The sequence below is a fragment of the Dyella mobilis genome, from assembly GCF_016904945.1.
Lineage (GTDB): Bacteria > Pseudomonadota > Gammaproteobacteria > Xanthomonadales > Rhodanobacteraceae > Dyella_B > Dyella_B mobilis.
The window spans coordinates 56,367-145,848 of sequence record NZ_JADIKF010000030.1; the positions used below are offsets into that span (position 1 = coordinate 56,367).

Here is an 89,482-nt window from a genome sequence, read left to right on the forward strand (position 1 = left end):
CGGCCGATGGCGCGCGGCGACATCGCCGGCCCGGCCGACGTGCATACCGAAGAACGCGACATCGCCCGCCTGGGCTACGGCTACATAGAAAGCCTGGACCAGCTCACCGGCCACTCGCTGTCCCGGCCGCTGATGGCCGGCGCCGTGCTGGAACCGGGCGACCTGAACGGGCGCGAGGTGGTGAAGGCCGGGGAGGAAGTGTCCCTGGTGGCCGACCTGGGCGGCATCGAGGTACGCACCTCGGCCGTTGCCCTGGACGGCGGCGATACCGGCTCCCATCTGCGCGTGCGCAATGGGGAATCGGGACGGATCATCGACGGCATCGTGACCGGCGCCGGCCAGGTAGAGGCACTGCCTTGATACCCGGCAAACCAGAGATACTTATTGTGATCGGCAGCACTAAAGTTTCCCCGGGGGACGCCGATACCTCTCACAGGGCTCATCGAACAAGAGAATCCCAAGGGCTATGAACACGACCATTTCGTCAAACGGACTGCCGCAGCTCCCGCTTGCGACCAACAGTTCCGAAAACAGCGCCAGCCAGGCATCGACGGGCACGTCGGCCAGCAGCACGGCCGCGCCGCAGGCGAACGACAGCGTGAAGCTGACCGATTCGGCCCGCGCCCTGCACCAGGCCAGCAGCGCCGACAGTCCGGTAGACACCGCCAAGGTGGAGCAGATCAAGAAGGCATTGGCCGCCGGTACCTACCAGGTGGACCCCAACGCCATCGCCAATCGCCTCACCTCCATGGAAAGCCAATTCAGCGGCAAGAAGTAATGCCATGAGTCCGAATCTGCAGGCCGAACTGGGTGCCGCGCTGCGCACCGTCCTGGACGAAATGAGCGCGACCACCGCGCAATTGATCACCGTCCTGGACGAAGAACGCGATGCGCTTGCCGGCGCCGACGCCAAAGCGCTCAACCGCGCGGGCGAGGCCAAGCAGATGCTGATGCGCCGGCTCGAACAGCTCGACGTGGAGCGCCTGCACCTGTGCAGCACCTCCGCCGAAGCGGCGAGCCAGGCCGAGCCGAGCTGGCGCGAATTGCTGAAATCGCTGGCCACCTGCCGCGACAAGAACCTGCGCAACGGCACGCTCGTCGGCCAGCGCCTGACCCAAGTGCGTCGTGCCCTCTCCGTGCTCACCGGCACGGATGCGCAAACCGGAACCTACAGCCAAAGCGGTGCCTTTCAGGGAACACACCGTTCGGTCCCCCTAGCCCAAGCCTGATGATGTCATCCCCTCGTGCGTTGGGCACGATGCCCGCCTCACGGTAGTCGCTTCACCCACGCCCGGTATCGATATCATGACGACGAGTACAGTTTCCGCTCCCGCCCCGGTAACGCACGAAGTACCCAATTCTCTCAGTGACATGCTGCTGCCGGTTGTGCGCAGCCCGATGCTGGATCGCGAAGAAGAACTGTTTGCCTACGAACTGGTGTTCTACCGCCAGGGCGCAGGCACCGATGCCGACACCACCCTGCAAGGCGGCGTGCTTTCCGGCATTACCGATGGCGCCATCACCCGCCTGGTGCGCGGCAACCGCGCTTTCATGCGCATGCCGCGCTCGCTGCTGCTGGAACAGACGGACGTGCTTGCGCACACGCCGCGCCTGGGCGTGATCATCGATCCGTTCCAGGTGCGCGACACCGCGCTGCTGCAGCGGCTGCAACAACTGGTGCTGCGCAATTGCCCGCTGATGCTGGATCTTGGCGGCCTCGACCCCAGCGCCAGCCAGCCCCACGGCGCACTGGAACCGTTGCTGCGCCTGGTGCGCCACGTGCGCCTGGATGCCAAAGCGCTCGATGCCGAAATACTGGCCGCGCGCTGCAAGCAGTTGTTTGATCGCGGCCTGAGCGTGATCGCCGGCAACGTCGACGACCACGAGACTTACGCACGCTGCAAAGACCTGCCATTCCAGGCCATCCAGGGCCGCTACCTGCTGGTGCCGCAACAGATTGAAGTACCGGTGCTTACGCCCAGTCGCCTGAGTCTGCTGCGCCTGATGAGCGCATTGCAGGAGGGCAACGCCGGGCCGGTGGAACTGGGCGAGATCATCCGCGACGATGCCGTGCTCAGCTACAAGCTGCTCGGCTGCGTGAACTCCGCTTATTTCGCCCTGCCGCGCCAGCTGAAATCGATCCAGCAGGCGGCGATCTTCTTCGGTATGGCGCGCATGCGCAACTGGATCAACACCATGGCTCTGAGCAGCATGGACGACCGTCCGCCGGAGCTGCTGCGCACCGCGCTGATCCGCGCGCACATGTGCGAGAAACTCGCACACGGCATGCCGACCGAACAACAGGACATGGCCTTCATGGCCGGCCTGCTGTCCTTGCTCGACACGCTGCTGTGCGCACCGATGGAATTCGTGCTCAGCCATCTGCCGCTGGCGCCGGACATCCGCGACGCACTGGTGGAAGACCGCGGCCCGTTCGCACCGCTGCTCGGCCAGATCTACGCGTGGGAAGCGGGCAACCTGCACTCCGCGCAGATGCAGCCGCAGAACATCCGCAAGATGGCCGGCGCGTATTACGCCGCTACCCAGTGGGCCGACCAGGTGTATTCGTTCGCGGAGCAGCGGCCGCACTGAGCGGCCACCCCTCGCACAGAGGCAACCCGCGATGGGTAGGTTGGGTTAGGAAGCGTAACCCAACAAATTCCGGGACATGCACGCCGTTTGTCGGCGCGCTCGTAAAAGCGTTGGGTTACCCCCGGATCAAGTCCGGGGTAACCCAACCTGCATCCGGCATCGGGCTTTCAGTGCCATTGCGACGGCGTCTGCAATCGATGCCCGTCGCAGTTCAACGCCGTCACGACCTCATCCACGCGCAGGCCGAAATCCTCCAATAGCTGCCCGAGGTTGGAACGCCGAACCTCCAGCAACACGTCTTCCTCTTCCTCGGTCGACGCATAAATCACTTTCGCCATCAGAAATAACTGATCGCGCAACTGCTCCAGCTTCCGATACTGCTCTTCGTGCAAGACATATCCGCGCAGCGTCATGGCCGCAGGCTTGAACGCTTTCATACCTTCACTCCACACCGTTAGACACGCCGCGCATTGCGCGCGGCGTGAGGGATAACAGAGAAAAATCTGCAAGCCGTGTAAGCGTATGCCTACGCTTAGTCGGCCGATATCCGCTAAGACCCGGCTTCGTGCGTGATGCGCGAACGTGAAGTGAGCGAAAGCTGGCACAGCGGGGGCACGCATGCGTGCGGGTGCCGTATGATCCGGGGACCCATGATCAACTCCTTGCTTAAGTTGGTTGTGGTAGCGAGCCGTGTGGGGCCTTAACCCATGCGGCTCGCGCTCTTTCACTTCATACGCCGGGTGTGTGAAACCCCTCGCTGCGAGAGCACACCCGGCTTATCTAGAATGCTACGCAGGCCGTTGGCTGTATGTCGGCGCATACGCCTGACAGTGGAAGGAAAAGTCCTGCGTAGAGTGCGGCACAAAAAAACCGCGCGGTTATGCAACCGCGCGGCAAAGCCCTCGAAGAGGGAACGTCAATCGATCAGGCGTGGACGGCGGTGTCCACGTGCAGCTGTTGCAGCAAGGTATTCACCGAGCCATGCACATCGGCTACTGCGCCTTCCGAAGCCGGAGCGTGTGCAGCTTGCGGCGCGGTGTGGATATCCGCGGTGTCGTGTGCCGCAGCGCCGAGCAGATCGGCACCGTGATCGGCGAGCAGATCGTTCACGCTCAATGCGCTGGCGCTTTGCGACGCCTCCACCTTCACCACGAACGGCTGGCCTGGCGGTGCGGTCCCGATGCTCGCGGACAAACTGTGTTCGCCGGCCGCCAGATGCGTCTCATACGTCCACACGCCGCTCGGGCCGGACTGCACGGTGTCGACGGGCTTGCCGTTGTCGTAGACCGTTACCAGCATGTTCGGATGCGTCGTGCCGGTGATCACCAGCGCAGTGTCGTGCACCGTACCGCCGTTGCCGACCGGATCGCCGAGCTGGCCGTCGTCCGATTTCTCGGTGACGAAGTAGATATCCACCGGACCGTAGCCCTGGCCGTCGCCGGGCGGCGTGACCGGATCGACGGGATCCACTGGCTGTACGGGATCGACCGGCTGCACAGGATCAACCGGCGCAGCGCCCGTCACATTCACCACGAATGGATCGCTCTGCGCTCCGCCATCCACGGACACCGTGAGCTGGTGCTCGCCCGCGCTCAGTTCCGGCAGCGTCGACTCCCAGTGACCAAAGCTCACATCCACCTTGGCCAACCATTGGCCATTGTCGTAGATGTCCACCGAATGCGCGCCATCGGCAGAGCCATACAGACGCAGCGTGGCATCCGGAGTGCTGTCGCCCTGATTGAGCGTGTGGAAGGCATCCACGTCCCACACGGTATCGATGCTTGCGGTGGCCCCTTCCACGTTCACCACGAACGCATCGCCGGCTTCGCCGCCAGCCGGCACCACGGTGAACTTGTGCTCACCCGCCGCCAGTGCCGGCGTTGCCAACTGCCACTGGCCCCAGCTCACATCTGCGCGGCCGACCCATTGACCGTTGTCGTACACGTCCACCGATTTGGCGTCGCCGTGCACCGAGCCATACAGGGTCAACGTGCTGTCGAAAGTGGAGTCGCCCTGACCTAGATAGCGGAACCCTGCATCATCATAAATATTGTTGATGATGCCCGTGGCGGCCTCCACATTCACCACGAACGCAGCACTGGCCTCTCCACCCACCGGCGCGACAGTGAACTGATGTTCGCCGGCCGAAAGGTCCGAAACGTGGAGATTCCATGCACCACCAACCACTGGTGCCGTACCCAGCGACTTGCCGTTGTCGAAGATTTCCACCAGGTAAACGCCGCCCTGCGCCTTGCCCGCGAAATCCAATGCGGTGCTGACCGTGGCGTCTCCGCTGTCGATGCCGTGGTACGCCAAGGCCTCAAAGGCACTGACCTGGTCAAAGCTCGCGCCGCCGGGTGCGGGCTGCACCGGTTCGACGGGAACAACCGGACCAGCACCTTCCACATTCACTACATACGGCTGTTGCCCGCTAAGGTCGACTTCGGACGCGTTGCCATAGGCGAGCCGGTGCTCACCGGTGACGAGTTGCGCTTCCAGGCTCCATTGGCCGAGCTCGTTGGCAATCGCCGTACCGATAGCGTACGGAGCGCCTTCGTGGAAGTCATAGATCGTAATGAGCTTGCCCGGTTCTGCAGTACCGCTGATGACTTGCGTGGTCTCGCCATCGATCGTCTTCTCGGTGACCGACTCAATCTGAGTGGCAACCGGATCATTAGCCAATGACGGTTCGCCCGGCTGCACGAGATCGTCGGCGTGTACCGGCGCAACCGGCGCGTTGGCTTCCACGTTGACCACGAACGGGCCTTCGTTCACGAGTTCAATGAGACCGTAGTTGCCAAAAGCCAGCTTGTGTTCGCCCGAACCAAGCTGCGCTTCAAGACTCCAGCTGCCGAATGCGTCGGCGGTCACGATGCCGACCTTCTGCGGAACGCCCTGATAGATGTCGAAAATAGTGATGGAGCTGTTCGCCTGGGTGATGCCGCTGATGAGCACTGCGGCGTCGTGCACGCTTGCCCCGCTTTGATCGATCGGGCTGCCATACTCGCCGTCAGCCGCCTTTTCGCTGATCGACAGGATCTGGGTGGTGCCCTCAGCGGCCGGCGTACCCGGATCGATGGGGAATGCCGGGTCGATCGGCAAAATCCGTGTGCCCTGTACACTATCGGTAGTGGTCATTTGCAAACTCCATGTTGATGATTGGATTCATTCGATCCATGCGCAAGCACACGCTGCCGCACCGATCCACATTGCTTTCGGCGCAAAACATGGTGCTGTTACGCGGCAACATTGTCTTTATGAGAATTTCGAAAAAGTTCGCAAATAAGCGCCATGCTCTGGCACCACACCGTCAAGCACGTGCGGTTCAGACGACTTCGTGGGAGTGAATCGAAAGTCGCAAGCTCATCGACGCGATGAAATTTCGCTATCGCAATGCGTACGCAGGCATTGCATTGAAAACCGGCGAAGCGAAGTGGCTTCAGTCGCCGTGAAATCGAGTCTAAATATTGTCCGCACGGCTCATGAAAGGGCCTCGGAAGAAAATGGCGCGAGCCTCAGCGTCGAGCAATACGTGGACAGCGCCCCGGCGCCACTGTCGAATAAGCGGCAGTTACTCAAGATCGAACCGTGCCGGCTTGCCCGGCACTATCGCGGCGTGCTGTGCGGCTCACGTTTCGATGCCATCGCTCAGCCGGCGTAGCCTTCGTTCTGCCGAAATACCCGCCGCAACTCCTGTTGCGCGCGATCAACCAACACATCCGGCAACCGGTCGGCACGCTGTGGCGCCGGTGGCGTGCCACGGTCAATCACGTGGTTTTCCGCGAGCATCTGAATCATCGCCAGGTGATCGGCGGCTAACAAAGCATTGCCCAGTTCTGTCACCGGCAATTTGGAGCGAGCTTCCAGTCGTTCACGCAAGGCCTCGATCACATTGGGCGGCAACTCCCAATGGCGTGCCGCGCGCAATGACAAGTGATTGGCCATGCTCAAGTAGTGCATGAGGAAGGTTCGACTGAATACGCCGAGTGTCGGCGGCGCTTCCTGGTCGAGCACGCGTACCATCGCGCCTACGCCGGCATTGCAGACGACACCGGCGAGATAGGCTTCGAACGGATCGCCATGTCCCTTCGCGAGGTACATGCTGGCGTGTGCGCAGCGTTCGGCGTGATCCCACAGGCGCTGACCGGCGGCGTGGCCGAGCATGCCGGCGCTGGCCTGCAAGATCGGCTTCATCACGTGGTGGGTCACCATCTGGCGCAGCCCATCCTGGCCGAGCAGCACCACGGCGTGTTGCAGGCTGCTGATGGGTTTGGCAGTGCGGTAATGCGCACTTTGCGTCACCCGCATCACCTCGCCCACCAGTACCGGGTCGCGGCCGATCAGCTTGGCGATCTTGGTGCCATCGGCGCTATCGCTCTTGAGCATGCGCAGGAGTTGCGGCAGCACTTCGGGGAGGCGCGGCAGGCTGGTAATGTCGAAACGGTCGCCACCGCACAGCTCATCCAGCCGCTTGAGCATCACCTGCTCGGGCGGGCGCAACTCGACGACTTCGGAGCCGGGCATGCCCAGCACCAGGCGATAGAACCAGTCCTGGACATCGGCACTGCTGAGCGCCTTGACCGCTTCCGCGGGCGGGGCTTCTTCGGGCCACGGCAATACCACGCTGAAGCGAGGCCGCTCCGGCGGCGCCTCGCGCGCAAACAGTCGTTTCCAGAATTGGCCCATACCCCGCCTGCGCAGATGCCACGGAAAATTCCGCTTTACGGGATATATATCGACCGAAACCGGCGCAGCTTGATGCACGCGCAGGAAGGCTCGTATTTTCTTGCCCCGGGGAGATCGTGCCTACGCGGCCATTGATGCCGGCTTTTCTGGATTCGGCACGAGCAAGAACGGCCGCCCCGAAGGGCGGCCGCCTCGCATTCAAAGCAGATATCGACGTTCGCCCGGCCGTTATTTGCGCGGCGCGACAATCGCTCCGATCAGGTCCTTGCCATCGGCACGCACCAGATGCGGATAACGCAGGCCGCCGTGGTAATCCACCTTCACGGTGCTGTACAGGTCCACGTTCTTCACCAGCAGCTCGATCGGCGCTTGCGAGCTCTTCGCGGCGACGATCGCATCTTTCAACGCATCGGTGGAGAAATCACGGCCGTTGACGGCCACGATGGTCAGGCCCGGGACCAGGCCGGCCTGGAAAGCGGGGCCATTCCATTGCACGTCGACGATGCGACCGCTCTGGTTAACCATGACGCCCATCGAATAAGCGAAGTTGGCGCCGTGGCGGATGCCTTCCCAGGCTTTTGCCTCGGCGTTGGGCTTGTCGTCGAATACCAGCTTCCAGCCGCCGCGCTCGATGCCGTGCTCGGGAAGTTCGTTACCGGTGTAATCGAGGCGGTCGCGCAGGAATTTCGCCCAGTCGAACGGCTGCACTTGATTGAGGGTGTTTACCACGTCATCGAAGGTGTAGGTCTTGGTGACGTAGCTGCCGTTATCCATGCCGTAGAAGGCGTGCGCGAAGTCGTCCAGCGAATGCTTGCCGCCGCTGAGTTCGCGGATCTTGGTATCCACGTCCAGCCACAGCAACTGGCCCTCCGGATAGAAATCGGTATCGCGGATCCAGTTGATCCAGCTTTCCGAGCCGTAGTACGTGAGCGGCGCGGCATCGGCGGTGTCTTGCAGCGAACGCCAGGCGCGGCCGGTGCGGTAAGTCATTTCGGCGGCGATATTGGCCATCGAATCGCGATACTGATCCGGCGTCCACAGGCCCGCGCGAGCGGTCAGCACGCCGCACCAGTAATCGGTGAGGCCTTCGTAGACCCATAGCAGGTCGTCTTGCATGGGTACGTTGAAGTTGGGCGTCCACAGATCTGCCGGGCGGCGGAATTTGCCGTTCCACGAATGCACGAACTCGTGCGGCATCAGGCTCGCGGTCACCAGATGCATGTCGTCGTCGGTAAAGAAATTGGCTGGCAGTCGGTCGTCGCTGGACTGGTGATGCTCCAGGCCGAAGTGGCCGGTGTGGTCGGACAGGGTCAACAGGAAGTCGTAGTGATCGTAATGATGCGCACCGAACAGCAGATTGGTCTGCTTGACCACGTTGCGCTGTTGCTCGAGCTGCTTGTCGGTGAGCTTGACGTCCTTGGCGCCATCGCCCACCACGTTCAAATGCACCGGTACTTTTTCGCCGGGCGCCAGGTCGACGCGATTGAAATTCGCGCCGGCGATCAGCGGCGAATCGACGAAATTGTTGAAGCTGACGGGCTTGAAGCGAATGGTGTTGCCGGATTGGTTGTCCACTTCCATCGCACTGCCGAATTTCCAGCCCTGTGGCAAGACCACGGTGGGCTGGATCTGGATCTGGCGCGTGTAATAGCCAGCCGGATAGAAGGCCAGCTGGTTGAATTCCACGTCGACCAGGTCCGGTGTTGCCGATGCGCTGGCGCCGAAGTTGCTGCCTTCGCCATCGCCCGGCGACAGGAACTGGAATTCCAGGTCGAGCTGGCTGGCGCCCTGCGGCACGTCCAGGTGGATCGCAAACATGTCGTGCAAATCGCGTCGCCACGACAACTGTTTGCCGTTGGCGCGAATAATCAGGCCCGAGACGTTTTGCACCGGGCCGGATGGCGCGTGCTCGCCGGGAATCCACTTGGGATAGAACAGCGTCACCGCGCCCGGCTTGACCGGAATGGTTTCGTGCGAGCGGAAGATGCGCTTGCCCGCATCGGTAAGATCCACGTTGAGCGTGAGCATCCCTGCATAAGGTTGATCGACAGGCGCCGGCGCGTCGGCGGTTTCGGTCTGTGCGGCCACCGTGGCCGACAGGGAACAGGCTGCAAAAACGGCGGCAGCGATCAAGCTAAAACGCAGGGAATGGGACTTCACGGACAACTCCAGACGGGTGCTGCCTTCAAGATTTCCCCCACGAAGGCAACAGGGTGGCAACGACCGTCCACTCGAGGACGGCCGTTGCATGTTAGAGCGAAGGCCCTGCCTTCCCACCCCTGCCAGAGGTCATATCGACGCGCATCAAAAAACGCAGGCAAGATCGGATGCTCGCGCTCATCGAGAGCGCCTCTCTCTTGCCCTAGGGCCTGTTAGCACTATTTTCGTAGCCCGCGCCGGGAGCTGTTTGCGCGCCAGCCAAGGAAGAGTGAGGGAGTGTACGTCCGTACACGACCGAGCGATGACACTGGATGGCGGGCAAACAGACCCGGCCCGAAGGGTTGCCGTTGAGTGGCCGCCATGCGGCAGCGCGCGGCACCGGCTTGGCAGCCAGCCAAGTCAGTGCCACGCACTACCACCTGACGGCCACTCAACGACAACGCGGGCTACGAAAATAGTGCTAACAGGCCCTAGCAGGGGAGAAAAACTACGCGCCTACTGCTGCTCACGCTCCAGCTTGCTGTGCCGCATGCCGTAACCGAAGTAAACCAGGCAGCCCAGCGCCATCCAGATGATGAAGCGCTCGAAGGTGATCCAGGGCAGTCCGCCAATGAGGTGCCAACCACCTTCATCCGACAGCGGTACGCCGAAAATCAGCAGCAGCGAGAACAGCACGCCCAGCGGCGCGACAACCGCCAGTGCCGGTGCGCGGAAGCTGCGTTCGACGTGCGGCTTGCGCACGCGCAAGACCAGCACCGCGGTGCAGATGATGATGAAAGCACTGAGCGTACCGATGTTGACCAGCTCCGCCACTTCGCCGATCGGCAACAGGCCCGCCACGATGGCAGTGAATACGCCAAGGATCACCGTGGGTCGCGCCGGCGTGCCGAAACGCGGATGGATGTGCGCGAACCAGGCCGGCAGCAAACCATCGCGCGCCAGCGCAAACCAGATGCGCGCCGCGCCAAGCATGAAAGCGAACAACACGCTGGTCACGCCGATCACGGCCGCCGCGGCAATGGCGATGCTCAGCCACTTCAGCCCGATCGAGGCAAACGCATCGGAGACCGACGCATCGCCGCCCAGATGGCTGTAATGCGTGATGCCGGTAAGCACCAGCGACACTGCGATGTACAACACCATCGCCACCGCCAGCGATAGCAACACCGCACGCGGAAGATCGCGCTGCGGATGCTTGGCTTCTTCCGCTGCGGTGGTGAGCGTGTCGTAGCCGAACACCGCAAAGAACACTACGCTGGCACCGGTCAGCACGCCGGCCCAGCCGAAATGCGCCACACCTTGCGCATCGACCACGCGCGGCGGAATAAACGGCGTCCAGTTGGCCGTGTGCACGTAAAAAGCGCCGACGCCGACCACCAGCAGCACGCCGATCACCTTGATCGTCACCACCAGCGTGTTGAAGCGCGCACCCCATTCGGTGCGAATGGTGAGCAGCGCCGCCACCAGCAACGAGACGGCCGCTGCAATCACGTTGAAGCGATGGCCGTCGCTGGGCCCGGCAATGGCCTGCGCGCCATGCACGCCGAAGATCTGCTGCAGGTAATACTCCATGGTTTGCGCGCTCATGCTTTGCTGCGCCCATTCCGGCAGGTGGACCCCTGCCGAACTCAGCAGCACCTGCACATAACCCGACCAGCCGATCGCTACCACCGCCACTACCAGCGCGTACTCCAGCAGCAGATCCCAGCCGATAATCCAGGCCACGAATTCGCCCAGCACCGCGTAGCCGTAGGTATAGGCACTGCCGGTCACCGGAATCAGGCCCGCGAATTCCGCGTAGCACAGTGCGGCACACGCGCTGCCGAAACCGGCAATGAGAAAGCTCAGCGCCACCGCCGGCCCGGCGTTCATGGCCGCCTGCTGGCCGGCCAGCACGAAAATGCCCACGCCGATGATGCCGCCAATGCCAATGGCGGTCAGCTGCCACAAGCCGAGCACACGCCGGAAGTCGCCGCGCCGGCCCGCTTCCGATTGCAATTGCTCGACGGATTTGTGGCGCAGCATCCTGCTCAGAAAACTCATCGGCGTCTCTCCGCGAATACAAAGCGCGGATGATAGCGAAAGCGCGGCAACCGCACGGCCCGGCCGGCGACTTTCGTTACCGTTCTCCATGTTGCATCGCAACTACGGCGCCGGCCTGGGATGAACATACCGGCGCGTATTCCGAGACTTTTCTCAATTGCGGTGTTACGCGTCGTGGCGACGCTCGTAGCCGGACAGACAGGCAACAAACGCGGCGCTGAGCCCGAACACCAGCACCATGCCCCAGGTAAGGCCCGAATCCCCGTGAGCCACACCGAACCAGCACCCACTCAACCAGACCCCGACGGCGGTGCCTGCAGTGCGCAAAAGCTCAAGCCAGATGCCGATGCGGCGCCCTTCCAGCAATAATCCGATCGTCCAAAGGCCGGCCACCAGATAGGCCGCGTAGGCGGCCGCCGGTGCCAGCTCCAGCTTCGGGGCCGCATCGAGGAAATGCGTGCCCATCAACAGCAGAAGGCCAAACGCGGCAAGGCAATAGGATTTCAGCGGCAGGGACAGCGGCGGGTTGTAGCGCGCGTGGGCGATATCGAACTCCCCTTTGGGGAAGCGTCTTGCCACATCCTCGGGACGCCAGCCCGGCGGCTTGAACCACACGCGCAGCTTGTCGAGCCAGCGGCCTGCATGCCAGCTGTCTTTGAGCATCGCCCCATACACTTCGGCATTCGCCCACAACGGGTTCCAGCTTTGCAGCGGCGCGCGCGTGCCGTAGATCGGCGGGTCGCCGTCGTTTTCTTCGACGAAGGTGCCGAACAGACGATCCCACAGGATCAGGATGCCGCCGTAATTGCGATCGAGGTAACGATCGTTCACCGCATGATGCGCACGATGATTGGAGGGCGAGCAGAACACGCGATCGAACCAGCCCAGGCGATCGATGACTTCCGTGTGTACCCAGAACTGGTAAAGCAGGTCGATCAGCGCAATCACCGCAAACACTTCGGCGGGATAGCCCAGCAACGCCATCGGCAAATAGAACAGCCAGCCAAGCAGAAAGCCGCTGCCCGTTTGGCGCAATGCGGTGGTGAGGTTGTAGCTCTCGCTCTGGTGGTGCACCACGTGCGCGGCCCACAACACATTCACTTCGTGACCGAAGCGGTGCAGCCAGTAATACAACAGGTCGTACAACAGCAAACCGCTGATCCACACCCATGGGCTGCGAGCGGGTAGCGTCCAGATCGCCAGGTGCTCAGCACACCACGCATAGATGCCGATGGCGAACAGCTTGGTGAACACGCCGACGATCTGCGAGATCATCCCCAGGCCGAGGCTGTTGATCGCGTCGTTGCTGTAATAGATCTCGCGGCCACGCCATTTGGCGACCAGCAACTCGATGCCGATCAACACGAAGAAGCCCGGGATGGCCCAGGCCATGATGCGTTCCGGAGTTATCACGTCCACCCTGCCTGCCGTTGCAACGCGCGCCCTCAGGCCGCGCGGCCAGTATAGCCAAGCGAAACCTGGCCACCAGGAGGCGTCGACGTTTCAAACGTCAGCGGCGCGGCCCCGAAACCGGAGCCGCGCCTGCGCGTTCATGGCTCTGCGCGACCGGCGGCGGCGATCAGCGAAACGCGACCGATTGCATACAGCGGCCCCTCGACCGGAGCGGTGTAGATCAGGCACAACGTGTGTTCGCCCTGTTGCGGCGGCAGTTTTGCATCGAGCGAGAAACGCCTTGCACTGGCGGCAGGGTCCGGCAACGGCATGCTGGCCAGCACCGGGCCGTCACAACGATCGCCGTGCACCACCAGCTCGCCGTGAGGTGTTGCACGCGGGCGCGATATGACCGATTTGGCGTCGTGCGCCAAGGCGTAGTTGTTCTCCAGCCGAACCGCATCGACGTGGATGGCCGTTACGCCATCCAAAGGCGCGGACGGGAATTGCTGGCAGGCATTGAACAGATTGATCGCGTAGACCGGCGCCATGCTGGTGGCATCCGGCATGGGTTGCACGCGCAGGCGCGAATCGCTGCCGGGACAATTGGGAAGGTCCACGCCTTCGCGACTGAGCAGACTTGCCCGATCCAGCACGCGTGTACGGGCCGTCGCCAGCAGGCTGCCGTCCTGCGCATACGTAGCCGCCTTGACCGTCACCGGCAGCTTTGCGGTGAAGGGGGCGGTGTACAGAAGCGAGTGCGGGCCGGGAGCGCTGCCGTCCAGCGTGTAGCGGATGGCGCCATAGCCGGCCTGGTTCGACAAGGTAACCTGCGCCTGGCCGCTTTTCAGGGCAGCCTGGTCATCAAGATGGATTTGCGCCTCGAAGGCCGTATCGGCGTAGGCGATCTTCTGGTCCCGATAGCGCTGCAGCTGCGCCGGCATGCGCGACAGGAAACCTTTCCAATCGAGTGCCGCAGCCGGAGACCACACCACTTCACTCAGTGCATCGACACGCGGGAAGGCGGCGTGTTCGACGTGCTGCATGGTCGGCAGGTGCTCCGTCCACACATTGGCCTGGGCACCGAGCACGTGCGCAGCCTGTGCGGCGCTCAATACCGAAGGAATGGGCTGGAAGGCGTAGACGCTCGCCAGGTCACGCACTGGAATGCGGCCTGCCGATTCGTCGGCAAGATCGCTCTGCACATCGTCCAGATAAAGATCCGGCGCCGGCGACATCACCACATCGTGACCGAGCTCGGCGGCCTTGATCGCGCCTTGCGTGCCGCGCCACGACATGACGGTGGCATCCGCCGGCACGCCGCCATCGAGGATTTCGTCCCAGCCGATCAGGCGGCGGCCGTGCGCGGAGAGATAGCTGCCGATACGACCGATAAACCAACCCTGCAAGGCGTCTTCATCCTTCAGATGCAACGCGCGGATTTTGGCTTGAATCGCGGACGATGCCTGCCACTGGTCCTTGATCGCCTCGTCGCCGCCGACGTGGATGTAGTGCGACGGGAACAAGGCCATGACCTCGTCCAGCACGTTGTCGATGAACTGGAATGTCTGGTCGTCGACGTTATAGAGGTAGGGATTGACGCCCCAGTCCACCGACACCGCCGGACGTTTGCCGGTTACGCCGATCTGCGGATAAGACGCGACGGCCGCCTGCGCGTGGCCCGGCATGTCGATTTCGGGGACGATGGTGATGTGTCGCGCAGCCGCGTAGGCCACCACGTCGCGGATCTGGTCCTGGGTGTAATAGCCGCCGTAGCGTTGCGGCTCGCCGTTCTTCCCGGCATCGGGCGGCGTGCGCCACGCACCGATGCGCGTGAGTTCGGGATAGCGCTTGATCTCGATGCGCCAGCCCTGGTCATCCGTGAGGTGCCAGTGCAACACATTGAGTTTGTGCTGCGCCATCTGGTCGATCAGCGTTTTCACATCCGCCACGCTCTGGAAATGCCGCGCGGAATCCAGCATCAGGCCGCGCCAGGCAAACCGAGGCCAATCGGCGACGTGCAACGCGGGCACCTGCACCGCCCCGTGCTGCGCATCCGGCGTCAGCAACTGCCAAAGCGTGACGACGCCGTAGAAGAGCCCGTCGTCATCCCGTGCATCGACGCGGATACCGCGGGAAGTGACATCCAGTGCATATCCCTGCGCCTGCGTCACCGAAGCTTGAGGATTATGCGAGAGAACGATGGCGCCATCCGCCGGTGCGCCCTCCACAATCTGCAGGTGCAAGCCGCGGGTCTGCGCAAGCAGGGCGACCAGATATTGCGCCGACCGGCGCGCCGCGGTGTCGTTCGCGGCGACGACGATGCGTGTACCGTCATCGACCTTGAAGGTGCCATCGGTCAGCTTGAGCTGCGCCGGCATCGGTATGAGTGACACCGGCGATGCCTGGGCGGCACCGCATAGAAGCAGGCAAAGAAGGAAGCTTGCGAATTTCATTCGTACATTCCGTAGTCGGTTTGCTCAATCGTGCGGAAGGCTGACTACGTACAGATACCACGCATCGTGGGGCAGCCATTGTTCGGTCCAGCGCCAGTCATCGTCGCGTCCCGTCTGAGCGTAGCCCAGATCGAAAGCGATGCCATCCTCGTCATCCAGACCTGCGGTAATGCCGTTGATGATGGCACCGGGTGCGCTGGTGTACTCGTAGGAGCGGAAAAACATGTATTGCGCATTGCGCTGGCCGCTGCCCATCAACATGCTGGTGTCGTAGGGATTGCGCCCCAGTATCCAGTGCAGCTGATCCCAGGCGTAGTTTTCCAGCTCGGCGTGAAAAGCCGGATCGTCCGCGAACAGCGGCGCCGCCATGCGCGCGGCGGCCGCCAAGGAAGCCAGTCGTGCGTTCTCCCCCTGCCACCACGGCGCCGCCTCGGTGTCATGCGGGAAGAAGAACGCCGTGCGCACCGTGCCGTTCCCCATGCGCACCAGCTCGCGCGCATACCCGAAGGGATTGTTGACTTCATCCGTCACGCGCAGCTCAAAGGCCAATGACCGGCGCACAGCGTCTCGCACCGCCTTTTGCTGATCGGGCGATGCGATACCGGCGTATTCCAGCAAGGCCACCACCGGCAAGCCGGCATCGGTGGGGTGGAAGAAAGGACGCGTGCCGGCATCGGCGCGCCAATAGTCCTGCTCGCCATAGTGAGTGGTGAGGCGAGCCATCAGACTCTCCGCCCGATGCCGGGCCGCTTGGCGCCAGGCCTCGTCGTGAGTGGCGCGATACAGCTCCGTGGCGGCGAGCAAGGCGCAGTAATCATCGACGATGTTTTCCACGTGGTCGTTGATGAGCTCCCTGTTGTGCGCATCCAGGAAGCGGTAGGCATCTTCCGCCGTTTGCAAATATTGCTTGCTGCTGAAATCCCCGTGAGCGTTCATGGTGCTGGCCAATGCCAGCGCTGCGATGGCCACGCCACCGCCAGCACGAAAGCTCGCTTCATAACCGTGCGGGCCGTGCGTGGGTGTTATCTGCTCGGTCGTATCGTTGGCGTTGCGCTTGATCTGCGTGCGCCAGTTGGGATCGCCGATGCGCCGGTCCTGCGGCAATTTGCCGGGACCGGGTGCGTCGATCGATTGATAGAAGGAACCGTCCGGGCGTTTGTCGCGCACCAAGAAATCCGCGCCGAACAAGCCTTCGTCCAGCAGACGGCGCAAGTATTGGCTGAAGTCTGGATCGTGGCGCGCATCCAATTGCTGGTAGCTGCGCAGGAGGCTCCAGACCACCAGCGGCACCTGTTGCGTATTGAAATAGGAAGTGAGGTTCTGATGCGACAGATGGATGCCATAGTCGCCCGTGGCGTCATACCAGCCGCCGTGAATGTCGAGCGCGCCAGGCTTGCCATAAGGGTTCGGCAGATGGCGGTCTGCATCGTCCATCAAGCCGCTGGCACGCTGACCTTTGAAGTAGTAGACGACATTGGAGAAGGTATTGCGCTCCAGTACATCGCCCTGCACCAGGAACTCGTCGGAGCGGATGCATGCATCGCCTTGCTTCAACGCAACGACATAGCGGCCCGGTGTTTTCAACGAGGAAAAATCAGCACGCCAATAATGTTGGCCACCCCACTTCGCTACCGACCCGGTGTCCTGCAAGTGACCGGAAAGCACCGGTTTATCGGTGTTCGTGTCGATGACCTGAAAATCGCCGAGAGACTGACCGGCGTCGGCCGCCACGAGCGCCTGCTTGGTCGCCTGCAGGTCATAACCGACCTGATCGACCAACACCTTGGGAACCGCCGCCTGCGCTTGCAGCGCCCACATTCCAAGGCCCAAGGCGACACCGCGCAGCAACGTCTTCATGTACGACCTCCACTCAAGGCGATATCGGGGCATCGTCCGGAGACGCTCCGCACATCCGTTTCACTACCATCCACCCACACCTCCCCTTCCTTCTCGGCAAAAAACGGACCTGGCAAGATTGCCAGGTCCTTTGTGGGGAAAGGGAGCGCTTTCGGCTGTGCATCAGAACTTGAAATGCGCCTCAAGCATGTATTCGCGGCCGCTGACGTATTCGTTCAGCAACTGTGTGTTGGTCGGACCGATGTATTGCTTGTAGACCGAATTGAGCATATTGAGCAGGTTGAGGGTCAGGCCGAAGTTCTTGGTGATCTGGTAACCGGCTGATCCGTCGAGCTCGCGATACATGCTCGTGTAAGCCGGTGCAGCGCCTGCTACGTAACCGCCGGCCAGGTACTTGCTCCGGTAGTTGTACGAAATACTGGCGCTGTACGGCCCTTTTTCGAAATACGGAGCAAACGTATAGGAGTTCTTGGAGTTGTACGGCAACCAATTGCCACCCTGAATCTCGTGAGCCGTACGCGAATCGGAGTACGTATAGTTGGCGCGAATGCCGAATCCGCTGTCTCCAAAAGCCTGCTGGTAACTGATCGCCGCACCTTTGACTTTCGCCCGGCCGCCATTGATGGGCGAAGACACCTGATATTGGCAATCGCCGCTGGGAGTGCACAGGCCGGCATTGATCAGCATCTGGCCGATGGTGCCCGTGCCGATCGACGACCACGAGCTGTTTTGCTGATTCTGCAACGTGGCCACGTTCACCACGTAGTTGAGTACATTCTTGTAGAAGCCCGAGAACGCAACCACGGACTCGCTGTTGAAGTAATACTCGGCGGAAAAGTCCACATTCACCGAACGATAGGGCTTGAGATTCGGATTGCCTTCGGTCGCCGTGAGCGGAACGGTGGTGTCGTTGGATTCGAAGAACGGCGCCAACTCGTTGTACGGCGCATAAGCCAAGGTCTCCGACGCTGCACCGCGAAGAATCACGTCGGGCGCGACGTTCCAAGCGATGTTGAAGGCAGGCAACCAGTTGTTGCTGGTGTGGATGGTGCCTACGTAACCGTATCCGGCCGGAAAAACGCAGCCATAGGTACTGGTCGGGCAGATGCCTGCCGGAACGTCGTAGCCGTAGGAGTCGAGCTTGGTATGCACGTAGCGCACGCCAAGATTTCCGTGGACATCGTCCGTACCGAAATTGGCCTGAAAGTAGGCCGCACTGTTTTGCTGCTGGACGTTGAACGTATTGCCGTACGTTTCGTACGGATTGTTGGCGATGAGCGGGTTGTCGGGATTCAACACCGCACTGAATACGCAGTCGTAACCGCAGGTCTGGACATGCTGTATGGTGCTACCGCCCAGCCCGATGCTCTTGGCACCTTTGAGATTGCTCAGGCCGCCGAAGCCCACGTCATCCAGCGTTTGCTCGCCGAGGCCGGAATAGTCGACCAGGCTCTGGCTCTCCCAGTGGGAGGCGTAGCGCACGCCGACCAGGAGTTCGTTGACGAAGCCGTCGAGATCCTTGCTGAAATCCAGCTGACCGTACGAGTCTTTGGTCTTGTAGGGCTTGTAGCCGATGCTGCCACCACCACCTTCGGTATCGGCCCAGTAGGCGGGGTTGTTGGCGGTCGCCGGATCGGTGAAATTGAATCCTTTCTGCGTATTCCAGTTGAATCCGCCGCCGTAGAAAAATTCTTCGAAGGCTTGCGAGATCGTATTGCTCGATGTGCTCACGCCAACCTGGCCGCCCAGGCGCCAACCATCCCCATAGAAGGTTCCGCGCCAGTCGATGCCCTTGGTGCGAATCAGCGAACCGCGCGCGTCGTTGTCTTCAAATACCTGCGCCGCGGAAGCGTTGCTGCCGCACGTAAAACTTTGATAGCACGGGGTACCGGCCACGGTGCCGGAATTGATGATGCCGGCCGAGTTGGCCGGGCCAAGCGACGTGATCGGACTGGTCGAGGTAATCGGATACAGCGACGTATTGATGTTGTTCAAACTGTCCGTCATGTACATCAGGCTGAGCGTAGAGTCGAAGTGCTCGTTCGGTTTGTACTGAAGATTGACCAGAACGCTGTTGCGCTTCTCCGTTTGCTGGAAATAGGCGGAATTGAGTTCGCTCGGAAACTGGTCGGTCGGCTTGATCGCTCCACTCGCCACCTCGGCGGCCACGGCTGGGTTGCTTCCCATCACCTGGCTCACGGGGGTGTAGCCGAAAATCTCCTGGCCTTGGCGCGAGGTGATCTCTTCATAATGCTGCGCCGATACGTCGACACCGAAGGTCTTGTCCGCGTTGTGCCAACTGTAGAAGACCGAACCGTTCGGCCGGTGGTTCTGCGTCATGTCGTTGTAGTTGACGCCGAACGATCCGCTGACCGTGTTGGACGCAATATCCAGCGGTTGCACGGTGTGCATGAATACCGTGCCGCCCAGACTGCCTTCGGGCAGGCGGGCCTCCGGGCTTTTGAAAATTTCCAGCCTGCCGAGAATTTCCGGAGGCAGCAGCGAGTAATTGAAGCCTCGGTTCGGGCTGTCGCCATACAGCCACATCGCCTGCGCCACCGGATGACCGTCCAGGAAGGCCAGGTTGAGGCTTGGGTCGATGCCATCGATGCTCACGCGCTGGGTAGCGCCGAACAAATGATCCAGTGTCACGCCAGGCACCTGTGCCAATGCTTCGGCGACATTAGTGGCGGGAAACTTGCCAATGTCTTCCGCGGTGATTGCATCGACGATGGCATCGGCATTGCGCTTGGTGTCCATCGATGCCTGCAAGCTGGCGCGGATGCCAACGACCGTTACCGTGGCCAGCTTTTTGGCATTGGCCTTTTCGGCCTGCTGTTCCGTGGACTGACCCGAAGGATTGTTGCTGGGGGTAGTTTGTGCCGCGTCCTGTGCGTGCAGCGCACCGGACAGACACAGGCCGACGAAGATGCTCGCGGCGAGCAGGCTCTTTTGGTGTGACATGGCTTCCTCCGCTTAGAGTCGTTGCACAGCTACGGAAATGCTTGCGACATGCCCGTGCTGCGGGGCTATGGGCTTGCGCCCAGGTGGGGTTGAATACCTCGCTTTCGGTTACGCGTACTCGACACGCCCGCCACGGAGCATGCCGATTGACTCGTTACGGGCAGCGCCCCCTGCCCAAAGCCCGGTGCACGTATGCGTGCACGACACCTTGCCGATGCCTCACCAACAAAAAGAGCGATGCCGGCCAAGCCGACATCGCCCCTGTTTACATCACGAACCTTGTCTTCTCATGCCCTTCACTCCAGGCAGACCCCGGGAAAAAACGGACCTGGCAATCATCGCCAGGTCCTTGGCGGGGAAGTAAGTTAGAACTTGAAGTTCACGTTGAAGTAGTACTGGCGGCCGTTCACGTAGAACGCTTCCGGCACCTTGCCGAAGTTGAGTCCGGCCAGGCGGCCGTCGTCGTAGTAGCGCAGCTTCGGATTGTTGAGGTTCATCGCGTCGAACGAGAAGCTCACGTGATCGTTGAGCTTGTAGCCGGCCGACAGCGACAAGTAACCCGCACCCGCCTGGAAATAGGGCTCCAGCGGAATATTGCCGGTGCTGATCACTTCCATGCCGTCATAGAACGACGAACGGTAGGTGTAGCTGATACGCGCATTCCAGTTGGTGTCTTCATAGTAGGCAGACAGATTGACGGTGTTCTTGGAATTGCCGATCAGCGGACGGGTGCCTGCCGCCACGTTGTTGGCGACCGAACCGTCGGGGTTGTAAAGCAAGGTGCCGCCCGACTCGTGACCGTCGCTGTAGGTGTAGTTGGTATCCACACCGAAGTTGTCGCCGATCGGCTGGACGTAGGTCAGCTCCACACCCTTCACGTTGCCATCGACATTGACCGGCACGCTGACCAGATAGTCGCTGAAGTAGATATTGTGGTTCGGGTTGGCGGTCGGGTTGTTGGTCAGATAGTTGTTGACGTAGGTACGGGTGACGCCGCCGTAGTCGTAGTAGTTCTTCAGATCCATGTTGAATACGCTGGCCGACAACAGGCCGCGTGCCGAGAAATACCATTCCAGGGACGCGTCGAAGTTGGTGGAGATCAGCGGCTTCAAATACGGGTTGCTGCCGGTGCCGCCGCCGATGCCGTCCTGCGTATGCGGATCGTTGAGCGTTACCGGTCCGGCCAACTGGCTGTAGTCCTGCCGGCTCAACGTTTGCGACGCGGCGAAGCGGGCCAACAGGCTGCCGTCCTCGTTGAGGTTGAACTTCAGATTGAAGCTCGGCAGGAACTTGTTGTAGCTGTGGCGGTAGAAGTTCCAGTAGTACGGCTGCCCGACCACGGCGGTACCTGGCAGGAACAACGTACCCGGTTCCGGATAGTAGGAGGACTCGATCGGCGAAGCACTGGTGTAGCCAATGTCTTCGCTGGTGCCGGACCAGCGTACGCCTGCGTTGCCGCTCCAACGATCCGTTGAGAAGTTCGCCTGGAAATAGACGGCCTTATCCCACTCATTCACCCTGTAGAACTGCGTGGGATCGACACGGCTAGTGATCGCGCCCGGCGCATTGGAGGACGGCCGACTGGCATACAAGCTGTCCAGGTAGGCGAGTTGCCCCGGCGTCCACGTCCAGATGTTGGACGGCATGCCGCCGACGCCAAGATCACTGGCAAAGCTGCCCGGGTAGCTGCCGCCGGCCGGCATCAGATAGACCGCCGGGTTGTACGCCGAGGTGGCTCCAGGCGGGCAGTAGTACGGCGAATCGCCCCAGGAAAGCGCCTGGCCGTTGCTGCAGCCTGGTCCCTGACCGATGGCAGTAAGGCTTTCGCGTGTGTGATGCGCGTAGCGCACGCCGAATTCAAACGAAGACAAGGCTCCCGCATCGTCGAAATCGAATTCGCCGTCGGCCTTGAGCCAGTTTTCCTTGTCGATGACGTGAATGTCCTGCTCGCCGAAGATCCAGCTGAAAGTATTGCCGGGATTGTTGGCGCTATTGGTTCCACCCAGCGACCAATCGGCCGGCGAACCCGTGCCATTCTGCGAATAGCCGGCCGCCTGACCGCTACCGGTATTCAACTCCATCACATCCTGTTCGGGCGTATTGCCGGTGCCCTTGGTGGTGCCACCTTCGAACTTGAAGCTCAGATCCTGGGTGACCTTCCAATCCGCATCGAGCGTCACGTACCAGCTGGAAGCGGACTCGCCCGGACGCGAGATCTGGTCGTAAACGCCGGGCGTCACGCCTGCCACGCCGGGATAGCCCGCGCTGGTGAGCACGTTGTTCGAAACCGTGTAGTTGCTCAGCGCAGTAGCCGTCGGCAGGTGGCTGAAGTTGTACAACATGTAGTTGTAGTTGACGTCCGTGGCATCCATCTTGGAATAGAAGCCATTGAGGTCGAGCGTCAGGTTGTCGAGTGGCTTCCATTCCACGTCGAGCACGCCGCCCTTGCGCTTGCGCGTCTGTTGGAACAGCGCCGCACCCGGCAGGTTGGGATAATACTTTCCAGCCAGGTTCGGATACGCCGTGGCCAGCGCCGAGGTAGCGGGAATGTACGAGTAGCCAAGCATTTCCTGGCCATCGCGCTGCAGGCTGCGTTCTTCGTAGAAGCCCTGGATCATGGCGCCAAACGTGTTGTCGCTGTTTTTCCAGTTGAACAACCCGTTGAACTGCGGCTTGGTTTGGCCAGGCAGGTCGGAATACACGCCGCCGACGGACGCTTCGCCATAGATCGGCTTGTCGAATTCAAGCGGCTTGCGCGTGATGATGTCGACGGTACCGGCGGCACCGCCCTCCAGCAGCTTCGCCTCGGAGCTCTTGTACACCTGTACTTCGCTTACCACTTCGGATGGCAGCAAGCTGTAGCTGACGCTGCGCCCACTGTTGTCGTTGAGCACGAACCAGTCGCCGGAGCTGACGGGGTGACCATTGACGGAGGTCAGGGTCAACGACGGCGAGGTGCCGCGCAAGCTGACGCGATCGGCTTCGTCGAAGCCGCCTTCGGAACCGGCGGCGTCGCTGATGTTCACGCCAGGCAGGCGTTCCAGCGTGTCGGCCACGTTCTTGGCCGGCAGCTTGCCGATGTCCTGGGCAGTAACGACTTCGACGTGAGCGTCGGCGGTCTTCTTCAGATCCAGCGACATGGCTTCCGAGTTGCGGATGCCGGTCACCGTAATGGTGTTCAGCTCCTTGGCTTTGGTCGAATCGGGCTTCTGCTGCTGGCCGGTCTGGCTGGTCTGGCTGTTGGTGCTCGTCTGGCCGTTGTCTTGCGCGTATGCGGCGCCGGACAAGCACAGACCCGCGATGATGCTCGCGGCAAGCATGGTCTTGCGATGTGACATGGCTTCCTCCCCTCAGAGGCATTTTTTTCAGCAACGGAAAATGTTCGCGGCATGCCCGTGCTGTGTGACGATGGGCTTGCGCCCGGTTAGCTTCCAAAAAACCACGTTCTTTACGTTGTTGCTCGGCGCACTCGTCAATGAGCGTGCTTACCATCCAAATACAGGCCGGCTGCACCAATCACCCCGAGCTGGCCGTGCTCCATCAGTCGCACTGGTACCTGTTGCAGATAAGGACGCATCACGCCCTTGTTGAAAAAGCGCTCGGCAAACGTGCTCGACAGCAGCAGTTCGCGGATCTGCGGCAAGATGCCGCCGGCGAGATAGACGCCGCCGCGCGCGCCGTACAGCAGCACGAGGTCGCCGACGAAGCTGCCCAGCAATCCGCAGAACACGTTCAACGCTTCCACCGCGGCCGCATCGGAGCGATCCATGGCGCTGCGCGTGACATCCGAGGGCATCTGCAAGGCTGGCGTGACGCCGCGCAACGTGCAGATGGCGCCGTAGAGATTGATCAGGCCCGGGCCGGAAAGCGCGTGTTCGAACGAGACGTGCGCGCGATCGCGCGCCAACAGCCGCAGAATCTCGATTTCCAGTTCGTTGCCCGGTGCCAGAGCGACTTGTCCAGCCTCGGTCGCCAGCACGCTGGCGTGAGGCTTGCCGGGGAACAGCACCGCCGAACCCAGACCGGTGCCAGGCCCCATCACCAGCACCGGCCCTTCCATTTGCGGCGCACTGGTTTCGATGACGGGCGCTGCGTCGTCGCCGGTCATGAACTGGGTGGCGTAGGCCACGGCTTCAAAATCGTTGATCACCGCCAGGCTGGCAATGCCAAGCGATTCGCGGATTTCGCGGATCGACACCGGCCACGGCAGGTTGTCGTTGACGATGGCATCGCCCAGCACATAGCCCGCGCTGGCGACGGCACAACGATCCACGTGCGCGCTGGCGCTGAGTTGCGAAACGAAGTCTTTCAGCACCGCGGTAAGGCTGGGCCATTCGGCGCAGGCATAGCGGCGGTATTCGAGCACCGTCACCGGACGGTGGCCGTCCGGACGGGGGCTAATCAGGCCGATGCGCGCATGGGTGCCACCGACATCGGCGGCCAAAAAGGCCCGTTCCAGTGACGGCACCGTTTGCGCATTGCCACGTACGACAGCCTGAGCCACGCCCCCTCCCTCACATTTTTGCCGTGCTTACCTACGAAGCTCGTAGTACCCGTCCCAGGCACGGCGTTGTTGGCGGAGTCTGGTCAGGAATGACAACGCTGTCAACAGGTCGTAAAGAATGTCTTGGACTTAGCGTTGCGGCGCTGCGAAATAAGCGCAGGTGCCATCACGATGAAATTTACTTAAATATATGAATTTAAATAAATTAATAGAACGGCAGACAGGTCAAAAGACCTACAAAACGGAGTGTTGCAACGCACCACGTCGAGACCCGGGTCCACCCCGATGACGCACGTTGTCGGAGTCCATTCTTCACCGTCGATTGACAACGTTGTGCCTTGAGGACAATAAAGGCCGGTACGGTGAGGTCAAACGCCATCGCCGGCATCGGGTCTTTCACGGGGAGTGTTCATGTCGTCCACCACGTTAACCGCCGACGCGTCACGCACGTCGACATTGCTGCCGATGGTCATCATCGGCGTGCTGTTCTTCGTCATGGGTTTTTTTACCTGGCTTAACGGGCCGCTGATTTCGTTCGTGAAGGTGGCCTTTACGCTCGACGACATCAACGCTTTCCTGGTGCCTTTTGCGTTCTACGTGTCGTATTTCGTGCTCGCCCTGCCTGCGGGCGCAGTACTCAAGCGCACCGGCATGAAAAAGGGCATGGTGCTGGGCCTTTTCATCATGGCGATCGGTGCGGTGCTGTTCGGCGAGTTCGCGCGCATCCGCATTTATCCAGGCGCATTGACCGGCCTGTTCGTGATCGGCGCCGGCCTGTCCTTGCTGCAGACGGCGGCCAACCCGTACATCAGCATTCTCGGGCCGATCGAAAGCGCTGCATGGCGCATCGCGCTGATGGGCATCTGCAACAAAGTGGCCGGTTTCGTGGCCCCGCTGGCATTCGGCGCATTGGTGATGAAGGGGATCGACACCTTTCTCGGCAAAGTGACGGCGATGCCCATGGGTCCCGAGCGCGACGCCATGCTCACTGATTTCGCTGCGCACGTGTTCTGGCCTTATGTGATCCTGGCCGGCTTGCTGATGCTGATTGCGGTGTGGATCCTGCTGTCCTCGCTACCGGAAATCAAACCTTCCGGTGCAAACAGCGAAAACTCGATCGGCCACGCCAAAGGCGGCATTTTCAGCTTCCCGCACCTGTGGCTGGGCGTGCTGTGCCTGTTCCTGTATGTCGGCGTGGAGGTGATGGCCGGCGATGCCATCAACACCTATGGCCAGGGCTTCGGCCTGCCGTTGCAAGTGACCTCGCATTTCACCGCGTTCACCATGGCCGCCATGCTGGTGGGGTACCTGGTCGGTCTGGCGGTGATTCCGCGCTTCATTTCGCAGCAAAGCTACCTGGCCGTTTCGGCGGTAATGGGCGTGCTGTTCGCCATCGGCGCCTATGTGACCCACGGCTACACGTCGGTGGCGTTTGTGGCCGCTCTTGGCTTTGCCAACGCAATGATGTGGCCGGCGATCTTCCCGCTGGCAATCAAAGGGCTGGGCAGTCATACCGAGCTCGGCTCGGCACTGCTGATCATGGGTATCGTGGGCGGCGCACTGTTGCCGCAGGCCTTTGTGCACCTGAAGCAATACATCGATTTCCAGCTCGCGTTCGTGATTGTCATAGTGCCGTGCTATCTCTACATCCTGTATTACGGCGTACGCGGCCACAACGTGGGCACTCACGCAGGCTGAGGCATAATCGACGATGTCAGGGCCTGTTTATAACCACCGCACAGTCTCCGTCGTGCCTGCACGGTTGTCGGGCAGCAAGGCGGGATACGGTGGCACGGGGCTCCCGGACGGGGGCCGCGTGCCGGTCGTAAACAGGCTCTCAAACGCCGGCAATCCCGCGGCTTTTACTCGACCCGTTGACGGGGCACGGCGCATCTCTAAGATGCCTACCCCATACCCGGGAGGATCCCTCGTTGCACAGTCCCACTATCAAGGATGTCGCCAAACACGCTGGCGTGTCGCTGAAGACCGTTTCGCGCGTGATCAACCACGAAGCGGCTGTGCGCTCGGAAACCCGCGAAAAGGTGGAACGGGCGATCGAGCAACTCGGCTACCGCCCGGATCCGTCGGCCCGCAGCTTGCGCAGCAGTACGCACGCGTATGCCATCGGCCTGGTCTACGACAACCCGAACGCGCACTACGTGATCGACATGCAGAACGGGGTGCTGTCGGCATGCCGCGAGCGGGGTTTCGGGTTGCAGATATATCCCTGCGACTCGACCGCGCCGGGTTTGGCCGAAGAACTGGTTTCGCTGGTGCAGCGCGCGCGTCTGGCCGGATTGATCCTGGCGCCGCCGATGTCCGAGCAATCGGCCCTGCTGGCGAAGCTCAGAGCGCACGAGGTGGACTTTGTGCGCATCATCGCTTCGCGCGAAGATCCCAAGGACGGCATGCCCTGCGTGTACGTGGACGACCACGACGCGGCCTATGCGATCACCGAGCATTTGATCCAGCTCGGCCACACGCGCATCGGCTTTTTGTGGGGCGAACCGCATCACCGCTCCAGCCCGGAACGCTATCAGGGCTATGCGGACGCGCTGAAGGATTACGGCATCGCGATCAACCGCAAGCTGATCCTGCCGGGCCGCTATGCGTTCGACGACGGTTTCCGCGGTGCACGCAAATTGCTGGCTCTGAAGGAACCGCCCACTGCCATCTTCGGCTGCAACGACGAAATCGCGGCCGGTGTGCTGGCCGCGGCGCGTTCGGCCGGACTGGATGTGCCATGGGATCTGTCCATCGCAGGCTTCGAGGACAGCCCGTTTTCCAAGCAGGCCTGGCCCGCACTCACCACGGCGCGGCAATCGACCAGCGAGATCGGACGGCATGCCGCCCTGCGTCTGATGAGCGGCCTGCAGCACCAGGACGGCGAACCGGCCAACGAGGGCTTCATGCCCGAACTGGTGGTTCGCGGCTCCACGGCGCCTCCGCGGCAAACCTGATTTCTTCGCGGGACCCGCTCGGTCCCGCGATCGCCCTCTCCCTTCCCTATCCCACGCGGCCGCCTGCTGCTGTGCGCATCGAAGCATGCGCGCAAGGCGTAGCGCTGCCCGCGACTTTTGCTCTGGAGCTCTCATGAAATCCGCTCGCGATACCCTGATGTACAACGAGGCGCAGGAAAGCGCCGCCACGGTCGAACGACAACTGACACAGAATGCCGGGCTGCTGAAAGCGCTCGGCGAACGCCTGCGCACACAGCCGCCGCGCTTCATCGTCACCTGCGCCCGCGGCAGCTCCGATCACGCGGCGGCGTATGCGAAATACGTATTCGAAACCCGCCTCGGCTTGGTCACCGCATCAGCATCGCCCTCGATCTCCTCCATCTACGATGCCGACCTGAAACTCGACGGCGCACTGTTCCTGGCCATCTCCCAGTCGGGCAAAAGCCCGGACCTGCTGCGCAGCGCGCAAGCCGCCAAGGAAGCAGGTGCCTACGTGGTGGCCATGGTCAACGTGGAAGACTCGCCGCTGGCCGGACTGGCCGACACCGTGATTCCGCTGCGCGCCGGCCCCGAACACAGCGTGGCGGCCACCAAGAGCTATCTCGCCACACTGGCGGCGGTATTGCAGCTGACCGCGTACTGGAGCGATGACCAGAAACTGCACGATGCCATCGCGCGCCTGCCGCAGGATCTGCGCCATGGCTGGGAAGGCAACTGGAGTCCGCTGGAAAACGGCCTGGTCGACGTGCACAACCTTTACGTCGTCGGCCGCGGCTATGGTTTTGGCGCGGCACTGGAAGCCGCGCTGAAATTGAAGGAGACCTGCGGCCTGCATGCCGAGGCATTCAGCGCGGCGGAAGTGAAGCACGGCCCGATGGCCCTGGTCGGCGCCGGTTTCCCGGTGCTGTTCCTGGCCCAGGACGACGGCACGCTGGAAAACACCCTCGCCGTCGCCGCCGAGTTCCGCTCGCGCGGCGCGCGCGTGTGGGTGGCCGCACCCGGTGCCGAAGGCGCCGACGCGCTGCCGCTGCCGACCGGCATCGAACCCATCGTCACGCCGCTGCTCGCCGTGCAGAGTTTCTATCGCGCCGCCAGCGCGCTGTCGCTCGCACGCGGTTACGATCCCGACGTACCGCCGCATTTGCGCAAGGTCACGGAGACGGTGTAATGCCAGTCAATCCTTTGCTTGCCCTGGTCAACGGCCGCGTCGTCGACGATCACCTTCCGCGCGAGGGCCTCGCCGTGCTGGTGCGCGGCAAACGCATCGTCGCCCTCGTTGCGGACAACGATCCGCGCCTGGCCGACGCGCAACGCCACGACCTGCAAGGTCGCCTGCTGCTGCCGGGCTTTATCGACGTGCAGGTCAACGGCGGCGGCGGCCTGCTGTTCAACGATGCACCCACTGTTGAAACCTTGCGCGGCATCGCCCAGGCGCACCGCAAATTCGGCACCACCGGCATGCTGCCGACGCTGATTACCGACACGGCCGAAAAAATGCGCGAGGCGCTCGACGCGGTGGACGACGCGATCGAGCAGCGCATTCCCGGCATTCTCGGCATTCACGTGGAAGGCCCGTTTCTCGCGAACGCACGCAAGGGCATCCACAATGCCGACCTATTCCGCTATCCGGACGAGAGCGACATCGAGGCGCTTACCGCACCGCATCGCGGCGCCGTGATGCTGACGCTGGCACCCGACCAGGTGTCGCCGATCACCATCGCACGGCTGAGCGAAGCGGGTGTCATCGTGGTCGCGGGCCACACCGCGGCCGACTACGCCACCACGCGCGCCGCACTCGATGCCGGCGTGCGCGGTTTCACGCATCTGTACAACGCCATGACGCCGCTCAGCAGCCGCGATCCGGGTGTGGTGGGTGCCGCGCTCGACGATCCGCACAGCTGGTGCGGCCTGATCGTGGACGGCCACCACGTGCACCCAGCCGCCTTGCGCGTGGCGATTGCCGCAAAAACACGCGGCAAGTGCGTGCTGGTGACCGATGCGATGCCGCCGGTCGGCAGCGACAATCCCACTTACACGCTCAACGGCCAGACCATCGTGATGCGCGACGGCATCTGCCAGAGCGAAGCGGGCGTACTGGCGGGTTCCGGCCTGGACATGGCCGGTGCCGTCCGCAACGCGGTGCAGATGCTGGGCCTGCCGCTGGCCGAGGCCTCGCGGATGGCAAGCAGCTATCCGGCGGCGTGGATCGGCCTGGATCGCACGCACGGCCGCATTGCGGCGGGGTATCGCGCGGACTTCGCGGTGATGGACGATACGCTTACCGTGCGCGAAACCTGGGTGGACGGGATCGCGTATGCGGTGAATTGATCGCTCTGCATGCCCCCCTGCGCGACAGGGGCGGGTATCGCGGAATTTAAAGTTGGCGCAACACGATCTGCTTGAGCTTTTCGGCCAGCTCCGGCGTCAGCGCAGCCAGCACACCGCGCTTTTCGTCGGGAATGTGCGCGGCAGGATCTTCATCCCCGAACAGGTAGTAATCCAGGAGCGACCGCCAGGCGTTTTTCTCCGCCGGTGAAAGCGAACGCACGCTGAGCAATCCGTGCATGAGGAAACCCATCGCCGAACGCGTGGCAGGCACGCCGTCCATCACCGGTTTCCACCAATAGTTCACCAGTGCGTTCAGCCGTTCGAGCGAGGCAACGTGGTGCCACCACAGCGGAGGGATGTAGATCGCGTCGCCGGGCTCCAGCACCCCGTCGTACGCTGCGGCCAGCGCATCCTTCAACCTTGGAAACCGCGGGTCTTCAGGCCGGTCCAGTCGCGCCATGCTGATGGCCGAACCTGTCGGCGCAAAATCCAGCGGACCAACGTACAGATTGCGCACCTGCTCCGGTGCGAACAACGTGAATTTACGCCGTCCGCATACGACGCAGGCGATGTTGTAGTACTCGTCGAAGTGGGCTGGCGTCACTACCTTGTTGCCGATCCACATGCGCGGCTCTATCTGAGCACCCATGAACGGCAGGCGATGTTCTGCGGAAAAGCCAGGCGCGCACGTACTTATCGCGGCGCTTTGAATGGCCAGCCCTTCTGCGCTGTGCTCACGACTGTACTGCGCCAGGCGCTGCAAGCCTTGCGTGATCGGTACCCGATGGTGGCGATAATTGAATCCGCTCAGGTCGGCGTTGTAGCCGACTACTCCATCTTCGCTCGGCGGCATGACCAGCGTATCCACCGGCGTGCCGTTATCCAGTTCGCCAAGCCGGCGCGCGAAAGCGGCATCCGATTGGCGTGCCAACACCACCAGCGGCCAATCCCGCGCCAGTCCGCGGATCACCAACGGGCGATCGCGGCCGGCAAAGTCGTCGATCGTTATCGACGAAAGAGAACCCTGGAATTCCTCGATGGGCGTCGGCATGCGTGTCCGGAAGGAAAACGTGTGCGCTCATCATAGCGCCGCGGCAGGCCGGCGTTTGCTCGCGCCGGCGGCCATCTGCCTGTCTATTGGTAAACGTGCAGCCGGTTGAAGATCCAGCCGTAATACGACTTCACCAGGTTCTTGTCCGCACAGTCGGCGTACAGGCCGTTGCAGCGTTCGCGCAACGAGGTGAGGGCGGAGAAGTAAGGGTCCATCGGCAAGCCCGCCGCTTTCAGGACCATGCCGGGCAAATGCGCGATATCCAGCATCGGATACGTCGGCAGCGCCGGGCCGGGCACGTTGCTCTTGATCATGTAATAGGTGAGGTAGTCCTGGTACGGCACCAGCGCTGACGGCAACGTGCGCGGCAAGGTGCGCATCAGGTCGTCGAACGACGGCTGGTGATCGCCGAAGTGCACCAGCACCGTCGGCTGCGCGCGGTCGAGGAAATCGTGTTCGAGCCCCTTCATCGCCACGTCCGAATCGTGCAGGCGCTGCAGGTAGGTATCGAAATTCAGCGCTGTCGCCGGCGGCAACCCTTGCAGCAGGTTCTGGAACGGCTTGGGCAGCGTCGACATCGGATCGTTGTGCGGCCCGTGCTGGTTGATCGTCAGCACCATGATGAAGACCGGTTGGCCCGGCTTTTTCAGCTTGTCGTAGACCTGCTTGGCGGCGGCAAACATCTGCGCATCGGTTTCATCCCAGTCGTCCAGGCCGAGTTCGCCCGCGCCGTAGAAGTGATCGACACCGTAGGCCTTGTAGGCATCGCGGCCGTTGAGAAATTCGCCGTGGGTGGGATAGATCGCCACCGTGAGATAGCCCAGCCTGCGCAACTGCTGCGGCAGCGAGTCGCGCAAGTGCGGCGCCAACACGTACGGCGCATACATGCCGCCGGGGCCGAAAATGTCCTGCGGCATGCCACTGAGCGCGGCGAATTCGCTAACCCAGGTGCCGCCGCCGAACGTATGCACGCGCATGACACCCGTGCCGCGCGTGCGTGCATCGGGCTTGAACATCGCCAGGTCGCATGCCGGCACGGTGCAATGGGTGTACGGCGCGGGATCGAAGGTGCTTTCTTCCAGCACCTGCACGATATCCGGGTATTGGCTGGCATCCACCGTGCCCGGAACACCGGTAGCCGTCGCCTGCCAGTCGCGCTCGGCAGCAGCGTCATCCGAAGCCGCCGGCACGTGCACGCTGGAGTCGCGCAGATTGACGAAGAAATTGGTCAGGTCCGCATCGTCGGACATTTTTTCCCAGGTGCCGCGCGCATGCACCGGCGCAAACGGACCGGAAGGCAGCAGGCACACCCAGAACGCCAGCGCACAAGCGGCGACGCCGCCGATGCGCAGCAGGCTTCTGGGCAAGGCGCGCAAGCCGGCAAACAAGGGGCGGCCGCCCGTCCACGCCAACCACAGCACGATAGGCACCGCGATTAAGACGCAAATCCCCACGCTATAGATATTGGGATAGCGGCGCAGCGTTTCGAACAGGCTAGAGCGTACGTAATAAACGAAATCGGCCGGCATCAGCGGCGATTCCAGATACTCTTCTTTCAACACGGTGATCGCGCGCAACAGCAGGAACAGGCCTCCGCTGAAAACCAGGGCAAATGCCATGCGCGCAAAGGCAAACAGCGACACGCCAAGCACGCACAGCATCAAGGCGGAGACGAAGTCGCGCTGCTCCTGCAGCGGCTCCTGCCAAGCGGTAAACCAGATGCAGATGGCGAAGAAAGCGACGGCGCAAATCGTCGTCGCGCGGCTTCGCGTCGTGCGAAACGAGCTCAATGTCACGTGGAATCCCCCTGGTGCGGCGCCGCCTCGTGGGGTGGCGCATCGTTCTGTGGCTGTCAAAATGGCGTCATTTTAAAGCCTTTTTGTCGTCAAATTGGCCCATGCCAGAGGCGGATTGTCACCCATATCTGCTAGGTTCATGGTCTGCAAGCCTGTCGCCGGAATCCCCATGCTCCTTCGTTCTGCCCGCTTTCCCGCCCTTGCCCTTGCCATGGCGCTCGCCGGGTGCGCCAGCCAGCCGCGCCCGGCCGCACAGGCCAAGCCGCTTCCCGACGGGCTGCGGGCCGACGTCGCGGTGCTGGAAACCACCGACCTGCACTCCAATATCCTCAGCTACGACTACTACAAGCAGAAAGTGGACCCCACGCTCGGGTTCGAGCGCACTGTCACGCTGATACGCAAGGCGCGCAGCCAGTTCACCAACAGCTTCCTGTTCGATGCCGGCGACACCATCCAGGGCAGCGTGCTGGCCGACTACCAGGCCCAGGTGCAAAAAATCGACTGCGGGCAGGAACTTGCGATCTACCGCAGCATGGACGCCATCGGCTATGACGGCGGCACCATCGGCAACCACGAGTTCAACTACGGCCTGCCCTATCTCTCGCAGGTCACCGGCACGCCGATGAACGTGGACGGCGCCGGCCAGCACCCTTGCGCTGGCCCGCACTACCCGCTGGTGCTGGCCAACGTGAACAGCGCGCGCGACGGCAAGCCGATTTTCAAGCCGTGGACGATGATCGAACGCAAGGTCGCCGCCTACACGCCTGACGGCAGCCAGCTGAGCGTTCCCTTGAAGATCGCCATCATCGGCTTCACCCCGCCGCCGATCATGCAATGGGACAAGCAGAACCTGGAAGGCAAGGTCACCGTGACCGGCGTGGTCGAGGCAGCCCGGAAATACCTGCCGGAAATCCAGGCGCAGCACCCGGACCTGGTCATCGCGATCCTGCACGGCGGCATGAATGACGCGCCGTATACCCCCGACATGGAAAACGGCGGCTGGTACCTGGCCGGCGTGCCGGGCATCGATGTGCTGCTGATGGGGCACGAACACACCGACTTCCCCGGCCCGCGTTTCGCGCACCTGCAGGACGTGGACGACCAGCACGGTTTCGTGCGCGGCGTACCGGCGGTGATGGGCGGCTTCTTCGGCAAGGACCTGGGCGTCATCCGCCTGGCCCTGGTGCGCCAGCAGAATCATTGGACGATCGACAAAGGGAAGACGTTCAGCCAGGTGTGGCCGATTTGTCCGCCGGTGATCAAAGACGGCAAGCCCTCGGTGTCCGCGTCGAACTGTGTGCAGGCCGATCCGCAGATCAAGCTGGTGGTGGGCAAGTTGCAACAGTCCGCGATCGATTACGTCAACACGCCGATCGGACAGAGCACGCTGCGCATGAGCAGCTATTTTGCCGACGAGGGCGACATGAGCGCGCTCGCCCCCGTGAACGCAGCGCAGATCGATTACGTACGGCAGGAACTGCCTTCGGCTCATCCGGAACTGGCCAAGACACCGGTACTGGGCTCGGCCGCCGCGTTCCGCACCGGTTTTGGCGGCCCGGACGACTACACCGACGTGCAGCCTGGCCCGCTTACGTTGCGCAGCGCAGCGGATCTGTATTTCTATCCGAACACGCTGACGGCGGTAAAAATCGACGGCAGCGGCTTGAAAGCATGGCTTGAACAATCCGCGCGGCGCTTCAATCAAATCGATCCGCACGCGACCGGCGAGCAACAGCTCATCAATGAGAAATACGTCGGCTACAACTTCGACCAGATCCAGGGCGGCATCGCCTATACGATCGACGTCTCCAAGCCGGCAGGCCAGCGCATCGAGAAGCTCACTTACCGCGGCAAGCGCGTGATCCCCGGGGAAACCTTCGTGGTCGTCACCAACAACTATCGGGCCAGCGGCGGCGGGCATTTCCCCGGGCTCGACGGCAACAACGTGGTACTTGCCGCACCGGATGGCACGCGTGAAATCCTGGCGCATTGGCTGCAGCAGCATCCCTCGCTTTCCAGCCAGGACCTGCCGGCAACGTCCTGGCATTTCGCGCGCTTGAAAACGCGCGGCCCCGTGGTGTTCACCTCCGCCAGCGACAAGCAGGCGGTGGCCGAAACCGACGGGCTGCACAACGTCAAGCAGATACGGGACGACGGCGACGGTACCGCGGTGTATTCGATCGATCTGTCGCACTGAGGCCGCGAGTACCCCGCCTGCTGCCGCTGGCTGGACCGGTCGGCAGCAAGCAGGGGGTCGGGTTAGGATGCCAGCCGTTACTGGCCAGATCGCGGCATCGGCATGCACAAGACCCTTCCCCTGGCGCCACCCTCGCCGTGGCTGACCCTCTTGATCGGCTGGGGTCCCTGCGTATTCGCGAATTTGATCGGCGTACTTACCGTCCTCCATCAACCGCCGCGCGAATCGCTGTTCCACGTTTTTGTACTGCTGTTTTATACGCTGGCCGCATTGCCGATCACTTTTCTATTGCGCCGGCTGTGGCGCCGGCAAACGCCGTGGCGCAAAAGTGCTGTCGTGCTGTTGATCGCCACGTTTGCCCTGGCTTTTTTTGCAACCACCCTGGGATATCGCTTTGCCTTGTACACGGGCGAAGTCAAAGGCAGCTTCCAGTGGAGCAATGTACTGCTCGGCATGCAGTCGTTCTGGTTTTTGCTGATGGGCTATTGCGCCACGTACCTGGGCATGGGTTATTACCTGGCCAACCAGGAAGAGCATCGCCGCGCGCTGTCTGCCACGGCACTGGCCAAGGATGCGGAGCTGAAAGCGCTGCGCTATCAACTGCATCCGCACTTTCTGTTCAATACGCTCAACGCGATTTCCACCCTGGTGGTGGAGGAACGCACACAGGATGCCACCCGCATGATCGCCCGGCTTGGGGACTTCCTGCGCGCCACGCTGGATAGCGGCCATGCCCACGAAGTGGCGCTGGCGGATGAGCTTGCACTGACCGAGCATTACCTGGACATCGAAAAGGCACGCCTGGGCGAGCGGCTGGCCATCGCCGTCCACGTCGGGCCCGATACCCTGCATGCCGCCGTACCGTACCTGTTGTTGCAGCCGCTGGTGGAGAACGCGATCCGCCATGGCATTGCGCCGCGCCGGGAAGGTGGCCGCCTGGACATTGAAGCCGCGCTGGAAGCCGGACGGCTGCATCTTCGCTTGCGCAATGACGGTGTCGCCGGAAAGCCTGTCCGCACGCTGGACGATACCGCCGGCCCCTCATCGATCGGCCTGCGCAATGTACGCGAGCGCCTGCGCCATCTTTACGAAGGCGATCATCGCTTTGTGCTTGATGTCGGCGACGACGGGCGTTGCGAGGTGCTCATCGACCTGCCGTATCGGCACGCTGCGGATGTATCGCACGAAGCGGCCCAGGCAGCATGAGCATGCGCGTACTGGTCGTCGATGACGAGCCGCTGGCGCGCCGAGGTATCACTTCGCGACTGACACGCCATGCCGATGTCGAACTGGTCGGCGAAGCGGCGGATGGCGAAACGGCGCTGGCCGCGATCGTCACCCACGCGCCCGACCTGGTTTTCATGGACGTGCAGATGCCCGGCATGAGCGGGCTGGAGACCTTGCGCTCACTGGCGCCGTCCGAACGGCCGATGACGGTATTTCTTACCGCTTACGATCGATTTGCGCTGCATGCTTTCGAAGTGCACGCACTGGATTACCTGCTCAAGCCGATCGACGACGATCGCTTTGCCGAAGCCCTGGACCGCGCCCGCGATGCGCTCGTTTCCCGTCGTGCCATGGCACAGCAGCCTCGGCTGCAGGCATTGCTGGCCGGCGAACCGGACGCACCAAAATACGCCCAGCGCTTTACCGTTCGCGTTGGTCATCGCGTGGCCGTCGTTGCCGCCGGCGAGATCGACTGGATCGAAGCCATGGGCGATTACGCCGGATTGCACGTACGAGGCAAGGCACATCTGCTACGCGAACCGCTGCACAAGCTGGCCCTGCGGCTGGACCCGACCCAGTTCGTGCGCATTCATCGTTCGACCATCGTGCGCGTGGACCGGATCGCAGAAATGCAGACGCTTTCCAACCGCGACTGCCTGCTCAGGCTGCGCGACGGCACGCCCCTGCGCGCCAGCCGCACCTACGGCGAAGCCTTGCGCACCACGCTGGCAGGGCAACCACTTTCTGCCAGTGCCGGCTGAGGCCGAAACGGTTCGTCGCAAGCATCCACCGTTTCGGCGCATTTCCGGGCCGGCCGTCTTTCCCGACTTTTATAGTCGCCACAGCGAGCCTGCCCATGCGGGGCCTGGCGATGTTCAACTCGGGAGAATGCTTCATGAAGCACGTGTTGCTTGCAGTCGGCCTGGCGTTTGCCGGTTCCGCCCACGCCGCGGCGGCGCCGAATGCCGATATTGAAAAGGCCACGCAACAGATCCAGCAAGTGGTCCACGATTTTCAGGCGGGAATCATCAAAAAGGACCGCGCGTTGCTCGCCAGCCTGTTTTATCCGGGCTCCAACTCCTGGTTCAGCGTGGCGACGGCGCCGGCGTATCGAGCCATGCAGCAGAAATTTCCCGGCACCACACGCGTACACGGAGGAAGCTACGAGGACTTCATCGGATTTGTCACCGGCAATCCCGATCCACAGGAAGAAAAATTTTCCAATGTAATGATCCACACCGACGGCAATATCGCTGCGGTGTATTTCGATTTCGTCTATCTCGACAAGGGAAAGCTCAACAACCAGGGCAGCGAGACCTGGCAACTGTTGAACACGCCCGACGGCTGGAAAATCAATTCGATCATCTACACGATGGACCCGGGTGTTTCCAAAAAGGATTGAAAAGTGAAGCCTCCTGGCCACTGCATCATTCGATGGACTGGATGGAGCCTGATCGCACTGATCGCCGTTTGCAGCGCGGGAGCCTGCTGGAATGCGTGGACCGTGCATCGTCTTCGCGAAGCGAATCCAGCACCCGGCCGGCTCTATACGGTGAATGGCCGTACGATGCACTTGTTCTGCACCGGCGAAGGATCGCCGACCGTGTTGCTCGAATCGGGATTCGGAGACGATTTCACAGCCTGGGCTAAAGTGCAGCCGGTGCTGTCCAAAATCACTCGAACCTGCTCCTATGATCGGGCGGGTTTCGGCTGGAGTGAAAGCCAGCCCGGTGTCGCCGATGCCGAACACGTGGCCGATACCCTGCACACCTTGCTCGACCAGGCCGGCATCACGGAGCCGGTAGTCTTGATGGGCCACTCGCTTGGCGGCGTGTATATCCGCGATTACGCCATGCATTTTCCCCACGATGTTGCCGGCATGGTGCTGGTGGATGCCACGACACCCATGCCGCCTTCCATGCCCGCTTCCCTGGCAGCGCTGGACAAGCATGGCGCGGCGGAGTTTCTGTTCCTCAGAGCGCTGATCGATCTGGGGATAGCGCGCGCCACCGGCCAATGCGATGCGATACCGCCTGGCTTCGATGCGTACGCGGGGTGGATCAGGGCCAACACCTGCGTTCCAAACCAGATGTCTGCCTATCGGCAAGCCTACGACGCTGTGCCGGCTTCGCTCGCCGAAGTCGCCCGCTCCGGTCGGATAGGCGATTTTCCTATCCTGATTTTTTCGCAGGATCCCGAGCAGACCGTACCCGCCATGCTTGCTCAGCAGGTGTCTCCGGCAGACTGGCAAACCGGCATGCGCCTGCACGACGACGGCCAGGAAGCGCTGAAAAAACTTTCGCCGTACAGCCGACGCATCATTGCCAAAGGCAGCAGTCACTACATTCAGTACGACAGGCCGGACTTGCTTGATCGCGAAGTGACCGCGTTCATCCAACACATCCGGCGCGGTGAAGCACTTCCGGATAACGGCATCACATCAATTGAGTGACTGACGCCGTTGCGGAAAACCTGCAGATTTCACGCGAACCGCACGGTGTTATTCAGCCTTCCACTTTCGTCGCCTGGCAAATGCGATAGTTTCATTAGGCAACTGTTGACAGCCGCTGCAGTGCACAACTAATGTCGGAACCATGTCGCCCGCATTCGCGCCAGCACGCATCGATTTCACCCCGGTCAGCACCGGGCGTGACGGCGTTTCGGCGGCAACGATCATCGCCACGATTATTACCACCACTACCGGTACCGGTACGACCGGTCACGGGGTGGTGTCAGTGCGCGAGTAGAGACTCAAACGCAACGGCCCCGCCCTCGAAGAGGCGGGCCGGCATCCCCGAACCGCCAGCGAGCAGGGGCCTCAACCGGAGGCCATCATGGATAGCTGTGCATCACTCATCGCCGAACACCCGCATCGCCTACCCCCTTTGCCAGCGGTCCACTCGCGGCAGCGAACGCTGGCGGTCGGCCTGATCGGCCCTGGGCGAGTGGGCAGCGTGCTGCTGGCCCAGCTGCGCGCCGCGCAGGAACGTCTCGCGCGCGAGTCAGGCCTGCATTTGAAGCTCTGCGGCGTGGCAGCCAGCCGCCGCATGTGGCTCGATTGCGATGATCCCGAGCTCAACGCCCAGCACGACGCACAGACCTGGCGCCCCGCCGATCTTGACCAGTTCGCCGCCCACGTACGCGGCAACGATCTGCGCCACGCCATGCTGATCGACTGCAGCGCCAACGATGCAGTGGCTTCGCAATACCCCTATTGGCTTGCCTCCGGCCTGCACGTGGTCACACCGAACAAGCTTGCCAGCAGCGGGCCGCTTTCGCGCTGGCAAGCCATCCGTGCGGCCAGCCAGCATGGCGGGCGGTTTCGTTACGAAGCCACTGTGTGCGCCGGGTTGCCGGTGGTGCAGACCCTGCGCGATCTGCTCGATACCGGCGATCAGCTACTGTCGGTGGAAGGCATGTTTTCCGGCACGCTGGCCTGGCTTTGCTGCCACTACGACGGTACGCGCCCGTTCTCCGCACTCGTGCGCGAAGCGCACGCACTGGGTTATACGGAACCGGACCCGCGCGACGATCTTTCCGGTATCGATGTCGCGCGCAAGCTGGTGATCCTCGCGCGCGAAGCCGGCTGGCCGCTGTCCCTGCACGACGTGGCGGTGGAAAGCCTGGTGCCGGCGGAACTGGCGGAGCTGCCACTGGATGAGTTCATGGAACGCCTGGAAGAACTCGATGCCCCCATGGCCAAACGTCTCGCCACTGCGCACGCCGATGCCGGTGTGCTGCGCCACGTTGCCAGCCTCGATCGCGACGGCCGTGCCCAGGTGAAGCTGCAGGCCTTGCCTTCGCCGCATCCGTTCGCACATACGCGGCTTACGGATAACATCGTGCAATTCCGCACTCAGCGATACTGCGATAATCCGTTGCTGGTGCAAGGCCCCGGCGCCGGCCCCGAAGTGACTGCCGCCGGCGTGTTTGCCGATTTGTTGCGCATCGCCGAATCGCTGGAGGTGCGCGCGTGAATACTCCTTTTGCCATGAAGCCGCCGATGCCCGCGCAACGCTTGCAATCCGCCACCGCCGCCGCCTATGCCAGCGTGGGCAACGTGGGCGTGGGCTTCGACATCCTCGGCCACTGCATCGCCGGTGCCTCGGATCGCGTCGAGGTTCGTCGCATCGATGCGCCGACCGTGCGCATCGCCGGCATCGATGGTTGCGTCGACGTACTGCCCACCGAGGCATCGCAGAACACTGCCGGCATGGCGCTGCTCGCCTTGCGCAAGGCACTCGGCCTGCAGCATGGGTTCGAGATATTCCTACACAAAGGCATCTCACTGGGTTCGGGCATGGGTGGCTCGGCCGCGTCGTGCGTGGCGGCTCTGGTTGCCGCCAATGCCTTGCTGGAGAGGCCGCTGTCGCGCGAATCGCTGTACGGTTTTGCGATGGAAGGCGAAGCCGTAGCCAGCGGCGGACGCCACGGCGACAACGTCGGGCCGATGCTCGTGGGCGGCCTGGTGCTGGCCACGCGCGACCGGCTGGTAAAAGTACCGGTGCCGGCAAGCTGGCATTGCGCTCTGGTGCATCCGCATGCCGTGCTGGAAACCCGCAAGGCACGTGCAGCGCTCGCGGGCGATTATGCGTTGAGCGAATTCGTGGCGCAGTCGGCCAATCTTTCGCTGGTGCTCGCCGGCTGCTGGCGCGGCGAAGCCGAACTGGTTCGCGAAGGCCTGAAAGACGTGCTGGTGGAGCCGCGCCGCGCGCCGCTGGTGCCGAACTTCGCGCGCGTCAAACAAGCCGCACTGGATCATCACGCCATGGGCGCCAGCATTTCCGGTGGCGGCCCGAGCGTCTTTGCATGGTTCGAACATCGTGCCGAGGCCCAAGCCGCCGCCGATGCGATGTGCAGCGCATTCGCCGAAGCAGGCCTGGACAGCGATCGCTTCGTGGCACCCGTGGATGGGCCGGCAGCGTCCCTTCTTACCGCCGCCGAAGGTGAGCAGGCATGAGTCAGGCTTTGCGATATTTGAGTACGCGCGGCATCAGCCCCGCAGCTACGCTCAGCGAAGCGATTGCCGCAGGGCTCGCACCGGATGGCGGACTGTACATACCGGAGCAACTACCCCAAATCGATCCGCGCGATTTCGCCGCCGCAGGCACACTGGCCGACACGGCGGCGACCTTGCTGGCACCTTTTTTCGCTGGCGATGCGCTTGCCGACGAGCTACCGGCGATATGCGCCGAGGCACTGACGTTCCCGACGCCGCTGCGCAGCTTGCCACACCATCCCAAGACGGCGTTGCTGGAACTGTTCCACGGCCCGACTGCGGCCTTCAAGGATGTCGGTGCACGCTTCCTCGCGGCCTGCCTGCGCCGCCTGCGCGGTGACAGCTCGTCGCGTCTCACCATCCTGGTCGCCACCTCCGGCGACACGGGTGCCGCGGTAGGTGCTGCGTTTCATCGACAGCCGGGCATCGAGGTGGTGATCCTGTATCCCGACGGTCGGGTTTCGCCGCGGCAGGCGCACCAGTTGGGCTGCTTCGGCGACAACGTACAGGCACTGCGCGTGCAAGGCCGCTTCGACGATTGCCAACGCATGGTGAAGGCCGCCTTGAGCGATGCCGCGTTGCAGGCACGCTCGCCGCTCTCTTCGGCCAACAGCATCAGCCTCGGGCGCCTGCTTCCGCAAATGAGCTACTACGCGCACGCGGCGCTGGTCGGATGGCGCGAACACGGCGAGGCGCTGAACCTGGTCATTCCCACCGGCAACCTGGGCAATGCGCTGGCTGCGGTGTGGACGCGCCAAATGGGCTTGCCGATCGCTCGCATCCGGCTGGCGTGCAATGCCAACGCCACCCTGCCCGACTTTTTTGCCGGCGACGACTACGCTCCGCGGCAAGCCGTGGCGACGTTGGCCAATGCCATGGATGTCGGCGCACCCAGCAACTTCGAACGCTTGCTCTGGACCTTTCCGCAAGCGAACGAGCTGCGCAGCCAATTGCATGCGCAAAGCGTGGACGATCGAACGATCTGCGACGTGGTTGCCAAGCATGCGCACGAACACGATGAGGTGTTCTGCCCGCACACCGCGACCGCCATGCGCGTATTGGACGAATTGCGCGAGGCGGGCGACGACGCAGCGTGGGCCGTCGTTGCAACGGCGCACCCCGCGAAGTTCGAAACGGTGGTGGAGCCGCTGGTCGGCAAGTCGATCGACGTGCCCGGCGCGCTGGCCGCGATGCTGGACAGACCTGCATCGGCCGAACCGTTGGCGGCAGACGATGGCGCTCTGCGCCAATGGCTGCTGCTACGTGCCGATGAAAATAGCGCGGCGACCGTGCCGTAAAAATCCCGGGCAGATGGCCCGGGATTTTCACAGACCCGATATCAGCCAAGCATTTCCAGAATCTGGCTGGTGGAACGCACGAAGCCCAGGCGCGGAAAAATATTATCGATGGCGAAGGCATGGTGTTCGGCGCTGGTGCTGCTGGTGGCGTCTTCGGCGAACACCAGGCCGAAGCCCAGCTCCCACGCGTTGCGCGCCGTCGATTCCACGCCGATGTTGGTAGCAATGCCGCCAAGCACGATGTGCTCGATGCCGCGGCGGCGCAATTGCAATTCCAGCTCGGTACCGTAGAACGCGCCCCACTGGCGCTTGACGATGCGGATATCGCTGTCGATCACGCCCAGCTCAGGGGGGAATTCCCACCAGTTGGCCGGTCGCTCCACGGCCGGCATCGGACGATCCACCCGCTGATGCGGCGCATCGCCACCGTCGGCCGACCAGCCCACGCGCACCAATACGACCGGCGCCTTCAGCTCGTGGAATCGCCTGACCAGGGCCGCCGCCTTGTCCAGCACCTCGGCCGGGCCGTGCGGACCGCCCGCAAACGGTAGGATACCCTTCTGCAGGTCGATCAGAACCAGCGCCGTACGGCGCGGATCGAGTGTTTCCATGGGAATCTCCGGATTAGATAAGTGAGGCTATCCTCACTTAGGAGTTTATGAGGATGCCCTCACAAAAATCAAGCGAAGCCCGCCGTGTTCCGCAGCGCCAGCGCGGCCGCGAGCGTGTCGCCTCCCTGCTGGAGGCGGCTTCCGCGTGCTTCGTCGAAAAGGGATTCGAAGCGACCACCATGACCGAGGTGGCGGCACGAGCCGGGGCTTCGATCGGTTCGCTGTATCAGTTCTTCCCGACCAAGGAAGTGCTGGCGCAAGCCTTGATCGAGCAATACGTGGAAGCGGTGTACGCCGAACTGCGAAAGCTTGCCGAACAGTCCGTGCCATGGAGCACGGAGCAATTGGCGGAACGGCTGTGCGGCTTCCTGGTGGCGTTTCGCAAACGCCAGCCGGCATTTGTGGCGCTGGAATCGGCGTCGATCCCGGCCGTAGACAGCATGGCTATCCGCCGAAGGGTGCGCTCCGAACTGCAGGCATTGCTGGCGCGCCGTGCGCCACATCGTTCAGAGGATGAGATGCATGCCGCAGCGGTCGTCGTCCAGCAGATGATGAAAGCGGCCATTGCGATCCACGCCGAACCGGGCATGCCGGGACGTCAGGCGGCGCTGATCCAATTGCAACACGCCATGCAGTTGTACCTGCATGGCGTGTTCGGCGAGTGAGAAGCGATCAACCGCCCTTGGCGGGATAGGTCTGGAAACCGCCGCCCTGTTGCGCAGGCGGTTGCGCATTCTGCATCGGCTGCTGCGAATTGCCCTGGATCGGCGGCGGCGCGGACGGCCCGACTGCGTGGCTGCCGCAGTAATAGGCTTCCCAGGGCTGTTTGCCATCCACCGGATCGGCCAGCGGCTTGATGGTATCGGCATGCAGGTCGACCGCGCTGTTGCGGGCTTGCACCTGCAGTTCGTCGCGCACCTTGATGTCGTTGCGATCGAAAGGACCGACGTGATCCTGCACGCCGACCGTAATCTTGCCCATGTCACGGCAACCGGACACATCTCCCGTCCATACCGTGCGTACGCTGTTGGATCCCGGATCAGGATTGATGCCCCAGGTACAACCGCCGAGCAGCACGAGCGGTGCGAGCAACAGCAGGGTCTTGCGCATGAGTAACTCCATTTGAGCGGGGAATGCGAAGCATATTGCGTTCGCACTTCATCCTAGCGCGTCGCTGCCATCTGTCGCCGAACGCCGGCTTAGCGCGCGCTCGCCCCTTTGTCCGTCCGGACACTGTCCGGTATCGGGCCCGGCTGTCCGCGGACAATCTTTGCACAGCCTGCGCAATAAAAATAAATCAATAATATTCAATGCTTTATACAGAAACATAACGCTGGCACAGGGATTGCACTGAACAGAGCGAGAACTCTTACTGACCCATTCGGAGCACGGAAATGAAATTCACCGAAACGACGTTTGAAGCCCTGGTCCTGCGCGGCCTGTTCGCTGCCTGCCTGCTGGTGAGCGGCATGATTCTGACCGCCATGGTGACCACCAAGCCGGCACCGGTGCAATTGGCATCGGGCGGCCCGGTCAAGACCCTGCTCGCCGCGGCACCGTCGACCTGCGCATTGCCCGATATCGGCAGCGTCGTGTGCTTCCACGCGGAAAGTTGATGCCACCCGATCCACGATCGACGGAGGATACGAACGTGATGACATTCGAAACCATGATGCTGCGGAGCCTGTTTGGAGCATGCGTGCTGGTCTGCGGACTGCTGCTGGCAGCCATCATCAGCGCCAGGCCAGTACCGGCGCATTGGGCCGGCGACGGTGTGGTCAACGCAGCGGCGATCGCGGCAGCCGTGCCCGCCACCCGCGACCGCTCGGCAGCCTGAACACGAGACGTGAACGGTCTCGCCATCCGATAATGGCGGCATGCTGCACATCATTCTGTTCCGCCCCGAAATCCCGCCCAATACCGGCAACGTGATCCGCCTGTGCGCCAACACCGGCGCCGGCCTGCACCTGATCCGTCCACTGGGTTTCGAACTCGACGACACGCGCCTGAAGCGCGCCGGCCTGGATTATCACGAATACGCCCGCGTCGTCGTGCACGACGATCTCGACGCCTGCCTGGCGGCGTTGAATCATCCCCGCGTGTTCGCCTTTTCGACCCGCGGGCGCACCATGCACGTCGATGCGCAATTTGCCGATGGCGATGCCCTGCTGTTCGGCTGCGAAACGGCCGGCTTGCCCGAAGCGGTGCTGTCCGCCGTGCCGCCGGAGCGTCGCTTGCGGCTGCCCATGTGCCCGGACAGCCGCAGCCTGAATCTTTCCAACAGCGTAGCCGTGGCGCTGTATGAGGCCTGGCGGCAGCTGGGCTTTTTCGGCGCGGCAGGGTTCTGACCCCGATCCTCACCCGCAGGCAGCTACAATTGAAAAATGACTGCTGCCTCTTCCCCGAACCTGCTTCCACCGCCGCTGCGCAAACTTGCCGGCCGGGCACTGGAAACAGCGCTGAATCACGCGCTTTCGCTCGATCCGGAAAGCCAGGCCAAACTCGCCGCGCTCGAGGGCCGCAGCGTGCAGTTGCATTTGCGCGGCGTCGAACTGGCCATGGCGGTCACGGTTGAGCGGGAGCAGCTGAAAGTCGGGCCGGCTCCCGAATCGAGCGATCTGCGCGTCGCCGCCACGCCTGGCAGCCTGCTGTCGATGCTGCTTCGCCGCCGCGGCGAAGACATGCCGCCGGGCAAGGTGGAGATCGCCGGCGACGCGGAACTGGCGCGACGACTGGAAAAGCTCGCCAGCGGCTTCGCACCGGATTTCGAAGAGGCATTCGCCCGCACTTTCGGCGACGTGCTCGGCGTGCCTTTGGCCAAAGCCGTGCGCAACGGATTGGCCCACGCGCGCGAAAGCGCATCTCACCTGAGCCAGGACGGCGCAGCCTGGTTGCGCGATGAGGCGCGAGTGGCGCTGGCTCCCGGCGAAGTGGAAGGTTTCCTCGATGAGGTCGATGCGCTGCGCGAGCGCGCCGAGCGCCTGGAAGCACGCCTCGCACGCCTGGAGCGCCAGCGGAGATCGAACCCATGACGCCGCTGGGAGCGGTGCCGGGACTGCTGCGTGTCGCCGTGGTGCTGTTGCGCTACCGGCTGGACGAACTGGTCGACGCCACGCATCTGTTTCGCCCACTGAAACTGATACGCCCCCTGCTGGGACGGCCAGCGGTTGACGTGCGCCCGCTTTCCCGCGGCGCCCGCCTCCGTCTCGCCTTGAACGAACTGGGACCGATCTTCGTCAAGGCCGGCCAGGTGCTTTCCACCCGGCGCGACCTGGTCCCCGGCGATATCGCCGACGAACTGGCGCTGCTGCAAGACCAGGTACCGCCGTTCCCCGGCGACGAGGCGCAGGCTATCGTGCAGCGCGAACTCAAGCTGCCGATCGACCAGCTGTATGCGAGTTTCGACGCCGTTCCGCTGGCTTCCGCATCGATTGCGCAGGTACACGCCGCCAGGCTTTACGACGGTCGTTCGGTGGTGGTGAAGGTGTTGCGTCCGCGCATCGACGAACGCATTGCCCGCGACATCAAACTGATTCGCTCGCTGGGCGAGCTGGCCGAACGCTGGCATCCCAACGCCGACAAGATCCGGCCGCTGGACGTGGTGAGCGAAGTCGAGAAGATGCTGGAGCACGAACTGGATCTGCAGCGCGAAGGCGCGAACGCCAGCCTGCTGCGCCGCAATTTCGCCAGCGGCGTCGACCTGTACGTGCCGGAAGTGCATTGGGAATTGACCAGCGCACGCGTGCTGACCCTGGAGCGAGTGTCGGGCGTGAGCTGCGACGACGTCGCCGCCATCGACGCGGCGGGCATCGACCGCAAGCAACTGGCCGCCAAAGGCGTGCGACTGTTTTACGAGCAGGTTTTCCGCGACAACTTTTTCCACGCCGACGCGCATCCGGGCAATATCTGGGTCGATCCCACGCGCGTGGAAGAACCGCGTTTCATCGCGCTGGATTTCGGCATCATGGGTTCGCTGCCGGAAGCGGACCAATACTGGCTGGCGCAGAATTTCATCGCCTTGTTCGAACGCGACTACGCGCGCATCGCCAAGCTCCACATCGATGCAGGATGGATGCCTGCCAGCATCCGGCTGGATGAACTGGAAGCCGCCGTGCGCACCGTGTGCGAACCCTACTTCACGCGTCCGCTGTCGCAGATTTCGCTGGCCGAATTGGTGGTGAAATTGTTCCAGACGGCGCGACGCTTCGAACTGACCCTGCAGCCGCAATTGATCCTGTTGCAAAAGACGCTGCTCAACATCGAAGGCGTGGGCCGTATGCTCGACCCGGACATCGACATCTGGGCGGTGGCCCATCCGGTGCTCAAGCGCATTCTGCGCGAGCGTTACAGCCCGATGCGCACGCTGAAGGAAATCCGCAAGCGCATCCCCGAATGGTTCCACAACGCGCCGCAGTTGCCTGAACTGGTGCGCGATGCCATGCGCCAGATCGCGGTGGGCGAGCAGCGCATGCTCACCGATTTCGAAACGCTCAGTCACCAGCGCCATCTGGTGCGACACCTGATGCGGATGATCGCCTGCGGGTTGTTCGGCGGCACCTTGATCATCAGCGCAACCGTAATGTGGACGTTCGGATCGCAGCACCAGCTCTGGCTGCCGCTGTGTATCGGTGCAGGCGGCCTGCTGTCGTTTGTCTACGGCTGGATGCGGCGCTGACTTTGACTCGCTCCGCAGGCGCAAACATCTTTTCGGCAAACCATGCTTGAGATCCTCTATCAAGACGACGCCCTGATTGCGGTCAACAAACCCGCAGGACTCGCCGTGCACCGCTCGAAAATGGTGGGCAATGCCGATGAATTCCTGATCGACTTGCTGCGCGAGCAGGTAGGCGGCACGGTCTATCTGGCGCACCGCCTCGATCGCGCGACCAGCGGTGTGCTGCTGATTGCCCGCTCCAGCGAAGTCGCCGCGGCACTCGGCGAGCAATTCATGGGTCGCGACGTGCACAAGCAATATCTGACCGTGGTACGCGGCTGGCCGGAACCCGCCGAAGGCGTGGTCGACTACCCGCTGCCCGGCTCACGCGATACCGGCCCGCGCCGTGACGCACGCACCGCTTACCGGCAACTGGCCACGGTGGAAGTGCCCATCGCCCTTGGCCGCTATCCGCAACAGCGCTATGCCTTGCTGCTGGCAGAACCGGAGACGGGACGCTTTCGGCAGATTCGCAAGCATCTGGCTCACATCCATCATCCGGTGATCGGCGATTGCCAGCATGGGCGTAGCGATCACAACCGTCTGTACAAGCAATATTTCAGCTGCCACCGCATGCTGTTGCATGCCTGGCGGCTGAGCCTGCGCCACCCGGTGGATGGCAGGCCCATGCAGCTTCAAGCGCCATTGGACCAGGCCTACTGCAAAATACTCGAGCGGTTTGCCTGGCAGCTGCCTTCGGAAACGCCGATAAGCAGTTAGACTGCTCGCCATGCTACCCGTGAGCCGATCCATCGTCCTGCCGGAATCCGAGCTGGTCGTACGCTTTCTGCGTGCCGACGGCCCGGGAGGCCAGCACGTAAACCGCACCGAAAGCGCAGTCGAACTGCGCTTCGACGTGCTGCAATCGCCTTCGCTGCCCGACGATGTTCGCGCCCGCTTGCTGGCTCGCCGCGATCGGCGCCTTACCGACGAAGGCGTGCTGGTGATCCAGGCCCGCCGCTTCCGCGACCAGGGCCGCAACCGCGAAGATGCCCGCGAACGACTGGTGGAGATTCTGCGCGGCGCGCTCGTCGCTCCCAAGAAGCGCGTAGCCACCAAGCCCACGCGGGCTTCTCAGCAGCGTCGCCTGGAAGGAAAGCAGCAGCGCGGCAAGCTCAAGCAGAACCGATCTCGATCCTGGAGCCACGAGTGAGTTCGCCCATCCTGCCGCCGGTACCGGCGCAAGCTCCGCGAATCAACAGTCGTTTCTGGCCCTGGCTGATGCGCAGCATGCTGCGGCTATCGGGCTGGCGCTTGCTCGGGCAACTGCCGGATCTGCCCAAGCTGATCATCATCGGCGCCCCGCATTCGTCCTATTGGGACGGCGTGTGGGGCTTGATGATGAAGATCGGCCTGGGCGCCAACATCAACGTGATGATCAAGCGCGAGGTGCTGGACGGCCCGCTGGGTATCATTCTGCGCCCGGTCGGCATGATTCCGATCAACCGCAGCGCCGCGTTGAACGTGGTGGGCCAGATGGTGAAGCGCTTCGCCGAATACGAACGCATGTGGCTGGGCATCACCCCGGAAGGCACGCGCAAGCACGTCAAGCATTGGAAGTCGGGTTTCCTGCGCATCGCGCGCGAAGCGAACGTGCCGATCCAGACGGTCTTTATCGATTATCCCAGCAAGACGTTCACGCTCGGACCGCTGGTGCATGCCAGCGACGATCCGGATGCGGACATGGCCACGATACGTGCGATGTTCCGGCCCTATCGCGGCAAGCATCGCAACACTGAATAACCGCGGAGAGTTCATGGATTCGCTTGGCATCCAGCACTACGAAGCGTTCCTGCTCGCGAGCCTTGCGCTCAACCTCACGCCCGGCCTGGATACGTTCTACATCCTCACGCGCAGCGGCCGCGAAGGACACGGCGTGGGCTTGGCGGCGGCGCTCGGCATCAATGCCGGTTGCATCGTGCACACGTTGGCAGCGGTGCTTGGCATTTCCGCAATCCTGATGACCTCGGCATTCGCCTTCAGCATGCTGAAGTATCTGGGAGCTGCGTATCTGGTGTGGATCGGCTTGCGCATGCTGCTGTCGCGCTCCACCACGCGTCAGCCCACCGAAACGCGCGGACGCGGCTTGAGCGCGGCGTTCCGGCAAGGCATGTTGACCAACGTGCTCAATCCCAAGGTTGCGTTGTTCTTCCTGGCGTTCCTGCCGCAATTCGTATCCATGCACGCCATGCACCCGCAACTGGGACTGATGTTGCTGGGCCTGAGCTTCATCGGCACGGGACTGACGTGGTCGACGGTGCTGGCATTGATGGGTGGCCGCATTCATCGGCTGCTCACGGCCAAGCCGCACGTGGGACAGTGGATGGATCGCCTGTGTGGCAGCGTGCTGGTGGCGTTCGGCGTGAAGCTGGCACTTCAGCAGCGTAGCTAACGCTCCGAGTGGCCGGATTCATCGTAATCGCGATGAGTCAGCAGACCTGGGCGGATCAGATCGATAAACGCCCGGGCTTCCGCAGTAAGGAACTTGCCCTTGCGCATCACCACGCCGTAGCTGCGCTGCGGAAAGTATTGCCGCATGTTGCGCACCGCCAGGCGGTTGCGATCCGCGTCGGTAATGCAGATGCCGGTGACGATGGAAATACCCAAGCCCATCGCGACGTATTCCTTGATCACCTCCCAGCCGCCAACCTCGATCGCCACCTGGTAAGGCACCTGCCGTTGCTGGAACACCAGGTCCACCAGTCGATAGGTGGACAGGCGCTGCGGCGGGAGGATCAGGCCGTACGGCGAAAGGTCTTCCAGTGCGATGGCATCCTTGCCCGCCAGCGGATGATTGGGCGGCATGATCAGCATCGGGTCGTAGTGATAGACCGGTGCCCAGGCGATGTCGTTGGGTACGTCGAGCATGGAGCCCACGGCAAAATCCGCTTCATCAGCGCGCAGCAACGCCATGCCGTCCTTGCCGGTGACGTTGGCCAATTGCAGTTGCACGGCGGGAAAGCGTTCGCGGTATTGCCGCACCAGTTCCGGCAGCAGGTACTGGATGGTTGAGCTGCCTGCCGCCACGGTCAGGCGGCCAGACTGCAGACCTTTGATCTTGCTGTGAAAATCCCGATCCAGATGCTCCCATCCTTCGACCAGGGGGCGCGCCAGCTCGTACAGGGCCTCGCCGGCATCGGTGAGGTTGATGCGGCGGCGGCTGCGCTGCAGCAGTTCCACCCCAAGCTCTCGCTCCAGCGCCTGTAGCTGCAGGCTGATCGATGGCTGCGACAGGTAGAGCGATTCGGCGGCTCGGCTGAGCGTACCCAGCTTCACCGTCGCCACGAAGGCGCGCATCTGCTTCAGGCGATTGCCCTTGTAGTAATAGCGGCCCGGGTCGCTGGACGCCGGAACGTCCTTTCCGGGCCGGCGCTTGGCCTTGGCTGGCAGCTTTTTTGTCACGTTTGCCTTCCGGACAGCTTCTTTCATGACAGATTCTTCAATACCTTAGCGTATGTATTGATAAATACAATATCAATAATTGAAACATTTGTTTTGTCAAAATGGTGTGCGCTGACTAGCTTGTCCCCGAACCCCTGGCGGAGAAGCTCATGGCAGTACCCAGCGAAAAGTTCGTCGTCCAGCCTGCCCGCGTCCACGCGGACATTGCCGGCTACGAAGACATCCTCACCCCGGATGCCCTGGCCTTCCTGGCCCGGCTGCATCGTTTTGCCGAGCCGCTGCGCCAGCAACTGCTGCAGGCCCGGCGGCAGCGCCAGGCCCGCTACGACGCCGGCGCACTGCCGGACTTCCGGCCGGACACCAAGGCGATCCGCGATTCGGATTGGACAGTCGCGCCCATCCCCGCCGCCTTGCAGGACCGCCGCGTGGAAATCACCGGACCGGTCGAGCGCAAGATGATCATCAACGCGCTCAATTCCGGCGCGAAGGTGTTCATGGCCGATTTCGAGGACTCCTCCGCCCCCAGCTTCGCCAATCAGCTGGATGGCCAGGTCAATCTGCGAGACGCGGTCAACGGAACCCTGCAATTCCGCTCACCCGAGGGCAAGGAATATCGCGTCGGCGCCAATCCGGCGGTGCTGATGGTGCGCCCGCGCGGCTGGCATCTGCCGGAGCGGCACGTAACGGTCGATGGCCAGACCATGGCTGGCGCGCTGGTGGATTTTGGCCTGTACGCCTTCCACAACGCGCACGTTTTGCATGCCCGCGATCTCGGACCGTATTTCTATCTGCCCAAGCTCGAGGCGATGGAAGAGGCTGCCCTGTGGGACGAAGTCATGGCGCTGGCCGAGGACGACCTCGAGCTGCCGGCCGGCAGCATGAAGGCCACCGTGCTGATCGAGACCCTGCCAGCGGCGTTCCAGATGCACGAGATCCTGCATGCGCTGCGCGGCCGCGTGGCTGGACTGAACTGCGGACGCTGGGATTACATTTTTTCCTACCTGAAAACCATGCGCGGCCATCGCGACCGTTTGCTGCCCGAGCGCAGCCAGGTGGTGATGACGGTGCCTTTTCTCAAAGCCTATTCGGAGCTGCTGATCCAGACCTGCCATCGCCGTGGCGCTTTTGCGATGGGCGGCATGGCGGCGCAGATTCCGATCAAGGGCGACGACGACGCCAACGACAAGGCCATGGCCAAGGTTCGCGCCGACAAACTGCGCGAAGTGCAGGCCGGCCACGACGGCACCTGGGTCGCGCATCCGGCACTGGTGCCCGTGGCCATGGATATTTTCGATCGTCATCTGAGTACGCCGAACCAGTTGCAGGTGAAGCGCGAAGACGTCACGGCAGACCGCAACGCCCTGATCGCCCCCTGCGGCGGCACCATCAGCCGCACCGGCTTCGACAACAACGTGGAAGTGGCCTTGCGCTACACCGCGGCATGGCTCGAAGGGATGGGCTGCGTGCCGATCCACAACCTGATGGAAGACGCAGCGACAGCCGAAATCGCCCGCGCGCAATTGTGGCAATGGCTGCATCACGGCAGCCTGGAATTTCCCGACCACGCACCGATCGATTTTGCGTTGTTCGATCACGCACTCGCCTCGCACGCGCATCGCCTCAGCGAAAGCACGTTGCCGGGCGCAAGCCGCGCCAAGGATGCCGCGCACCTGCTCGCCACGCTGACCCATGCCGACCAGCTCGGCGATTTCCTCACCCTGCCCGCCTACGAGCAACTTGCCTGACTGCGCGCCATCACGGCATTCACCGGAGTACCCGAGATGAAAAACAACTTGCCCACCGCCGAACAGATCGCCCTGGACTGGAAGAACAATCCCCGCTGGGCCGGTATCCAGCGCAACTATGGCGCCGAAGATGTAGTGCGCCTGCGCGGCACGGTGACGGTGGAACACTCGCTCGCGCGCCGCGGCGCCGAGCGGCTGTGGAAATCGCTGCACAAGGAAGACTTCGTCAACGCATTGGGCGCACTGACCGGCAACCAGGCCATGCAACAGGTGAAAGCCGGCCTGCAGGCGATCTACCTCAGCGGCTGGCAGGTCGCCGCGGATGCGAACGTGGCGGGTGAAATGTACCCGGACCAATCCCTGTACCCGGCCAATTCAGTGCCCTTGGTGGTCAAGCGCATCAACAACTCGCTGCTGCGCGCCGATCAGCTGCACCACGCCGAAGGCAAGGACGAGATCGACTGGATGGCACCGATCGTGGCCGATGCCGAAGCCGGCTTCGGCGGCGTGCTCAATGCTTTCGAATTGATGAAAGCGATGATCGAAGCCGGTGCTGCCGGCGTGCATTTCGAAGATCAATTGGCCTCGGTGAAGAAATGCGGCCACATGGGCGGCAAGGTGTTGGTGCCGACACGCGAAGCCGTAGACAAGCTCAATGCCGCGCGCCTGGCTGCCGACGTACTCGGCGTGCCAACTTTGCTGGTTGCACGCACCGATGCTGACGCCGCCGACCTGCTCACTTCCGACATCGACGATAACGACAAGCCGTTCACCACGGGCGAGCGCACCCTGGAAGGCTTCTTCCGCGTTCGTGCCGGGCTGGAACAGGCGATCAGCCGAGGTCTGGCTTATGCGCCTTACGCCGACCTGGTTTGGTGCGAAACCAGCAAGCCGAACCTGGAAGAAGCACGCCAGTTTGCCGAGGCGATCCACGCCAGGTTCCCCGGCAAACTCCTGGCCTACAACTGCTCGCCCAGCTTCAACTGGAAGAAGAATCTCGACGACGCCACGATCGCGAAGTTCCAGAAGGAGCTGGGCGCCATGGGTTACAAATTCCAATTCATAACGCTGGCAGGATTCCACAGCCTCAACTACGGCATGTTCGACCTTGCGCACGGCTACGCACGCCGACAGATGAGCGCCTTCGTGGAATTGCAGGAGAAGGAATTCGCCGCCGCCGACCGCGGCTTCACCGCGGTGAAGCATCAGCGCGAAGTGGGTACCGGCTATTTCGACGCCGTGACGCAGACCATCCAGCAAGGCAAGTCTTCAACCACCGCCCTGAAGGGCTCCACCGAAGAAGCGCAATTCCATCGGGCATCTGCAGCCTGATGATCACTCGTCCTCCCCCGCCGCACGGGGGAGGACATCGATCAGGCGGAAGCTTCCGGCGGCACCAATGCAATCACTGTCCAGCCGGGACGCGGCTCGAGCTCGCGCCGTTCCGCCGCAACGCGCAATACGCCTTTTTCATCGATACCGAACATCAGGATCGACGTCGAACCGTATTGCTCGATGAAGTGCGGCCAATCGAAGGTAGCGGTAAGCCCGGTGGATTTGATTCGCCAGCCGCGTATCAGCCATTCGGCAAAACGCGCGTGGGTCATGCCCTCTTCGAACAAAGCCGGTACCAGCAGGCGATCGTTGAGTGCGTTGCGGTGATTGGTTTCCTGAGGCGCAAGGTTGCGCAACCGATACACCTTCTCGCGCCCGAACTCCTGTTGATAGTGCAGGCATGCAAGCGAATTGCGTTCCCGATGCGTGGACAAGCCCAGCATCTGGCCGATACCGGCAAGCACCAGATGGCGGTCGGCATGCGCGGAGGCCGGGTTCCCGTAGAACGTACTCAAGCCTTCCATGCGTGCGCGGCGAATGCCATCCCAATCGTCGTCGGCCAGCAAGATGTGAAAACCCGCTTCGCTTAGCGCCTTTCCAATGGCACGGGCCACGGCATCGGATCCAAAGATCAGCACGCCACGCGGATCGGGCTCGGCCACCTTCAGCCAGCGCGCCAGCGGTCGCGCCGTGGCGCTTTGCAAAACCACTGTGCCGATGATGAGGATGAAGACCAGCGGCACCAGCACCTCGCTGCCGGCAACACCCAGGTGCGACAAGCGCAACGCGAACAGCGCCGATACCGAAGCCGCCACGATGCCGCGCGGCGCCACCCACGAAATCAACGCGCGATCGCGCCACCCCATGCCGCTACCGATGCTGGAAACGAGGACGGTAATCGGCCGCACTACGAATTGCGCGACGAGAAAAATCGCGATGCCCGCCCACAGCGTGCCGGGCGGCAACGGCCAGCTCAATCGCGCCGCCAGCAAAATGAAAAGCATCGACACCAGGAGCACGGTGAGGTGCTCCTTGAAATCCAGAATGTCGTCGACGTGCACGTCGCGCAAGTTGCCCAGGGCAATGCCCATGATCGTGACGGTCAACAGACCGGAGTCGTGGGCAATCGTGTTGGACAGCGTGAACGACAACAGCACAATGGCCAGCGTGCCGTAGTTCTGCAGGTATTCGGGGATGAACTGCCTTCGCAACAGAAAAGCCAGGGCAAGCGCGGCAACACCGCCGCAAATGACACCGCCCAGCACCGTACCCAGGAAGACGCCGACGGCATGACCCTGGTGACGGGACACGATGGCTTCGTAGATCAACACCGCAAACAGTGCCCCGAGCGGATCGATCACGATGCCTTCCCAGCGCAAGGTATTGGCAATCCGCGCGTTCGGCCGCAACGTACGCAGCATCGGCATGATCACCGTCGGACCTGTGACACAGGTCAGCGCGCCGAACAGCAGCGAAAGATCCCAGCCCAGGCCTGCCAGGTAGTGCGCAGCCGCCGCGAGCAGGAGCAGCGCCACCACGGCTCCATAGCTGACCAGGCCGCGCACTACGTGCCCGATGCCGGACAACTCGCTGAAGCGCAGTGTGAGGCTCCCCTCGAACAGGATCAGTGCGACGGACAGCGAGACGACGGGAAACAGCAGCGGACCGAGCAGCTTGTCCGGATCGAGCACGTGCCCTATCGGGCCCAGCACGATACCTGCCAGCAACAAGAACAGGATGGCCGGCAATTTGACCCGCCAGGCGAGCCATTGCGCAAAGAATCCGATGGCCAGCATCCCCGTCAGCATCAAGCCGATTTCGATCGTCACGTGCGCCCCCTTTGCGGCACGTCCGGGCTGCCGTGTTGCAACATAAACATAGCGGGGAATCCGGGTCTAGTCTGACAACAACGATAGGCGCCGGTATTGCAATGCCTCGGCCAGATGCTGGCGATCCAGCGCCGCGGCGCCATTGTCGAGATCGGCAATGGTGCGTGCCACGCGCAAGGTCCGGTGGTAAGCGCGTGCCGATAACCCCAATCGTTCGAGCGCTGCATCGAACCAGCGGCGCTCGGCCGGACCCAAGGCACAGTCGCGCTCCAGTTCGCGCGTGCTGATCTCTGCATTGGGACGGCCGGCGCGCGCGAGCGCGTGTTGGCGCGAGCGCATGACGCGTTTGCGCATCGTTGCCGAATCTTCGGCCTGCAAGGTGCGCGGCGCACCCAGCTCGGCCAATGGCACGCCCAGCACTTCCACGCACAGGTCGATGCGGTCCAGCAGTGGGCCCGAAATGCGCGAGCGGTAGCGTTGAACCTGGTCCGGCGTACAGCGGCAGCGTTGACGCGCATCGCCTGCATAACCGCAGGGGCACGGATTCATCGCGGCCACGAGCTGGAACTGGGCGGGAAAGCTCAACTGACGGGCCGCACGCGAGATCAGGATCTGGCCCGACTCCATGGGCTCGCGCAGCACTTCCAAGACGTGGCGACTGAACTCGGGAAGCTCGTCCAGGAACAGTACGCCGTTGTGCGCCAGCGAGATCTCGCCAGGTCGCGGTTGCGAACCGCCGCCTACGAGGGCGACGGCGGAGGCGGTATGGTGAGGTGCACGGAAGGGGCGCCGGCGCCAGTGGGCGGGGTCCACCGGATGCCCGGCGACCGACAGGATGGCGCAGGTTTCCAGCGCCTCAGATTCGCTCAACGGCGGCAGGATGCCGGGCAGGCGTTCCGCCAGCATGGTCTTGCCGGTGCCGGGCGGGCCCATCAGCAACAGGTGATGTCCGCCGACTGCAGCTATTTCCAGTGCGCGGCGGGCCTGCAATTGGCCGCGCACGTCGATCATGTCCGGACCGGGCTCGTCGGCCTGCAGGGTCAGTGATGCGGTAGGCGGGGGCAGCTCCTGGACGCCCCGCAGCCACCCGCAAACGTCGGTGAGGCTGTCGGCGACCCGTACGTCGACCTCGGGAATCAGGGCCGCTTCGTCGGCATTGGCCCGCGGCACCACCACCCGGCGACCACGCGCCCTGGCGCGAAGCAAGGCCGGCAACACGCCGGAAACCGGGCGCAACTGGCCGGAGAGCGCCAATTCCCCCAGAAATTCGCAATCATCGAGTTTTTCGCGCGGCACCTGATGGCCCGCCGCCAGAATGCCCAGCGCAATGGCCAGGTCGAAACGGCCACCGTCCTTGGGCAGCTCGGCCGGCGCGAGATTCACCGTCACCTTGCGGTTGGGGTATTCAAATGCGGCACTCTGGATGGCCACGCGGACCCGATCCCGCGCTTCGCGGACCGCCGCCTCGGGCAGGCCAACGATGTGGGTGCTGGGCAGACCACCGGAAAGATGCACCTCCACCATCACTTGTGGTGCGGCAACGCCCTCCTGGGCACGGCTTAGCGTGACGGCCAGGCTCATCGAATACCGTGAAGATGCAGGTCAGCGGAGTCGCTGATTGAACGGTCCATCGCGCGACTCCACGACAATCGAAGCGGAAAAACGGCCGCCCCCGACTCCTTGGGGTGATGGTGACGAATCGGGGGCGGCTACCGGAACTGGCTATGCCCGTTGAGGGGGCACGCCGGCTTCCAGCTCCGCCACGCGCTTCTCGAGTTCCTCGACCCTGGCGCGGGTACGCGCCAATACCTGGGTCTGAACATCGAATTCCTCTCGGGTAACTAGTTCGAGATGGCGCAATCCCTGCGCCAAGATATCGCGAAAATTGGCACGCATATCCTTATGCGCGTCTGCCAGCCCTGGCGGAACCAACGAAACAAGTCGATGGACAATTTGATCGATATCCTGCCTGCCCGTCATGGTAGGCACCTCGAACCCGTCGAATGAAAGTCTAAAGAGAATCGCAAAAGGTCCACCATCGGCCGGCTCCATCAAAAGATGTAGGCATTTTCCTACAAGGCGGGCTTGCGTGCTTTCCATCACACTGCGTGTATGCTCTGCACCGCGTAACCAGGCCCATGGGGGCCTGCCGAGGAAATTCCATGAAATTGGTTGTGGCTGTCATCAAACCCTTCAAGCTGGACGATGTCCGCGAAGCCTTGGCCGAAGTCGGCGTCCAGGGGATCACCGTGACTGAAGTGAAGGGCTTCGGTCGCCAGAAAGGCCATACCGAGCTTTATCGGGGCGCGGAATACGTGGTGGATTTCCTGCCCAAGATCAAGCTGGAAGTGGCCGTGCCCGACGACCAGCTCGACCGGGTGGTGGAAGCCATTACCCAGTCGGCGCGCACCGGCAAGATCGGCGACGGCAAGATCTTTGTCAGCAGCCTCGAGCAGGTGATCCGCATCCGCACCGGCGAACTGGATCACGACGCCCTGTAAGCTCAACCAGCCGCCCGCCCCCGCAAAATGCGCTGATGGTGAATCAGCAGGCCCGCGTAATAGCAGATGTAATACCCGACAAACAGGCCGAACATGGCCAATGTCAGCGGGCTCTGCCCCATGTCGGGGCCGTGGATCGGCGGTGTGCCGCCGGTCGGATCCTGCATCTGGGGTGACAGCATGGCGAAGCGCCACAGCAACCTCACCAGCAGCAATGCCGTGACGAATGTCCCCACGTAGGGATTGGGGACGTAGCAATCGCCCTTGACCGGGTCGACCTGGAACCGACTGAGCCGCAAGCCAAGCAGGCCCAGGGCAACGCCCGCCAGCACGCCGCTGGCCAGGCCGCCCAACAGATGCGCGTCGCGCATGGCAAACGAGGCGGAAAGACAGCCCAGCACGGCAAAGACGAAAATGCGGAAAGTCATCTGGTTGCGCCGGATCGGCTGCAGGCCGAACTGGCGACGCACTCGCCGCCAGACGAGAAGCGCCACCACCGGAATCAAGATCAGCGGCATCGTGGAATGAGGTGTCATCACGCAACCCTGCGCCAGGAGGATGCCGCCAGCTTAGCAATCGCCCCGGAGACAGACGACTGACGTCTGTCATCCCTTTTTTGGGACTACTTGGCCTTGCCCTGGTTGGCCACGGCAGCCATTTTCGCGGCGATCGCGTCGGCGTCGCCCAGGTAGTAGTGACGCAGCGGCTTGAGCTCGTCGTCGAATTCGTAGACCAGCGGCACGCCGTTGGGGATGTTCAATTCGACGATGGCATCATCGGAAATGCCGTCGAGGTATTTCACCAGCGCGCGGATGGAATTGCCGTGCGCCACCAACAGCACGCGCTGGCCGCCGCTGATCGCGGGGGCGAGCACCTCGTTCCAGTAGGGCATTACCCGGGCCACGGTGTCCTTGAGGCACTCGGTGTCGGGAATCAGCTTGGGGTCCAGGGTGGTGTAGCGCGGATCGCGCAGCGACGGGTTGGCGGCACGGTCCAGGGCCGGCGGCGGAATATCGTAGCTGCGGCGCCAGACCTTGACCTGGTCCTCGCCGTACTTCGCCGCGGTTTCGGCTTTGTTGAGCCCGGTAAGCGCGCCGTAGTGGCGCTCGTTGAGGCGCCAGTCGGTCATCACCGGGATCCACATCTGGTCCATCGCGTCCTGCACGTGCCACAAGGTGCGCACGGCACGCTTGAGTACGGACGTATGCGCCACGTCGAAGTGATAGCCGGCCTGGACCAGCAGCTCGCCGGCCTCCCTGGCCTCGGCCGCGCCTTGTTCGGTGATATCGACATCCGCCCAGCCGCTGAAGCGGTTTTCGAGGTTCCACTGAGACTGGCCGTGACGGATCAATACGAGCTTGTGCATGAGGTCGGTTCGATAAAGTGCGGGGCAAGCGGCCATGGTGAAGCCCCCTCCCACCTCCGTCAATTCCCGCCCCTGTCGGAAGTCACGCTAAACCCGCCGGTCCGTCGAAGCATCCTATGTAGGTCACGCCACTCAGGAGTTTTCTCATGCGTCTGCTTATCTTGGCTTTTGCCCTGCTTCCCCTCGCCGCCATGGCCCAGGACATCGACAAGACCAACGGGGCCGCCGAAGTCGGGCCCGGCCAGCACGCGGGCAACGTGCACAGCGTGAATGGCTCGGTGCGCATCGAAGACGGCGCCGTGGTGCAGTCCGCCGGTACCGTCAACGGCTCGGTGGAGCTGGGCGCCAACGCACAGGCCACCACGCTGCAGACGGTCAACGGCCGTCTCGAACTGGGCCAGGCCAGTCGCGTCAGCGGCGATATCGAAACCACCAACGGCGGCATTTCGCTGGCATCTCGCGCCGATGTCGCAGGCAGCGCGAGGACGACCAACGGGTCAATCCGACTCGACCAGGCGCACGTCGGCCGAGGCATCGAAACCACCAGCGGCGACATCGTCGTGGGCGAAGGCTCGCGCGTGGACGGCGGCATCCTGATCAACGAAGTGCATGGATGGAATTCGTCCAATCGCGAACCGCACGTCGTGATCGGCCCGCACGCCATCGTCAACGGCACGCTGGAGTTTCGTCGCCCGGTGCGGCTGGACGTCAGCGACAGCGCGCAGATCGGTCCGGTGAAAGGCGCGACCGCCAACACCTTTCATGGCTCGTCGCCTTCCGAGTGACAGCTGCCACGTAGCCCGGCCTTACACCCAATCGCGCGGCTTGAGGTATTCCGCCAGCCGCGCCTCGGGCGAACCCTCGTCCGGACTGTAGGCGTATTCGAAACGCACGCGCGGCGGCAGGCTCATCAGGATCGATTCGGTACGCCCGCCCGATTGCAGGCCAAATAGCGTGCCGCGGTCGTAGACCAGGTTGAATTCCACGTAGCGCCCGCGTCGATACAACTGGAATTCGCGTTCACGCTCGCCGTAAGGCACGTCCTTGCGGCGAGCGACTATCGGCAGATAGCCATCCAGAAATCCCTGCCCTACCGCTTGCGTAAACGCGAAGCAACGTTCGAAACCGCCTTCATTGAGGTCGTCGTAGAACAGGCCGCCTACGCCGCGCGTCTCGCCGCGATGCTTGAGATAGAAATATTCGTCGCACCATTGCTTGTAGCGCGCGTAGACATCGTCGCCATACGGCGCACACGTGTCGCGCGCCACACGATGCCAATGTCGCACATCGTCATCGAAGGGATAGAACGGCGTAAGGTCGAAACCGCCCCCGAACCACCACACCGGCTCCACCCCCGGCTTGCTGGCCTCGAAGTAGCGAACGTTGGCATGCGTCGTGGGAACGTAGGGGTTGCGCGGATGCAGCACCAGCGACACGCCGGTTGCCACGAAACTTCCGCCGGCCAATTCGGGCCGATGCGCGGTGGCGCTGGGCGGCAGCTTGTCGCCGTGCACCAGCGAGAAATTCACGCCGCCTTGCTCGAACACGGCACCATCGCGCAAGACACGCGTGCGGCCCCCGCCGCCCGCCGGACGCGTCCAGGCATCCTCCTGGAAACGGGCCTCGCCATCGACCTTCTCGACAGCGTCGCAGATCCTGTCCTGCAAGGTTCTCAGAAAGCCTTCGGCGCGTTCGACTTGCTCGCTGCTCATCATTCCTGTCCATCGGTACTGACGGTCAAGCTTAGCAAGGCCGTGTCCACCGAGAGAGGCGCCTGGGCGCTACGAGAAGGGTGAACGGCAGCCTCCAAGCCGTCCGAACGATATCTAGGCAATCTTCAGGCCCGTCGCTAGGCTCATGACATGCGCATTACATCCATGCCACTAGCGGTTACGGCATACACCGCCACTTCCGCACTGGGCCTGGGCCTGGATGCCCATCTCCAGGCGCTGCAGCAGCAGCGCAGCGGGTTGCGCCCGAACGACTTCGGCCCGGCGTCGCTGGCCTGTTGGATCGGCCGCGTGACAGCCGTGGAATCGACCTCGCTGCCGGCCTCCCACGCGCAATGGGATTGCCGCAACAACCGCCTGGCCTGGCTCGGCCTCAATCAGGACAGCTTCGTGGCGCGCGTCCACTCGGCCATACATCGCCACGGCACAAGCCGCATCGCCGTGCTGCTCGGCACTTCCACGGCCAGCATCGGCGCCACCGAAGAGGGTTATCGTCGGCTCGAAGACGACTGCCGCCTTCCGGCCGACCTGTACCGCCCGGCCATCCACAACCCGCACTCTCTCTCCGCGTTCGTGGCTTCCGTACTGGATATCCACGGCCCGTGCCAGACCATCTCCACGGCGTGTTCGTCCAGCGCCAAGGTGTTTGCTTGCGCCGAACGCCTCATTCGACTCGGCGTCGTCGACGCGGCGGTGGTGGGCGGCGTCGATTCGTTGTGCGACAGCGTCTTGTACGGTTTCAATGCGCTGGAGCTGGTGTCGCCCGAACCTTGCCGGCCGTTCGATGCAGCACGCCGCGGCATCTCGATCGGCGAAGCCGCCGGCTTCGCCTTGCTCGAACGTGCTGACGCGCTACCCGAAGCCACTCAACAGCTGCTCGGCTACGGCGAATCCAGCGACGCCCACCACATGTCCACTCCCGATCCCAATGGGGCCGGTGCAGAGCTGGCCCTGCGCGACGTATTCGAACGCGCGGGCATCGCGCCGGCGCAGGTGGACTACATCAACCTGCATGGCACCGCGAGCCAGAAAAACGACGCGATGGAAGCCGCCCTGGTCGCGCGCCTGTTTCCCAGCAGCACGCGCGTCAGCTCGACCAAGGGTTTGACCGGTCACACGCTAGGCGCTGCCGGCGTGATCGAGGCGGCCATCGCCTTGCTCGCCCTGCGCGAAGGATTCGTGCCCGGCAATGCAGGCACCCGGTCGCCGGACCCGGCGTGCACGCCTCATTTCGCCTGGCGCAACGAAGCACGCCCGATACGCATCGCGCTAAGCCATTCATTCGGCTTTGGCGGCAGCAATGCCTGCCTGGCTTTTGCGGACACCCGTCGATGAGCGAGCTGCGCGTTCAAGTGGAAGGCATCGGCGCGTGGACTCCGCATGCGACAGGGTGGGATGCCTTCAAGCGCGTGTTTGCCGGCGATCCGCCGAGCGAATTGCCGGCTCGCCCGGCCGCAACGGCACTATCGCCCAATGAGCGTCGCCGTGCGCCTGAAAGCGTGCTCGTTGCCATCGAAGTCGCGGCGCAAGCCATCGCTGCAAGCCAGCGCGCTGGCGGCGACCTGGCTTGCGTGTTCGCATCGGCCTATGGCGACCAGGCCACCACGGACTATATGTGCCGCATACTGGCGCGTGCGCCCGCAGAACTTTCCCCCACGCGCTTCCACAACTCCGTACACAACGCCGCCGCCGGCTACTGGACGATTGCCACCGAATGCCGCGCGCCTTCAACGGCAATGTGCGCGGGACTGGCCACCTTCGGTGCCAGCCTGCTGGAAGCAGCCACTCAAGTGTGCGCGGACCATCGCGCCGTGCTGCTCGTATGCAGCGACACCGTTGGCGTCGGTCCGCTTGGGGAGCTCATCGGATGCCATCTCGCCTTCGGCTGTGCCATGGTGTTGGCACCGTGCACGGACCAAGGCGCGCTCTCGCTACGCCTTACCACGGTTGCGCAAGCACCGAGACACTCGCTGCTTGCGCCCACTTGCATGAAATGGATGTCCGAAAACCCCTCCGCCGCCAGCTTGCCACTGCTTGCCACCTTGGCGCACGGCGGAGGCGACTGCGTGTTGGCGGCTTCCGACCAGTTGGGGCTGCTCGTGCAGACGGAGGTGACTGCGTGAACGACAATCTACGCTGGTGCGTGCTCATCCCGTGCTTGAACGAAGAGAAGGCGATCAGCCAGGTCGTAAAATCGGCACTGCGATTAAGCGTGCCGATCATCGTCATCGACGACGGCTCCGACGACCGCACGCCCGACATCGTCGGCGCCATGCCGGCCACCCTGTTGCGTCACGAGCGGCGCCAAGGCAAGGGCGAAGCCTTGCGCACGGGCTTTCGCGAAGCCTTGCGCCTGGGCTTTGATGCGGTGGTGACCATGGATGGCGACGGCCAGCATCTTGCCGAAGACATCCCGCGCCTGGTCGATGTGGGCAAACGCTTTCCGGATCACATCGTCATCGGCGCGCGGCTGCTGCATCGCGAGCAGCAACCCAAGGGGCGACGCCGCGCCAACGCTTTCGCCGACTGGGGCATTTCATGGGCCTGCGCACAACCCGTGGCGGATACGCAAAGCGGGCAGCGTTGGTATCCGCGCAGCGCATTGGACCTGGTCGAACTGGATGCCGAGAACTTCGTGTTCGAAGCGGCCGTACTGATTGCCGCCTCGCGCGAAAAAGGCCTGGGTATCGTTTCCGTGCCTATCGCTTCGCGTTATGAGGGGTCGTTCCGGTTGAGCCATTTCAGCCCGGTGCGCGACGTCGTGCGGATTGCCGCCTACACCCTCGGCCGGCTGATTCATTACGGCAACATCCGCGCGAGCTACAACCGTTCGCGCGCCCAGCCGCTGGTGATTGACGACAGCTACTCTCAACGCACGGTCTAAGCGTCTTTCTACGCGTCGGTGTACATCACTGCCGTGCGGCCGGAAGCCAACGGCTGGCCATTCTGCAAAACGCTGAATGTGTATTGAGCGCCACGTTCGTCGGCGAACAGGCATTCGGCATGGACGTCCAGCCGTCCTCGCGAAAGCTCCACGTATTCCACCGCCAGATGAACGTCGCGCAGGCTGACGAGCCGACCAGGCCGCATCCTGGCTTCATCGCGACTCGCCGCCAGCAGCGCCGCGTGAACCGCCGATGCCTGCGCGCCGTATTCCGCCAGATGCACGGCATGCAGACCCGCAGCGTAGCGCAGCGGATGGTCGTGCAAGCCGTGCCTTTGGGCGATGGCGTGCACGGTGCGGTCGTTCCAATCCAGCACGTGATCGAGCAGACACATGGCGCCCGCATGCGGAACCAGTTCGGACCAATGAGGCCGCGCAGGCGTACTCACCCTTCAGCCACCGTGTCGGCGGCGGCCAGCGCGATGGCCGGCGATTCTTCCTGCTGCCAGAAGTCGTAGAAATTGAACCAGTTGTAGGGATACAGGCGTGCGTAATGTTCCAACCGTTGCGCATAGCGATGAAGCACACCGTCGAGTGCCTGTTGACGCGACTCGCGCGGAATCTCCACGCGTTCGGCGAACAGCTCGAAGTTGAGGGTGTAGCGACATCCGCCGCGGTACATGCCAAAACACAACACCACCGGAACCTGCAGCGAATTGGCGAGCAGCCAGGGGCCGATCGGAAACGGTGCCGGTTTCCCCAGGAAATCGGTCTTGCGCAACGCTTCGCCGGCGCGGCCGCGATCGGCCAGCAAGGCCACCATGCCTCCGGTACGACAGGTTTCCGCCGCGGCAAGCGTCACGGCCGCGCCACCGCCCGATACGTTGATCACTGCCTTGCCCACTTCAGGAGCAAGCGCCTCCAACAGTTCGGTGATGACTGGCGTCTTGTGCTTGTCCAACAGTACGCGCAGCGGTACTTCCGGACAGCGGGCACCCAGGGCGCGCAACACTTCGAAGCTTCCCTGATGCGAACCGACAAGCAACACGCCCCGGCCTTGCGACAGGCAGAGTTCGAGCTGCTCCAGACCATTCACTTCGATCTCGAATTCCCGCTCGCCGCGAGCCAACAGGTAAATGCGATCGGCCATGGTCACCGCGAAGCAGTGCAGGTGCTTGAGCACCTGCCAGGTGGAGGCACGGCGTCCAAACAGGCGCGTCAGGTACTGGCGGGATGCTCGACGCTCTGCCCCGCGCCGCAGGAAGTAGTACAAGGTGACCGGATAGAGACAACACAGCATGAAGCCGCGACCACAGCGCAAAGCCACGCGGAACAGCAGGCCCAATGAAGCCCGGCTGCCGCCCTCGCGTTGTTCCTGCCAGTGCGCGCTCATGCCGCTCCCTCCACGATGCCACGCGCGAGCAGTTGGCTCTCGCGCAGGATTTCGAAACGGATGCGTCCACTCTTTTCCACCAGCTCAAGCTCCGCCACCTCGCCGGGAAGCAACGGAGCCATGAACTTGGTTTCCACGATCCTGGCCAGCCGCTGGCCGCGCCACGTACGCAGCGCCGTGGCCACGTGTTCAAGCAGCAGCACGCCGGGCACCAATGGCTGCCCCGGAAAGTGACCGGGCAGGCAGGGATGCTCCGGAGGAATGCAGAGCTCCGTTCGATAACGGTGTCCGCTCTGGCTGGACTGGTCCACGTGGAAATACCGGTGAGGAATGCTATTGCGATGATGCTGACCCGACCTGTCAGGCGCCTTAACGCAAAATCAGACGGTTCGTTCCCGTTCCACGTGTTCGCTGAGCGCATGCAAGCTGCTGAAAATGCGCTGGTTGTCCGGATGATCCGAACGCAACTGCATGCCATAGCGCTTGGACACGGCCAGCGCAATTTCCAGCGCATCGATCGAATCCAGTCCCAGGTCACCGCCGAACAGGGGCGCCTGCGGATCGATCTGTGCGGGATCGACCGTCTCCAGATTGAGTGCGTCCACGATCAGGATGGCCAGTTCGTGTTCGGCGGCGGTCTGCGTGGGCATGCGTGTTTCGGTGCTCCGGCTTGCGAGGCCAGCCCCGAGGCTGGAACGGCCGGCCAGTGTAACATAGGGGCCTTGTCGTCCCCGGTTGCAAGCATGGCTCAGGCAAGCGAACACCTGCAGGTCCAGCCCGGCCTGCTCCGCGCTCCGCGCGTCACCTACCGCATGGCGGCCCCACAGACGGTCTTGGCCGAGCCCGGTACGTTGGCAGCTTTCGGCTTCGGCGCCGGCGCTTCCGACAGCGACGATCCGCGCTGGCTGCGCGTGGCGCTGGAGTGCTTCGATGCTCCGGCGCCCGTGGAGCTGTGGCAGGTCGACGCCGAGGTCAGCCGGGGATGCGAAGGCGCCGTGCGCTGGTCGGCCGGCGGTGGCTGGCTGTTCGCTGCCGTCGAGCTGGACGAAGCCGATTTCGGCGGCATAGAAGGCGCATCCCGCCAGGCCTATACGGAGCTGCGCCGGTTTGTGGGCGCACGCGACGAAAGCTGCGTGCTGCGCATCTGGAACTACATCGCCGACATCAACCATGGCCAGGACGATGCAGAACGCTACAAGCAATTCTGCAATGGCCGCGCCGCCGGACTGGGCGACTTTTTCGCCCACGGCTTTCCTGCCGCTACGGCGATCGGACATCACGACCGCCGCCGCGTACTGCAGATCTACCTGCTGGCCAGCATCGACACGGGGCACGCCGTGGAAAATCCGCGCCAGGTCAGCGCATGGCACTATCCGCGCCAATACGGCCGTACCTCACCCGGATTCGCCCGCGCGATGCTGATGCCTGCGCGCGATGCACTGGCCATTTCCGGCACCGCAGCGGTGGTGGGTTACGCTTCGGCGCACGAAGGCGATCTCGACGCGCAGCTCAACGAGACCTTGACCAATCTCGAAGCCTTGCTGGCCACGGCAGACATGCCGGCCGGCTTCGATACGCTTTCTCCGCTCAAGACCTACGTGCGCCATCCGGTAGACGCGCCGCGAGTGCGTGACATCCTGCACCAGCGCCTGCCAGGCGTGCCGGTGCTGCTGTTGCATGGCGACGTTTGCCGCCGCGAGCTGCTAGTGGAGATCGACGGCTGGCGCTACGCCTGAGTCCGTCGACACGCAGCTGCGACGGCGTGCAGTTGCCGATCGAGCAAATCCACACAAGCCGATACGGCGAGATGAGCGGTATCGATGACGGTGCGCTCGCCTTCCCACGCTTCGTAATGTCGATCCAGCACGTCCTGCCACGTCGGCAACACGCAGCCGGCGATATCCGCGACCCGCGACTCGATGCGTCGCCGGTGTTCCTGGCGATCGGAGCAAACCACTTCCACTTCAACGACGGGAACGCCGGCGCGCGCGGCCGTCGCACGCCACGCTTCGCGCGTGACGGCAAGCGGATTCACCGAATCGGCAATGACGATGCGACCCAGGCGCAGATTGTCTTCGGCCAACGCATAAGCGACGGCGTACCCTTTGGCACCAACGCTTTCGCCGGTCATTCCGGTGCGCAACAGCGCTTGTTCGATGCTGTCGATGCGAAGATGCAGCGCGCCGAACCTGCATGCCGCGTCGCGTGCCACGCAGGTTTTGCCCGTGCCGGGCAAACCCGCCAAAGCGATCAGCATTCCGGACGACGGCGTCACGGCAGCTATTTCGGTTGTTTCACCGGACGTTGCCAACCTTGAAGGGTAGTCTGTCGCGCCCGCGCGACCGTCAGCTCATTGGCCGGTGCATCTTTGGTGATCACCGAACCCGCACCAATGGTCGCACCGGCACCGACGGTGACCGGCGCGACCAGTGCGGAATTGGAACCGATGAAGGCGTTGTCTTCGATGGTGGTGACGAATTTGTTCACGCCATCGTAGTTGCAGGTAATGGTGCCGGCGCCGACGTTGACGCCACGGCCAATCACCGTGTCACCCAGATAGGTAAGGTGATTGGCCTTGCTGCCTTCGCCGATCACGGTTTTCTTGGTTTCCACGAAGTTGCCCACGTGCACCCCGGTTGCCAGTTCCGTGCCCGGACGCAAGCGCGCAAACGGTCCGATGGTGCACGGACCGTGCGTCACGACACCTTCCAGGTCGCAATGCGCATGCACGACCGTGCCGGCGGCCAATTGCACGTCTTTCAACCGTGTATAGGGTCCGACGCGAACGTCTTCGCCCAGTTGTACGTCACCTTCGAGAATGACGTCGATATCGATCTCCACGTCACGCGCCGCGACGATGTTGCCGCGTACGTCAACGCGCCGCGGATCGGCCAGCCTCACGCCGTCGAGCGCCAGCGCCTGGACGGCGCGCTGGCGATGCGCGTCCTCCAGCTCCGTGAGCTGCCAGGGGGTATTGGCTCCGGCGGCTTCCACCGGGTCCTCGCATTCGACACTTTGCGCGGCGCGACCTTCAGCTGCCGCCAGCTTGAAAATATCGGTGAGGTAATACTCGCCCTGCGCATTGTTGCGATCCAGTCCTGCGATCCAGCCCTTGAGCGCGCCGGCGTCGCCGGCCAGGATGCCGGTATTGATCAGATTGATGGCGCGTTGCGTGTCATCGGCATCTTTTTCCTCGATCACTGCGCGCACGTGGCCGTTGCCATCGCGCAGCACGCGGCCATAACCCTGCGGATTGGCCAGCCGCGTCGCCAGCATGGCCAGACTGCCCTCGATCTCCACCAGGCGTTGCAGGGTATCGGCGCGCGTCAGCGGCACATCGCCGTAGAGCACGAGCACTTTTGCCTCATCGGGCACGTTTTGCAGCGCCTGATTCACGGCATGGCCGGTGCCAAGCTGTTCGGTCTGCAACGCCCACTGCAAATCCGACTGGCCATCGAACGCTGCCAACACCTGGTCGCCGTTAAAGCCGTAAACGACGTGGATGGCTTGCGGCTGCAACGCGCGCGCCGTCGCCAGTACGTGAGCCAGCAAGGGACGTCCGGCCAGCGGCATCAGCACCTTGGCCTTTTTCGAGTTCATGCGCTTGCCCTCGCCTGCGGCGAGAACGATGACGTGCAAGGGTTGCTGGCTCATGGGCGCTCACATCCGCTCGAAAGGGGGCAAGGATACCGGTTTCCTCTCGACCGCCAGCGGAACGGCGAGATCACGTTGCCGGCGCGTCGCCGATCCTCGTGCTGGGCCGGCCATCGTGACATTCGAAATGGAATACGTAAGTCTGGCTGAAGGGCTGTGCTTCGCCGGCCAGGTGCTTGGTTCCGTCCGCGCCCTTGACCCATTGGTCGATTTCAAGCGGCTGGAATTGCCACTGCCGGGCCGCAGCCTTGACGGCGTCGATGTAGCGCTGCCGATGCTCGCCGGCTTGCGCTTCGCCATCGACGCGAACCTCGCTGATTCGCCCGGTCTTGTCGACGATCAACAACGCCTGGATGTCGATCGGCGCCGGACACGTCGGGAGCTCCGCGGCCGGGTATACCGGGGCGATGCGCTTGAGCGGAAACGAGCCGGAAGCGAGTTGCTCGTGGCTGACCTTATAGTGCTCCGTGCCGGCCGGATCGGCTTGGTGCCACGATGCATTGCCTTCCGCCGGGGTGCCCGCGCCCGGAGCGGACGTCGAGGTCGTAGCGCAACCAGCGAGTAGCAGGCACATCCCCGCCAGGTATCCAAATCCCTTTGCCATCCCCTGCCCCTCCGCCGTGGATGACAGGATGGTGCCGCAAATGAAAACGCCGGCACAAGGCCGGCGCTTTCGGACCGCAGCGAGATCGCCTCAGTGCTTGAGGTTCTTGCGCAAACGCTCCAGCGCCTGCAGCTGAGCCAGGGCCTGGGTCAGCTTGGCCTGGGCTTCAGCCACCTCGACCGCGTCGGTGCGGTTGGCCAGGGCGTCTTCAGCCTCTTTCTTGGCACGCTGCGCGGCAGCTTCGTCCAGGTCGGCAGCGCGCGCGGCCGTGTCGGCCAGCACGGTGACCACCTGCGGCTGCACCTCCAGGATGCCGCCGGAAACGTAGAACTGTTGGCGCTCGCCACCTTCCAGCACCACATCGATGTGGCCCGGCTTCAAGCGGGTGATCAACGGCGCGTGGCGGGGCGTGATGCCCAGTTCGCCGAGCTCGCCGGTAGCGACCACCATCACCGCTTCACCGTGAAAGATCTCGGCTTCGGCACTGACGATGTCGCAACGAATGGTGCTCATAGGATTTCTCGCTTCGCTCGAAGGGAATCGGAAGCTGGGAATCGCGGCAACGTGCCAGGTCGATTCCCGGGTCCCGATTGACGATTCCCGACTCTGTTATCAGGCCGCCTTCTTGGCGCTCATTTCCTCAGCCTTCTTGATGGCTTCGTCGATGGTGCCGACCATGTAGAACGCCTGTTCCGGCACGTGGTCCACGTCGCCGTCGACGATCATCTTGAAGCCGCGGATGGTTTCCTTCAGCGACACGTACTTGCCCGGTGCACCGGTGAACACTTCGGCCACGTGGAACGGCTGCGAGAAGAAGCGCTCGCACTTACGCGCGCGGTACACCACCTGCTTGTCTTCTTCGGACAGTTCGTCCATGCCGAGAATCGCGATGATGTCCTTCAGTTCCTTGTAGCGCTGCAGCATGCCCTGCACGCGACGGGCCACGTCGTAGTGCTCCTGGCCGACGACCTGCGGATCGAGCTGGCGGCTGGTGGAGTCCAGCGGATCCACGGCCGGGTAGATGCCCAGCGAGGCGATCTGGCGGCTCAAGGTTACGGTGGAGTCCAAGTGCGCGAAGGTGGTGGCCGGCGACGGGTCGGTCAGGTCGTCCGCGGGCACGTACACGGCCTGGATCGAGGTGATCGAACCGGTCTTGGTCGAGGTGATGCGTTCCTGCAGCACGCCCATTTCTTCGGCGAGGGTCGGCTGGTAACCCACGGCGGACGGCATACGGCCGAGCAGCGCGGACACTTCGGTACCGGCCAGCGTGTAACGGTAGATGTTGTCGACGAAGAACAGCACGTCACGACCCTTGCCGTGTTCGTCCTTTTCGTCGCGGAAGTATTCGGCCATGGTCAGGCCAGTCAGCGCCACGCGCAGACGGTTGCCCGGCGGCTCGTTCATCTGGCCGTACACCATCGCCACTTTCGATTCCGGCAGGTTGTCCAGCTTCACGACGCCGGCGTCCTGCATTTCATGATAGAAATCGTTGCCTTCGCGGGTACGCTCGCCCACGCCAGCGAACACCGACAGACCCGAGTGCTGGGTCGCGATGTTGTTGATGAGTTCCAGCATGTTCACCGTCTTGCCCACGCCGGCGCCGCCGAACAGGCCGACCTTGCCGCCCTTGGCGAACGGGCACACCAGGTCAATCACCTTGATGCCGGTTTCCAGCAGCTCGTTGGCCAGCGCCTGTTCGTCATAAGCCGGGGCTTCGCGATGGATGACCCAATGGTCCTTCGCTTCGATCGGACCGACTTCGTCGATCGGGTTGCCGAGCACGTCCATGATGCGGCCCAGGGTGGCTTTGCCGACCGGCACCTTGATGCCTTCGCCGGTGTTGCGCGCAACGAGGCCGCGCTTCAGGCCGTCGGTGGAACCGAGGGCGATCGTACGCACGATGCCGTCGCCGAGTACCTGCTGGACTTCCAGCGTGATCTCGGTGCCGTCGATCTTCAGCGCGTCATACACCTGCGGCACCTGATCGCGTGCAAACTCGACGTCGATAACCGCGCCGATGATCTGTACAACTTTGCCCTGACTCATGGATGTGCTCCGGATGGATCTTTAAGTGTCTGTCTAGGCGCCGCTTCGCGTCGCCATGGTTAATTCGAGTTGCAACTGCGGTTACACCGCAGCCGCACCTCCTACGATTTCGGAAATTTCCTGGGTAATCGCCGCCTGACGCGCCTTGTTGTAGCTCAGGGTCAGCTCGCCGATCACCTTGGTCGCGTTGTCCGACGCAGACTTCATCGCCACCATGCGCGCGGCATGTTCGCTGGCGAGATTTTCCAGCACGGCCTGGTACACCACCGACTCGATGTAACGGCCGAGCACGTGCTCGAGCACCGTGGCGGCATCGGGTTCGTAGATGTAGTCCCAGTCGTGCGACTGCTCCAGTGCCACGCCCTTCACCTGCTGCGCTTCGAGCTCCGCTGCCACGGCGGGCAGCGGCAGCAGCGCATCGACGGACGGCTTCTGCGTCATCGTGTTGACGAAGTCGTTGTAGGCCAGGAACACGCGATCCAGCTTGCCTTCCGCAAACGCGTCCAGCACCACCTTGATCACGCCCACGAGCTGCTCGATCTTCGGACGCTCACCCAGGTGAGTCACGCTGCCGACGAGGTTCACGCCCTTCAGGCGACGGAAGAACTGCACGGCCTTCTGGCCGATCGCCACCACGTCGACCTGCACACCCTTGTCCTGATACTCGCGGATCGCGGGCAGCAGGCGGCGGAACAGATTGGAGTTGAGACCGCCGCAAAGGCCGCGATCGGTGGTGACCACCACGAAACCCACGCGCGCGACGTCCTTGCGCTCGACCAGGAACGGATGATTGAACTCGGTGCTGGCCTGGGCGACGTGCGCGATCACCTTGCGCATGGAGCGCGCATAGGGACGCGATGCCTTCATCAGATCCTGCGCTTTGCGGATCTTGGAGGCCGAGACCATTTCGAGCGCGCGCGTCACCTTGCGCATGTTCTGCGTGCTCTTGATCTTGGTTTTAATTTCGCGTCCGCTTGCCACGTTTGCCTCAACCTGTTGGGTCTATGCCGATCCGGTCCGTCGGCCGGAATGCGCTGCGGTCATTCTCCTGGAATGACCGCGCATCCTCGTTTCTTACCAGCTGCCCGTCTTCTTGAACTCGTCGAGACCCGACTTGAAGACGCCTTCGATTTCGTTGTTCCAGTCACCGGTGGCGACGATCTTTTTCATCAGGTCGCCGTGGTTCTGGTGGAAGAAGTCGTGCATGCCCTTCTCGAACGGCAGCACCTTGTTCACCGGCAGATCGTCCAGGTAGCCCTTTTCAGCGGCATACACGGACAGTGCCAGCTCGGCGATGGAGAGCGGGGCGTACTGCTTCTGCTTCATCAGCTCGGTCACGCGCTGACCACGGTCCAGCTGGGCACGGGTGGCCGGGTCCAGGTCCGACGCGAACTGCGCGAACGCAGCCAGCTCGCGGTACTGGGCCAGCGCCAGCTTCACGCCGCCGGACAGCTTCTTCACGATCTTGGTCTGGGCCGAACCGCCCACGCGCGACACCGAGATACCGGCGTTCACGGCCGGACGGATGCCGGCGTTGAACAGGTCGGTTTCCAGGAAGATCTGGCCGTCGGTGATCGAGATCACGTTGGTCGGCACGAACGCGGACACGTCGCCGGCCTGCGTTTCGATGATCGGCAGCGCGGTCAGCGAACCGGTCTTGCCCTTCACTTCGCCGTTGGTGAACTTCTCGACGTACTCTTCGGACACGCGGGCGGCGCGCTCGAGCAGGCGCGAGTGCAAATAGAACACGTCACCCGGATACGCTTCGCGGCCCGGCGGGCGCTTTAGCAGCAGCGAGATCTGGCGGTAGGCCACGGCCTGCTTGGACAGGTCGTCATAGATGATCAGCGCGTCTTCGCCGCGGTCGCGGAAGTATTCGCCCATGGCGCAACCGGAATACGGCGCGATGTACTGCAGCGCGGCCGATTCGGAAGCCGAAGCCACCACCACGATGGTGTTGGCCAGCGCGCCGTTCTCTTCCAGCTTGCGCACCACGTTGGCAATCGACGAGCGCTTCTGGCCGATGGCAACGTAGATGCACTTAATGCCGGAATCTTTGTTGTTGATGATGGCGTCGACGGCCAGCGCGGTCTTGCCGGTCTGGCGGTCGCCAATGATCAGCTCGCGCTGGCCGCGGCCGATCGGAATCATCGAGTCGACCGACTTGTAGCCGGTCTGCACCGGCTGGTCGACCGACTTACGCCACACCACGCCCGGCGCAACCTTTTCAATCGGCGAGCTGAGCTTGGCGCTGATCGGGCCTTTGCCGTCGATGGGGTTGCCCAGCGAATCGACTACGCGGCCGAGCAGTTCCGGGCCGACCGGCACTTCAAGGATGCGGCCGGTGGTCTTGGCAACGTCGCCTTCGCGCAGATGCTGGTATTCGCCCAGCACCACGGCGCCGACCGAGTCGCGCTCGAGGTTCAGTGCCAGCGCAAAGGCGTTGCCCGGCAGTTCGATCATTTCGCCCTGCATCACGTCGGCCAGGCCGTGGATGCGCACGATACCGTCGGACACGCTGATGATCGTGCCCTCGTTACGGGCTTCCGCGCCAAGCTTGAACTGCTCGATGCGGTTCTTGATCAGTTCGCTGATCTCGGACGGGTTCAGGGTGGTGCTGGACATGGTCGTTATCCTTGGGTTTGCGCCGTGCTGACGGCACCCGGTGATTTTTGAAATCTGTTTATTGCGTAAGTGCCGTAGCCAGGCGCTGCAGGCGACCGCGGGCGGAGCCGTCGATCACTTCGCTGCCGGCATCGATCACCACGCCGCCGAGCAGCGACGGATCGACCTGCGTCTGCAGTTCGATCTCGCGCTTGAAGCGGCGCTTGAGCGAGGCCTTCAACTGCTCAGTCTGAGCAGCATCCAGAGCCATGGCGCTGGTGACCTTCACCAACAGCTGCGACTCGGCTTCGCGCTTGTAGGTTTCGAACAGCGCGCCGACTTCCGGCAGCAGCGCCATGCGGCGCTTGTCCGCAAGCTGTGCCAGGAAGCTGCCGAACGCACTGCTCGCCTGCGTGCCTTCCGGCAAGTGCAGGGCAACCAGTTGATCGGGTTTGACGCGCGGGTCGCTAGTGAGTGCGGCGACGCGCGGGTCCTTCGCCACTTCCGCGGCGAAAGCCAGCGCCTGCGACCAGGCGCCGAGGGCACCTTCCGCCTGCGCCAGCTCGAAAGCGGCGCGGGCGTAGGGACGGGCTAGCGTGATTGCCTGGGCTGCCATCGATCAGATCTCGGTGGCGAGCTGGTCGAGCAGCGCCTTGTGCGCCGACGGATCGATCTCGCGCTGCACGATCTTCGATGCGCCCTGCACGGCGAGAGCACCTACGCGCTCGCGCAACTCTTCGCGGGCACGCTGCGCCATCGAGGCGATATCGTCCTGCGCAGCCGCCTTGAGGCGGTTGATCTCGGACACCGCATCCGCCCGGGCCTTGTCCAGAATCTGGTTGGCCTGCTGCTGGGCACGGTCGATGATTTCGGCCGCCTGCTGGCGGGCCTGCTTGATCTCGGCCGCCACTTTGTTGTCGGCGCTCTTCAGCTCGGCGTGTGCACGCTCGGCAGCATTGAGCCCGTCAGCGATTTTCAGCTGGCGCTCTTCAATGGCCTTGGTGATGTGCGGCCAAATGAAGTGGACGCAGAACCAGATCAGGAAGGCGAATGCGATCATTTCGCCGACCAAGGTCGCGTTGATATCCAACATCTCTGCGTTACCTGTACGTATAGATTGCTACGAGGATGCGATCGCGCTTGCGCGACCGCATCCGGGAGTAAAGCACCCGCACGGCTAATTAGCCGTGGATGACGCCGAGCAGCGGGTTCGCGAAGGCGAAGAACATCGCCAGCGCCACGCCGATCAGGAACGCCGCGTCGATCAGGCCGGCCAGCAGGAACATGCGGCCCTGCAGCAGCGGAACCAGCTCAGGCTGACGGGCAGCGGCTTCGAGGAACTTCGAACCCATGATGCCGATGCCGATGCAGGCGCCGAGCGCACCGAAACCGATGATCAGGCCGAGCGCGATGGCAGTAAAGCCCTGGACTTGGGCAAGGTGAGCAACTAGTTCCACGGTGTTCTCCTCAAGAAAAGAAAAGCAGTTTGTTCGTACAAAAGTGAAGGTATCAGTGGTGATCGTGAGCCATCGAGATGTACACGATGGTGAGCACCATGAAGATGAAGGCCTGGATCGAGATGATCAGAATGTGGAAGATGCCCCACACCGCATAACCGATCACGCCCATGCCATAAAGTATCCAGCTGCCGGCGCTGAACAGGCCCGCGATGAGCATGAACACCAGCTCGCCCGCATACATGTTGCCGAACAGTCGCATCGACAGGCTCACCGGCTTGGCCACCAGCTCGACGATGTTCAGCACGAAATTGGGGAGCCACAGCGCCGGGTGGGCGCCGAACGGCGCCGTGAAGAGCTCGTGGGTAAAGCCGCCGAAGCCCTTGGCCTTGAAGCTGTAGAAAATCACCAGCAACAGCACAGTGATCGACATCGCAAAGGTGAGGTTGAGATCGGCCGTAGGCACGGCGCGGAAGTGGCCGATGCCGAACTGGTGGGTGATCCACGGCATCAGGTCGACCGGCAGCAGGTCCATGGCGTTCATCAGAAACACCCAGACGAACACCGTCAGCGCCAAGGGCCCCAGGAAGCTGCGATCACCATGGAAGACGTCCTTGACCTGGCCGTCCACGAATTCGAGCACGATTTCGACAAAGGCCTGGCCTTTGCTGGGGACGCCGGACGTGGCCTTGCGGGCCTTGGTCCAGAACCACAGGCAGAACAAGACACCCAGCACGAGGGATACGGTCAGCGAGTCGACGTGCACCGACCAGAAGTTGCCTTCGCTGACCTGCACCGGCTTAAGGTGGTGCAAGTGGTGCGTGATGTATTCGGTAAGACTGCCCTGTGGCTCGCTTGCCATCTTTTAACCCTTGAATCTGAACGCCAGCAGATTAACCGCGTAAGCCACCACCAGCCCCGTGATGGCAGCTAGCGGCGGCAATTTGTATTGAAACATGATCGCGATCATCCCCCCGATGATCACCATCCATTTCAGGATCATGCCCGTCAGGAAGTGGCCCAAGGCAATGCCGGCACCACTCACCCGACCGAAAACCCGCGCCGACAGCAGCGCGGTACCCAGCGCCACAACCGTCGCCCCCGCTCCCGCCGCTATCGCCTCGCGAAGTCCGGACGACACCGCAAAAACGAGGCCCACACACAGCGCCGCGAATAGCTGCCAGAGCAGTAATCGCAGTGCTAGACGTCGGCCGGAAGCAAGACTGTTGAGCACGTGAGGTTCCCGCGGTTCTTCGCACCAGGCATGAAACACGCCACGGGTCACGATCCAATCCTGAAAAGTATATCAGCGTGACTTTTGGCCCAGCAAGCCGAGAACGCTGCGACATGCCACCACGTGGGCGGCATTCGGACAAGAAAAAGGCCGGACGAGGGAGTCCGGCCTAAGGGCATATCGCAAGGGGAGTCGCGATACGCGGGAAGACGATTACTTGCTGGCGCCGGCAGCGGCCTTCTTGATCGCGGCAACCGGGGCGGCCACGGCTTCGTTGGCAGCCTTCTGCTGTTCCTGCAAAAGCGCATTGAGGGATTCGGCGGTCTTCTGGGCCACGGCAACCACGTCCTTGGTCACGGCGACGGCGCTTTCGGCCTGCTCACGGCTCAGGCTGGTGCCCTTTTCCCACAAGCCACGGAGGGCTTCGAGGTCGCGCACTTCAGCCGCCTGGGCGATGAAGTCGGCAGTGACCTGAGCCTGCTTTTCCAGGGCGGCCAGCTGCAACTCGGCAACCTGCTCCAGACCCTTGATGGTCATGGCGTGCGCCTTGAAAGCGTTATCGGTCAGCTGCTTGGCGTAAGCGAAGATCTGGGTGTTCAGTTGCTGAGTCATGGCTTTGTCCCTCAACGGGAGTGGGAGAGTGGAACAAAGCCTAGCAGCGAATATTGTGCAGCGCAATATCTTTTTTGTTAAAAAAGCGATATGTCACAAAATATTCAACAAACACAACCAGTTGATGACAAATCGATTAATTTTGCGACGCGTCAAAAACTGTCTCGGGTACATGCGGCGCCCGAGGTGCAGGTCTCGTGCACGACCACTTTGTCCAGCCCGGGCAGGGCCGGTTCCAGATGGCGCCAGATCCAGCGCGCGAGCATTTCGCTGGTCGGGTTCTCCAGCCCTTCGATGTCGTTGAGGTAGTGATGATCCAACTGCTCGTAGAGCGGCGCGAAGGCCGTTTTGACGTCGGCAAAATCCATCACCCAACCCAGCTTGGGATCGGGCTCGCCGCTTACGTGGATTTCGATGCGGAAGGAGTGGCCGTGCAGGCGCGCGCACTTGTGCCCGGCCGGCACGTTGGGCAGCCGATGCGCAGCCTCGATCTGGAAAACTTTGAAGATATGCATGACGCCATTCTACCGCTGCGGCTCGTGGCGCCGCAGCGGTGATCGAGCTGCGAGGAATTACCGGCTGCCGGACTTCGGTGCGTTCACACCTGATCTCCGCCATCGAGTGCGATCGATCGCCAGTGATGATCGGGATCGAGCAGCCGCGCCTGCGTATCGGGCCCTTCGGAGCCTGCCGCATAGAAATCCGGCGCACCTTTTTGCCACGCATTCAATACCGGCGTGAGTACCTTCCACGCCCACTCCACTTCGTCGAAGCGCAGGAAGTGCGAGCGGTCGCCACCCAGCGCATCCATCAGCAATTGTTCGTACGCGGAAAACTCCCGATCGTCGGGCGTGGCATACAGTGCGCTCAAGGTGGCCGGACGCCCCGCGAGCTTGCCACCCGGCTGCTTGGCCGTTACCAACAGATCCATGCGCTCGACCGGACGAATGCGGAAGATCATCCAGTTGTTGCCGGCATCCACCGCATGCGGGATCGGCCCAGGCACTTCGCGGAACTGCACCGCAATTTCGGAATAATTGCTGGCCAGGCGCTTGCCGCTGCGCAGGTAGAACGGCACGCCATGCCAGCGCCAGTTGTCCACCTCCAACCGCAATGCCGCGAAGGTTTCCGTATCGGAACCGCGCTTGATGCCCGGCTCTGCGCGATAGCCAGCCAGCTTCTTGCGCCCCAGTTTGCCGGCACGGTATTGCCCGCGCACGGCATGCTTGTTCACTGAGCCGGCAGTGATCGGAATGACCGAACGCAGCACCTCCACTTTGTGATCGCGCAGCACCTCGGCATCCCAGCTCGAGGGCGGCTCCATCGCCGCGAGGCTGAACAACTGCATCAAGTGATTCTGCAGCATGTCGCGCAAGGCACCGGCCTTGTCGTAGTACGCCGCACGCTGCTCCACGCCAAGCGTCTCCGCGTACGTGATCTGCACTTGTGCGATGTGCTGCGCATTCCAGATCGGCTCGAGGAAACGGTTGGCGAAGCGAAACACCATCAGGTTCTGGGTGGTTTCCTTGCCCAGGAAATGATCGATGCGCAGGATCTGCTCTTCATCCCAGTGGTCGTGCATCCGCGCACGCAGCTCCTGGGCGGAAGCCAGATCGGTACCGAACGGCTTCTCCACCACTAGGCGCCGCCAGCCGCCACGCGGGTTCTTCGAAAACCCCGCCTCGCCCAGCGCGGTTGCCGCAACGCCGAACAACGGCGGCGGCAATGCCAGATAGAAAAGCGTGGAAGGGGCGAGCTTGTCCTTCAGCGCCGCGAGCTGATCTGCTTGCAGTTCACCACCCACGTAATCGAGCTGGCGGCGAAAACGGTTCCAGTCCGCCGTCTTGAAGTCCGGCGCGAACGCTTGCAGTGCCTCGTGAATGTGCTTTTCGAAATGCTGTCGGCTCCACGCTTCCTTGGCGTAACCGATGATGCGCAGGTCCGATGTCAGACCCAGCGTATGCAGGCGATACAGCGCCGGCATCAGCAGGCGCTGGGTCAAGTCACCGCTAGCCCCCAGAATGACGAGCGTGGTAGCAGTCATGCCTCATTCCTTGTTGCCGGTTTTTTCGTTGTGCCCGCCAAAGGCGTGGCGCATGGCGGACATCACCTGGTTGGCGTAAAGCTCATTGCCTTGCGAGGTGAAGCGGCCAAACAGAGCCGCCGCAAGCACGGGTACCGGCACGCCTTCGTCGATGGCTGCCTGCGCCGTCCAGCGGCCTTCGCCGGAATCGGAAACGCGACCGTTGTACGCCTTCAAGGATGGATCGCGCCCCAACTCGGCCGCAGTAAGGTCGAGCAGCCACGAACCGATCACGCTGCCGCGTCGCCACAGTTCAGCCACTTCGCCAAGCGGGAAGTCGTATTGATAACGCTCCGGATTCTCCAGCGGCGAGGTTTCTGCATCGGCCGTGCGCTTCTGCTTTCCTGCGTTGGCATGCTTGAGCACGTTGAAGCCTTCGGCATACGCCGCCATCAGGCCGTACTCGATGCCGTTGTGGACCATTTTCACGAAATGGCCGGCACCATTCGGGCCGCAGTACAGATAACCCTTTTCCGCCGATGACGGCTCGCCCGTGCGTCCCTCGCTGCGTGGCGCGGCGTCGACACCGGGAGCCAGTGCTGCGAAAGCCGGCTCCAATCGTTGATAGGCTTTTTCCGGGCCGCCGATCATCTGGCAATAGCCGCGCTCGCGGCCCCACACGCCTCCGCTGACGCCCACATCCACATACATCAGTTGATGCTTGCCCAGCGCCTCGGCGCGACGCAGGTCTTCCACGTAATGCGAGTTGCCGCCATCGATGACCGTATCACCCGGCGACAGCAGCGGCACCACCTGGTCGAGTACGGCATCCACCACCGCGGTGGGCAGCATCAGCCACACGGCGCGTGGCGCCTGCAGCTTTTCGGCCAGATCCTGGATCGATTCGGCGGCAGTCGCACCGTAACTGGCAGCTTCCTTGCGTGCATCGAGGTTGGTATCGAAAACCACGCAATCGATGCCGGCCTGCTGCATGCGGCGAACCATGTTCAACCCCATGCGGCCCAGGCCGACAAAGCCCAGCTGCAGCGATGCTTTCCCTGACGTTTCTGCGCTCATGCTTCGTTCTCCCACAAACGGAATCCGCCGACGAAGGCGTTGTGATTGTCGCCACGGCGTGCGCCTTCGGGCAATTCGGTCAACTCGCGCACGTTGCCGCCGCCGAGCACGACGTAATCGGGCTCAAGCGCCGCTCGCAGTTGTTCGACTACATCAAACACGTGCGCGTGCCATTTCTTCTTGCCCAGCTTCTTCAGGCCGCGCGCGCCAACGTAGTCTTCGAAGGTACCTTTCTTGTACGGAAGATGCGCCAGCTCCATCGGCTCGATCAGGCCGTCAACGATGAACGCCGTGCCAAGCCCGGTGCCCAGGCCGAGAAACAGCATGCGGCCGCCTTCATAACTGCCTAGCGCCTGCATGGCCGCATCGTTGATGATCTTGACCGGACAGCCGAACGCCTTGGCAAAATCGAAGCCTACCCATCCCTTGCCGAGGTTGTACGGATCGCGTGCGATGCGCTCGTGCAGCAGCGGACCGGGATAGCCGATGCTCACCGCATCGTATTTCCACGCGCGGATGGCCGGACGCAGTTGCTTGATCATGAGTTCCGGCGTCAACGTGCGGCCGGACTTAATCGCCACTTCGCGCGGATTGCCGCTGAGCATCGCCTTGACGTGGCTGCCGCCGATATCGATGGCCAGCACACGATGGGCCGCATTGGCGGTCGCCGATGCACGCTCTTCGGTGCTGGTCTTGCGGCGAGCCTTGCGATACCAGGCGATCGTCGCATTGGTGGCGCTGTCGTGGTTGAGCGGCTTGCGCGGAGACTCGATTTCGTCGACGACACGCAAGGCCAGCTGCTTGCCCAGCTCCACGCCCCATTGATCGAAGGGATTGATGTTCCAGATCGTCGCCTGGGTGAACACGCTGTGCTCATACAGGGCGATCAGGCTGCCGAGCGCGGCGGGGGTCAGGCGGTCGGCCAACAGCAAGCTCGATGGACGATTGCCTTCGAACACGCGATGCGGGGCGAGCTCGTCGTTGACGCCTTCGGCCTTCACCTGTTGCAGGGTCTTGCCGAAGGCCAAGGCCTCGGCCTGCGCGATCACGTTGGCGATCAGCAGGTCGTGATGGCGGCCCGAGGGATTGAGCGATTGCGCAAAACCGAGGAAGTCGCACGGGATCAGGCGCGTGCCCTGATGGATGAGCTGATAGAACGAATGCTGCCCGTTGGTGCCCGGCTCGCCCCAGTAGATGGGACCGGTGGGATAATCGACCGGCGCGCCGTCCACGGTGACGTGCTTGCCGTTCGACTCCATCGTGAGCTGTTGCAGGTAGGCCGGAAAACGCTTCAGGTATTGCTCGTACGGCAGCACTGCCACGGTTTCGGCGTTGAAGAAATCCGTGTACCACACGCCCAGCAGGCCCATGATCACCGGCAGGTTGCGTTCCAGCGGCGCGGTGCGGAAATGCTCGTCCATCGCGTGAAAACCCGCGAGCATCTCGTGAAAGGCATCCGGACTCAGGGCTATCATGGTGGACAGGCCGATCGCCGAGTCCATCGAATAGCGGCCGCCCACCCAATCCCAGAACCCGTACATCTGCTGGGTGGAGATGCCGAACTCCTCCACCGCTTTCTCATTGGTCGACAGCGCGACAAAGTGCTTGGCCACCGCCGCCTTGTCGCCGCCCGTCGCCGCCAGCAACCAATCGCGCGCACTGTGGGCGTTGGTCATGGTCTCTAGCGTGGTGAAGGTTTTGGACGCGACGATGAACAGCGTTTCTTCCGGACGCAGGTCGCGCACCGCTTCGGCGAAATCGGTGTAGTCGACGTTGGAGACGAAACGCATCTGCAGCTTGCGGTCGCTGTAGTGGCGCAAAGCTTCGTAGGCCATCACCGGACCAAGGTCGGATCCGCCGATGCCGATGTTCACGATGTTGCGGATCGGCCGGCCGTTGAACCCCAGCCAACGTCCTTCGCGAACGGCATCGGCGAACTCGGCCATGCGCTTGAGCACCGTACGCACTTCCGGTACGACATTGACACCGTCGACCTTGATCACCTTGCGCGCCGGCGCCCGCAGCGCGATGTGCAAGGCGGCGCGCTGTTCGGTGGTATTCACCTTCTCGCCGGCGAACATGGCATCGCGACGAGCCTCCAGCCCGCATTCGCGCGCCAGGGCAAACAGATGCTGCAAGGTCCGGTCGTCGATGCGGTGGCGCGAGTAATCGAACTTCCACCCCGCCGCGTCCGCACGGTAACGATCCGCACGCTTTGGATCTGCCGCGAACAGATCGCGCAGATGCTGCCGAGCTATTTCAGGTTGGTATTGTTCCAGCGCGCGCCACGACTTTTTCTCGCGCAGCGCGCTCATGCCGTGGCCCCCATGCGCTCGCTGAGGGTGTCGAGCAGTTCGCGCCAGGATTTGACGAAGGCATCGGCACCTTCCTGCTGCAGCGTCTTGGCCAGCGGCTCCACCTGGATGCCTGCCGCCTCGAAGCGAGCCAGCGTGCTGGCGATGGCCGGATCGTCCAGCTTCATCAGATGCTCGGCTTTGCCATGGTCGGCGAAGGCCAGCAGCGTCTTTTCCGGCATCGTGTTGACGGTGAGCGGCGCGACCAGGTTTTCGATGTACAGCACGTCGCTGGCCTTGGGATCCTTGGTGCCGGTGCTGGCCCACAGCAGGCGCTGCACGCGGGCGCCGGCGTTCTGCAAGCGCTGCAGGCGTGGCGAATCGAGCAGTTGCCGATACTTGGCGTAGATCTGCCCGCAGACTGCGAAACCGAGCTTGTTGTGCAGATCCTCCGGCACTTTGTCCGCCACCTTCACGTCCCAGCGGCTGATGAACACGGAAGCGACCGACGCCACGTCCAGGTCCAGCCCCGCCGCGTGACGACGCTCCAGGCCGCGCAACCAGGCTTCGGCTGCAGCCTGGTACTGCTCTGGCGAGAACAACAGGGTGACGTTGATCGGCACGCCGCGGAAGATCAATTCTTCGATGGCGCCGATGCCGGCCGGGGTGCCTGGTACCTTGATGAAAAGGTTGTGCACGGCGGCCTGTTTGTGCAGCGCCACGGCCTGCTCGACGGTGCGCTCGGTGTCATCGGCCAGCAGCGGCGAGACTTCCAGCGAAACCCAGCCGTCCACGCCGTGCGTGTGCTGGTAGACCGGCTCGAAGATGGACGCGGCCCGGCGCAGGTCGTCGATGGCCAGACCGAAGAACACCGTCTCCGGCTCCACCTGCCCCGCCGCGCGAATCGAGGCGTCGTAATCCTTACCCGACTTGATCGCCTGGGCAAAGATGGTGGGGTTGGAGGTCAGGCCGGTCACGCTCTTTTGCTCGCGGTAGCTGAGCAAGGTGCCGTCTCCCAGCATGCTTCGCGTGATGTTATCCAGCCAGAGGCTCTGGCCGAGTCCATTGAGCGTGCGGGTCGGGTGTTCCATTGCATTACTCCTATGTGAAATGAGGCAAGGCGCTCGAGCGGACCTGATGTCCGGCGCGATCGCTCGCGGCAACGTCAAAAACCTGGCCGGTGCGCGGGCATCCACGAAGGGGATTGGTGCTCGCGACCATGCCGATACTCGGTGGATTGCAGCGCATTCGCCCGGTCTTTCGGCGTAGCGCACGAACCCACGTTGAGGCCGACCAGCATAGTCCTTTTGGCGCACAGTGCCATATGAGAAGTGATCAGGTATGCCACGCCGGGGATCGTTGGCCCGGCGCTACGATGGCGACATCCGATGACCAAGCGATGTCATTCGCTAAGGCAGCTCCTGCCAGCGATAGTATTTCTTGTGGGCCATGCTCAGCATGTCGAGATCCTCCTCGGTGTCGCCGTAGGCATAGACCGTGGAAAAGTCTTGAAGCGTGCAGGTTTCGCGCACGCGTCGCGACTTCTCCGCACCCACGCATTGCGGCCCGTGATAGCGCCCGGTGAGGTGACTATCAACTACTTCGAGGCGCGAGCAGATCAAATCAAGCCCGTGGGTGCGGCACCAGTATTCGAGATAGATATCCAGGGCGCCGGATACGACCACTACCTTGTCGCCACGCTCCCGATGCCACCGGATGCGTTCCAGGGCGATCGGCCGCAGCACCGTGGACAGCACTTCATCGGAAAAGCGCCTGCCCATCTCTCTTACGTGTTCGGCTCTCGCACCGCGCAGGCCGAAACTCACCACGCTCGAGCGGATGGCGTTGCCCGACACCAGCCCCAGCTTGTAACCCACCACCATCGGTGCAAACAGCGGCGTACCCAGTATCCGCCTGCGACGGGGAACCGCAAAACGGATGAAGTCCGCAAACATTGCCTTGTGCGTAATCGTGCCGTCGAAGTCAAACAATGCCAGATTCATGCAGCAACGAACTCTCTTTAACTTGACCAGAGTGAGGCATGCATCCCGGGCACGACGAAAAAAAGACGGAACTCCCGCCGATAGCCCATGGTCAACGCTCAAGCGCCCAAAACGGGATGCATGCAAAGGGGAGTTTATGAAAGCAGGTGTGCTCAAAGCGTTTGTCATGATCGCGTTAACAACCGGTTGCGCCCAGGCTGCAGAGGTCGCCAACAACCCGTCTGCCGAAAGCAGCGATGACGCAGCGCTTCATCAGCTGTGGGACAGCTATCAACAAGCGATTGCAAGGAAAGATGCCAAGGCGCTGCTTGGCCTGTATGTCAACGGCGATGCCCCTGTCGTCGGCGGATTCGCCCCTCGCTCCTATGCCGTCGTCACTGCCGCCAACAAGCAGCCGGTACCGCGCACGCTGTCGATAACCGCGAAGGAAGACGTCGTGGGCGAGGTCAAGCTGCCGCCGGATCGCACGGAAAATCTCGCCGTTCATTCCGACGGGGAGGTGGGTTCCGTTTCCTTCGATTATTTCGCCAAGATCGGGCACGGCCGCATCATCTGGTCCGTCGTTCGAACTAACGACGGCTGGAAAATTGCGTCGGCGCTCTACTCGATAAATCTTCCGGCGGCGGACAAGAAGAGCACGTAGACACCATGGCTCATTGCCGCCGGGACGATGGCGTCGGGCGGCATTGACCCGGAACCGGCTTCGCGTCATGGCGACCAAGGGAGGGCGCACATTGCATCGGCGGCCGCCTGCGTGCACGCATTTCACGCCGACAAGCATGGCCGCTTCGCGCGCAAGCGCGCGCCGACATCCTCGCTGCCGCGGGCGCGGACCTGGCGAGGCGGAAACGGGAAATGGCGTTATGGGTGCACCGGAATACATGGCATATATATCTGATAAATATCAAATAAATTTGCCACATCAAACGCACTTACCGTCAAAGTTACCGTCATGAAGTCTCGGCTAGCCGCCGTTTAGCTAACGTTTAGAAAAGTGGCGTACTAGTTGCTATGGGCGTCGCCTAGCCTTTCGCCCGGGACCGATGGCGGGTCCTTAGAGTGATGCAGGTCCAGCAGTACCAGCTGGACGAGCCAATTTAGCTGAAGCGCCCGTCCAGGGATCGCTTCGATGGATGGCGCCTGGCATAAGCTGGCTGGCCTGCAGGCTTATCACGAGGTGCCCCATCAATGACCGAAGAAGAGATGCTCGAAGTCCTCAAACACAACGAGGCCATATGCTCGGCCATGGTGGGAGCCATGAAGGCGCTCGAGTATGGGGTTCGGACTTTGATCGCCGTGCACCCGGACCCTCAGCTCTTCAACCATACCTGGCAGGACATCATTTCCGACATCCCCGACAAACACATCGACACGACGGCGCCCAATCTGGAGATGTTCAATGCCAGCATGAGCGCAATGCTTGGGATTTTGACTCAGCAGATCGAGAGGGCGGCTCATTCCTGAAAGGCAGTAAGCTAAATCGTTTCACCTTCGCCTAATCGTTAAATGTCTGCTATGGGTCGAAAGCAGATATAAATTCGATGCGCGCATAGGCGCACTTGGCATCGTTTTTGGAGCGGCGAAAGAAGCCTCAGTTGAGCCGCCAATAAGTTCCCAATCCATTGAAGCAAAATCCATTCACACGCGATTTCAGCGTCACAGAAGCCCTTTCAAAGAAGAATCAAGCATATAATCGCGCCGTACCGCCCCTGACAACTGGCTATCCATAGCCGGGGGAGGTTTTTATGGGATTTGCAGCACTCGCCTACGGCGCCTTCGTTTATCTCTTCTTTTTAGCTACTTTTCTATACACGATCGCTTTTGTCGAGCGTATTCCCGGGATCAAGACTATTGATGGCGGTCCGAATGGTTCCGTTTGGACGGCTGTTGTGGTTGATCTCTTGCTGCTGGGCATCTTCGCGATACAGCACAGCGTTATGGCTCGCCGCGGATTCAAACAATGGTGGACACGCTATATCCCGTTATCAATCGAGCGCTCGACCTACGTTCTCTTTGCGAGCCTCGCGATTGCGCTTCTCCTGTGGCAATGGCGTCCACTGACCGGTGTTGTTTGGGATGTAAGAGATTCCGCAGCGGGAGCGATACTGATCGCCTTCTCGGCGATAGGTTGGATCGTCCTTCTCATATCAACGTGCCTGATTAACCACTTTGAACTGTTCGGGTTGCAACAAGTGTTTCATCGTTGGCGAGAAAGCAGCGCTGCGAAGCCGACATTCAAAACGCCCGCTTTCTATAAATATGTCCGCCACCCTATCTATTTGGGATTTATCTTGGCTTTCTGGTCGACGCCTTACATGACTCATGGGCATCTGCTTTTCGCGGCAGCGGCCACCGGGTACATCTTCGTTGGCATCTTCTTCGAAGAGCGAGATCTGATCACGCTGTTTGGCGAGAAGTATCGAAACTATCGGCAACGCGTGCCAATGATTATTCCGCTCCTTCCGAAGCATGTGAAACAACCACCAGCATCAGCGCCCCGATCGCAGTCGTAGCATGCTTCTGGTGTGGAAATATCCGCTCGGGGTCGGGAGCGGACCTTCTCGATAACACTTACCTCGAAGGAAACGATTTCACTAAGCGCTGAAGATCAGCCATCGTCGCAAATCCGTCGCGCGGCCTGCCGGCCAAATAGTCGTCATACGCCGCTTGAGCCAAACTCACGCATTTCGCTAATTTCGCACCATCCCGTCCTCGGGGAATGTATAAATCAATACCGATCCTCAGCCCCTGGAACGCAAGATCAAGAGACCATTGATCCTCCGACTGAACACCTTCCCGCAATGGATATAGGTCCGGTGAGCACAACTTCACGAAGCCGACATAGTCTTTGAAACTGTGAAGGTCTGTGAACGGAAAAGGCGCCATGCTGTTTCCCTTTCTAAATTTTGCTAGTGTCCGCTATGGGTCGGAAGCGGACCTCACAGTTCCCTGGGAAAGAGTTGCTCTCTTGCTGCCCGCCACTCCTCCCAGCACTGCTCAGCAACGATATCGGGATATCCGCGTTCTTGCTCGGTCTTCAAGGCCACGCTGAACGGCATTGTGATACATGCAGCGTTGTCCCTGATGGCAAGGACCTGGGCTTCCGTAAGGGGCTGCCCAAGCGTGCTTTCTGCCCGGTATAGCAGGGTAACCAGCGGTGGGATGAAAACCAGACACACCCGATCGTCCTTATCGTTGCTCACGTTCTTCTCCCTAAATGCATTGAATCGTGACGTCTGCTTTGAGTCGGAAGCGGACCTTAAAGATTATCCGTCGGACGGTCACCGATCCGCTGAACCGCCTTTTCAATGAGACGTGCGCCCTGCGTCAACATCTTCGGCAAAGTCGCCAAGTCTTGCGGAGAGGCAGGCCCGAGGTGCCTGTCCTCATCCCAGACGTCTCCCCCAACAATTCGTCTGGACAGCGAACTTTCGCCAGGCAGTAGGGCTTGGTGTCCCACTACTGGCCACGCACCGGTCGCTATAGAGCTATCACCTGTGTAGTAGAGGTCCATCGGCCCTTCTATCAGAGGAATGTCTGGCGAGTTCGGCATTGCGAATGTCCGTCGGAACAACCCGATGAGGATGACTTCCGAGAAATACTCAGAGCAGAACAACACCTTCGCCACACCGAAGCGATCGTCAGACGGAATCGCGATCAAGTCCCCCACTTGCGGCTTCATCCTGTTCACCTTTTCCGCTCTTTCGTTCTCGCGTAACGTCCGCTCTGGGTCGGAAGCGGACCTAACCAGCTTGGTAGCACTGACGCCCGATAGCAACGCCTTGCCCGGTCATGGCGGGACAGGTGCGAAGGATGGGTCGCACGCCCCCGCAAGACGGACGGCCCAAGCATGG

General features: G+C 62.5%; 85 protein-coding genes (1 of these 85 running past the window's edge). 38 read left to right on the top strand and 47 right to left on the bottom strand.

Annotation, left to right across the window (positions count from 1 at the left end):
* The 4 genes from flgA to ISS99_RS01225 all read left to right on the top strand — a co-directional run.
* Window positions 1-360, top strand: partial view of a flagellar basal body P-ring formation chaperone FlgA gene (flgA, locus tag ISS99_RS01210; RefSeq protein WP_239537542.1) — the 3' portion only. It extends 321 nt beyond the left edge of the window; the window shows 360 of its 681 coding nt (coding positions 322-681); its start codon lies beyond the left edge, outside the window; its stop codon occupies window positions 358-360.
* A gap of 106 nt (window positions 361-466) precedes the next feature.
* Complete coding sequence (gene flgM / locus ISS99_RS01215) at window positions 467-778, top strand: flagellar biosynthesis anti-sigma factor FlgM (protein ID WP_204629742.1); 312 nt, start codon at window positions 467-469, stop codon at window positions 776-778.
* A gap of 4 nt (window positions 779-782) precedes the next feature.
* Entirely contained in the window at window positions 783-1,229 is a 447-nt protein-coding gene (locus ISS99_RS01220) for a flagella synthesis protein FlgN (protein ID WP_204629743.1), read from the top strand.
* Between the two features lie 76 nt (window positions 1,230-1,305).
* Window positions 1,306-2,592: an EAL and HDOD domain-containing protein gene (locus ISS99_RS01225; protein ID WP_204629744.1), complete on the top strand. Its 1,287-nt coding sequence runs from the start codon at window positions 1,306-1,308 to the stop codon at window positions 2,590-2,592.
* A 167-nt stretch (window positions 2,593-2,759) separates the two neighbouring features.
* Here ISS99_RS01225 and ISS99_RS01230 read toward each other — a convergent pair whose 3' ends face one another.
* From ISS99_RS01230 to glk, 11 genes are all read right to left on the bottom strand, one after another.
* Entirely contained in the window at window positions 2,760-3,029 is a 270-nt protein-coding gene (locus ISS99_RS01230; RefSeq protein WP_204629745.1) for an XAC0095 family protein, read from the bottom strand.
* Between the two features lie 487 nt (window positions 3,030-3,516).
* On the bottom strand, window positions 3,517-5,730 hold the full coding sequence (locus ISS99_RS01235; RefSeq protein ID WP_204629746.1) for an Ig-like domain repeat protein: 2,214 nt from the start codon (window positions 5,728-5,730) through the stop codon (window positions 3,517-3,519).
* Window positions 5,731-6,240: 510 nt separating this feature from the next.
* Window positions 6,241-7,278, bottom strand: a complete 1,038-nt coding sequence (locus ISS99_RS01240) for an HDOD domain-containing protein (protein WP_239537543.1) — start codon at window positions 7,276-7,278, stop codon at window positions 6,241-6,243.
* A gap of 228 nt (window positions 7,279-7,506) precedes the next feature.
* Entirely contained in the window at window positions 7,507-9,438 is a 1,932-nt protein-coding gene (locus ISS99_RS01245; RefSeq protein ID WP_306482349.1) for a M61 family metallopeptidase, read from the bottom strand.
* Between the two features lie 495 nt (window positions 9,439-9,933).
* Window positions 9,934-11,481, bottom strand: coding sequence for an amino acid permease (locus ISS99_RS01250; protein ID WP_204629748.1), 1,548 nt, complete (start codon window positions 11,479-11,481; stop codon window positions 9,934-9,936).
* Between the two features lie 165 nt (window positions 11,482-11,646).
* Window positions 11,647-12,873, bottom strand: a complete 1,227-nt coding sequence (locus ISS99_RS01255) for a sterol desaturase family protein (protein ID WP_239537544.1) — start codon at window positions 12,871-12,873, stop codon at window positions 11,647-11,649.
* A 158-nt stretch (window positions 12,874-13,031) separates the two neighbouring features.
* The gene (locus ISS99_RS01260) at window positions 13,032-15,329 is read right to left on the bottom strand and encodes a beta-N-acetylhexosaminidase (RefSeq protein WP_204629749.1); all 2,298 of its coding nucleotides are present in this window, start codon (window positions 15,327-15,329) and stop codon (window positions 13,032-13,034) included.
* Between the two features lie 24 nt (window positions 15,330-15,353).
* Window positions 15,354-17,186 carry a glycoside hydrolase family 9 protein gene (locus ISS99_RS01265; RefSeq protein ID WP_204629750.1) on the bottom strand — a complete coding sequence of 611 codons (1,833 nt, stop codon included), beginning with the start codon at window positions 17,184-17,186 and terminating at the stop codon, window positions 15,354-15,356.
* 162 nt (window positions 17,187-17,348) lie between these two features.
* Window positions 17,349-20,150, bottom strand: a complete 2,802-nt coding sequence (locus ISS99_RS01270; RefSeq protein ID WP_204629751.1) for a TonB-dependent receptor — start codon at window positions 20,148-20,150, stop codon at window positions 17,349-17,351.
* Between the two features lie 365 nt (window positions 20,151-20,515).
* Window positions 20,516-23,488, bottom strand: coding sequence for a TonB-dependent receptor (locus tag ISS99_RS01275; RefSeq protein ID WP_204629752.1), 2,973 nt, complete (start codon window positions 23,486-23,488; stop codon window positions 20,516-20,518).
* A 134-nt stretch (window positions 23,489-23,622) separates the two neighbouring features.
* Entirely contained in the window at window positions 23,623-24,654 is a 1,032-nt protein-coding gene (glk, locus tag ISS99_RS01280) for a glucokinase (protein ID WP_204629753.1), read from the bottom strand.
* Between the two features lie 411 nt (window positions 24,655-25,065).
* Here glk and ISS99_RS01285 point away from each other — a divergent pair, with 411 nt between their 5' ends.
* The 4 genes from ISS99_RS01285 (at window position 25,066) to nagA (ending at window position 29,942) form a co-directional block, all read left to right on the top strand.
* A complete protein-coding gene (locus tag ISS99_RS01285) occupies window positions 25,066-26,352 on the top strand; it encodes a sugar MFS transporter (protein WP_204629754.1) in 1,287 nt (428 codons plus the stop codon).
* Window positions 26,353-26,585: 233 nt separating this feature from the next.
* Window positions 26,586-27,614, top strand: a complete 1,029-nt coding sequence (locus ISS99_RS01290) for a LacI family DNA-binding transcriptional regulator (protein ID WP_204629755.1) — start codon at window positions 26,586-26,588, stop codon at window positions 27,612-27,614.
* Between the two features lie 133 nt (window positions 27,615-27,747).
* Entirely contained in the window at window positions 27,748-28,782 is a 1,035-nt protein-coding gene (locus ISS99_RS01295) for an SIS domain-containing protein (protein WP_204629756.1), read from the top strand.
* Window positions 28,782-29,942, top strand: coding sequence for an N-acetylglucosamine-6-phosphate deacetylase (gene nagA, locus ISS99_RS01300; RefSeq protein WP_204629757.1), 1,161 nt, complete (start codon window positions 28,782-28,784; stop codon window positions 29,940-29,942). The genes ISS99_RS01295 and nagA overlap by 1 nt, the downstream gene beginning before the upstream one ends.
* A 46-nt stretch (window positions 29,943-29,988) precedes the next feature.
* Here the strand turns inward: nagA and ISS99_RS01305 are convergent, their stop codons facing one another.
* Window positions 29,989-30,993, bottom strand: a complete 1,005-nt coding sequence (locus ISS99_RS01305) for a cupin-like domain-containing protein (protein ID WP_204629758.1) — start codon at window positions 30,991-30,993, stop codon at window positions 29,989-29,991.
* 83 nt (window positions 30,994-31,076) lie between these two features.
* On the bottom strand, window positions 31,077-32,789 hold the full coding sequence (locus ISS99_RS01310) for an LTA synthase family protein (RefSeq protein WP_284343860.1): 1,713 nt from the start codon (window positions 32,787-32,789) through the stop codon (window positions 31,077-31,079).
* A gap of 169 nt (window positions 32,790-32,958) precedes the next feature.
* Between ISS99_RS01310 and ISS99_RS01315 the strand changes: the two genes are divergently transcribed.
* From ISS99_RS01315 to thrC, 9 genes are all read left to right on the top strand, one after another.
* Window positions 32,959-34,986: a bifunctional 2',3'-cyclic-nucleotide 2'-phosphodiesterase/3'-nucleotidase gene (locus ISS99_RS01315; RefSeq protein ID WP_204629759.1), complete on the top strand. Its 2,028-nt coding sequence runs from the start codon at window positions 32,959-32,961 to the stop codon at window positions 34,984-34,986.
* Between the two features lie 102 nt (window positions 34,987-35,088).
* Window positions 35,089-36,192 carry a sensor histidine kinase gene (locus ISS99_RS01320; RefSeq protein WP_204629760.1) on the top strand — a complete coding sequence of 368 codons (1,104 nt, stop codon included), beginning with the start codon at window positions 35,089-35,091 and terminating at the stop codon, window positions 36,190-36,192.
* Window positions 36,189-36,974 carry a LytR/AlgR family response regulator transcription factor gene (locus tag ISS99_RS01325; RefSeq protein WP_204629761.1) on the top strand — a complete coding sequence of 262 codons (786 nt, stop codon included), beginning with the start codon at window positions 36,189-36,191 and terminating at the stop codon, window positions 36,972-36,974. The genes ISS99_RS01320 and ISS99_RS01325 overlap by 4 nt, the downstream gene beginning before the upstream one ends.
* Window positions 36,975-37,108: 134 nt before the next feature.
* Window positions 37,109-37,615, top strand: a complete 507-nt coding sequence (locus tag ISS99_RS01330; protein WP_204629762.1) for a hypothetical protein — start codon at window positions 37,109-37,111, stop codon at window positions 37,613-37,615.
* A 3-nt stretch (window positions 37,616-37,618) separates the two neighbouring features.
* Window positions 37,619-38,665, top strand: a complete 1,047-nt coding sequence (locus ISS99_RS01335) for an alpha/beta fold hydrolase (RefSeq protein WP_204629763.1) — start codon at window positions 37,619-37,621, stop codon at window positions 38,663-38,665.
* A 142-nt stretch (window positions 38,666-38,807) separates the two neighbouring features.
* Window positions 38,808-38,960, top strand: a complete 153-nt coding sequence (locus ISS99_RS01340) for a hypothetical protein (protein WP_204629764.1) — start codon at window positions 38,808-38,810, stop codon at window positions 38,958-38,960.
* 87 nt (window positions 38,961-39,047) lie between these two features.
* Window positions 39,048-40,190, top strand: a complete 1,143-nt coding sequence (locus ISS99_RS01345; RefSeq protein WP_204629765.1) for a homoserine dehydrogenase family protein — start codon at window positions 39,048-39,050, stop codon at window positions 40,188-40,190.
* Window positions 40,191-40,204: 14 nt separating this feature from the next.
* Window positions 40,205-41,173 (top strand): homoserine kinase, encoded by a 969-nt coding sequence (locus ISS99_RS01350; protein WP_204629825.1) that lies wholly within the window; start codon window positions 40,205-40,207, stop codon window positions 41,171-41,173.
* Window positions 41,170-42,510: a threonine synthase gene (gene thrC, locus ISS99_RS01355; protein ID WP_204629766.1), complete on the top strand. Its 1,341-nt coding sequence runs from the start codon at window positions 41,170-41,172 to the stop codon at window positions 42,508-42,510. The genes ISS99_RS01350 and thrC overlap by 4 nt, the downstream gene beginning before the upstream one ends.
* Window positions 42,511-42,551: 41 nt before the next feature.
* Here thrC and ISS99_RS01360 read toward each other — a convergent pair whose 3' ends face one another.
* On the bottom strand, window positions 42,552-43,121 hold the full coding sequence (locus ISS99_RS01360; RefSeq protein ID WP_204629767.1) for a hydrolase: 570 nt from the start codon (window positions 43,119-43,121) through the stop codon (window positions 42,552-42,554).
* A gap of 53 nt (window positions 43,122-43,174) precedes the next feature.
* Here ISS99_RS01360 and ISS99_RS01365 point away from each other — a divergent pair, with 53 nt between their 5' ends.
* Window positions 43,175-43,786, top strand: coding sequence for a TetR/AcrR family transcriptional regulator (locus ISS99_RS01365; RefSeq protein WP_204629768.1), 612 nt, complete (start codon window positions 43,175-43,177; stop codon window positions 43,784-43,786).
* Window positions 43,787-43,793: 7 nt separating this feature from the next.
* Here ISS99_RS01365 and ISS99_RS01370 read toward each other — a convergent pair whose 3' ends face one another.
* The gene (locus ISS99_RS01370; protein WP_204629769.1) at window positions 43,794-44,231 is read right to left on the bottom strand and encodes a DUF4156 domain-containing protein; all 438 of its coding nucleotides are present in this window, start codon (window positions 44,229-44,231) and stop codon (window positions 43,794-43,796) included.
* A gap of 284 nt (window positions 44,232-44,515) precedes the next feature.
* On the opposite strand from ISS99_RS01370, the gene ISS99_RS01375 reads away from it, so the two are divergent.
* From ISS99_RS01375 to ISS99_RS01415, 9 genes are read left to right on the top strand one after another with little or no spacing between them, the layout of a single operon-like run.
* On the top strand, window positions 44,516-44,737 hold the full coding sequence (locus tag ISS99_RS01375) for a hypothetical protein (protein ID WP_204629770.1): 222 nt from the start codon (window positions 44,516-44,518) through the stop codon (window positions 44,735-44,737).
* 35 nt (window positions 44,738-44,772) lie between these two features.
* A complete protein-coding gene (locus ISS99_RS01380; protein ID WP_204629771.1) occupies window positions 44,773-44,958 on the top strand; it encodes a hypothetical protein in 186 nt (61 codons plus the stop codon).
* A 40-nt stretch (window positions 44,959-44,998) separates the two neighbouring features.
* Window positions 44,999-45,469, top strand: coding sequence for a tRNA (uridine(34)/cytosine(34)/5-carboxymethylaminomethyluridine(34)-2'-O)-methyltransferase TrmL (trmL, locus tag ISS99_RS01385; RefSeq protein ID WP_204629772.1), 471 nt, complete (start codon window positions 44,999-45,001; stop codon window positions 45,467-45,469).
* Window positions 45,470-45,505: 36 nt separating this feature from the next.
* Window positions 45,506-46,153, top strand: a complete 648-nt coding sequence (locus ISS99_RS01390) for a ubiquinone biosynthesis accessory factor UbiJ (RefSeq protein WP_204629773.1) — start codon at window positions 45,506-45,508, stop codon at window positions 46,151-46,153.
* Complete coding sequence (gene ubiB / locus ISS99_RS01395; RefSeq protein WP_204629774.1) at window positions 46,150-47,796, top strand: ubiquinone biosynthesis regulatory protein kinase UbiB; 1,647 nt, start codon at window positions 46,150-46,152, stop codon at window positions 47,794-47,796. Before ISS99_RS01390 ends, ubiB begins: the two co-directional genes overlap by 4 nt.
* Window positions 47,797-47,838: 42 nt before the next feature.
* Window positions 47,839-48,555 (top strand): pseudouridine synthase, encoded by a 717-nt coding sequence (locus tag ISS99_RS01400; RefSeq protein ID WP_204629775.1) that lies wholly within the window; start codon window positions 47,839-47,841, stop codon window positions 48,553-48,555.
* 10 nt (window positions 48,556-48,565) lie between these two features.
* Window positions 48,566-48,988, top strand: coding sequence for an alternative ribosome rescue aminoacyl-tRNA hydrolase ArfB (gene arfB / locus ISS99_RS01405; RefSeq protein WP_204629776.1), 423 nt, complete (start codon window positions 48,566-48,568; stop codon window positions 48,986-48,988).
* Entirely contained in the window at window positions 48,985-49,578 is a 594-nt protein-coding gene (locus tag ISS99_RS01410) for a 1-acyl-sn-glycerol-3-phosphate acyltransferase (protein ID WP_204629777.1), read from the top strand. Before arfB ends, ISS99_RS01410 begins: the two co-directional genes overlap by 4 nt.
* A 13-nt stretch (window positions 49,579-49,591) precedes the next feature.
* A complete protein-coding gene (locus tag ISS99_RS01415; RefSeq protein ID WP_204629778.1) occupies window positions 49,592-50,227 on the top strand; it encodes a LysE family translocator in 636 nt (211 codons plus the stop codon).
* Here the strand turns inward: ISS99_RS01415 and ISS99_RS01420 are convergent.
* The gene (locus ISS99_RS01420) at window positions 50,224-51,132 is read right to left on the bottom strand and encodes a LysR family transcriptional regulator (protein WP_239537558.1); all 909 of its coding nucleotides are present in this window, start codon (window positions 51,130-51,132) and stop codon (window positions 50,224-50,226) included. The two genes, ISS99_RS01415 and ISS99_RS01420, sit on opposite strands and share 4 nt — an antisense overlap.
* Before the next feature lie 254 nt (window positions 51,133-51,386).
* On the opposite strand from ISS99_RS01420, the gene aceB reads away from it, so the two are divergent.
* Together aceB and aceA are read left to right on the top strand one after the other, a co-directional pair.
* Window positions 51,387-52,982: a malate synthase A gene (aceB, locus tag ISS99_RS01425; RefSeq protein WP_204629780.1), complete on the top strand. Its 1,596-nt coding sequence runs from the start codon at window positions 51,387-51,389 to the stop codon at window positions 52,980-52,982.
* A 36-nt stretch (window positions 52,983-53,018) separates the two neighbouring features.
* Entirely contained in the window at window positions 53,019-54,314 is a 1,296-nt protein-coding gene (gene aceA / locus ISS99_RS01430) for an isocitrate lyase (protein ID WP_204629781.1), read from the top strand.
* 41 nt (window positions 54,315-54,355) lie between these two features.
* Here the strand turns inward: aceA and ISS99_RS01435 are convergent, their stop codons facing one another.
* The 3 genes from ISS99_RS01435 to ISS99_RS01445 form a co-directional block, all read right to left on the bottom strand.
* Window positions 54,356-56,146: a cation:proton antiporter gene (locus tag ISS99_RS01435; RefSeq protein WP_204629782.1), complete on the bottom strand. Its 1,791-nt coding sequence runs from the start codon at window positions 56,144-56,146 to the stop codon at window positions 54,356-54,358.
* 66 nt (window positions 56,147-56,212) lie between these two features.
* On the bottom strand, window positions 56,213-57,727 hold the full coding sequence (locus tag ISS99_RS01440) for a YifB family Mg chelatase-like AAA ATPase (RefSeq protein ID WP_204629783.1): 1,515 nt from the start codon (window positions 57,725-57,727) through the stop codon (window positions 56,213-56,215).
* Between the two features lie 141 nt (window positions 57,728-57,868).
* Window positions 57,869-58,246, bottom strand: a complete 378-nt coding sequence (locus tag ISS99_RS01445) for an accessory factor UbiK family protein (RefSeq protein ID WP_306482350.1) — start codon at window positions 58,244-58,246, stop codon at window positions 57,869-57,871.
* Between the two features lie 62 nt (window positions 58,247-58,308).
* Between ISS99_RS01445 and glnK the strand changes: the two genes are divergently transcribed.
* Window positions 58,309-58,647, top strand: a complete 339-nt coding sequence (gene glnK, locus ISS99_RS01450; RefSeq protein ID WP_192554414.1) for a P-II family nitrogen regulator — start codon at window positions 58,309-58,311, stop codon at window positions 58,645-58,647.
* Between the two features lie 2 nt (window positions 58,648-58,649).
* Here glnK and ISS99_RS01455 read toward each other — a convergent pair whose 3' ends face one another.
* Both ISS99_RS01455 and gpmA read right to left on the bottom strand, forming a co-directional pair.
* Window positions 58,650-59,183, bottom strand: a complete 534-nt coding sequence (locus ISS99_RS01455; RefSeq protein ID WP_204629784.1) for a CcdC protein domain-containing protein — start codon at window positions 59,181-59,183, stop codon at window positions 58,650-58,652.
* 86 nt (window positions 59,184-59,269) lie between these two features.
* Window positions 59,270-60,013, bottom strand: coding sequence for a 2,3-diphosphoglycerate-dependent phosphoglycerate mutase (gene gpmA, locus ISS99_RS01460; protein ID WP_204629785.1), 744 nt, complete (start codon window positions 60,011-60,013; stop codon window positions 59,270-59,272).
* Window positions 60,014-60,159: 146 nt separating this feature from the next.
* Here gpmA and ISS99_RS01465 point away from each other — a divergent pair, with 146 nt between their 5' ends.
* The gene (locus tag ISS99_RS01465; protein WP_204629786.1) at window positions 60,160-60,798 is read left to right on the top strand and encodes a DUF4097 family beta strand repeat-containing protein; all 639 of its coding nucleotides are present in this window, start codon (window positions 60,160-60,162) and stop codon (window positions 60,796-60,798) included.
* Window positions 60,799-60,819: 21 nt separating this feature from the next.
* Here ISS99_RS01465 and hemF read toward each other — a convergent pair whose 3' ends face one another.
* Entirely contained in the window at window positions 60,820-61,725 is a 906-nt protein-coding gene (gene hemF / locus ISS99_RS01470; RefSeq protein WP_204629787.1) for an oxygen-dependent coproporphyrinogen oxidase, read from the bottom strand.
* 150 nt (window positions 61,726-61,875) lie between these two features.
* Here hemF and ISS99_RS01475 point away from each other — a divergent pair, with 150 nt between their 5' ends.
* Genes ISS99_RS01475 through ISS99_RS01485 form a run of 3 tightly spaced genes read left to right on the top strand, consistent with a single transcriptional unit; the run spans window position 61,876 to window position 64,627 of the window.
* Window positions 61,876-63,078, top strand: a complete 1,203-nt coding sequence (locus ISS99_RS01475; protein WP_239537545.1) for a beta-ketoacyl-ACP synthase — start codon at window positions 61,876-61,878, stop codon at window positions 63,076-63,078.
* Entirely contained in the window at window positions 63,075-63,866 is a 792-nt protein-coding gene (locus ISS99_RS01480; RefSeq protein ID WP_204629788.1) for a beta-ketoacyl synthase chain length factor, read from the top strand. Before ISS99_RS01475 ends, ISS99_RS01480 begins: the two co-directional genes overlap by 4 nt.
* A complete protein-coding gene (locus ISS99_RS01485; protein ID WP_204629789.1) occupies window positions 63,863-64,627 on the top strand; it encodes a glycosyltransferase family 2 protein in 765 nt (254 codons plus the stop codon). The genes ISS99_RS01480 and ISS99_RS01485 overlap by 4 nt, the downstream gene beginning before the upstream one ends.
* Before the next feature lie 8 nt (window positions 64,628-64,635).
* Here ISS99_RS01485 and ISS99_RS01490 read toward each other — a convergent pair whose 3' ends face one another.
* From ISS99_RS01490 to ISS99_RS01505, 4 genes are all read right to left on the bottom strand, one after another.
* On the bottom strand, window positions 64,636-65,076 hold the full coding sequence (locus tag ISS99_RS01490; protein WP_306482351.1) for a hotdog family protein: 441 nt from the start codon (window positions 65,074-65,076) through the stop codon (window positions 64,636-64,638).
* Window positions 65,073-66,020 (bottom strand): lysophospholipid acyltransferase family protein, encoded by a 948-nt coding sequence (locus ISS99_RS01495; protein WP_204629791.1) that lies wholly within the window; start codon window positions 66,018-66,020, stop codon window positions 65,073-65,075. The genes ISS99_RS01490 and ISS99_RS01495 overlap by 4 nt, the downstream gene beginning before the upstream one ends.
* Window positions 66,017-66,331 carry an ApeI family dehydratase gene (locus ISS99_RS01500; RefSeq protein WP_204629792.1) on the bottom strand — a complete coding sequence of 105 codons (315 nt, stop codon included), beginning with the start codon at window positions 66,329-66,331 and terminating at the stop codon, window positions 66,017-66,019. The genes ISS99_RS01495 and ISS99_RS01500 overlap by 4 nt, the downstream gene beginning before the upstream one ends.
* 69 nt (window positions 66,332-66,400) lie before the next feature.
* A complete protein-coding gene (locus ISS99_RS01505) occupies window positions 66,401-66,670 on the bottom strand; it encodes a phosphopantetheine-binding protein (RefSeq protein WP_204629793.1) in 270 nt (89 codons plus the stop codon).
* A 93-nt stretch (window positions 66,671-66,763) separates the two neighbouring features.
* On the opposite strand from ISS99_RS01505, the gene ISS99_RS01510 reads away from it, so the two are divergent.
* Window positions 66,764-67,756, top strand: coding sequence for a chorismate transformation FkbO/Hyg5 family protein (locus ISS99_RS01510; protein ID WP_204629794.1), 993 nt, complete (start codon window positions 66,764-66,766; stop codon window positions 67,754-67,756).
* Here ISS99_RS01510 and ISS99_RS01515 read toward each other — a convergent pair.
* From ISS99_RS01515 to ISS99_RS01605, 19 genes are all read right to left on the bottom strand, one after another.
* The gene (locus tag ISS99_RS01515) at window positions 67,747-68,295 is read right to left on the bottom strand and encodes a P-loop nucleotide/nucleoside kinase family protein (protein WP_284343861.1); all 549 of its coding nucleotides are present in this window, start codon (window positions 68,293-68,295) and stop codon (window positions 67,747-67,749) included. The two genes, ISS99_RS01510 and ISS99_RS01515, sit on opposite strands and share 10 nt — an antisense overlap.
* A gap of 5 nt (window positions 68,296-68,300) precedes the next feature.
* Complete coding sequence (glmU, locus tag ISS99_RS01520; RefSeq protein ID WP_204629795.1) at window positions 68,301-69,674, bottom strand: bifunctional UDP-N-acetylglucosamine diphosphorylase/glucosamine-1-phosphate N-acetyltransferase GlmU; 1,374 nt, start codon at window positions 69,672-69,674, stop codon at window positions 68,301-68,303.
* A gap of 70 nt (window positions 69,675-69,744) precedes the next feature.
* Complete coding sequence (locus ISS99_RS01525) at window positions 69,745-70,278, bottom strand: hypothetical protein (protein WP_204629796.1); 534 nt, start codon at window positions 70,276-70,278, stop codon at window positions 69,745-69,747.
* A gap of 90 nt (window positions 70,279-70,368) precedes the next feature.
* Window positions 70,369-70,791 carry a F0F1 ATP synthase subunit epsilon gene (locus ISS99_RS01530; protein WP_204629797.1) on the bottom strand — a complete coding sequence of 141 codons (423 nt, stop codon included), beginning with the start codon at window positions 70,789-70,791 and terminating at the stop codon, window positions 70,369-70,371.
* 99 nt (window positions 70,792-70,890) lie between these two features.
* A complete protein-coding gene (atpD, locus tag ISS99_RS01535) occupies window positions 70,891-72,324 on the bottom strand; it encodes a F0F1 ATP synthase subunit beta (protein ID WP_204629798.1) in 1,434 nt (477 codons plus the stop codon).
* A gap of 81 nt (window positions 72,325-72,405) precedes the next feature.
* Complete coding sequence (atpG, locus tag ISS99_RS01540; protein ID WP_204629799.1) at window positions 72,406-73,305, bottom strand: F0F1 ATP synthase subunit gamma; 900 nt, start codon at window positions 73,303-73,305, stop codon at window positions 72,406-72,408.
* A 93-nt stretch (window positions 73,306-73,398) separates the two neighbouring features.
* On the bottom strand, window positions 73,399-74,949 hold the full coding sequence (gene atpA / locus ISS99_RS01545) for a F0F1 ATP synthase subunit alpha (protein WP_204629800.1): 1,551 nt from the start codon (window positions 74,947-74,949) through the stop codon (window positions 73,399-73,401).
* A gap of 58 nt (window positions 74,950-75,007) precedes the next feature.
* On the bottom strand, window positions 75,008-75,544 hold the full coding sequence (locus ISS99_RS01550; protein ID WP_204629801.1) for a F0F1 ATP synthase subunit delta: 537 nt from the start codon (window positions 75,542-75,544) through the stop codon (window positions 75,008-75,010).
* A gap of 3 nt (window positions 75,545-75,547) precedes the next feature.
* A complete protein-coding gene (locus ISS99_RS01555; RefSeq protein WP_204629829.1) occupies window positions 75,548-76,018 on the bottom strand; it encodes a F0F1 ATP synthase subunit B in 471 nt (156 codons plus the stop codon).
* Between the two features lie 91 nt (window positions 76,019-76,109).
* Complete coding sequence (atpE, locus tag ISS99_RS01560) at window positions 76,110-76,385, bottom strand: F0F1 ATP synthase subunit C (protein ID WP_115477888.1); 276 nt, start codon at window positions 76,383-76,385, stop codon at window positions 76,110-76,112.
* A gap of 52 nt (window positions 76,386-76,437) precedes the next feature.
* Window positions 76,438-77,247, bottom strand: coding sequence for a F0F1 ATP synthase subunit A (gene atpB, locus ISS99_RS01565; RefSeq protein WP_204629802.1), 810 nt, complete (start codon window positions 77,245-77,247; stop codon window positions 76,438-76,440).
* Between the two features lie 3 nt (window positions 77,248-77,250).
* A complete protein-coding gene (locus ISS99_RS01570; protein WP_284343862.1) occupies window positions 77,251-77,670 on the bottom strand; it encodes a hypothetical protein in 420 nt (139 codons plus the stop codon).
* Between the two features lie 162 nt (window positions 77,671-77,832).
* Window positions 77,833-78,231 (bottom strand): phasin family protein, encoded by a 399-nt coding sequence (locus ISS99_RS01575; protein WP_204629803.1) that lies wholly within the window; start codon window positions 78,229-78,231, stop codon window positions 77,833-77,835.
* Between the two features lie 152 nt (window positions 78,232-78,383).
* Window positions 78,384-78,746, bottom strand: coding sequence for a 6-carboxytetrahydropterin synthase QueD (queD, locus tag ISS99_RS01580; RefSeq protein ID WP_204629804.1), 363 nt, complete (start codon window positions 78,744-78,746; stop codon window positions 78,384-78,386).
* Window positions 78,747-78,829: 83 nt separating this feature from the next.
* Window positions 78,830-80,275, bottom strand: coding sequence for a glucose-6-phosphate dehydrogenase (gene zwf / locus ISS99_RS01585; protein WP_204629805.1), 1,446 nt, complete (start codon window positions 80,273-80,275; stop codon window positions 78,830-78,832).
* Between the two features lie 3 nt (window positions 80,276-80,278).
* Window positions 80,279-81,331, bottom strand: coding sequence for a phosphogluconate dehydrogenase (NAD(+)-dependent, decarboxylating) (gene gnd, locus ISS99_RS01590; RefSeq protein WP_239537546.1), 1,053 nt, complete (start codon window positions 81,329-81,331; stop codon window positions 80,279-80,281).
* The gene (gene pgi / locus ISS99_RS01595) at window positions 81,328-83,646 is read right to left on the bottom strand and encodes a glucose-6-phosphate isomerase (RefSeq protein ID WP_204629806.1); all 2,319 of its coding nucleotides are present in this window, start codon (window positions 83,644-83,646) and stop codon (window positions 81,328-81,330) included. Before pgi ends, gnd begins: the two co-directional genes overlap by 4 nt.
* The gene (gene tal, locus ISS99_RS01600; RefSeq protein WP_204629807.1) at window positions 83,643-84,716 is read right to left on the bottom strand and encodes a transaldolase; all 1,074 of its coding nucleotides are present in this window, start codon (window positions 84,714-84,716) and stop codon (window positions 83,643-83,645) included. Before tal ends, pgi begins: the two co-directional genes overlap by 4 nt.
* A gap of 318 nt (window positions 84,717-85,034) precedes the next feature.
* Window positions 85,035-85,628, bottom strand: a complete 594-nt coding sequence (locus ISS99_RS01605) for an HAD family hydrolase (RefSeq protein WP_204629808.1) — start codon at window positions 85,626-85,628, stop codon at window positions 85,035-85,037.
* A gap of 136 nt (window positions 85,629-85,764) precedes the next feature.
* Between ISS99_RS01605 and ISS99_RS01610 the strand changes: the two genes are divergently transcribed.
* From ISS99_RS01610 to mddA, 3 genes are all read left to right on the top strand, one after another.
* Window positions 85,765-86,271 carry a hypothetical protein gene (locus tag ISS99_RS01610; protein ID WP_204629809.1) on the top strand — a complete coding sequence of 169 codons (507 nt, stop codon included), beginning with the start codon at window positions 85,765-85,767 and terminating at the stop codon, window positions 86,269-86,271.
* A gap of 545 nt (window positions 86,272-86,816) precedes the next feature.
* Window positions 86,817-87,092 carry a hypothetical protein gene (locus ISS99_RS01615; RefSeq protein ID WP_204629810.1) on the top strand — a complete coding sequence of 92 codons (276 nt, stop codon included), beginning with the start codon at window positions 86,817-86,819 and terminating at the stop codon, window positions 87,090-87,092.
* A 281-nt stretch (window positions 87,093-87,373) separates the two neighbouring features.
* The gene (gene mddA / locus ISS99_RS01620) at window positions 87,374-88,141 is read left to right on the top strand and encodes a methanethiol S-methyltransferase (RefSeq protein ID WP_204629811.1); all 768 of its coding nucleotides are present in this window, start codon (window positions 87,374-87,376) and stop codon (window positions 88,139-88,141) included.
* 426 nt (window positions 88,142-88,567) lie between these two features.
* Here mddA and ISS99_RS01625 read toward each other — a convergent pair whose 3' ends face one another.
* Both ISS99_RS01625 and ISS99_RS01630 read right to left on the bottom strand, forming a co-directional pair.
* Window positions 88,568-88,831, bottom strand: coding sequence for a hypothetical protein (locus ISS99_RS01625; RefSeq protein ID WP_204629812.1), 264 nt, complete (start codon window positions 88,829-88,831; stop codon window positions 88,568-88,570).
* A 56-nt stretch (window positions 88,832-88,887) separates the two neighbouring features.
* Window positions 88,888-89,310, bottom strand: a complete 423-nt coding sequence (locus ISS99_RS01630) for a hypothetical protein (RefSeq protein ID WP_204629813.1) — start codon at window positions 89,308-89,310, stop codon at window positions 88,888-88,890.
* Window positions 89,311-89,482: the final 172 nt, after the last annotated feature.

Bases quoted from the DNA above. Each gene is read 5' to 3' on its own strand.
- flgM (WP_204629742.1), top strand. From the start codon at position 467: ATGAACACGACCATTTCGTCAAACGGACTGCCGCAGCTCCCGCTTGCG.
- ISS99_RS01220 (WP_204629743.1), top strand. From the start codon at position 783: ATGAGTCCGAATCTGCAGGCCGAACTGGGTGCCGCGCTGCGCACCGTC.
- ISS99_RS01225 (WP_204629744.1), top strand. From the start codon at position 1,306: ATGACGACGAGTACAGTTTCCGCTCCCGCCCCGGTAACGCACGAAGTA.
- ISS99_RS01230 (WP_204629745.1), bottom strand. From the start codon at position 3,029: ATGAAAGCGTTCAAGCCTGCGGCCATGACGCTGCGCGGATATGTCTTG.
- ISS99_RS01235 (WP_204629746.1), bottom strand. From the start codon at position 5,730: ATGACCACTACCGATAGTGTACAGGGCACACGGATTTTGCCGATCGAC.
- ISS99_RS01240 (WP_239537543.1), bottom strand. From the start codon at position 7,278: ATGGGCCAATTCTGGAAACGACTGTTTGCGCGCGAGGCGCCGCCGGAG.
- ISS99_RS01250 (WP_204629748.1), bottom strand. From the start codon at position 11,481: ATGAGTTTTCTGAGCAGGATGCTGCGCCACAAATCCGTCGAGCAATTG.
- ISS99_RS01255 (WP_239537544.1), bottom strand. From the start codon at position 12,873: ATGGCCTGGGCCATCCCGGGCTTCTTCGTGTTGATCGGCATCGAGTTG.
- ISS99_RS01260 (WP_204629749.1), bottom strand. From the start codon at position 15,329: ATGAAATTCGCAAGCTTCCTTCTTTGCCTGCTTCTATGCGGTGCCGCC.
- ISS99_RS01265 (WP_204629750.1), bottom strand. From the start codon at position 17,186: ATGAAGACGTTGCTGCGCGGTGTCGCCTTGGGCCTTGGAATGTGGGCG.
- ISS99_RS01270 (WP_204629751.1), bottom strand. From the start codon at position 20,150: ATGTCACACCAAAAGAGCCTGCTCGCCGCGAGCATCTTCGTCGGCCTG.
- ISS99_RS01275 (WP_204629752.1), bottom strand. From the start codon at position 23,488: ATGTCACATCGCAAGACCATGCTTGCCGCGAGCATCATCGCGGGTCTG.
- ISS99_RS01285 (WP_204629754.1), top strand. From the start codon at position 25,066: ATGTCGTCCACCACGTTAACCGCCGACGCGTCACGCACGTCGACATTG.
- ISS99_RS01295 (WP_204629756.1), top strand. From the start codon at position 27,748: ATGAAATCCGCTCGCGATACCCTGATGTACAACGAGGCGCAGGAAAGC.
- nagA (WP_204629757.1), top strand. From the start codon at position 28,782: ATGCCAGTCAATCCTTTGCTTGCCCTGGTCAACGGCCGCGTCGTCGAC.
- ISS99_RS01305 (WP_204629758.1), bottom strand. From the start codon at position 30,993: ATGCCGACGCCCATCGAGGAATTCCAGGGTTCTCTTTCGTCGATAACG.
- ISS99_RS01315 (WP_204629759.1), top strand. From the start codon at position 32,959: ATGCTCCTTCGTTCTGCCCGCTTTCCCGCCCTTGCCCTTGCCATGGCG.
- ISS99_RS01320 (WP_204629760.1), top strand. From the start codon at position 35,089: ATGCACAAGACCCTTCCCCTGGCGCCACCCTCGCCGTGGCTGACCCTC.
- ISS99_RS01325 (WP_204629761.1), top strand. From the start codon at position 36,189: ATGAGCATGCGCGTACTGGTCGTCGATGACGAGCCGCTGGCGCGCCGA.
- ISS99_RS01330 (WP_204629762.1), top strand. From the start codon at position 37,109: ATGAAGCACGTGTTGCTTGCAGTCGGCCTGGCGTTTGCCGGTTCCGCC.
- ISS99_RS01340 (WP_204629764.1), top strand. From the start codon at position 38,808: ATGTCGCCCGCATTCGCGCCAGCACGCATCGATTTCACCCCGGTCAGC.
- ISS99_RS01345 (WP_204629765.1), top strand. From the start codon at position 39,048: ATGGATAGCTGTGCATCACTCATCGCCGAACACCCGCATCGCCTACCC.
- ISS99_RS01350 (WP_204629825.1), top strand. From the start codon at position 40,205: ATGAAGCCGCCGATGCCCGCGCAACGCTTGCAATCCGCCACCGCCGCC.
- thrC (WP_204629766.1), top strand. From the start codon at position 41,170: ATGAGTCAGGCTTTGCGATATTTGAGTACGCGCGGCATCAGCCCCGCA.
- ISS99_RS01360 (WP_204629767.1), bottom strand. From the start codon at position 43,121: ATGGAAACACTCGATCCGCGCCGTACGGCGCTGGTTCTGATCGACCTG.
- ISS99_RS01365 (WP_204629768.1), top strand. From the start codon at position 43,175: ATGCCCTCACAAAAATCAAGCGAAGCCCGCCGTGTTCCGCAGCGCCAG.
- ISS99_RS01370 (WP_204629769.1), bottom strand. From the start codon at position 44,231: ATGCGCAAGACCCTGCTGTTGCTCGCACCGCTCGTGCTGCTCGGCGGT.
- ISS99_RS01375 (WP_204629770.1), top strand. From the start codon at position 44,516: ATGAAATTCACCGAAACGACGTTTGAAGCCCTGGTCCTGCGCGGCCTG.
- trmL (WP_204629772.1), top strand. From the start codon at position 44,999: ATGCTGCACATCATTCTGTTCCGCCCCGAAATCCCGCCCAATACCGGC.
- ISS99_RS01390 (WP_204629773.1), top strand. From the start codon at position 45,506: ATGACTGCTGCCTCTTCCCCGAACCTGCTTCCACCGCCGCTGCGCAAA.
- ubiB (WP_204629774.1), top strand. From the start codon at position 46,150: ATGACGCCGCTGGGAGCGGTGCCGGGACTGCTGCGTGTCGCCGTGGTG.
- ISS99_RS01400 (WP_204629775.1), top strand. From the start codon at position 47,839: ATGCTTGAGATCCTCTATCAAGACGACGCCCTGATTGCGGTCAACAAA.
- arfB (WP_204629776.1), top strand. From the start codon at position 48,566: ATGCTACCCGTGAGCCGATCCATCGTCCTGCCGGAATCCGAGCTGGTC.
- ISS99_RS01415 (WP_204629778.1), top strand. From the start codon at position 49,592: ATGGATTCGCTTGGCATCCAGCACTACGAAGCGTTCCTGCTCGCGAGC.
- ISS99_RS01420 (WP_239537558.1), bottom strand. From the start codon at position 51,132: ATGCGCGCCTTCGTGGCGACGGTGAAGCTGGGTACGCTCAGCCGAGCC.
- aceB (WP_204629780.1), top strand. From the start codon at position 51,387: ATGGCAGTACCCAGCGAAAAGTTCGTCGTCCAGCCTGCCCGCGTCCAC.
- aceA (WP_204629781.1), top strand. From the start codon at position 53,019: ATGAAAAACAACTTGCCCACCGCCGAACAGATCGCCCTGGACTGGAAG.
- ISS99_RS01440 (WP_204629783.1), bottom strand. From the start codon at position 57,727: ATGAGCCTGGCCGTCACGCTAAGCCGTGCCCAGGAGGGCGTTGCCGCA.
- ISS99_RS01445 (WP_306482350.1), bottom strand. From the start codon at position 58,246: ATGGAAAGCACGCAAGCCCGCCTTGTAGGAAAATGCCTACATCTTTTG.
- glnK (WP_192554414.1), top strand. From the start codon at position 58,309: ATGAAATTGGTTGTGGCTGTCATCAAACCCTTCAAGCTGGACGATGTC.
- ISS99_RS01455 (WP_204629784.1), bottom strand. From the start codon at position 59,183: ATGACACCTCATTCCACGATGCCGCTGATCTTGATTCCGGTGGTGGCG.
- gpmA (WP_204629785.1), bottom strand. From the start codon at position 60,013: ATGCACAAGCTCGTATTGATCCGTCACGGCCAGTCTCAGTGGAACCTC.
- ISS99_RS01465 (WP_204629786.1), top strand. From the start codon at position 60,160: ATGCGTCTGCTTATCTTGGCTTTTGCCCTGCTTCCCCTCGCCGCCATG.
- hemF (WP_204629787.1), bottom strand. From the start codon at position 61,725: ATGAGCAGCGAGCAAGTCGAACGCGCCGAAGGCTTTCTGAGAACCTTG.
- ISS99_RS01475 (WP_239537545.1), top strand. From the start codon at position 61,876: ATGCGCATTACATCCATGCCACTAGCGGTTACGGCATACACCGCCACT.
- ISS99_RS01480 (WP_204629788.1), top strand. From the start codon at position 63,075: ATGAGCGAGCTGCGCGTTCAAGTGGAAGGCATCGGCGCGTGGACTCCG.
- ISS99_RS01495 (WP_204629791.1), bottom strand. From the start codon at position 66,020: ATGAGCGCGCACTGGCAGGAACAACGCGAGGGCGGCAGCCGGGCTTCA.
- ISS99_RS01505 (WP_204629793.1), bottom strand. From the start codon at position 66,670: ATGCCCACGCAGACCGCCGCCGAACACGAACTGGCCATCCTGATCGTG.
- ISS99_RS01510 (WP_204629794.1), top strand. From the start codon at position 66,764: ATGGCTCAGGCAAGCGAACACCTGCAGGTCCAGCCCGGCCTGCTCCGC.
- glmU (WP_204629795.1), bottom strand. From the start codon at position 69,674: ATGAGCCAGCAACCCTTGCACGTCATCGTTCTCGCCGCAGGCGAGGGC.
- ISS99_RS01525 (WP_204629796.1), bottom strand. From the start codon at position 70,278: ATGGCAAAGGGATTTGGATACCTGGCGGGGATGTGCCTGCTACTCGCT.
- ISS99_RS01530 (WP_204629797.1), bottom strand. From the start codon at position 70,791: ATGAGCACCATTCGTTGCGACATCGTCAGTGCCGAAGCCGAGATCTTT.
- atpD (WP_204629798.1), bottom strand. From the start codon at position 72,324: ATGAGTCAGGGCAAAGTTGTACAGATCATCGGCGCGGTTATCGACGTC.
- atpA (WP_204629800.1), bottom strand. From the start codon at position 74,949: ATGTCCAGCACCACCCTGAACCCGTCCGAGATCAGCGAACTGATCAAG.
- ISS99_RS01550 (WP_204629801.1), bottom strand. From the start codon at position 75,544: ATGGCAGCCCAGGCAATCACGCTAGCCCGTCCCTACGCCCGCGCCGCT.
- atpB (WP_204629802.1), bottom strand. From the start codon at position 77,247: ATGGCAAGCGAGCCACAGGGCAGTCTTACCGAATACATCACGCACCAC.
- ISS99_RS01575 (WP_204629803.1), bottom strand. From the start codon at position 78,231: ATGACTCAGCAACTGAACACCCAGATCTTCGCTTACGCCAAGCAGCTG.
- queD (WP_204629804.1), bottom strand. From the start codon at position 78,746: ATGCATATCTTCAAAGTTTTCCAGATCGAGGCTGCGCATCGGCTGCCC.
- zwf (WP_204629805.1), bottom strand. From the start codon at position 80,275: ATGACTGCTACCACGCTCGTCATTCTGGGGGCTAGCGGTGACTTGACC.
- gnd (WP_239537546.1), bottom strand. From the start codon at position 81,331: ATGAGCGCAGAAACGTCAGGGAAAGCATCGCTGCAGCTGGGCTTTGTC.
- pgi (WP_204629806.1), bottom strand. From the start codon at position 83,646: ATGAGCGCGCTGCGCGAGAAAAAGTCGTGGCGCGCGCTGGAACAATAC.
- tal (WP_204629807.1), bottom strand. From the start codon at position 84,716: ATGGAACACCCGACCCGCACGCTCAATGGACTCGGCCAGAGCCTCTGG.
- ISS99_RS01605 (WP_204629808.1), bottom strand. From the start codon at position 85,628: ATGAATCTGGCATTGTTTGACTTCGACGGCACGATTACGCACAAGGCA.
- ISS99_RS01610 (WP_204629809.1), top strand. From the start codon at position 85,765: ATGAAAGCAGGTGTGCTCAAAGCGTTTGTCATGATCGCGTTAACAACC.
- ISS99_RS01615 (WP_204629810.1), top strand. From the start codon at position 86,817: ATGACCGAAGAAGAGATGCTCGAAGTCCTCAAACACAACGAGGCCATA.
- mddA (WP_204629811.1), top strand. From the start codon at position 87,374: ATGGGATTTGCAGCACTCGCCTACGGCGCCTTCGTTTATCTCTTCTTT.
- ISS99_RS01630 (WP_204629813.1), bottom strand. From the start codon at position 89,310: ATGAAGCCGCAAGTGGGGGACTTGATCGCGATTCCGTCTGACGATCGC.